This is a genomic window from Planococcus sp. FY231025 (assembly GCF_052078085.1).
Classification (GTDB): Bacteria; Bacillota; Bacilli; order Bacillales_A; family Planococcaceae; genus Planococcus.
Window position 1 is genome coordinate 55,956 of record NZ_JBQJJG010000009.1, and the last position, 112,831, is coordinate 168,786.

The window sequence follows — 112,831 nt, forward strand, 5'->3', positions numbered from 1 at the left end:
ACCGCAATCCGATCGAGGGAATGCAGAAAAACGGCAGCATCGGAATTCCCTTGCCGAACACAGATGCCCGCATTGTCGATGTGGCGACCGGTTTGGAGACTCTGCCGGCGGGCAGGGTCGGTGAACTTGTCATCAAAGGCCCGCAGGTAATGAAGGGCTATTGGAACAAACCGGAAGAAACCGCGCAAGCTATCCGCGACGGCTGGCTGTTCACAGGGGACTTGGCGAAGATGGATGAGGACGGCTTCTTTTACATCGCTGGCCGGAAAAAAGAGATGATTTTAGCGGGCGGCTTCAATGTCTACCCGATCGAAGTGGAAAATGCTATTTACCGGCATCCCGCCGTACTTGAGGCAGCCGTGTTCGGGATGCCGGATGAATACCGGGGCGAAACCGTCCGGGCAGCTATTGTGCTGAAGGAAGGGGCAGAACTTACCGAAGAGGAACTGATTGCTTTTTGCCGCAAGGAACTTGCGGCGTACAAAGTGCCGGACGGTGTAGTTTTTGTAGATGAACTGCCGAAGACAACAGTCGGGAAGATATTAAAACGCGCATTGAAAGAACATTTCACCAAACAGACCTAAAAAGAAATGGGGAAGCTATTATGCATTTGCGATTGACAGAAGAACAGGAAATGGTCCGCAAAACGATCCGGAGATTTGTAGATAAGGAATTGATTCCGCTTGAGAATGAAGTATTGAAAAATGAACGCGAAGGGCGCCCGGGAATTTCCAAGGAAAAAATGAAAGAGCTGCAGCAAAGAGCGCGGGAATTCGGCTTTTGGGGCATCAATACCCCTGAAGAATATGGCGGAGCGGACATGGGCCAGATGATGATGGCGCTCGTTTTGATGGAAGTGTCGAAAACTTTCGTGCCGTTCACGTTCGGCGGATCGGCAGATAACATCCTTTACTACGGCAACGAGGAGCAGAAACAGAAATACTTGATTCCGACCATCAACGGCGAAAAGAAATCCTGCTTCGCCATGACGGAGCCGGACGCAGGATCGGATACGCAGAACTTGAAAATGACGGCTGTCAAAGACGGCGATGAATGGGTGCTGAACGGCGAAAAAACGTTTATCACCGGAGGCAATGAAGCGGATTTCGTGATGGTCATTGCCATTACGGACAAAGAGCTGCATTCGAAAACCGGACGTGAAGGCGTGACGTGCTTTATCGTCGATCGGGACATGGGCTGGAAATCGGAATATATCGATACGATGGGCGAATGGGGGCCGGCCGGGCTGGTGTTCGACAACGTGCGGGTGCCGGAGGCGAATATTCTCGGCGAAGTCAACGGCGGCTACAACCTCGGATTGGAATGGATCGGCTTTGCGCGCTGGGTGGTCGGGGCACGCGCAGTCGGCATGGCGGAACGCCTGCTGCAAATGGCCATCGACTATTCGAAAGAGCGCAAGACGTTCGGCAAACCGATTGCCGAACGCCAAGCGATTCAATGGCCGATTGCAGACTCCGCAGTAGAAATCGAGGCGGCGAAATGGCTGGTGCTGAATGCGGCATTTACGCTCGATCAAGGAGAAGACAATCGCCATTTGGCATCGATGGCAAAATTGTACGGCGCAAATATGGGCAACCGCGTTGTTGACCGAGTGCTTCAGATTCATGGAGGCATGGGCTACACACGGGAATTGCCGATTGAGCGCTGGTACCGTGAAGCCCGGCTTTGGAGAATTTACGACGGCACGGATGAAATTCAGCGCATGATCATTTCGCGGAACTTGTTGAAAGGGCATGTGAAAATAGGGCAATTCATCTAAATCCAAGGAATGAAAGGGAGTCATTGATATGGGAAACAATTTTAAAGGAAGAACCGCATTCGTCACCGGGGGCAGCCGGGGAATTGGCAAGGAGATTGCTGAACGGTTTGCCAGTGAAGGGGCGAATGTCGCCATCATTGACGTCAACGCGGAAGCGCTGAATGAAACAGAAACGGAATTTCAGGGAAAAGGCTATTCCGTCTATACGAAAAATGCCAGCGTCACCGACAAAGAGCAAATTGAAGGAGCGATGAAAGAGGTTTTCGAGAAATACGGCTCTATCGATATTCTGGTCAATAATGCAGGCGTGATCCGTGACAATATGCTGTTTAAAATGACGGATGACGACTGGCTGACTGTGATGGATGTCCACTTGAAAGGCGCATTCTATGCAACCCGGGCTGCCCAAACATACATGACGCAGAATAAATACGGCCGCATCATCAATATTTCTTCCACTTCGGCTCTAGGAAACCGGGGACAAGCGAACTATGCCACTGCCAAGTCCGGCCTCCAAGGGTTTACGAAGACATTGGCGATCGAACTCGGCAAGTTCGGCATCACCGCCAACTCAGTGGCGCCAGGGTTTATTGAAACGGACATGACGAAAGCGACAGCGGAACGGATCGGCATTCCGTTTGAAGAATTGATTAAAGCGAGCGTGTCCGCCATTCCGGTCAACCGGAGCGGCCGGCCGGCGGATATCGCTAATGCCGTAGCGTTTTTTGCAGATGAACGTTCATCGTTTGTCAGCGGGCAAGTGCTGTATGTAGCGGGCGGGCCGAAAAATTAACCGAGGGAGGCGAATGCTGTGCTGAAAGCGAGCATTGGTAAACGATCCGAGAAAGTGAAAAATACGATTGAAAGGGGAGCCGTCCGGAAATTTGCGGAAGCGATCGGTGATCCGGCGCCCATATATCTTGATGAAGAGGCGGCAGCGAATTCTAAATTTGGGCGGAATATCGCCCCGCCGACTTTTCCGGTGACATTCGACGCCGGGACCATTCCGGAATTGAAACTGCCGGCAAAAGGCTTGATCCACGGCGAACAGATCTACCATTACACGCGCCCGCTATTTGTCGGGGAAAATGTGTATTGCTGGATGGAAGTCAAAGATTATTACGAAAAAAGCGGCGGCTTCGGCGAAATGGGCTTTTTGGTCATGACGAAATACGGGGAAGATGCGGAAGGTGAATTGCTCTTCACCGAAGAACGAATCGTCATCATCAACGAAGCAGCCAGAAAGGAGATGCCGGTATGAAACGCATAATGGATCTTGGAGTAGGAGAGGCTTTGGACGAGATCGAAATGGCGCCAGTTACGCGCCTCGATTTGATTAAATATGCAGGGGCTTCGGGTGATTTCAACCCGATTCACACCATTGACGCAGAAGCGGAAGGAGCAGGGCTCCCGGGTATTATCGCACACGGCATGTGGACGATGGGCAACCTGGCAAAATTATTCACCCCTCACCTTACGGAAGGGTTTCTGCAGGATTATGCCATCCGCTTCAAAGGCATGGTGTTCATCGGAGACGTCATCACCTTGAAAGCCGTAGTAGCGGACCGGCAGGAAGGGCAAGTGAAATTCACGGTACAGGCAGTCAATCAGCAAGGAAAAGATGTGTTGAAAGGAGATGCCGTTTTTTCTCTTTGAAAACGCATCCCGGAAAAGGAGGAATGGACATTGGCAAATAACAGAGACGCAGTCATCGTTTCAGCGGTACGGACGGCGATCGGCCGGCAAGGCGGAGCACTCGCTTCGGTCCCGGCCCATGTTTTCGGCGCTGAGGCGGTAAAAGAAGCATTGAAGCGTGCGAAAGTGGATTCGGAATTGGTGGATGATATCATCCTGGGCAACGTACTGAGCGGGGGAGGGAATATAGCGCGGCTAACTGCTTTGCAGACGGGCCTGGGGACGCATCTGTCGGGGCTTACAGTAGACCGCCAATGCGGGTCGGGCATCAACGCCGTCAACTTGGCGGCCCAGGCTATCGCAGCAGGCGACGGGGATATTTACATAGCTGGCGGAGTGGAAAGCATGAGCCAGGCGCCTTATTTGATGGCACGGCCGGAAAAAGCATACAATGCCGCCCCGCCGAAATTCCGGAAATCCCAATTGGCACCGAAAGAAATCGGGGATCCGCCAATGGGCATTACTGCTGAAAACCTGGCAGAGAAATATGAGATCAGCCGTGAAGAACAGGACGCATTTGCGCTTCAAAGCCAGGAGCGGGCCGCAAAGGCCATGGAAGAAGGCCGGTTTGACGAGCAGATTGTGCCGATTACCATTCCAGTCCGAAAAGGGGAGCCGACTGTCTTTGATAAAGATGAGCACCCGCGCCCGCAGACGACAAAAGAGGCATTGGCCAAATTGCCCCCCGTGTTTCTTGAAGGCGGTACGGTAACAGCCGGAAGCAGCTCAGGGTTGAATGATGCAGCCTCGGCCGTAGTGCTGATGTCGAGGGAAAAAGCCGAGGAACTGGGGCTGGCTTCATTGGGGGTAATCCGTGCGCATGCCGTGGCAGGCGTCGACCCGAACATTATGGGAATCGGCCCGGTGCCGGCCACGCAGAAAGTGTTGGAGAAAGCCGGGCTTTCTTTGGATGACATCGATGTCATCGAAATCAATGAGGCATTTGCTTCGCAAGTGCTTGCCTGTGATAAGGAACTCGGAATGGATATGGACAAAGTGAATATCAACGGCGGGGCCATCGCACTCGGCCATCCACTCGGGGCAACGGGAGCGATCCTGCTGACGAAAGCGGTTTATGAGTTGGAACGCTCGGGGGGGAGATATGCCCTGGTCACCGCCTGCATCGGCGGCGGACAAGGCATTGCAACAATCATCGAACGGGAAGGATGACGCAGCGTGAAAGAAAAACCGGAAATCAATGTATATGTAAGGTTTTGTGAAACCGATGCCGGCGGCCATGTCAGCAATACCAGCTATTTCTTTTATATGGAAGAAGCCCGGTCAAAGTTCTTCCAGGCGATCGGCTTTACCGGAGCTGAAAACCGGGGGAACATCGATTTTATCATCGCTTCGACAGCTTGTGATTTTCTGGCTCAAGCCTATGCCGGCCAGACGCTTCTGGTCAAGACGACCGTCGACCGGATCGGCTCCAAAAGCTTCAAGCTGGTGCATGAATTGACAGAAGCGGAATCCGGAACAAAGATCGCTTCAGGAAGCGCGACCATCGTATGCTTCGATTACCAAAAGCAGCAAACCGAACCGATTCCAGACCGATTGCGCAAATCGCTGGAGGAATTTCTTATCCCCGCCTGATAAGGCGGACAAGGAAAGGGCTGGCGCAATGGATTTTACACTGGATCAGGACATTCAATCTCTCCGGCGAAGCGTCCGGGACTTTATCCAAAACGAAGTGGAGGCAACGGCACAGCAGATCGAAGATGACAATGAAATTCCCGAGCGCATCGTCAGGCTCTCAAAGGAAATGGGGCTGTTCGGATTGAGCATCCCCGAGGAATATGGCGGACTCGGCATCAATATGGTCGGTAAATGCGCATTATACGAGGAAATCGGCGCGACCCATAACGGCTATACGACGTTGATCGGTGCCCATACCGGCATCGGCACCGTCGGCATTGTGGAAATGGGCGATGAACGGCAAAAGCGCTTGTATCTTCCGGACATGGCAGCCGGCGACCGCGTTGGCGCGTTTGCGCTGACCGAGCCGCAAGCAGGTTCGCAAGCGACGAATTTGAAAACGACGGCCGTTAAAAAGGGCGATAAGTATATTCTCAACGGCACTAAGCATTACATCACCAATGCGACCAAAGCGGATGTGTTTACGGTTATGGCTGTCACGGATCCGTCCAAAGGCGCGAAAGGCATTACATCGTTCATTGTGGAAAAAGGGTTTCCGGGTTTTCGGGTCGGCGCGGTCGAAAAGAAAATGGGGCTTCGCGGTTCCCATTCGGCTGAAGTGATTATGGAAGACTGCGAAGTGCCCGCTGGAAATGTCCTTGGAGAAGAAGGGCAAGGCTATGTCAATGCCTTGAAAATCCTGGCGAATGGCAGAGCAGGCTTGGCAGCCCGGAATTTGGGCTCTTCCCAAAAACTGCTTGATATGTCTGTGAAATACGCCAAAGGACGCATCCAGTTTGACAAACCGATCATGGAACACCAAGCGGTCGCCCATATGCTGGCGGAAATGGCAGTGGATGTGGAAGTGCTGCGGTCATTCGTGTACCGGGTGGCCTGGCTGGTTGATGAAGACCGGCAAGTGATCAAAGAAGCGGCGATGCTGAAGCTGTTCGGCTCAGAAGCTTACAGCCGGGTGGCCGACAAAGCGGTGCAGGTCCACGGCGGCCTCGGCTATATCGCTGATTATCCGATTGAGCGGTTTTACCGGGATGCCCGTATTGCCCGTATCTACGAAGGAACTTCTGAAATTCAGAAGAACATCATCGCCGGCCGGCTGGACAAGGAATATTCGTAAGTGAGGAGGGGAAAGCATGGATTTATTTCTTCAGCAAGTATTTAACGGACTCACTCTTGGAAGCGTTTACACGCTGGTCGCCATCGGATTGACACTCGTTTTCGGGATTCTCCATATCCCGAACTTTGCCCATGGCGCGCTGTACTTGATCGGGGGCTATGTCACACTCGTTGCCATGCAAAGCATGGGGGTGCATTATTTTGTGGCGATTCTTATTTCCATCATCGTGGTGGCGCTGATCGGGGTGCTGATGGAGCGCCTTGTATTCCATCCGCTCCGGAATTCGCCGCCGATACATGACAAAATAGCGGCCATCGGTCTTGTGCTGTTTTTCGAAGCACTCGTTCAGCTCATCTGGGGCACCGAGTATCAGCGGATGATCACGCCTTTCGGCAATAATATTTCGATAGCGGGCGTATCGATGACCAGCCAGCGGGTGTTGGTGATTGCGGTCGCGGTGGTCGTCGTGTTCCTGTTGACGCTGTTCTTGAAAAAGACCATGATCGGCGCCTCGATCCTGGCGATGGCCCAGAACCGTGAAGGTGCATTCCTGGTCGGCATCAACGCCAATGCCGTCGCGATGATGACGTTCGCCATCTCCGGCGCGCTCGCAGCAATCGCGGCTTCCCTTGCTTCTCCGATCAACCTGGTTTTTCCGGCAATGGGGCATCTGGTCATTTTGAAAGCGTTCGTCGTCGTTATCATCGGCGGCATGGGAAGCATCCCGGGCGCGATCATCGCCGGCCTTCTCCTCGGGCTGACCGAAAGCATGGGTGCGACGTATATTTCGAACGACTACAAGGATATGATTGCTTTCCTTCTGCTGATCGTCATTATGACGGTACGTCCTAAAGGGCTCTTTGCGAAGGGGGTTTACTAAATGGGGAAAATCTTCACCCAGCGCAACGTCATCATCGCCCTTATCATTTTCGCCTTGGTGTTTCCGCTGATCTATGCCGATAACCGCTACGTGCTCCACGTCATGACGATCGGCTTTATTTTCACCATCAGTGTTTATGGAATGAATATCATTGCCGGCTTCACCGGCCAATTGTCGCTTGCCCATGCCGGCTTTTTTGCAATCGGCGCTTATACGCTGGGCATTCTTACTACGAGAAATGAAATGAACTTCTGGCTCGCCCTTTTGCTGGCCGTCCTTCTGACCAGCGTCGCCGGCCTTGTGCTCGGTTTGATTGCGCTTCGCACAAAAGAGCATTTCTTTGCGATCTATACATTGATCGTCGGCTATCTGATCTATCTGCTGATCGACAAATGGGATGGCCTGACCGGCGGTGTGCGCGGGCTCATCGGCATTCCGATGCCCGATCCGATCGGTCCGCTGGCATTCGAGTCGGCAACCTCGATGTATTACCTGGTCCTGGCCTTTTTGCTGCTGTCAATTTTCGTAGCGGTGCGGATTGTCCGTTCTTTGACCGGCAGAACCTACATCGCCATCCGAAACAGCGAAGAGCTGGCGCAGACACTCGGCATCAATACCCGGTTCAACAAACTCGTGTCGTTTGTCATATCGGTCGCCTATGCGGGGCTGGCGGGAGCTTTATATGCGGCGCTCACCCGCTTTATCGGCCCGGACGTCGCCAGCACGAACATGGTCTTCAACTTTCTCATGTACCTGATTGTCGGCGGCATCGGCACATTGTCCGGCCCGATTGTAGGTACCATGCTGTTTGTCTGGCTTGAGCAATTTCTGCGTAGCTACCAGGAATACCATTTGCTGATTTTCGGGCCGATCCTGGTCATCATGGTTATTTTCTTTCCGACCGGAATCGTCGGCGGGTTCTATAAATTCAAAGCGAAACTCCAGCATAAGAAATTGCCGCGGGAGAATAAATACTTCAATCCGGTGCCAGTGAAATCCACGAAAAAATAACGCAGGGGGAATCCAATGTGGCATTTATCGAAGTGAAAGGAATTACCAAGAAATTCGGCGGCTTGACTGCGGTGGATAGTGTGGATTTCGAGATTGAACAAGGCAAGATCACGGCGATCATCGGTCCGAACGGGGCAGGCAAATCAACGTTCTTCAATTTGATCAACGGCTTCCACAAACCGACATCCGGAAGCATCTTCTTTGAAGGGCGGGACATCACTAAGCTGCCGGTCCATCAAGGCGCCCGGCTCGGAATCGCCCGGACTTTCCAGACCACCCACCTGTTCGAGCAGTCAACGGTGATCGACAACGTCATTGTCGGCCATCGGCTGCGGACAAAATCGACTCTGTTCGACGCCATCTTCCGAACCAAAAGGGAAAAGGAAGAAGAACAATTGGCATACCGGAAAGCGATGGAAGCGCTCGAGTTTGCGGGCATTGTCCAGCTGGCAGAGACACCGGTATCGACCATCACCCAAGAAGCGAAAAAGCGCGTAGCGATCGCGCTTGCCCTTGCGACAGAGCCGAAAGTCATGTTTCTGGATGAGCCAGCAGCCGGCATCAACCCGGAAGAAACGGAAGGGTTGGCGCAGTTGATGAAAAAGCTGGCAGCAAGCGGCATTACAGTCTGCACGATTGAACACAAAATGCAGATGATTATGGGCATGGCGGATAAAATCATGGTATTGAACCAAGGCGCAAAAATCGCTGAAGGCACGCCGGATGAAATCAAGAACAATCCGGTGGTCATCGAAGCGTATCTGGGGGGCGAAGCCATTGCTGAAGCTAACTGACACAACTGTGAAATTCGGCGCATTCGAAGCCTTGTCGAAAATCAATATCGAAGTGCAGGAAGGAGAACTGGTCGTGCTCCTCGGGGCGAACGGCGCGGGCAAGAGCACCATCTTCAATACGATCAGCGGCTTGAACAAGCCGGCATCCGGGGAGATCACTTTCCTAGGCAAACGGGTCAACGGCTATTCGCCGGACCGGATGGTCAAAGAAGGAATTGTCCAATGTCCCGAGGGCAAAAAACTGTTTCCCGATATGTCGGTCCAACAGAACTTGATGATGGGCGGCTTTGTCCACCGGCGCCATAAAGGGCAGTTGAAGGAATCCCTTGAAGAAGTGTATGAACTGTTTCCAATCTTGAAAGAGAAAAGGGAAAATGCAGCCGGTTCCTTGAGCGGCGGGCAGCAGCAGATGGTGGCGATTGGACGTGCCCTCATGGCTCGGCCAAAGCTGATCATGCTGGATGAGCCTTCGATCGGTTTGGCGCCGCTCATTGTCGAGCAGATGTTTTCAACCATCAAACAAATCAACCAAAGCGGGACGACTGTCCTGCTGGCCGAGCAAAATGCCAACGCAGCCTTGAAAATCGCAGGCCGCGCTTACGTAATCGAAAACGGGTCAGTGGTCCTGCAGGGCAGAAGCGAAGAATTATTTAACAATGATGCAATCCGCAAAGCGTACATCGGCGCCTGATGGAAATTGGCGGGAGGAAGGCTTAAAGGAGGTGAAGACCGCCTTCGCAATTGGTTGAGCATGACATTCATCAAACAAAGGGGAGAGATTTGAATGCATTCATTGAAAAAAAGCGTGTTCGGCAGTTTCTTGTTGTTGTTGATTTTGATACTGGCAGCTTGCGGCGAGGAAGAAGGATCGACGGATGCTGATGCAAGCGGCGGCGGTTCAGGCGGCGGAGAAGTGACGATCGGCTATAGCGGCCCTTTGAGCGGACCGGCGGCTTCCTATGGAGAAGAAACGTTGAAAGGTTTGAAGATTGCAGTAGAAGACATCAATGAAGAAGGCGGCATTGAAGTGGATGGAAAAACCTACACTTTCAAGCTTGAAACAATCGATGATAAATACTTGCCGAACGAAACGGCTGCGAATGCCAAGCGTCTCGTGCAAGAAGAAAATGCCAAATTCATCTACAGCCCTCATAGCGGCGGAATCTACGCCATGCAAGTGTTCAACGAAATGGAAGACTTCGTCATCATGGGCTATACGAGTGAGCCGGGCGTAACGGAACAGGGCAATGCACTGAATGTCCGCATCCCGCCTCGCTACGACCAATACCTCGAACCGTTCACGGATTACGAAATGGAACGTTTCGGCAAAAAAATCGCATTCCTTCCGACAGCCAGCCAATACGGCAAAGACTGGGCGGAAATGCTTAAGCCGGTATGGGAAGAAAAAGGCGGCGAAGTGGTCTTCGATGAGTCGATCGACTTCAGCAAAGATACCGATTTCCAGACCATCGTAGCGAACGCATTGGAAGAAAAACCGGATGTGCTCTTTATCGGAGGTCCATCAGAGCCAACAGCGCTTGTTGCCAAACAGGCACGCGACCTTGGATTTGAAGGCGGTTTCCTGATCATGGACCAGGCGAAATTGGATGAAATGGCGGCTGTCCTTGGCGGCAATTATGACTTGCTTGAAGGCGCGATTTCTACGACGCCATTGGTCAACACAGAATTCCCAGGCACGGCTGCTTATATCGAAAGATACAAAGAAAACAACGACCGCGACCCGAGCGCGGAATCGGCCTTCCATTATGTCTCGTTATATGTCTTAGCGGAAGCGATGAAAGAGGCCGGTTCTGTCGATGATACAAAAGCGATCATGGCGGCCATGGACAAAGGGGCGAAAAACCTGCCTGAAGAGAAGCAAGTGTACGTGATTCCTGAAGTGGCGGAAGATGGCGGCTTCGGCTCAATGCTCCGCATGGCGTATATCGAGGATGGCGAACTGCAGATTATGGAGTAAGGGCGCATCAAGCGGAAAGGGAGAGTACATGCTGTACTCTCTAGGAGGTCGAGAAATCTTCTATAAATTTCTCGATGAACGAAATAAACTTTCACACCGCTTCGGCCGCTTTGGGCATGGCTTTCGCCATGAGCCGGGAAAGAACACCCGTCTCATAGCTTCGCCTAGCCCATGGACGCGCCGGCGCTGGAGAGGTTTTCTAAAAGAGAAATATTCATGTTTATGACTCTAATTAATATTCTCTTAAGATATGGAGCAAAACAGCGGAGAAAACCGTACTGCTCCTGCAGCGCTGCGCGCTTCGTCGCAAAGTACCGGCCAAATGCTGTTTGGCCGATACTTGCCAGCGGGATAGCGAGACAGCCGAGACCCCGCAAGCCGCCGTGCGGCTGAGGAGGCGCAGCTAAAACATATGCTCCTGCAGCGCTACGCGCTTCGTCGCAAAGCTATCGGCCAAACTACCTTCGGCCAATAGCTTCGCAGCTGTTTTGCGGAATATCGGATTATCAATTAAAGGACAGGCAATATATCTTTCTCATCAAGTTGGAGAGTACATGCTGTACTCTCTTTTGCTTTTCAAACAGGTAATTTTACAGAATGAGATGTTATAATAATCGGCAGGATAGAGAGAAAGGCAGTGAACGCATGAAAGCAGAGCTCATCAAGGAAAGCATAAATCTCTTTGTGGAGAAAGGGTACAGTGCCACCTCCATCCAAGATATCGTGGATAAACTTGGTGTGACGAAAGGCTCCTTCTATTATCACTTCAAGAGCAAAGAGGCGCTTCTTATGCATATTCATGTGTCGTATATCGATGATTTGCTGAGAAGGCAGAAAATGATTTTGCAAAACGAAGAAGACGCGCGCAGCAAACTTGTCAAAGTGGTGGAATTGTTGATCCACGACATTGAAAACCAAGGCGCAATCGGCCGGGTCTACTACCGGGAAATCCGGCACTTGTCCCCGGAAAATGCGGCGGCCATCCGGAAAAAACGGGCAGAATTCCGGGACAATATCGAAGCGATCATCAAAGAAGGCATGGAGAACAAGGAGTTCCGCCAAGGGTTGGAATCGAAGATGATCACCTTTGCCATCCTGGGCATCACGAACTGGAGCTATCAATGGTTCAATCCATCAGGCGATCTGTCGGTGCAGAAGCTCGCGGATATGTATACGGATTTTATCCTTAACGGCATCGATGCCTCTAAAAATGATTCACAGTAAGAGGCGATGCAGGAAATGGCATGGCCGAAAATTGCAGTAAAAAAGGGAGCCCTCCGAACCAGCCTATTGATGGCTTATCGGAAGGCTCCTTTTTTCATGTTCCGGAGATCTCGGTTTCAAGTCCCAGCAGGAACCTTTTCAGTTCCAACCCGCCGCGGTAGCCTGTGATAGCGCCGCTTTTTCCGATCACCCGGTGGCATGGGACAGCGATGAGCACCGGATTCGCCCCGATGGCTGTTCCGACTGCCCGGACAGCCGAAGGGCGGTTGATCAGCGTTGCAATCTCCGAATACGAGACGGTTTTACCGTAGGGGATCTGGCAGAGTGCCTTCCAGACCTCTTCCTGGAATACGGTCCCTTTGGCATCGACCTGCAAGGTGAGGGAAGTGCGGGTGCCGCTGAAATACTCGCCGAGCTCCCGGGTATAGGCGGCAAGCGCTGCTGCATTCTCTTCCAGTTCTGCGTCAGGGAACCGCTTGCGGGTGAAGGCTTCCATCTCTTCGAACGAGGCGCCAGGAGATCCGATATAGCAAAGCCCCTGCGCTGTTTTTGCAATATAAAGCTTCCATTGGCCGTGATGGAGAAGTGTCCATTCAATTTTGCCGGTTGCCATGGCACTCAGCTCCTTCTGCTAGTTTTTGGGCGGTCCGGAATTGCCCTGGAGTCATCCCTCTTGTTTTTCTGAACAGTGTGATGAAATAAGGCGTATTGCCGAATCCTGCCTGGTGCCCTGCTTCTGCAACGGACAAGGTGTCCGATTTCAGGAGCTCTTCCGCTTTTTCCAGGCGCAGCTTCTGTACGTATTCGGACGGGGAAACATTTTTGAACCGCTTGAACAACCGCTGCAGATGATACGGGCTGCCATGGGAAATTTCAGCCAGCCGTTGGAGTGTGGCCGGTTCTGTGTAATGGTGGTCGAGCCATTCAGTAATCTGTTCGACCCATTCGGCAGCCGGCAGGTTCAGGCCTTCCGGTTTGCAGCGCTTGCAGGGCCTGTAGCCTGCTCCAAGCGCTGCGTAGGCATTTTTGAAGATGCGGACATTTTCTTTTTTGGGCATTCTTGATCTGCAGGAAGGCCGGCAGAAGATGCCGGTGGATTCAACGCCGTAAAAGAATTCATCATCAAACGCTGCATCATTTGTGCAGATGGCATTCCAATAATCAGCCGGGATAGAAACCCTTTGCAGCACCGCCATGCGCGATCACCCCTTTCCCCAATTATATACCTTTTTGCTTGCCAACTTAAGGTTTAGGGGATGAAAACGCAAGATAACAAAATCGGGTGAAAATTAAACCTGCATTTCCTGTTTTATTGGTTTTGATTCGGGAATAGGACATATAACACCAACGAGGAGGGATTACATGGCCAGAGACAAAAACAAAGATGAGTTGAAGGACAATGTGCTCGAACATGAATTCAGAGAACAAGCCCAAGAATCGATGGAAGAAGTAAGGTTTTCAAATGACAAGAAGCAAAACGACGATGAAGCGAAAGAAGGCAACAAGTAAGCCCTGACTCAAAACAATCCCGCATGCCGCATTCCGGTGTGCGGGTTTTTGCATCAAGTGCTTTTTCTTTTCAACTCCAATGCCCATGATAAAATGTACATAATGAAAAAGCGGAAAGGGGGGATTTGCATGTTTGAAACGTTGCCGGAATTGATGCAGGCGAAAGGCTACCAAGACAAACGGGCCATACCATGGAATAAGGTCTGCGAAGAAGAACAGCTTTCGCCGGGCTTCCTCCGCGACAATCATACATTGGTCAACTGGCACCTTGTTTCTGCGCATCAGGAGTTGCCGGAAGCGTTCATCCGGGAATGGAGCGGAAAGCTTTACTGGGAGCCGGTGATCGTCCGGCAAAAAGTCTCCGAAAGATTTATCGAAGAATTTGCCGACAAGGATAAATGGCGGGAAGATACGGAAGGGTTGAGCAAACGCCAGCTGAAGACGCTGGAAAAGGAAGGGCGCCCGTTCGACGAAAGGGTTTACTGGACACTGGTTTCCCAGAAGCAGGAACTGGCCAATGGACAGGGATTGTCGCCTGCATTCATGGAGCGGCACCAGAACGAGCTGCGGTGGGATCTGCTTTCGCATTTTCAAAAGCTGCCCATGTCATTGATCGGCAGGCACGCCAATAAGGTGGATTGGAACACTGTCACGCGCCGGCAGGTCCTCTCCGAGCGGTTCATCGAAAAATACCGCAACCGGGTCGAATGGGAAACGATTTCGTTCCACCAGGAACTTTCCGAGCGCTTTATCAACCGCTACCACACCAAGATGAGCTTCATCTCGGCGGAACGGAAACGGTCGGAAGCGTTCCTCTACACCCACTTGGAGAAAATGGATGCGGCATCCGTGATAGAGCACCAGACCATCTGGAACGTGAAGCAATACAAACCGTTCGATGTCTACGTGATCCGGAAGAACAACCGCAAAAAGTACATCTTGAAGTTCCATGAGCGGCCCTATCCCGAAGCGCCCGAAGTCCATGTGGCAGGCGAAGAAGAGTTGTTCGAATTCCTTGAAGAAAACGGACTGGAAGCGGCCATTGAAGAGGATTTCCCGGAATTGATATCAGACGAAGAATTTGGTTTTTAAAGCTGCAGGCTGAATGAGGAGAAGGACTGCCCCCGGTTGCCGGAGGGCAGCCTTTTTAATATTTCCATGCGGTTTTGGCAAAAAGCAGTTATACTGAAAAGAAAAATGGAAAGTTGGGACAATGAATGACGTTTACGGATTTGTCGATTGCTGCTGGTGTCAAAATGCTGCCGATCAAGGAGATTGCTGAACGAGCAGGAATCCCTGAAGAAGCGCTTGAGCTTTACGGGAATTTCAAAGCGAAAATCAATGTCAATGCCTTGCCGCCTGCAGCGGATTTCGGAAAGGTGGTTCTGGTCACTGCCATCAGCCCGACACCAGCAGGAGAAGGGAAGTCTACTGTAACGGTAGGCCTTGCCGATGCCTTCAATCAACTGGGCGAGTCGGTCGTTGTGGCGCTGCGGGAGCCTTCGCTTGGACCGGTCATGGGAATGAAAGGCGGAGCGACTGGAGGAGGGTTTGCCCAAGTGCTGCCGATGGAAGACATCAACCTGCATTTCACCGGGGATATCCATGCCATCACATCCGCCAATAATGCCCTCGCGGCGTTTATTGACAATCACCTTCATCAAGGCAACCGGCTGCATATCGATCCGCGCCGCATTACGTGGAAGCGGGCGCTCGACATCAACGACCGTGCACTCCGCCACGTGACGATCGGACTCGGCGGACCGGCCCAAGGCGTGCCGCGGGAGGACGGATTCGATATTACGGTGGCTTCGGAAATCATGGCGGTCTTGTGCTTGGCGACTTCTCTGGAAGACCTGAAGGAGCGCTTGGCACAGATGGTCATCGGCTACACCTATGACCGTGAACCGGTGACCGTGCGCGATCTGGAAGTGGAAGGGGCGCTTGCACTGCTTTTGAAAGAGGCGTTCAAGCCGAACCTGGTCCAAACCATCGAAGGCACGCCGGCATTAATCCACGGCGGCCCGTTTGCGAATATCGCACACGGCTGCAATTCATTGGCTGCGACGAACACGGCCCGCCAGCTGGCGGATATCGTCGTGACGGAAGCCGGCTTCGGCGCAGACCTGGGAGCGGAGAAGTTCATGCACATCAAGTCCCGCAAAGGCGGATTCAACCCGGATGCGGTAGTGATCGTGGCAACTGTGCGCGCATTGAAGATGCACGGCGGCATCGCAAAAGACGCATTGGCGGAAACGGATCCGGATGCAGTGCGGCGCGGCATGGTGAATTTGGCGAAGCATGTCGACACCATCCGGCAGTTCGGCATCGAACCCGTTGTTGCGCTGAACCGTTTTGTCACGGATTCCGAAGGGGAATTGGCGGAAATCATGGCGTGGGCGAAAGCGGAAGGCGTCGCCATTGCCTTGACCAATGTCTGGGAGCAAGGCGGAAAAGGGGGCCTGGAGCTCGCGGAATTGGTGAAGCAGGAACTGGAGCGCCCGACAAATTTTGCGTTTCTTTACAATGAAACGGATTCGGTGGAAGAAAAGCTGCGGGCGATTGTCCAGAAGGTCTATGGCGGAGTGGATGTCCAGCTTTCCGATAAAGCGCAGAAGCAATTGGTGGAGATCAAGAAATGTGGATGGGATGAACTGCCGATTTGCATGGCGAAGACCCAGTATTCATTAACCGATCAGCCGAAACTGCTGGGACGTCCGCAAGGGTTCACCATTTCCATCCGGGAAATCATTCCGAAGCTTGGTGCAGGATTTCTCGTATGCCTGACAGGCGACATCATGACGATGCCCGGCTTGCCGAAACAGCCGGCGGCGCTGAAAATGGACGTCGGCCCGAACGGCGAAGCTATCGGATTGTTTTAACAGGAGGGCCTATGGAACATCAAGTTACCCTTATCGACTATGCCGAGCGCGGCACAGCCCTTTATATCCAGGCGGAAGTTTTCGATGCCGGCCAGGGGGAGCGGTTCAGGGAGGAAGTCCGCTTTCTGGGCGATTTGTTGTACGGCGATCTGGTCCATCCGGAAAAGTCGCCGTTGACCCAAAGCTGCCGGCTCTATGTAATTTCATATTTGAAAACCCACTTCAATCGCTGAAGTGGGTTTTTGTTTAGCTTTTAAAAGCTTGGGCGGCAGCAGTCAGAAAAGCGGCAACATCATCTTCTGTCGTGTCGAATGAAGCGACGAGCCGGATTTCATTCAAGGTTTCGTTCCATACTGCAAAAGTATAGGTTTGTTGCAGCTTCTCGATCTGGGGCCGCGGCATCGAAGCGAAAACAGCGTTCGATTCCACCGGCTGGGTAAGTGCCACGCCCAGCAATTTCACCAGGCCATCCGCAAGCAGACGGGCCATGGCATTCGCTTGGCGGGCATTTTCGAGCCAGAGGTCGTCTGTCAGCAAGCGCTCGAACTGCGCCGACAAAAAACGCATTTTCGAACCGAGCTGCATCCCTTGTTTGCGGATATATGCAAGTTCTGTGGCCAGTTCCTCACGGAAACAGACGATAGCTTCGCCGGCCATCAAGCCGTTTTTCGTGCCGCCGAATGCCAGCATATCGATTCCGGCATCGGCCGTCATCTCTTTCAGACTGCAGCCGAGATGGGCCGCGGCGTTGCTGATCCGTGCGCCATCCATATGTACATACAAGCCATTGGCATGGGCAAAGGATGTCAATGCCTTGATTTCTTCAATCGTGTAGACGGTCCCGAGTTCGGTGCACTGGGAAATGGACACGGCTTTCGGCTGGCTGCGCTGCTGATTGCCGATATTCGGCAATTGCCTTTCGATATCGGCGATGGTCAGCTTGCCGTCTTTAGTTGGGGAGATCAGCAATTTTCCGCCGATAAACCCTTCCGCCGCGCCGCCTTCATCCGAATGGATATGGGCGCCGTCCGTGCAGATGATGGCTTGGTGGGAGCGGACCATCGCCTTCAGGCCGGTGACATTGGCACCGGTGCCGTTAAAGACGAACAGGACGCTGCAGTCCTCCCCGAAGTGCTCCTTGAATTTCCCTATGGCCGCATCGGTGAATGAATCGCTGCCGTATGCCGGGGCATGCCCCGAGTTGGCCGCAGCAATCGCTTCCATGATAGCGGGGTGGATGCCCGAATTATTGTCGCTTGCAAACATCTTCATCGTCATTATAATCGCCTCCTGAAACCAGTTTAGAATAGAATCCGCTTGCGGAACAGCTTTTCTGCAGAAGCATGGGCTGTTTTCTGTTCGAGGGGTCCGGGACATGGCGGACTTAAAAAAACGATTGCAAAGAATTTTGGTTTTATTGATAGGAATAGCAGAAAAAACAGATATGTTTCCGATCTTGCTGTTAAAATATGTATAGTTGGAAAATTGAGAATACAGGGAGATGATAAAATGGGGAATTTCGGAAACCGAGTTCAATTCGAGGTGTACCAAACCATGCCTAATCCGGCGCCTGACCGGCTGCCGGTAGTGTTTGAGGAGTGGGAAGCCCGGGCGCGTGAAGCGCTGGAAGACGGGCCATATTATTATGTGGCCGGAGGAGCGGGAGGAGAACGGACCATTGCGTCAAACTTGCAGGCGTTCGACCGCTGGAAACTTGTGCCGCGGATGCTGAGGAATGTCGAAGAGCGGGATTTAAGTATTGAGCTTTTTGGCGTGAAACAAGAATTTCCGCTGCTTCTTGCGCCGGTCGGCGTCCAGTCCATCATTCATGAAGACGGGGAAATCGCGACGGCGAAAGCATGTGCCGCCCTCGGAATCCCTTTTATCACGAGTTCTGCTTCGTCTGTACCGATGGAGCAGATTGCTGCAGCCATGGGAGAAGCGCCTAGATGGTTCCAGTTATACTGGAGCAAAGATGAAGAGATTACCGCAAGTTTCTTGAAAAGGGCAGAAGCATCCGGGCATTCTGCGATTGTTGTGACTCTTGATACGCCGATGATGGCATGGCGCGAATATGATTTGAAGAATGTCTATCTGCCGTTTCTTATCGGTGAAGGCGTCGGCAATTATTTGAGCGATCCGGCCTTTTGTGCAAAGTTGGAAAAGTCGCCGCAGGAAGATCCGCAAGCTGCCATCATGTATTGGACCCAGATCTTCGGCAATGCCGGGCTGACTTGGGAAAACCTTGCGTTCCTCCGGGAACATACGGAGCTTCCGATTCTCCTGAAAGGGATCTTGCATCCAGAAGATGCCCAGCTGGCGATTGAGCATGGAGTGGATGGCATCATCGTCTCGAACCACGGCGGGCGGCAAGTAGATGGTTCGATCAGTGCTTTGGAGGCATTGCCGCTTGTATGCGAAGCGGTGGATGGCCGGATTCCAGTGCTGATGGACAGCGGCATCCGGCGTGGATCCGATGTCATCAAAGCGATGGCGCTCGGGGCGCAAGCCGTATTGATAGGCAGGCCGGCAATGTATGGGCTGGCGGTTGCTGGCGAACAGGGTGTGAAAGAAGTGCTGCGCAATATGATTGCCGATTTGGACATCACCTTGGCTTTGACGGGAGAAAAATCAGTACAAGATTTAGAGCGATCCTTCTTATTTGAGGCTGGAGAAAAGTAAGAATGGCGGAAACGCAGGTTCTTGGAGGGTTTATTCAATGAAAGGACGTGGGTCGATGAAATTTCAATCGGAAAGAAAAGACCGGAGCTCGCTCGGATTGACGATCTACCAAAATGGATTTGGGCTGGTAAAAGAAACGCGGCGCATCGTTTCGCCCCAAGCCACCGATGAAATCCATTTTCTTGATGTTGCCCGCACCATCGAGGCGGACTCTGCGATGATAAGAGGCATCCAGGTGCTCGAACAGAATTACGATTTTGATTTTGCCGATAATCAGCAGCTGCTCTCCAAGTATATCGGGCAAGTGGTGGCAGTCCGAGATCCGGAACTGGATGAAGAGCGGCAAATGCGTTTGTTGAATGCTACGGGTGGCATTGCCATGGAATGCCTTGATACGGGCCGCACCTTCGTCGACCCGTCAGGCGATTTGATTTTGCCTCCGTTGCCTGAAGCGTTATACAAACAGCCGACATTAAGCTGGAAAATCGCGCCGGCCAAACTGGATCAGGAGGTGCATGTCTCCTACCTTGCCCAGGGGCTGGAATGGGAAGCGGTATATGTGGTGGAGGTCCTTGATGGAAAGATGGCCCTCGTGGGATGGGCGAAAATCAGCAACCGGACCGGCATGGAGTTTTCTGGAGCCAAGCTGAAGCTGGTCGCGGGGGAAGCCAATCGGCCGTCTTTACAGCTTTTCCATATGGCGGAATTTTCAGCGCAGAACAATATGAAAAGGGCCGCACAATTTGAAGAACATGCATTTTCGGACTATCATGTGTACCGGCTTGGCGAACCCGCCACTTTGCAGAACGGCCAATCAAAGCAGATCCGCTTTTTGTCGGCAGAAGGCATACCAGCCAAAAAAACATACGAAGTGGAAAGGAACAGCAGGCAGGCTGCAGTCAAATTGCATTTCGCCAATACAGCGGAAAATGGGCTGGGCATGCCGCTTCCCAAAGGCTTTGCCAAAATCTTCGGGCATGACACGGACGGGGATTGGGAGTTCCTTGGAGAAGACGCCGTACGTGAGACACCGGCGGATGGACAATGTTCACTTGTCATCGGAAAAGCTTTCGATATCCGGTCGGACAGCCGGGAAACGCTGCGTGAACAGCAGGAAGGCTTTGAATACGTCACTTATGTCTACGAACTCGCAAACCGGAAAAGTGAAAACATACGGATTGATATCGCTCACCGTTTCCATGAACCCAATTGGAAGATGCAGTCGTCAACGCATGATTACGAAGTGAAAGATGCCGAGTCCATCGAATTCAAGGTGCGCCTCGGGGCCGGAAAAGAAGTGGCTGTGGAATTTACGTACCAGGTAGACCGGCGAAGAGGAGCGGTTTACTGAGCCCTTTCAAAAAGCCGTAGAAAAAGCGGGCATCGGAGCGAGGGTGCCTGCTTTTTGAGTGCAATGGAAAATCGGGGCTGCTGCAGATTTTCTTGTTGCTTTCAGAAATCTTTTGGTAAACTGGAAGGAGCAGGGAATCTACAGTTCCCATGAAAAAGGAGAAGATACATATGTTCAAGAAAATGGCTTCAGAAGCTCTGGGTTTATCGGATATCGGAAAAATCATCGATCCAAAAGACTATGACAAGACAGATGCGGACGATTATGTGATGCATGAAGACCAGGAAAAAATCTTTTTTCTAATCAAGACAAAAGCGGATGAGTACTGCTTTACAAACTTGGCGCTTATCCATGTAGACGGAGAAAGTGCAATGTCTTCAAAACGGACGCTCAAACGCTATCCTTATTCGCAGCATTCCATTTCTGACGTCATCATGGAAACTGCCGGAAAAATCGACTTGGATGTCGAAATCGGATTTAAAATAGGCCAGCTGCCGTTTAAGATCGATGTGCAAAAAGACCAGATCGAGAAGCTCAAAGACCTTTACAAATCGCTTTTGCGTATTGCCGAACTCACTTATGAAAATCAGATCCTGATCACGATGGCTGACGAGAGCTTGAACAAGGCCGTGACCGTACTGCAGAATTCCCGTCCGAACGATGTGGCGCTGGCCGACCAGTATTCCCAGCTGACGGATTTCGGATTTACCTGGATGACTTCTGTCCGCAATCAATACCATGTGAAAGATTTCGGGGATGTTTTCGAGAAGTACATCAATAATTGAGCGTTGCCAAGCCTTCCTCCGTTAAGGAGAGAAGGCTTTTTTAATCCGGTTTCCATGCACCTCCGAGGCTGCGCGTATTTTTTTGATGCAGGTTTCAGAAAAAAGGATTACAATAAGACGTGCTTGTATGGCCGGAGAAAGAAGTCTTTTTCACTGCGATTCGTATAAGTAATTATGGTGGGAATGTATCAGGAGGGAAAACCATGTTGAAAGATGTGTTTATCGGGTTGTCTAAAAACCAATTTTTAACCAGTGCGGCTAAGAAATATGGCCTTAAATTAGGGGCGCAAACGGTTGTAGCGGGAACAAATATCGAAGAAACGATCAAAAGCATCCGGGAATTGAATGCGCATGGCATCAGCTGCACAGTCGACAACTTAGGCGAGTTCGTTTTTGAAAAAGAAGAAGCTTTGAAAGCAAAGGAAAGCATTCTGGAAGTGATTGAAAGCATCCATGAAAACGGAGTAGATGCCCATATTTCCTTGAAGCCAACGCAAATCGGCTTGGACATCGACTATGATTTCTGCTACGAAAACCTCCGCGAAATCGTTGATGCAGCAAGCAAATACAATATGCATATCAACATCGATATGGAAGACTATGCACACGTGCAGCCTTCATATGATTTGATGGAAACACTCCTTAAGGAATATGATAATGTCGGAACGGTCATCCAGTCGTATTTTTACCGTGCGATGGATGATCTCCAAGAACATAAAGACCTGCGCCTGCGCATTGTTAAAGGCGCATATAAAGAGCCGGCAGAATACGCGTACCAGACAATGGATGAGATCGATGCGAACTTCATCAAGCTGATCGAGTACCATTTGCTGAACGGGAAATTCACTTCGATTGCGACACACGACCACAACATCATCAACCATGTGATCGAATTCGTAAAAGAGAACAACATCCCGCGTGAGAAATTCGAGTTCCAAATGCTTTACGGTTTCCGCAAAGACATGCAATTGGACTTAGCGGGCCAAGGCTATAACTTCTGTACTTACGTGCCATTCGGCGATGACTGGTACGGCTATTTCATGCGCCGCCTTGCTGAGCGCCCGCAGAACTTGAACCTTGTGGCTAAACAAGTCTTCAACAAACGGACAAATACAGCAATCGGCATTTTTGCAGGAGCATTCCTGCTTGGACGCGTTACTAAAAAAAGCAAAAAGCGTAAATAAGCAAAAGGATGGCCCGATGGGGGCCATCCTTTTTTCAGGCTGTCGAGAAACCTTCTTTAGATAAGTTAATAAAAAAATGAACTTTTCACCTCGCTTCGGCCGCTTTGGGAAGGGCAAAGACGATTGCTCCTGCGCAAGCTCGTCGCAAAAGAGGTGCCCAAAAACTTTTGTGCACCTCTTTGGCTTCCGCCATGAGCCGGGAAAAACACCCGTCTCATAGCTTCGCCTAGCCCGTGGACGCGCCGGCGCTGGTTTCGCTCTTTAAAAGCTGGTAACTTTGTCCGTTTTAGTAGAGTTATCTGAGATACGAAACTGCTTTGCGGAATATCGATTAAGAGGCAAGTATTTTATATCTTTCTCAACAAGCTAGAAAAAGGATGGCCCAAAGCGGGCCATCCTTTTTTATTCGGCGAGTTTGCGCTTGCCGAAGATGAAGTAGTAGTAGAGAGCTGAAATCAAATAAAGGACCGAAGTGATCGTAAATGCGTATGCATAGCCCCAGTAGGAGCCGAAAGCGATGACGAGCCCGGCGGCGGCCGGCCCCATAGTCGCCCAGCCGATGTTGAAGACCATCTGGTTCGCGGAGTTGGCGAGCCCCTTATATTTATCATGGACAACTTCCATCGCAATGGCGCTTTGGATCGGATTGCCGGCATTCATTAGCGCCTGGCGCAGCAAAAAGCCGAGAGAGGCAAGCATGAGCGATGTCGTATAGGCGGTCAGTACCAGGAACGGAATCGACAGGAGCTGGAACAGCAGCATGGCCTTCACTTTGCCGACCTTGGCGACCAAGAGCGGCCCGATAAGGGTAGCGACTACCGTCATGGCGGATCCGAGCGCCAGAATGAGCCCGATATAGGTGTTCGAAGCATCAAAGCGGTTGGCGAAGTAAAGATTGAGGTAAGGCACGACAAGCCCTGATCCCAAGCCGATCAGCAAGCTGGCGAATGAAAAATGGAAAATGACAATCAAATTTTTCTTTAGGCTGGCATCGGCAACATCGATCTCAATCCGCGTGTTCACTTTCTCCTCGGCAGCGGGCGGCCGGCTGTCGAGCCGGATTAGCGGGAGCAACGCCAGTGTAAACAGCAATGCGCCGAACAACAGCGACCAGCGGATAGCCAGTGCCGCATCCATCGCCAACAGCAGCTGAAAAGCATCGGAAATGAGGCCGCCGAACAAGCTGCCGGCGACATTGGCAAGCGTCATCAGCGCGAAATAGACGCTGAACATATGGACGCGCTCTGATGCTTTGGAATGTTCGGCAAGAAACGGGATGCCTGACACCTGGACAAATGCCATGAACAAGCCGGTCAGAAAAGCAGCTGCCACAAGCGGCGTTTCGGCAACTGCAAAGCTCCGGTAAAAAAGAGTAGCGGCACCCAAAGAAGCGCCGATGACAAGAATCCATTTGCGGCCGAACCGGTCGCTGAGGAAACCGGCAGGAATCAGCATAAGGGCGGAAGCAGTGGCGGTCATGGAAATGACTTTGCCGTTTACCGTCTCCGGCATGCCGAGTTCTTTTATGTAGAGGTTGTACATGACCATGAAAACGCCCAGGCCGATCTGGATCATCACATTGGCCAGCATGAACAACTTGATATTGCGGTTGAAAGACATGATTTTCATTTTCATGTCTGCGGCCCAAACCATCATGGTGCTTCACTCTTTCCGTCTGCAAGATATTTCGTCTCTCTAAATATAGTGGGTTTCAGCGTGAAAAGCAATGTCCAAACAGAGCCGGCAAATGCTAAACTGAATGTATACATTGCATAGAGGAGGAGAGGTATGTACGAAACGGTTCTATCGCCCAGGGTATCCGAAACGGACGGCGTCGGACACATCAACAACACGACGCTGCCGGTATGGTTTGAAGCAGCCCGCAATCCGTTGTTTGCACTGTTTACACCTGATCATGATTTCACCCGGTGGAAAATGGTCATCGTCAAAACAACACTTGAGTTCATCAGCCAGATCTATTTCGGACAAGATGTGGAAATCAAGGTCTGGATCAAAAAGATTGGCAATAGCAGTTTAGAACTTTACGAGGAACTGCATCAAAACGGCAGCTTATGCGCCAGAAATACTGCTGTCTACGTCAATTACGACTTGCAGGCCCAAAAATCAGAGAAGATACCAGAGGAAATCCGGGAGGAATTGAAGAAGCATATGTACAGCGGAAACGAAGGGACAGCCTGAGCCATCAATGAAAACGCCTCCATTTATCGGAATTCTCTTTTATTTTTTTGCGGCTTGAATTGCTCCTTTGAAATGCTATAATTAGACCAATTCTATACAATCTACTCATATAATCGCGGGGATATGGCCTGCAAGTTTCTACCGGTTTGCCGAAAACAAACTGACTATGAGAAGCAATGAAATGATAGGGAAGTGCCTGTTGGCACGTTTCTTTGTCGTTCTCTTTCGAAGTTCGGCTCGAAAGGCTTGCTCCGCTCATGGTATGAATGGATGCACGTCTTCCGGGCTTTTTTCTATGCTCCGGGGCGTGACGAAAGGAGTGCTGACAGCATGGAAAAATTACAGGAAAAAATAGTGGCAGACGGCAAGGTATTATCGGACTCGGTCCTGAAGGTTGATAGTTTTTTGAATCACCAAATCGATCCTGTTCTGATGCAGGCAATCGGTGAAGAATTCGCTTCACGCTTCAGCGGGGAAGGCATTACAAAGATTTTGACATTGGAATCATCCGGCATTGCGCCTGCTATGATGACCGGGCTCGTACTCGGAGTGCCGGCAGTTTTTGCCCGCAAGCGCAAATCACTGACGCTGGTCAATCGGTTGTATACAGCAAGTGTCCATTCCTTTACAAAGAATGAAACAAACGATATCTCCGTCTCCCGGGATTTTATTGATGAAACTGACGTCGTGCTGGTCATCGATGACTTTCTGGCAAACGGCCAGGCGGCCCTTGGGCTGATTGATATTGTAGAACAAGCCGGTGCAGCGCTGGGCGGCGTGGGCATCGTCATTGAAAAAGGCTTCCAGGAAGGCGGCGCCATGCTCCGCGCCCGCGGTGTGCGCGTGGAATCGCTGGCAAACATCTCATCTCTGGCAAATGGAAAAGTTGAATTTTTTGAGGAGGCCAAAGCGATATGAAAAACGGATTAGCAGCAACAGCTTTAGGCTTTCAGCATCTTCTTGCGATGTATGCCGGAGCGGTTCTTGTCCCGCTGATTGTCGGGGAAGCATTAGGGCTAACTTCAGAACAACTGACTTATTTAGTGGCTATCGACATCATGCTTTGCGGCGTCGCTACCATCTTGCAAATCGTCAACAACCGCTTTTTCGGCATCGGGCTCCCTGTGGTCCTTGGATGTACGTTCACCGCTGTTGGACCCATGATTGCCATTGGCGCAGAATACGGAATTTCAGCCATATACGGCTCTATCTTGGTATCAGGCATCTTTGTCGTGCTGATCAGCGGTTTCTTCGGAAGCCTTGTCCGCTTCTTTCCGCCGGTTGTCACAGGTTCAGTGGTCACGATTATCGGAATCACCCTGATTCCGGTGGCCATCAATAATATGGGCGGCGGGCAAGGGGCAAGCGATTTCGGTTCCCTTACGAACATCGCTTTATCTTTCGGAACGCTCCTGTTCATCATTTTGGTTTATAAATTTGCGACCGGATTTATGCGGGCAATTTCCATCCTTCTCGGTTTGGCAGCGGGAACCCTTGCTGCGACATTTATGGGTGTGGTTGATTTTTCAGCAATCGGAGAAGCGTCATACTTCCATATGGTCGAGCCGTTTTACTTTGGAGCGCCGACGTTTGAATGGTCGGCCATCATCACGATGATCTTGGTCGCTTTGGTTTCCCTTGTGGAATCGACAGGCACGTATTTCGCGCTGAGCGACATCACGGAGAAGAAGATATACGAGAAAGATTTGGCGAAAGGCTATCGTGCAGAAGGGCTTGCCATTGTCCTGGGCGGGATTTTCAACTCATTCCCGTACACCACTTTTTCACAGAACGTCGGCTTGATCCAGATGTCCGGCGTGAAATCGAGAAAAATCATTTTGATCACCGGCTTGATGTTGATCACTTTAGGATTTGTACCAAAAATTGCGGCAGCTACAACCATCATTCCTCCGGCTGTCCTCGGCGGGGCGATGATCGCCATGTTCGGCATGGTCATTTCCCAAGGCATCAAAATGCTCAGCAAGATCATTACAGAGTCACAGGAAAATTCCATGATCATCGCTTGTTCTGTCGGAATAGGCCTCGGGGTGACCGTTGTTCCTGAACTTTTCGCACAGTTGCCGGCAAGCTTGCAAATTTTGACGAGCAATGGCATCGTCGCGGGAAGCGTAACGGCGATTGCGCTGAACATCGTCTTTAATATGGTTCCGACCAAACGGAAAGAAAAAGCGGCACGGCCGGTACAGGAAACCGCTGTCCATAATTAACACACAAAAAGAAGCTTTTGCTCCCGGAGCAAAAGCTTCTTTTTTTATTGGGCAGCCATGTGGGCGGACAGGAAACTCACCGTTTTCTCGAATGTTTCCTGGGCGTCTACAGTATTAAGCGTGAATTGATATTGATGGCCGAGCCCTTTGCCTGAATCGTCGAAAAATACGCGGTCAACGGGCACACCTTGCGATTCGAGCACGTCTGCCAGTTCGACCGACTGTGTAGTCAGCCTGTCGGCATCTCCCGATGAGATAAAGACGGGCGGATAGTCCGGTGTTACGTGATTGACGGTGGAAAGTTCGCCGATCCGGCTATGCTCTTCAAAGCGCTCCATGCCGGTGTACGTATTCAGGAATAGATCGATGCGCGGATAAGCTGTTGCCCGAACGGTCTCCATATTGTACAATCCGCAAAACAGCATGGCGCCGCGCAGGGTTTCCAAGCCGGCGGCCGGAGTGATTCCCATGGCGGCAGCGAGTGCCGGGTTGGAAATGACCGCTGCCAATTGGCTTGAAATCTGGGCACCGGCGGAGTCTCCGCCGATGAAGAGGCGGGACATATCGCCTCCGTAGGCTATAGCATGGGTCTGCAAAAATTTGAGTGCGGCATTCGCTTGGATAATGGGGCCAGGGTAAAGTTGTTCCGGGGCCAGGGCATAATCGATATTCGCTACGACAAAGCCTTCATTTGCCAGGGCCATGCCATAATCCTGCCGGCTGTTTTTGGTCCCGCCAATATACCCGCCGCCATGGATCCACAAAATGACAGGGAGGGTGCTGGCCATTTCTTCCGGATAGTAGATGTCCAAAAAGCTATTGGGTGAATCGTTGTAGACCAGGTTTTTTTCTACCTGGACATTTTGCTCGATTTCAGCCATGTTCGGAGGCGGGGCGTATGCGCTGGAGCCGGCCGTTTTTTTGGAAGCCGAAGCATCGGTGGGCGCGGATAATTGTTCCATGGTGACACCGAACAAGAGGAGAGCCATGAAAAAGATTGCGAACATGCGCTTTTTATATGTATGGAGGTTCTTCAAATTGGCCATTGTGCACTTCCTTTGACAATAAAATAACTAATCAGAATAGTAGTTCTATCTTAACTGGGAGAATAGGCGGAATGATAGGGACGATATGCCTAAATAGAGCTTTGCAAGAAACTTTTTTGATAATTCGAGTAAGATTCAACTTCTGGAATGTCGGGTATGGAAAGAGTTGAAGCTAAAAGCAGGGAAGTGAAAAGGATGTTCGGACTCTCAGATTTGGTGTCATTGGTTATTTCCGCATTTCTGATTTTACCGATTGTCGTGTTTTTACGGGAATCCGGCTATTTGATTGTCAGTGCCGTTTTCGGTGTCAAAAATCCGCGCTTGACCATCGGTTCAGGGCCTCGGATTTTTAAGATCGGCATGTTTGATGTAAGAAAGTATTATCATCTGTATAGTTGGTATTCATATGATGACCTGAAGAGGAAAGGGCGGTTTGCCTATACGGCGGTTTATGCAGGGCCAATCCTCGTCAACCTCATCGTAGCGTTCACCATCAATGCGCTCTTGGCCAATGGCATCATCCAGGAATACCAGACGTTTTGGGACCGGTTCACCTTTTACGCATTCTATTACGTCCTCTTCGATATCGTGCCGATGAAGACGGCGAATGGAAAACCGAACAACGGCATGATCATTTACGAAATGCTGCGTTATGGCAAAAGGGTGGATTACAATGACGAGCCGTTCATACCGGCGACTTCGGATGTGGAAGAGGAATACCAGCAGGAAATGGAGAAAATAGAAGAAATAAAAGAGCGTGAGAAAGAAGCGGTCATCGATTCAGATGGACAAGGGAGAACGGCAGAAAAAGAACAGAAGAAAGAGATTGAACGGGAGAAGCAGGCTGAGCTGAAACAGCTTCAAAATGATAAGGAAGACCAGAAACGGACAGAATAAATGATTGGAGGGGCAGTGCATGGCAAAAAAGACAGAAGGTATCCATCATATTACTGCAATCGTAGGGGATCCGCAGGAAAACGTGGATTTTTATGCGGGAGTCCTCGGATTGAGGCTAGTGAAGAAAACCATCAACTTCGATGATCCGGGAACGTACCACTTATACTTTGGAAACCATAGCGGAGAACCCGGGACCATCATGACATTTTTTCCATGGGGCGATGCTTATAAAGGACGGATCGGCGATGGCCAGGTTGGCGTCACTGCGTACGCCGTTCCGGTTAACGCTTTGCCGTTTTGGGAAAAGAGATTGGCTGCATTCGGAATTGCTTTTGAAAAAACGGAACGGTTCGGGGAAGCTTCTTTGCAATTCAACGACCCCCATGGCCTTCGCCTTGAATTGGTGGAACGGGCAGAGGGAGAAAAGAATGACTGGGCCTTTGGCGGAACCGGACCTGACACGGCGATCAAAGGATTCGGGGGTGCTACATTGTTCTCGGCCAATGCCGAAAAAACATCGGAGCTCCTTGAGACGGTATTGGGATTTGAACGAGTGGGAGAAGAAGCCGGCTTGATGCGCTTCCGGTCCTCTGCGGACATCGGCAATATCGTCGATGTGAAATTATCACCGACAGGTATGGGGCAGATGGGCGTCGGAACGGTGCATCACATTGCCTGGCGTGCAAAGGACAATGAAGACCAGCTGGACTGGAAGCGGCATGTGGAAGCGTACGGCCTTGGCGTAACCCCTGTGCAGGACCGCAGCTATTTCAATGCCATCTATTTTCGGGAATATGGGGACCTTCTATTTGAAATTGCGACGGACCCGCCGGGGTTTGCGACAGACGAAACGATGGAGGCACTGGGCGAGCAATTGATGCTGCCGCCTCAATACGAACGCTACCGAAGCCGCCTCGATGAAGACCTCGTGCCTTTAAGCGTACGCGAGTTGAAATAAAAAAAGCGCAGCGGAAGCAATTCCGTTGCGCTTTTTTGCGGATTATTTGGAAACCAGGCTTTTCAGCGCCAGGTTCAGGTTCTGTGGACGTTCTGCCAGCCGGCGCATGTAATAGCCGTACCAGTCTTCTCCGAATGGGACGTAGGTCGTAAAGTTAAAGCCTTCCCGCGCCAATTCTTTCTGCATTTCGCTGCGGAAGCCGTAAAGCATCTGGAACTCAAAGCGGTTGAGCGGAATGTCGTTCTCTTTCACAAAACGCTTCACTTCATTGATGATGACGTGGTCATGAGTTGCGATTGAAGTGAATACGGGAAACTGCAGGCGGCTTTTGATCAGCTTCAAGTAATTGCTATCGATATCGCCTGCACTTTGCAGTGACACGTCCGGAATTTCCTTGTATGCGCCTTTTACGAGGCGGAGCCTCACATTTCGGAGAGCTTCCATGTCTTTTTCCGAGCGGTATAAATAAGCCTGGATGACGGTTCCCACGTTATCGTACTCTTTCAAAAGGGCTTCCAGGATATCCAACGTCTGCTGAAGATGGCTGTAATCCTCCATGTCGATATTGATGAAAATAGCGTAATTGGCTGCCACTGCCACGATCTCCTGCATATTTTCCAGACAGAAACCGAAGTCTACATCCAGGCCGACCTGGGTAAGTTTGACGGACATATGGGCTGATACCCCGTGCTTTTGGATGGCTTCAAGCGTTTCCAGGATATCATTTTTTGCTGTCAGCGCTTCTTCGCGGCTGTAAACAAATTCCCCCAAATTATCGATTGTTGCACTGATGCCTTCGGCGTTCAGTTCTTTTACGGACTTCATCATGCTGTCGATGTCCGTCCCGGCTACCATTTTACTGGCTCCGAGTTTCAAGCCCCATTTCTTTGCACCGCTGTTCAACGCTTGATTCTTTGACAAAGCGATAAAAAAGTCTCTTGTAAGCCCCACTTTTTTTCCTCCTATACTTTACGAAAAATCCACTTGGATGGCCTGGAAAACAAAAGGCGCGAGTGTCCTTCGGGTTCATATGCATCGTTGGGACCGGAATTTCATCCCTGCTACTATTATAGTCGATGACAAAGCAAGCACCTAACTTAAAACATACTGGACGAAAATTGAAAGCGGCCCATCCTTCCCGTATACTGGTAAAAGACGGAATATTCTAAAATGAGAAGTTTTTATTGATGAAAAGTTAGCACCGACATTCAGAAAAGGAGGGGGCGCATGCATTACTTGCTGACAGGCTCCTATTCAGGGCCAGAAGAAAATGGGATCAAGCTTTGGCGTTTCGATTCTGCTGCAGGGAAACTAACCGAAGGAGAAGGGATGGCAGGGGTCGATCGGCCTTCTTTCCTGGCAATCCATCCGAATGGTTCGGGTTTTGCAGCGGCGAGCGAAACCGGCAACGGCGAACTGGTCGCCTGCTGGTGCAATCCGGCCGATGGCGTGTTTGAAGAAATCAACCGGCAGCCTTCAAACGGTGATCATCCGGCTCACGTCACCATAGCTGAATCGGAGAACTGGCTGCTTGCGGTCAATTATTCAGGCGGCAACGTCAATGTCTATCCACTATCGCCGGAGGGAGAAATCGGGGAACTGGCCGATTCCGTCCGCCATGAAGGAAGCGGTCCGAATAGGGAAAGGCAAGATGCTGCCCATCCGCATTCCGTCTCCCAAATTCCTGGGACTTCATTTTTCATAGTGCCGGACCTTGGGACAGACACGCTTTATATCTACCGGCTGGATGATTCGGCGGGCAAGCTGTCGCTGCAGCATGAAGTTCCATGCAGTCCGGGCAGCGGCCCGCGCCATGCCGCCTTCCATCCCTATAAAAAAATCATTTACGTATTGCAGGAGTTGAACTCTTCCGTAACGGTATACTCTTTGGGCGAAGGGGCTTCGATGGAAGCTTTGCAAACAGTTTCCCTTCTTCCGGAGGAGTGGTCGGGGGAAAATACAAGTGCGGAAGTGGCTGTATCGGAAGACGGCCGTTTTCTGTATGCTTCAAACCGGGGCCATGACAGCATCGCCGCCTTTTCAATCGGCAACGGCGGCAAGTTGGATCTCCTCGGCTTCGCAGCTTCAGGAGGCGCAGGGCCGCGCCATTTCACGCTGATTCCCGGCGGTGAATGGCTTGTTGCAGCCAATGAGCGGTCCGATTCCCTCCATGTGCTGAAGCTGGCGCCGGACGGAATGCCGGAACCTCACGGAGAACCGGTGGCAACCAAAGCGCCGGTTTGTGTAAAACGGATTGGCGGATAAAAAAGCAGGCAGCGGAAACCCGCTGCCTGCTTTGGTATTCACCAGTCTATCGATTCCTTTTGGATAAAGCCGAGTTCTTTCAAAAAGTCCACTGCAAAACTGTCGTTATTGCCTTCGAAAGCTTTTTCCGTGCATTCGTTGATGGGCGGGTAGCCGATCTCTTCCGCTCCCTTCAATGTCCCGTCTTCGATGAAGTTGGTCGCATCCGACACTTCAAAACAGGAAGGCGCAATGTAAGCGCGGTGGGTATGCTCCAGAATGACCCTGGAATCCGGGGAAGGAACGTTTTCCCTTGGCATCATCAGAAGTGCGATCAGTGCAGCAGCTCCTAGCACGGCAGCCAACACCCATAATTTTTTCCTATTCATCGTTTATTCCTCCGCCAGAAGGATCTTCGCATCAGAAATGATATCCTCGACCGGCGGGTTGACGCCATCATAGGTTTTCATGATCACGCCATTTTGATCCACGAGGTAGAAGCCTGTCCCGTGAAGCACTTGATCCGAATCTTCAGGCTTGCGGGCGACAGTCCGGAAATTGTCCATGGCAAAGCGGTCAAGGAATTCAGGTGCGTATCCTGTCAATAGATCCCAGGAAGCGAGGTCGGCTCCGTAGTTTTCAGCATATGACTTCAGCACCTCAGGTTTGTCGACTGTCGGATCGACGCTGAACGAAACAATCCGGACGTCCATCCCTTCGTCCTTGAACTGCTGCTGCAGGTCCACCATATTCGGAGTCATCGTCAAACAGACGGTCGTGCAATTGGTGAAAACGAAATCTGCAAGCCAAACTTCTCCTTTGAGGTCGGCCAATCCGACTTCCTCATTATCCTGATTCGTAAAAGTGAAATCTTCTATCTCCCAATTCAAGGGATCTTCAATGCCGCTGTTGCAGCCGGTAAGCAATAAAGCGAGAAGCGCAAGCGGCAGAATCCAGAATGTTTTTCTCAAGATGCCCAAATCCTTTCTGTTTTTAACACGTTTGCCTTAAGCGTAGAGGATTCACGGACTTCGGACAAGTACCTAAGCGGAGGTTTATGTGTAAATATTGCGAACGTCTGGAGAGAGTTGTAAAAGGATTGCCATATATTCATTATTTTTTTATTATTCCGATTTTTTCAAGGGTTTTTGGTGCATTGTGTGGAATAATAGTATTTACTAATGATAATAAATGCCAGTACTTTTGGAGGTGCTTGATTGGGCAACAAGAAGCTGGAACTGACTTCCGACAAAATCGCTGAATTTCATCAAGGCCGCATGGTGGATGCGTATCTGTATTTTGGCGCCCATCCGTTTCCGGAAGAAACCACCTTTGCTGTGTGGGTGCCGGAAGCTGCAGAAGTTTCGGTGCTATGCTGGCATCCGCAAAACCCTGGAGAAGAGCGGTACCGGATGGAGCGGCATCCGGCAGACGATTCAATCTGGCAATGCAGCATTCCGGGAGACCGGACAGGTTCCGTGTATGTTTATGAAATCGAGACGGCGGTAGGGGAGCTGCTCAGGAAATCGGACCCTTTCGCAAGAGCCGGAGAAATGCGGCCGGCAAACCGCTCCGTGGTCGCGCCTGTTTCAGCTTACCGCTGGACAGCCGGCGCTTTGCAATTCAAGCGCAATCATTCAGCGCGGCACGCCGAAAAGCCGATGGCGATCTATGAATTGCATATCGGCACATGGAAAAGAAAGAAAAGCGGCGACTTCCTGTCGTACCGGGAGCTTGCTGAATTACTGATTCCTTATGTGAAGAAACAAGGGTTCACCCATATCGAAGTACTGCCGATCACGGAACATCCGCTGGATGAATCATGGGGCTACCAGACAACCGGATATTTTGCGCCGACGAGCCGCTACGGCACAGGCGATGATTTGAAATATTTTATTGGAAAATGTGCAGAAAGCGGTCTCGGGCTTTTCCTGGACTGGGTGCCGGGCCATTTTTGCCAGGATTTGCATGCCCTTGCTTTGTTCAACGGCCAGCCATTGTACGAAGATTCACGGGAAGGTAGAACCATCAACCCCGAATGGGGAACGCTGAATTTCGATGTCAGACGGGGTGAAGTAATAAGTTTTTTGTTGTCGAGCGCCCATTACTGGGTGGAGGAATTCAAATTTGATGGTTTCCGGATGGATGCCTTGATGAAATTGCTGTATATCCCGAACGACGATGCACGAGTCCATAATCCCGAAGGAAAGGCGTTCTTGCAAGGGCTGACCACATCGCTGCGCCGGCATTTTCCGTCCGCGATCTTGATTGCCGAAGATGCCTGGCATTATCCGAAAGTGACAGCTTCCGTGGAAGAAGACGGGATCGGATTCCACTACAAATGGAATTTCGGGTGGATGCACGATACGCTCGGCTATTTCGAAACACCTCCTTCGGCACGTCCAGATGTCCACGACAAGCTGAGTTTTGCATTGACGTATTATTACGATGAAAAGTATATTTCGGTTTTCTCCCACGATCAAGTGGTGGACGGGCAGCAATCCCTGCTCAATCGGCTGCCGGGGAGCCAGGAAGAGAAATTCAAACAGCTCCGGCTCCTGCTGGGGTTCTGGGTTGTTCACCCCGGGAAAAAATTGATTTTTATGGGCCAGGAATTCGGCCATGCCGAGGAATGGAAATTTCAGCCGGAACTGGATTGGTATTTATTCGATTACAAAGCCCACAGGGAAATAGCTTTGTTTACGAAAGATCTGCTCTCGCTGTACCGAAGCGAAAAGGCGCTGTATGAGCTCGACGACGACCGGGAAGGCTTCCTGTGGCTGGACCCGCATAACCATGAACAATCCGTGATAGCGTTTATCCGAAGAGGGAAGCTGCCGGAAGATGAATGCATCATTATTTGCAATTTTTCCGATACCCATTATGGCGCTTTCGGAGTGGGCGTTCCGAGAAATGCGGCGTACCGGCAAACGTTCACAAGCAATGCGTCTATTTATGGCGGGACAGAAAAAGTGGCCGGAACCATCAAAAAAGCAAGGCAAGCTCCGCTCGACGGGCAGGACTATTCCGTTGAAATCGATTTGCCGGCTTATACGATCAGCATCTGGAAACAAAAAAGAGACGGGAGTGACGGGCATGAATAGAAAAGTAGTGGCTATGCTGTTAGCGGGAGGCCAGGGGAGCCGGCTGAAATCGCTGACTTACAATATTGCCAAACCGGCGATACCGTTCGGCGGAAAATATCGGATTATCGATTTCCCATTATCAAATTGCGTTAACTCTGAAATCCGGACGGTCGGTGTGCTTACCCAATACCAGCCGCATATGCTGCACCGGTATATCGGGCTTGGCACCCCTTGGGACCTTGACAGAAGGAACGGCGGGGTGACGATTCTCACGCCTTACGCAGAAATGGATGGGATCAAATGGTATAACGGCACGGCCAATGCAATTTACCAGAATTTGGCTTATTTATTGGAACAGGATCCTGAATTCGTTCTCATTCTATCGGGCGACCATATCTACAAAATGGATTACCAAAAAATGCTGGAATTCCATAAAGCGAATGGAGCAGATGCCACCATTTCCGTCATTGAAGTGCCATGGGAAGAAGCCAGCCGGTTTGGCATCATGAACACTGACGAAAACCTGGAAGTGACGGAATTCGTTGAAAAGCCGAAAGAGCCGCAAAGCAATCTGGCCTCAATGGGCGTCTACATTTTCAATTGGCAGAAGCTGAAGAAATACCTGGAGCTGGACAATAAGAACGAGGAATCTTCCCATGACTTCGGGAAGGACATCATCCCGCTCATGCTCGGGGAAGGCGAAAAATTGGTCGCCTATCCTTATAAGGGGTATTGGAAAGACGTCGGGACTGTAGAAAGTTTATGGGAAGCGAATATGGATTTGTTGAATACGGAATCGGGGCTGAACCTGCATGATCCGGGCTGGCGGATTTTTTCAGCGAACCGGCAGCTGCCGCCGCAAGTGGTCACGGAAACAGGCGAACTGAAAGAAGTATTCGTCAATGAAGGCTGCCTCATTGAAGGGAAAGTGGAGAAATCGATCATTTTCCAAGAAGTGAACGTCCAAGAAGGGGCGGCGCTTTATGAATGTGTCGTCATGAATTGCGTGGTGGTCGGCCGAGGGGCGAAGCTGACTCGGACCATTGTTCCGCCGGATCTTATCATACCGGAGAACTTCGAAATCGGAGTGCCGGGGGGCGAGATCATTCTCCTGACACAAGACATCATAGATGAATGGAAAGGGCGTGCACAAATATGAAATTAGTTGCCGTAGTCGATGCAACTGTAAAATTGCCAGAGCTGGAAGATTTGACGCTATACCGCACTGCCGCTTCCATTCCGTTTGCCGGACGCTACCGGCTGATTGATTTTGTTCTATCGAACGTCGTGAATTCCTCGATCAATTCTGTCGGTGTGTTCCCATCCTCCCCATTCGTATCTCTGATGGATCATATCGGCAGGGGGAAAAGCTGGGATCTTGACCGCAGGCGGGACGGACTGTTTTTCCTGCCTGTTTCGTCCAAAGATATCGGCCAGATGAGTGTCGGCGCGTTTCCGGCATTGGCGGAACACATGAATTTCTTTGAACGGAGCCGCCAGGAATATGTCGTTATCACCAATTGTTTCACGGTGTGCCAGCTGGACTTCGAAGATATGCTGGAATCCCATACCCAATCCGGGGCAGATATAACAGAGGCGGTGAGCGGTGAGACTTCCTTGAAAAGCTATATCTTAAAGAAGGAGCTCCTGATCGATCTGCTGCATACGTACCGTGACAAGCAGATATACAGCATTGAAGACTGTGTCAAGCGGAAAAAGAATTCGTATGTGTTCGGTACATACGAATATACAGGGTATTTTGCCATTATTGATTCCATCCAAAGTTACTTTAATGAATCAATGGCGCTTTTGGATAAAGAAAAGCGGGAGCAGCTGTTCCTGCAGGACCGTCCGATCTACACGAAGGTGAAGGACGAACCGCCTACTCGTTATATGGTAGGATCTTCCGTCAAACGAGCAATGGTGGCAAACGGCTGTACCATTGAAGGGACGGTCCAGGAAAGTATTATCAGCAGAGCCGTAGCCATCAAAAAAGGCGTGAAGCTGGACCATTGCATCATCATGCAAAAATGCACAATTGAAGAAGGATGCGATTTGGCTTATGTCATTGCCGACAAAGGTGTGCATGTCGGTGCCGGCGTCGTCCTCCGCGGAACTGCGGATAAACCGATTGTGCTCCGCAAAGGGGAAAGTGTTTCAAAGGAGGATTATAGATGAACATCATCATGGCCGCGGCAGAATGTGTACCGTTTATAAAAGCAGGAGGGCTGGCAGACGTTATGGGTTCACTTCCGAAAGCCCTAGTGAAACTCGGGCACGAAGTGAAAGTCGTTCTGCCGAAATACGATACAATCCCGCCTGAATACGTTGCGCAGCTTATAGAAGAAAAAGAGCTGGAAGTTCCTTTCAACGGCGGAATGCAGCGAAGCAAAACCTACAGCCTGGTCCTTGAAGGAGCTGAATACTTATTTATTGAAAATGAAGCCTTGTTTTCAAGGGGGAAAATTTACGGCGAGCCGGACGACCATACACGCTTCGGATTTTTGAGCCGTGCCGTATTGGCCGTCGCAGCAGTGCAAGAAGAGCAAGTGGACATTCTGCACGCCCATGATTGGCATACAGCAATCATTCCCTTCCTGCTCAAAGAAGATAGCCGTTATGCAGCGTTGCAGAAGCATACGAAGACCGTGCTGACCATCCATAACCTGCAGTTCCAAGGGAACTTTCCGAAGGACGTCTTTATGGAAGATTTTGAAATGGACGAGTCCTATTATGATGATGGGAATGTCAGCTGGAAAGGGCATTTCAACCATCTGAAGACCGGCATCCTGTATGCAGACCAAGTGACGACTGTCAGTCCGACATACAGGGATGAAATCTTGACGGCGCAATACGGTGAAGGGCTGGAGACGCTCCTGCAGGAAAAAGGGGAAGGGCTGATCGGCATTTTGAACGGGCTGGATACGGCATTCTATAATCCGGCAACCGACTTGGTTATCGAAATGGAATACGACCAGACCACGCTGGAACGGAAAGCGGTCAACAAACGGGCGCTCCAGAAGAAATTCGGGCTGCCGGAACGCGGGGATATCCCGTTGCTGACAATGGTGTCCAGGCTGACCGACCAGAAAGGGATCGATGTGCTGCAAGAGCTTTTGCCGAATCTGCTGAAGTCGGAAGATGTGCAATTTTTGCTGCTCGGTTCCGGGCGGGAGCATTACGAGGGATTTTTCAAAGACCTTTCAAATAGCTTCCCGGAAAAAGTGAAAGTCCATATCGGATTTGACGAGGATTTGGCTCATCTGCTTTATGCAGGAGCAGACATCTTCCTGATGCCGTCGCTGTTCGAGCCTTGCGGATTGAGCCAGCTCATCTCAATGCGCTACGGCACCATTCCTGTAGCCAATAAAACCGGGGGCTTGAAAGACACCATCATCGAATACGATCCGGTCCTGCGGTCAGGCAATGGATTTTTAAGCGATTTTTCAAATCAGCAGACTTTTGAAGATGCTTTAGGGCGCGCGTTATCGCTGTATCAGCAAGAAAGCCACTGGGAAACGATCAAACAGAACTGCATGCAGGGCGATTATTCTTGGCCCCGTTCAGCTGAGAAATATGCGGAGGTCTACAAGAAAATCACTGAAAGGTGAGGATGGCGGATGTTCGAGACAAAAGAGCGGTTCAAAAAGGACTTCATGACGCGCTTGGAACAACGGGAAGAAATAGAATCGCTTCATACCGCCTATTCGGTCCTGAGTGAAATGGTGAAAGAATGGATCAATGACGACTGGCAAGAGACAAAACGGGTGCAGCGGGAAGAGGCGCACAAACAGCTTTATTATTTCTCGATTGAATTCCTGACAGGGCGCATTTTGGGCCAGAATCTGATGAACTTGTCTGTCTATCCCCTCGTCTCGGACGGGTTGGAGGAAATGGGCTTCAGTTTAGCGGAAATTGAGGAACAGGAATTAGAGCCTGGGCTTGGCAATGGCGGTCTCGGGCGGCTGGCTGCCTGCTTCATGGACTCCTTGGCATCGCTCGGATTGCCCGGCCATGGCTATGGCATCCGGTACAAGGGCGGTTTGTTCACCCAGTTCATTAAAGACGGCTACCAGGGAGAAACGCCGACACATTGGATCGATGAAAAAGAAGACTGGGGGGTCCGCCAGGAAAAGTTGGCAAAGAATGTCCCTTTTTACGGAGAAGTCTATCTTGAAGTGGAGGATAACCGGCTGAAACCGGTGCTGCGGGATGCGGTTTGGGTCAAAGCAGTCCCTTATGATATGCCGGTTGTCGGGGCGGGCGGAAAAACGGTCAATACGCTGCGGCTATGGCAGGCGGAGTCGGCATCCTACCCGCTTCCTGAAGGCATGGAACAGCATTTCTACCAGCAGGCAGTGTCAGAGATCTCTGACCGCCTGTACCCTGATGATTCTCAACATGCCGGGAAAGTCCTCCGCTTGCGGCAGCAATATTTTCTTTGCAGTTCATCGCTCCAGACAATTCTCCAAGAACGGGATTATCCGCTTTCGGAGTTGGCAAAGCATGTAGCGATCCAAATCAACGATACCCACCCCGCCCTCGCCATTCCGGAATTGATGCGGCTGCTGATGGATGAACAGGGAATGGTATGGGAAGACGCTTGGGAGATCACCACCCATACGATTTCCTACACCAACCACACCATCCTGCAGGAAGCCATGGAGCGATGGGACAGTGCGCTGCTTGAAGCGTTGCTTCCGCGCATCTATATGATCATTCAGGAAATCGACCGCCGCTTCCATGAAAAGGTCCAGCAGCAGGACTTTGATGAAGCTGCCCTCAAAAAACTGTCCATCATTGAAGGGGGAGTTGTACACATGGCCACCCTGGCAGTGGTCGGAAGCTATAAAGTGAACGGGGTCGCCCGGCTCCATACCGATATATTGAAAATGCGCGAAATGAAAGAACTGAACGATTATTTTCCTCATAAATTCCATAACATCACGAATGGCATCGCCCATCGGCGCTGGCTGGTGAAAGCGAATCCTGAACTTGCCGGTTTGATTTCATCCGCCATCGGTGATGAATGGATCCGGGAGCCGATAAAATTACACGGGTTGAATCCTTTTAGCGGCGATCCTTCTTTCCTACAGGAGCTGCAATCGGTGAAGCTCCTGAAAAAACGGCAACTGGCGGAATGGATCCGCAAACAGCATGGAGCCATAGTCGACCCGGAATCGGTTTTTGACGCGCACATTAAACGGATTCATGGCTATAAGCGGCAGTTGATGAACATTCTCCATATCCAGCTGCTTTTCAACCATCTTCATTCAGATCAAAATTTCCGCCCTCATCCCCGGACGTTCATATTCGGAGGGAAGGCAGCGCCAAGCTATCATTTTGCGAAACAAGTTTTGAAGCTCATCAATGCCATGGCTGATAAAGTGAACAACGACCTGCTGGCCAAAAATCATCTTCGTATTGTGTTTATCGAAGATTACAGCGTCAGCAAAGCGGAAAGGATTTTTCCTGCTTCCGATGTCAGCGAACAGATTTCCACCGCCTCGAAGGAAGCATCCGGGACGGGAAACATGAAGTTCATGATGAACGGAGCCGTCACCATCGGCACTTACGACGGGGCAAATGTAGAAATCGTCGAGCAGATCGGCGAAGACAATGCATTCATCTTCGGGCTGAGCGCCAAACAAGTGATGCAATTTGAAAAGGAAAAAAATTATTTCACGAGTGATACGGTGGCCCACGACCCGGAATTGCAGCTTTTGCTGTCTCAATTGCTGGGCGGAGAATTGAGCGGCGGGATCGATAATGTTTCCTATATCAAAAAGCAGCTGGTCGATGAAAACGATCCGTTCTTTGTTTTGAAAGACCTCCAGCCTTACCGCAAGGCCCATGCAAGGCTGCTGGCAGTTTACGAAGATCCGTCGGCATGGCTGGAAATGAGCGCTGTCAATATTGCGCAGTCGGGCATCTTCTCGAGTGACCGCACCATCCAGCAGTATTCGGACCATGTCTGGAACCTGGAGGAACTGACAAACCATTATACGTAAGGGAAGGAGAAAAGGCATGGCAGATTTGGATTTTGACAACACGGATTTGAAGGATTATAAAGCGAGCGGCGCCCTTGAAGGGAAAGTGGCAATTGTAACAGGCGGCAATAGCGGAATCGGGCAGGCTGTCGCCATCGCCTATGCAAAAGAAGGGGCGAAAGTCGTCATCGGATACTTGGGCGATGAAGAAGCGACTGAAAAAACCTTGAACCTTATTGAAAAGTACGGCGGCGAAGCGAAAGCGCTTAGCGGGGACTTAGGAAAATCGGAGAATTGCGAAAAACTGGTCCGTTTTGCGCTCGACTCGTTCGGGCAGATCGATATTCTGGTCAACAATGCTGGCTATCAATACCCTGAAACATCGCCGCTCGATATCACGGATGAGAACATGTTGAAGACGTTTGAAATCAAGGCGTTTGCCATGCTCTACCTGACGCGGGCGGCGCTGCCGCATTTGAAGAGGGGCGCACGCATTATCAACACAGCTTCCATCAATGCGTACCGAGGCCATTCGGATTTGATCGATTATGCCGGGGCGAACGGGGCTATGGTCTCCATGACGCGCTCGCTCGCCCGGCGCCTCGTCCGCGAGGAAATTGCAGTGAATGGCATTGCACCGGGGCCGATCTGGACGCCCCTCATCACGAAGACATTCGGAGGATTGAATGAAAAGGTCGCTGAAGACTTCGGCCAGGATGTTCCCGCGGGGCGCCCGGGGCAGCCGTATGAGCTTGCAAAAGCGTACGTCTTTTTGGCGGATCCGCAAAATTCCTATATGACCGGGCAGTTTTTGCACATCAATGGCGGAGATTACATGTCTTCCTAAAACACGAAAGGGGCCGTCTAAAAAGGCCGCTGTCCATTGCGGCGGACGCTTTCCGCGGGCTCGCGCCGAACTAGCAAAGAACTTGTGCTCCTGCGCAAGCTCGTCGCAAATACTTGCCCTCGCAAGCTTCGGTCAAGCATTGACTAGCGTCCGAGTGGATTTCGGCACTTCGCTATCCCGCTGGTAAAACCGGTGCTCCTGTCTCTGCATTGCACCTGCATCGCTATGCTAGCTTCGGTGCATGAAAAACCGTCGCTGCGCTAGCTTCGAGACATGAAAGGGCGTTGCATCGCTTCGCTGCTTCGTCGCAAACAAGTTGGCCGAACTGCCTTCGGCCAACTTGTTCGCCGCCTCCATTCCCAGCAGTCATTTATAGCAAATTGAAAAGACCGGAGGAGAAAAAGCATTGCTTTTTCTCCTCCGGTCTTTAGTTTGGAGCTTTTTAGAAAGCCCCTTTTTCCATTCCCTTAAACGCGGAATAGATGGTCCATCTTATTGGTCTGCCTTTTTACCGCTTCAAGTTCTTTAAATAGGAGGTTGACGTCAGCTTCCACATCCCGGTTTTTCGCCCGTACATCTTGCCGGATATCGGTCAGGTTCTCCATCGTCAATGCGCTGTTATGCCGCAGCAAGTCTTTCAGCTCTTTTTGCCCGGCTTCCAGCTTTTCCAATTTGCCGTTAGTTTCTTCACGGAAATCCCGCAGTTCAGCCAACATCAATTTCAACAAGTCCTCCAAGCTGACGCCCTCCTTTTCCAACGGATGTTTTTTTCCATTCTATCATAAATCAGGCTCGAAGAAGAACGCCTGGCGCCCGATATGGTAAAATTCAGTAAGGAAAGAGGAGAGGGAATGTGAAAAAAACAAGATTGAAAGAGCTCTATTTATTGTTGCTGCCATTGCTTTTAGCAGGCTGTTTGAACCAGCCGGGAACAGAACCGAAGAGCGGAAGTGAAGGGGCGGAAACCGGTGAGCCGGCTGCTGGCGGAAAAAGCGGAGACGGGCTTGTTGCCCACTTTATCGACGTTGGCCAGGGGGATGCGACGCTCTTTGAATTTGATGGCTATACGGTGCTGATCGATACGGGAAATTGGAACGGTGAAGAGACCGTTGAATACCTGGAAGCGCAAGGCGTGGAGAAACTCGATATTGTTGTCGGTACCCATCCGGATGCCGACCATATCGGCCAGCTTGACCAAGTGCTGGAACAAATCGAAACCGGCGAAGTGTGGATGTCTGGAAACGCCAGTACATCAGACGTTTTCATCCGGGCTCTCGAAGCGATTGAAGCAAACGAAGTGGATTATTATGAACCGCGGGCCGGAGAAACGTTTGACGTCGGGAAAATGGAGATCGAAGTGCTCCATCCCGAAGAAGTGACCGGCCAGGCGAACGAGGAGTCCATCTCGCTGAAACTTACGTATGGGAACGTCCGGTTCATCATGACCGGGGATGCGGGAGTGAAAGAAGAGCAGGAGATGATCGACAGAGGCGCGGATTTGGATGCGGAAATCCTCCATTTGGGGCACCACGGTTCGAACACATCCACAAGCAACGCCTTTTTGAAGGCCGTCTCGCCGGAGGTGGCGATCTACAGCGCCGGGCTTGATAATTCATATGGCCATCCACATGCTGAAGTCTTAGCCGCTGTCGAGAATGCCGGTGCCGAAGTATATGGGACCGATGTAAACGGCACTATCCGTGTGAAGACTGATGGGACATCTTATGAAATCGTGGAGAAACAAGAAGGGGTTCCTGTTGAAGGGAAAAACCGCTGCATCGATATCAACATTGCCTCATCAGCCGAGCTGCAGGAGATTGACGGAATCGGGCCGGCATTTGCGGAAGACATCATTGCGGCCCGGCCGTTTGAGTCGCTTGACGAACTCGATGCGATCAAGGGAATCGGGCAAGGAACAATCGACGCCATCAATGAACAAGGGCTGGCATGCATAGGGGAGTGAATGGGATGAAAGGGATACTGGACCGGATTGAAGATGGCCGGCAGGCGGTCATTCTGATCGAAGAGGAGCAGCGGGAAATCATTTTCCCGGCAGATCGCCTCCCGCCGGGAAGCAAAGTGAATTCCTGGTTCGATATTGTGCTTGAAGACGAAGAAATCACATCGATTTCCCTTGATGCGGAAACCGCGGCAGCAAAAGAGCGCCAAGTGCAGGGCTTGCTGCAAAGGCTAAGGGGAAGGCGGAGCAGAAGCCGCTTCAAGCGGAAATAAAACGAGGGTCCGGCTGCTGCCGGACCCTCGTTTTGTTCTATCTAAGTTTTTATTAAAGAAGGGCTACTGGCGTGCCGCTTCATCTTTTTCGGTCAATTCCAGATGATAGTCGGCGACTTCATTGCCGAGGTAAAGGTTTGTCACTGAAGTGGAATAATTGGTGATGGCCGCCTGGAAATCTAGGTTTTTCTCGGGCACACGGACATGGAACTCCATCTCGTACAATAGAACGGCCACATCATGGTAATCTTCGCTTGTCACTTTGAAATCAAGGACGATCTTTTGGCGCTTCGGTTCGGCGGTTTGTTCTTCTGAAAAACGGACGGCTTCTATCAGCCGGTCATTGAGGTAAACATGGACAGGCATTTGCTTCACTCCTTTTTCTGGCTAGATTCAATGGCCTGCTGTGCGAGCCGGGCCTTCACCATGTCTTCCATCGGCGGATTGTAGAGCCCGGCCCGCACATTCAGGTAATGGCGATGCATCGGGTTGGCTTCTGACAATGCGCGGGAACCGACGATTTTCATGGCTTGGTCGACAACAGTCATGGCCGCTTGGGTGACGGCGATTTTCGTGGCATCCAGCGCTCCTTGCAGCACTGATTTATCCGAAGCGTTTTCATAGCGTTCGACAGTGCCGTATAGCAAATGGCGGGCCGTTTCGAGCTCGAGCTCCATTTCGCCGATGGCCTGGCGGATGTTGGGCGTCTCAGCAATGGGCTTCCCTAAAGATGCAGGGGTATACGAAACAGCAAAGTCAATGGCATAGGTCCGGGCTGCTGCCGCTATCCCGATATAGCAGGCAGGGATGTGGAGCAGCCAGCCTTTTGCCGGGACCGCGGCATTTGACGGCTTCAATACGTGTGAAGCAGGAATCCGGACGCCTTCGAGCCGCAGCGTCTGGCTGGCCGTGCCTCTCATGGACATACTGTCCCAAGATTCAAGGATCTTGACGCCGGCCGCAACACGCGGGATGATGACGGTGATCACTTCATCTTTGGCGGTGCTGGCCGTTACAAAAAAGAAATCCAGGGCCGGCGCCATGGAGACATAAGTTTTTTCGCCAGTGATGATTAGGTCACTGCCTTCCGGAACCGCTGTGGTACGGGGCAGCGCGCCTCGCGTCGGGCTCCCGGCGTTGCTTTCGGTTGCCGCCGTATTAATCAATGCCCCGCCGCGGAGTTCTTTCATCAGCCATTGGGCTGAATGGGCATGCCAATGGCGGTTTTCAGCAAACTCCAGCACGATTCCGGTGTGCCACCCGATTGACAGGCCGGTCGGACCCGAGGCTTCCGAGATGGCTTCCTGGGCCAATATGTATTCATAAAGCCCGAATCCTTGGCCGCCGTATTCCTTGGGGAGCGTCAGCGTATGGTAGTCCAATTTCTTCAAATCTTCAATATTGCGGAACGGAAACGAACCCGCCGCATCTAGCGCCGGCTCCCGCTGCTGAAAGGAAGGGCCCAGCGCACGGATGCCCTCGATCAGTTTTTGCTGTTCCGCTGTTTTGATAAACGCATCCATAACATGGCTCCTTCCAAAAAGGTTACTAAAACCATAACATGAAAAGCCGCCAAAGCGGGTGCAGCATGCTTTGGCGGCTTTCATTCAATTGCTGTTCAGGCTGCTTTTCACTAATGCGGGTTTGCCCGGCCTTTTGATGTCTGTCCAGATCAGCGCTGCTACCAGGAAGAACCCCAGGTAACCGACAATCGGATAGAACATATTCACCAGTTCGGTGAAACCGACAAAACTCAATACGTACGAAACAATTCCGACAACCACGACGAAAATCTTGAACTTCGGCGTGCCGGAGTGCATGAAGCGCGCAGAGAACGCATAGACCATGCTGACCGCGGTATTGAAAATCATTCCAAACAAAATGAACGACATGGCCCAGCCGACGATAGGTGAAATATCATTCGCGATTTGAAGCATCGGCATTTCTGCGCCGCCGACTTCGTCCACTTTCGCGAAAATCGCCAAATGGCTCAAAATGATCAAAACGCCTAGCCCAAGGCCGCCGAAAAGGCCGCCGCGTGCTGCAATTTTTTCGTCTTTTTCAGTACTGCCCATGACAATGGCCATTGAAGCGCCGACGGCAATGTTGAAAGAGGCATAATTAAGTGCTGATAAGAACCAGTTTGGCACTGCTGACAACTGCTCTTTAGCAATCGGGTCCAAAGCGGCAAAGGACGAATCCATCGTAGCCAGGCTATAAATCGCAAGGACGATGACCGTCAGGATGAGGAAAGGCGTGATGCTGCCGATGATGGCGATTACTTTTTCCACATTGAGCATAATGGTCAAGATGACCAAGACCACCATCACTGTGCTTCCCAACGCTGCCGGAAGATTGAATTGCTGGGTGAAAATCGAGCCGGCTCCTGCAATCATGACGACGCCGACGCCGAACAATGTAAAGATGATTATGTAATCGACAATCGTGCCAAGCAATCTTCCGCTGATGCCGTAGATAACTTCTTTGTGGGAAGTTTTTTGCATGCGGCTGCCAAGCCGCGTCAAGCTCATGCCAAGGTAGGCGAACATGGTAGTCGATATAAGAGCAGCTAAAATGCCCATGATGCCAAAACTTGTGAAATACTGCAAAATCTCTTGTCCGGAAGCAAAACCTGCACCAACAATAATGCCGATAAATGCGCTTCCCATTTTCAAACTCTTCTTCATGATGTTCCCCCTTATAGGTATTTTCTTATTCTTGAGAGGTTTCAAAAACGTGAATTTAGAAAATTAACCTTTTTCAAATATAGCAATATCAGCTGCTTAAAACAATGATTAATATGTAAGGGGTTACAATGGACCTATAATTACTGGCAGTATTCATGTATTATCCATGAAAAGTTTGTGAATCCATGCATAAACAAATAGGCTGCAATAACTTTAGGGAAATGCAAAAAACCGCCCTGCATAAGGGCGGCCCTACCTGTCATGGTTCATTAATCTTTCTTAGCGATAATCACCAATTTGCCTTTGTCGAGCTCTTCTTCATACTGGTCTGCCTCTTCTTTAGTCAATCCGACAGACTGCATTTCAGAACGCAATTGGTCACCGCGCGATGTCGTCAAGTTTTTCAGTTTGCTCATGAAGCCGGAATCAGCATCTTCTGCATCCAATGCTTCAGCGATATCGTGCTGTCTGCGCGGGTCATGTGCAAAAATGTAAATATCGTCGTCGTCGTACCCTTGGCTTTCCAGTCGTTCAATTTCGCTTTTTGCTTGCAGTGCATTTTCTACTGTCAGTTTTACTATCAAAGTAATCCCTCCAATTTTATGAGCTTCATTATTGTATATACCCCGTGCTCTATCAGGTAAACAACAAGCTGCTTAGACAATCAGGTATAATGGAGAAAAATAAAAAGGGAGTGGTTTTTTGAAAATCACAACGATCGGCATCTGGGGAGGCTATCCCAATAAGAACGAAGCCACATCATCTTTTCTGTTGGAACATGAAGGCTTCCGCTGCCTGGTGGACTGCGGCAGCGGAGTGCTAGCGGCGGTACAGAATTACACGGAGCTGCGCGACTTGGATGCGGCCATCATCACTCATTACCATCCGGATCATATCGCGGATATCGGTGTACTTCAACACGCGGCCATGGTCGGCATGCAATTGAAGGAATGGAAGACGCCATTCCCGATTTACGCCCACGACCGGGATGAAGAAGCTTTCCGCAATCTTTCCTATAAAGGGGTTACAGAAGGGCGGGCTGTCGAAGCATCGCAAACGCTCAAAATTGGTCCATTTGAAGTGTCGTTCTGCGAGACAGTGCACCCGGTTTATTGCCTGGCGCTGAAATTCACAGTCGGCAGAAAGTCCGTGGTGTTCACAGCGGATACGGCATGGAAAGATGAATTGATCGGATTTTCCGAAGGGGCGGACTTATTAGTGGCCGAAGCCAATCTGTACGAAAAATATGTCGGCATCATCCAAGGGCATATGAGCGGGAGGCAAGCTGGGGAGTTGGCAGAAAAAGCAGGCGTAAAAGAGCTTTGGCTGACCCACGTGCCGCAGTACGGAGATATCCTGGAAATTCTGGACGCCGCTTGCGGCGCTTATCAGGGAAAAGCGGATTTTGCAAAGATCGGCCATAGCGCAGAGATCTGACGGGTCCGAAGCAAATGGCTTGTCTCGGGCGTATTTTGGTCCTATTGTTAATTTAGAGCGATAGGAAAGGAAGTTTATCAATGAACCAAAAAAATACATCGATGCCGGTCTCCATTTTGGACCTGGTACCAATCAGAGAAGGATTTACTGCAAAAGATGCGTTTGACGACATGGTGGGGCTTGCCCGGCATGCCGAAAAATTGGGCTACCGGAGATTCTGGCTGTCCGAACACCATAATACCCCGACACTCGCGAGCTCCGCGACGTCGATATTGATTTCCAAAGTGCTTGACCATACCGAGACGATCGAAGTCGGATCTGGCGGCATCATGCTGCCAAACCACACGCCGTTGGTGGTGGCGGAACAATTCGGGACATTGGCAACGATGTATCCGGGCCGCGTCAATCTCGGCCTTGGCCGTGCGCCGGGAACGGATATGCAGACGGCCCATGCACTCCGCCGGACCACGCAGGAAACGGCATATGCCTTTCCGCAAGATGTGGTGGAGCTGCAGAATTACCTGAAGCCTATTGAACACCAAAGCATGGTCCATGCTTATCCGGGCGTCGGGACAGAGGTGCCGATCTTCATCTTGGGATCGAGCACTTCGAGTGCACAGCTTGCAGCGCGGCTCGGGCTTCCGTATGCCTTCGCTGCCCACTTCGCCCCTCAGCAGCTGAAAGAAGCCCTTCGGATTTACCGGGATCATTTCCAGCCTTCCGAGTACCTGGAAGAGCCTTATGTCATTGTCTGTGTAAATGCAGTGGCTGCAGAAACTAATGAAGAAGCTCGGAAACTTGTGACATCCAGCCAGATGTTCTACCTGAATGTCGTGCGCGGCACCAAGAATCTGCTGCAGCCGCCTGTCGATTCAATGGACGGCAAGTGGAGCCTGTACGAAGAAAACGTGGCGCGCAATATGTCCCAGTACACATTTATCGGGGACCGTGAAACGGTCGCCAGCCAATTGGAGCCATTTATCGAAGAGCTGCAAGTGGACGAATTGATGGCTGTTTCTTATATTTACGACCAGGAAAAACGCAAGCGTTCGTATGAAATTCTGAAAGAAGCTGTAGATCAATTCTAAATTAAAAATGGAGGCGGCAGGCATGAAAATCGGAATTATCGGAGCAACGGGGAAAGCAGGCAGTTTCATTATGAAAGAAGCGCTGTTGCGCGGGCATGACGTAACGGCGATTGTCCGTGATGCCTCAAAGCTTGGTGAAAAGCGGGCAAGCGTCATGGAAAAAGATCTATTTGAGCTGACAACAGGAGATTTGAGGGAGTTTGATGTCATCGTCAACGCGTTCGGGGTCCCTCCGGAAAAAGCCGAGCAGCACATGGAAGCAGGCAAGGCTTTGATCGAGGCGTTGAAAGGGGCGCCGGGCACACGGCTGATTGTAGTCGGAGGAGCCGGCAGTTTGTTTGTTGATGAAGCGAAAACGACCCGGCTGATCGAAACACCGGAATTTCCGGATGCCTTCAAGGCGATAGCAGCAGGCCAGAGCCAAAACCTTGCAGACCTTGAAGCAACAGACGGGATCAAATGGACGTTTCTAAGCCCGGCCGCTTTTTTTGATCCGGATGGCTCCCGGACCGGCCGCTACCAGATTGGGGAAGACAGCATCCTCTTTAATTCGAAAAATAAAAGCTATGTCAGCTATCCGGATTATGCACTCGCATTGCTGGATGAGATCGAACATCCCCGGCATCTGAACAAACGCTTCACGGTCGTGTCGGAAAATCATTGAACAGTGCACGGAAGGCTGGCAAATACTTACGCGAATCGCCAAAGGTTTGCCACTAAATGTTCACGTTCGCCGGCAATTTGAAATTTCCTATCCTGTATAATGAGAAGAAATTCAAACCTAAAGGCGGGAACAACCAAATGGAATTTCTGTATTTTCCTGAAGATAAATCTGAATATATTCCGGGAATCATTTCGATTCTTGTCATCTTTGTATTATCCATCTTTATTGTCCGCCTGCTGATGAGAGCTTCGCGCAAGGAAGTGCAGCAGCTCGAACAACAAGGCTACCCAGCGTTCTATAACGGGACCAACGACGCCATTGAAAAAAAGCAGGATGAAGCGGGCGCGCCTAAAGAGCAGCACGTAAAATCAGAAGGTGCAAAAAGCGAACCGGACAAAAAGCCCTGAGCAATCAGGGTTTTTTCTTTTGGCCGAAAATAAAAAAGCAAGGCCCCTGGGGACCTTGCTACTCATTTTCCTGCTTCGATTTCATCAGTCAGCGAAACCAGCTCGTCGATCAATTCGCCGATGTAAGCGATGGTGTCGCGCAACGGCTGTTCGGTCGTGATATCCACTCCTGCCATTTGCGCCAGTTCAACCGGCGTTTTGGTGCCGCCCGTTTTCAGTACTTCGAGCCATTCGTCGACTGCGGTCTGGCCTTCCGATAAAATCCGCTTGGAGACTTGCGTCGAAATTGTCAAGCCCGCGCTGTAAGTGTACGGGTACAAGCCCATATAATAATGCGGCTGACGCATCCATGTCAACTCCGCCCCCGGCGTAATTTCCACATCTTCTCCCCAGAATTCTTCCAGGACGCCGCGTTTCAGGTTGTTCAACACACCGGCATTGACGCTTTGTCCGGCATCGATCCGCTCATAGACTTTCCGCTGATAAGCCGCTTCGAGCAGATGCGTCACGAAATTATGGTAATACGTACGTGCGACAATCGATGAAATGACCCAGCGTTTGAATTTAGGATCGTCCGAGTTTTGGAGCAGGTGATTTGCCACCAGCATCTCGTTCATCGTTGACGGCGCTTCGATAAAATACAGCGAAGGGCGGGCGTTGAAAATGTTCTGTTCGCGGTTGGCATTATAAAAATGTCCGGCATGACCGAGTTCGTGCGCCAGTACGAACACCTCATTCATGCGGCCGGTCCATGAAATCAGGATATACGGGTGGTAGCCGTAAGGGCTTGAACAGAACGCACCGGTCGACTTCCCGGTATTCTGCGCAAAGTCGATCCAGCGTTCCGAGTAGGAGCGCTCGACCATTTCCAAATAATCGTCTCCCATGATGCCCAGTGCATCATTGATGTATTTCTTGGACTCTTCCACGGTGATTTCCGGTTCGTAAGACGGATCGAGCGATATTTTCAAATCCGCGAACGTCATCTTCTCAAGGCCGTGCACTTTCTGCAGCAGCTTGGCATATTTGCGCATATGCGGCGCCAACTCTTTGGTGATCAAATCGATTTGGCGGTTGTAAAGCGATCGGTCGACTTCCTGGTTGAACAGCAAATAATCAAAGATAGTGTCATAACCGCGCAAGTCGGATGTAGTTTTCTCGATCTGCAGTTTCATGTCGTAAGTTTTGGCAGTGGTGTGCTGATAATCTTTCAGCTTTTCCGAAAAAGCGTCGAACGCTGCCCGGCGCAATTCCGCATCCGGTTCTGCCTCCCAGTCGCCTTCAAACGAAACATAGCTGAGCGGGTACTTCTTGCCGCGGGATTCAAAATCGTCAAAAGACATATCGACCATTTTGGTTGTATTGTAAAGGCCGTAAGGGGCGTTGAAGGTCGATGAGTAGGCAGCCAGGGCCTTCTCGGCTTCCGGGTGCAGTTGATACGGTTTTTCGCGCAGCACATGCTTCAGGAAATTTTCGAATTTCGCCGATTTTTCGGAAGCGGCTTTCAAGGTTTCTTCCGGCAATTCGAGCAATTCACTGGTGACAAACGAAAGCTGGCTGCCGATTTTGGCAGACACCGAGCCGAATCGGCTCGAACGCATTTGTGCTTCATCATTCGTCTGGTCGGTGCTGAGGGACAAACTTGCATATGTACTGATCGGTACCAATTGTTCGTAAAGAGCTGAGTAGGCTTTTAATGTTTCGATGACTGATTCCGCATCTCGGATGTTGCCCTTGAATTGCTGGTGGAAGCTGCCGGTTTTTTCCTCTATATCCTGGAGTGCTTCATCAAATGCTTCGCTTGATGCAAATAAAGGCTCTAAATCCCATGTATCTTCTTTTGGAACTTCTGAGCGGGGCGGTAAACTTTTAACCATCGAATATCTCTCCTCTATTTAAAATAATACGGTTATCGAACTATTTCCTAGTATAAAGAACGGGAGAAAAAAAGTAAAAAATAAATTAAAAATTCTAAAAAACAGGTTTAGAAAGATTGGGTTGGTGGAATAGTTAAAGTACAAGGCGGAATAACGTAGGGAAACGCGTATAAACGATGTAAGTTTATGAACGCATCCAGACGATGACTTGCACAGCCTTGGCGGGAAATTTTGCTTTACTGGCGATATGCAACTCTTGTCAGAGACCATGCAACAAAAGGTTTCGATCCAGACAGTATCAAATCAGTAAAAGGTAAGTTTTTTGTGGAAGTGCATCTAATTACGCTAGCTGCAGAAACATCAATTTCGCTGAGAGGTATATGCGAAGCAAAAGCCTTAAGGGCAAATGACAGTTAGCAAAACGAACGTGCATTGGCGAGGGTTAACAAATTCGTCAGGCATCACAATTGTAGAAGAATTGAATAAAAATTTTCCGCGTGCATTCCCCCTCACTGGAAGTTTGAGGGGCGGTAAAAGGAAAGGCATGGCCTGTCGAAAAGGGTCATGCTTTTTCCTTTGCCATTTTCAGCGCCATTCCCGTCTGAATAATCATTTTATTTCTTTCAAGTTGTGATAGGATGAAAAAAAGACTGTTAAATTCAACGGGAAAGAAGGAGATTCCATGACTGAAAATGTGAAACAGGCAATCCAAGATGAGTATCCCGAAGATTTTGCCTGGTGCTATGGCTGCGGGCGAATGAACAAAGAAGGCCATCATTTCCGGACAGGGTGGGATGGAGAAGAAACCGTCACCTATTACCAGCCCGAACCGGAGCACACAGCCATTCCTGGATTTGTATACGGCGGCTTGATCGCTTCTTTGATCGATTGCCACGGCACTGGATCCGCATCACTCGCACTGCACCGGAAAAACGGATTCGAACCGGGAAGCGGAGAGGAGCCGCCGCGCTTCGTCACTGCATCATTGCACGTCGACTTCAAAAAACCGACGCCGCAGGACACGGTGTTAAAAGCAGTAGGAAGAGTAGAGGAAATCCATCCGAAAAAATTCAAAGTGGCTGTTGAAGTGTTTACCGGAGACACGGTGTGTGCAACAGGCGAAGTCGTCGCTGTCGTAATGCCAGCTTCATTTGCAAAGTAAGGCATCTTCTAGGCAGCACAGTCGAATTCGTATTAAAACCATCTTCGGATGGTTTTTTTATTTTTTAATAACCTAGTTCACTGGTAAGAATAATCTGTTTATTATATAATCACTTTATTCCTTTAAAAAAGTGAATTTTTTCATGATTGAGATTTCAATAGAAGAAGGGAAGAGAGCAGAGATGAGATATGGATTTTGGCTGCCGATTTTCGGCGGATGGTTGAGAAACGTAGAAGATGAGAACATGCCGGCAACATTTGATTATGCCAAAAAAGTTGTCCAGTCAGCAGAAAAATGGGGCTATGACACCACTTTGATCGCTGAGCTGAACTTGAACGATATAAAAGGGATGGAAGCTGATTCACTCGAAGCTTGGTCCACAGCGGCTGCATTGGCGGCTGTTACGGAGAAAATCGAAATCATGACGGCGATCCGTCCAGCTTTCCACAATCCGGCTATAACTGCCAAAATGGCCGCCAATATCGACCGGATTTCAAATGGGCGATTTACTTTGAATGTCGTGTCTGCGTGGTGGGCGGAAGAAGCGCGCCAGTACGGCGGCGAGTTTACGGAGCATGATGAGCGCTACGACCGGACCGACGAGTTCCTTCAAGTTGTCAAAGGCATGTGGAGTCAAGACGAATTCTCATTCAAAGGGAAGTATTACGATATCCAGAATGCGCGCTTGGAGCCGAAGCCGGTCCAAACACCCAACCCAATTCTTTACGCTGGCGGGGAAAGCCCTCGCGGCAAGAAATCAATCGTGGAATCGTGCGATGCATATGTCATGCACGGCGGCACCGTAGAAGAAATTAAAACAAAGATCGAAGACATGAAAAGATTGCGTGAAGAAACCGGAAAAGCGCCGCTGCAATCATTCGGCATGGCGGCATACGTGGTATGCCGTGATACCGAAGAAGAAGTGAAAGCGGAATACGCCCGCATCGTCGACATGAAAGATGCAAGCGGCTATGTCGGCTACAACGATTTTGTCTCAAAATCACAATTGGAGCAGCAAGTGAAGTTGGAGGATTATTCTGTATCGAACCGCGGGCTTCGTCCGAATTTGATCGGAACGCCTGAAGAGATTGCGGACCGCATTCTTGCTTATGAAGAAGCAGGTCTGGATTTGTTGTTGCTGCAATTTTCACCGCAGCTGGAAGAGATGGAACGCTTTTCACAGAAAGTGATGCCATTGGTAGAAGAAAAACGCAAAGCGCTTCAAACGCTTTCCAACTAGGAGGAAGACAATGACTGAAAAAATATACGTCATCCATGAAAATGAAGAATGGACAACCCACCTGTTCAAACGCCTGGACGAACTGGGGCTGCCTTATGAAAACTGGTTTATCAATGAAGGATTGGTTGATTTGACCGAAGCGCCACCGGAAGGCGTCTTTTACAGCCGGATGAGTGCATCTTCCCATACAAGAGGCCACCGCTACGCGCCGGAATTGACGGAGTCCTTGCTTGCATGGCTTGAGTATCATGGCCGGAAGGTCTTTAACGGCAGCCGCGCGTTGCGTTTGGAAGTCAGCAAAGTCAATCAATATATGGCATTGAATGCTGCCGGCATCCAGACGCCGAAAACGATCGCTGCCAACGGCAAAGAGCAAATCGTAAAAGCGGCGGAAAAATTGGGCGAGTCTTCTTTCATTATCAAACACAACCGTGCCGGTAAAGGGCTAGGCGTGCAATTGTTCCATTCGATGGAAGCTTTGCATGAATACTTGAACGGCGGCGGTTTTGAACCGTCGATTGATGGCATTACCCTGGTCCAGCAGTACATCCAGGCGCCGGAACCGTTTATCACGCGCTGCGAATTTGTCGGCGGCAAATTTGTCTATGCCGTGCAAGTGGATACGTCGGAAGGCTTTGAACTTTGCCCGGCGGATGCATGCCGCATTGATGATCTGTTCTGTCCGGTCGGCGAAGGAGTGGAAGAAAAACCGAAATTCCAAGTGGTGGAAGGGTTCGATGATCCGATCATCGCCAAATATGAAGAATTCCTTCGCCAAAACGGGATTGCGGTTGCCGGAATCGAGTTTATCCGCAATGCAGAAGGCGATATTTTCACATACGATGTCAACACAAATACCAATTACAATGCAGATGCCGAAGCCGCACATGGCACGTACGGCATGCTGGAACTTGCGAAATTCCTGGAAGCGGAATTGAAGGGCCTGAAAGTGGCAAATTACTGATTTTCGAAGCATCGCTTATGCGGTGCTTTTTTCGTGGGGTTTAAAGGGAATGCCTTAAGGGAAAAATTCTGTAACAGGCTGATTAGAAAAGGAAAGGGCGATGGAGCATGGAAGAAAAACGAAATGAAGAAGCGGTAGAGACAGAAACAATCAACGAAGAACCCAAAGCAACGGAAGAGCCCAAAGCGGTAGAGGCAGATACGGTGGAGCCGGAAGAAATCGAGGAAGAGCCTGGAGAACCCGATATGGACGCGCGCCTGAATAAAATCTACAGCAATGTGGCTTCCAACCGTTATGAGAACTTGCGCACGAGCTATATTGAGAACAAAGCAAAAGAGCTTCGCAGACGAACAAAATAAAGACCGGGTGCCTGAGCACTCGATCTTTATTTTTCGGGAAGCTTTTCAATTTCTTCCACAACCACAAAAGCCAAATCATCGTTGCCGAACATTTGGAGGATTTCCAGGATAGTGGCATGATCGATTTCAATGTCTTCCGGCTCGGCGGCCGCTTCTTCGGCAGCAAGCGCAAGTGCTTCATTCTTGGCTTGGCCGGGGTAAGCGCGCTGGTATAAAGCGAGCGGATCTAAATTATAGTTCAAACACCAGTGGACGAACAGTTGGATCATGGTATTTTCATCTTGTTGATATTTTTTAATGATGTATTCATCGCGGTTTTCAAATTCCATAACCAGCACTTCCTTTCAACATGGTGCATCTGATTCCACTATATCAAACGGAATCATCCAAGTACATGCATGGACTTCTGTCCTAGTTTGCTCTAGAATGTACGCGAGAGCAATGATAAGATCGGGGGATAAAAAAATGAAATTACTGCAAGTGCGAAAAGGGCAATTCGTCTATTTCAAAAACGAATTGCATAAAGTGTATTCCGTCAAACCGCTGGCGAAAAAATCGGTGCTGATGTTCCGGGTGAAAGACATGGAACAGTTCGAAGCCAAAGCGGACGAAGTGACGTATTACAAACCGAAGCATCTGGATTCATTAATGCTGATGGGAACAAGATACACTTTGCGGGAAGATGTCGGAGCGGAAGCCGGCGGATTAATCTTGATTACCAAGCCGGACCCGGATTATACCGACCATTACGGGCTCAACGAATTTGAAAAAGTTGAATCTGTTGAAGGCAAGGACGTTATCACGACGCGCCAGAACACGGTGAAATCGAAGGAATTTTATGTCATGGTGCCGGGAGAAGAACCTGGAAGCAACGACATTTCGTATTTCGACAAGTCGCAAGTGCCTTCGGAGCAATTGGAGCAGGATGCCAATCTTGAAGAGCAGCTGCGGGAAGCGAATGCGATCAAGCCTTCGATTGGGGATGTCTACTTGAATCTGGATAATGGGTCGACCGCTATGGTAGTCGCGATTGAGCAGGACGTCGTAACGCTCGGTTCAGGCGAGAAGCTGACGTTCCACGCCCTGTACAAATCGGATAGCTGGAACTTCTTATATTCATTAAACCCTGGCTCAGGAGAATTTTAATCGAAAAACCTTCGTTAGATAAGTTAATCAAAGAAAAAATTCTTACCCCGCTTCGGCCGCTTAGGGCATGGCTTTCGCCATGAGCCGGGAAAAGCACCCGTCGCATAGCTTCGCCTAGCCCGTAGACGCGCCGGCGCTGGTTTCTCTCTTAAAAGCTAATAACTCTATCCGTTTTAACAGTGCTAGCTGAGATATGGAGCAAAACAGCGGAGAAAATCGTACTGTTTCTGCATCGCTGCGCTAGCTTCGAAACATGAAAGGGCGCTGCTCCTGCGCAAGCTCGTCGCAAAGACTTGCCCTCGCAGGCTTCGAGTAAGTCTTGCCTGCGGGAAAGCGAGACCGCCAAGACCCCACAGGGAATGGTTGAGCAAATGGAATTTGCTCAACCATTTGCGACGAGCGCATAGCGCGCAGGAGCACAGGGTTTTACGCAGCTGTTTTGCGGAATATCGGTTAAGAGATATGCATTTTATATCTTTCTCAACAATCTGGAAAAACCGGACCTCTTGAAGGTCCGGTTTTTTGCGTTTTATGAAAAAATCTCGCTAATTGCGTTGATTTCCTGAGGTGTCAGCTGGATATCGAGTGCACTCAAATTGGCGAGCACTTGGTCAGCGCGTTTTGCGCCGGGAATGACAGCGTCTATTTCAGGGCGAGCCAAATACCAGGCAAGTACGAGCGGAGCAGTGTCCGCGCCTTTGTCTTCGGCGATGGCCTTTAATTTCGCCACTTTATCCAAATTGCGTTCGAATTCCTCACCCTGCAGATGCGGCATGTTCTTCCGCAGGTCATTGAATGTCATGTCTTTCGTATATTTCCCAGCGAGCAGCCCGGCTGCAAAAGGGAAATACGGGACAAAGGAAATCTGCTGCTCAAGTACGTAAGGCAGCAATTCGTTTTCCGCTTGGCGTTTGATCAGGTTGTATTCGCCTTGGAACACATCGACATAGCCATCCTTGTTCGCCTGCTTCAGCTGTTCCATCGAGAAGTTGGAAACGCCGATCGCCCGGATTTTCCCTTCTTCCCGCATTCGCTGCAGCTCGCCGACCGCTTCGTCTTTTGGCGTGTCTTCATCCGGGAAGTGGATATAGAACAAGTCGATGTAATCGGTCTGCAGGCGCTTCAAGCTGTCTTCGACCGTCTGTCGCAAGAAAGCAGGGGAGTTGTCGCGAATGATGCCGGAATCGCCTTGGCGCTGGGCGCCTTTTGTCGCGACGACCACTTCATCACGCGCGCCGGACTCCTGCAAGACTTCGCCTACCAATTCTTCTGAACGTCCGTAGCCGTAGCTATAGGCGGTATCGATGAAATTCAGCCCGTTGTCGATGCCGGCGTGAAGAAGCTCTTTGCCGGTGTCTTCGTTGAGGTCCGGGTAGAGATTATGCCCTCCGACCGCGTTTGCCCCGAGACCGATTGGGTTTACCTGCAGATCCGTCTTGCCGATTTGAACTTTTGCCATGGACTAGCCATCTCCTTTTCATCAAACAGAATAAAATTATCATAACATTCTTGTTTTTTTATTCCCACCCGGCGCGCTTGGCGGATGAGAAAACCGCACCTCGATGGGCGCGGCAGTACAAACGTCATTTCTCGGATCCGACGATGTGGAATTCCTGGAGCATGGCATAGAAGCGGGCGCCGTGGCCTTCTGCTGCTTCAAGGAAATAGCGTTCCGTGATGACATAGCTTCCTCCGTTGCCATTGCTGATGACGTAGGCGTGGACCACCGGGTCATCCCATGATTGTCCGCCATTTGCGATGCCGTGCAGCTGGTAGCCGGCCACTGGACCCTCGACCTGTTCCACTTCCCGCAAGTCAGGGAATTCGGCTTTCAATTCCTCTTCAATTCGTCCCACTAAAACGTCCGGTGCGGTATCCAGCACTTGTTCGATAGTCATCGAGACTTCGGGAAATTTTTCCGGAAGCGGTTCTTTTGTGGTGATGACATCCGGCTCATCGCCTGCACCTTTGATCATTTTATAGCGCTCTTCGTCGATATAGATGACGTATTCGGAGTTTTTTCCTTCGTTCAGCTGCACTTCGTTTTTTTCGTCCATCCCTTCGATGCTTTGGACCACTTCTTTCTCCGGCTCGAACAGCTCCTTGATCCGGTCGATGAGCGCCAGTCCGGTATCGGTCCCGAAGCTGAAGACCAAAAGCAAAACAGCGGCCGCCGCAAAGAGGGCGGGCAGGATTCGCGGTTTCATTTTATGCACCTTCTCCGGTTTTATTTCTTCGTTAAACAGTTCGGTGTCCAAGCGGTTCCAGATTTCGTCTTTCATGTTCTCGGGAGGGGTGGTGTGCTTCATCAAGGCGCGCTTTGCTTTGTCATCCATTTTTTTCACGTCCTATGCCTCCTTTCCGGCGGGATCCAAGAGTTCCCGCAAACGATTGCGTCCGGTGAACAGCCGTGATTTAACGGTATTTTGATTGATATCAAGGATTTCCGCAATTTCCTGTTCGCTGAATCCTTTGATGTACTTCAGGATGAGCGGGATGCGGTATAAATCTTTCAGGTTCTGGATGGTCCGGATCAGCTCCGCCAAGTTTTCGGATGAAGGCTCTGCAACCCGCGGATCATTTTCAAGGTCCGGGTGGTGATAGCTAGAAAGCTTGGTTTCTTTTTTCAGCAGCCGGTTGCATTCGTTCACGAGGATCCGGTAAAGCCATGGTTCGAACGGCAGATCAGGATCATAGGAGGAATAATTGCGGTATACCCGGATAAAAGTCTCCTGGACGGCATCCTTTGCCATTTCGTTATTGCGGGTGATGGCGATTGCCGTCCGGATGGCGAAATCGACATGGGCCTCATAAAGCTTTTGAAAGTCGTCTCTGTTAATGGAATTCCGTTTTCCCATCGCTTTGGTTCACCTCTTTCCACAATGCATTGCGTCCTCTTACTAGTATTACCTCAGAAGAAGGGAAAAAGTTCGATTTATTTTCATTCGAATCAAAAAAGACAGGCAGCATGGCCTGTCTTTACGGTTTATTCAATGGTGTGTTTGACCGGTACGGGATCGAGTGCTTTTGTTTCGTTGATAAAGATAAAAGCATCGTAGCGCCGGGATATTCTCGATGGGACATAATTGCCGTATGCTTCGTGTTCCGGGTTGTAGACGACGCCGATGGCCCGGTGGCCCGTCCACCGGTCGAAGGCGGAGAAATTATCGGAATCGAAGATCAGGTATTTATCGTGGGCGCCGGTGCGGTGCAGGATTTCCTCCCAGGAATTGGTGCGGGCAGGAGGTACGTCCATCACTTCGTGCGGGATGCCCCAAGCTTCTGAAGCGATGACTGTGCCTTGGTATGTGCCGAATCCGACCGCGAATACATCTTCCGGCCGGTTTTGTTCCCGGAGCACCTGGCCGACATTCAGCATGCCGTCGTTCCGCATGTCTGTCGCCCGGGCATCGCCGATGTGCGTATTGTGCTCCCAGATGATGATTTTGGCGTCTTTCCCGTGGTAATCCCGCACCTCGTTGATCGCTTCGACCATGTGTTCATCCCGGATGTTCCAGGAAATTTCGCCGCTCTTCATCACGGACCGGTAGTAATCCTCGGCGTTTTTGGCAACCAGCGCATTGATGCCCAAATTCAAATCGCCTTCCTGTTCGTCCTGATAATGTTCCTGGTTTGCCCGTATTGACGCCAGCAACTTCGACACTTCATCCATACAAGCAGCGGAAAAATTAGCGCTTGCGATGGAGTAGCTGTCTGATTTGCGGTTGAACGGCTCGAAGCAGGAAAACGCTGCTTTCGCCAGCTCCAAATCGCCGCCGGCCGGGTCAGTATGCGTGAGGTGATGGACGATTTCATCCATCGACTCCCATAAACTGTAGATGTCGATGCCGTAAAAACCGGTCTTCGCCTCACTTCGGGTATTGTGTTCTTTCAGCCAGACAATAAAATCGGCGATTTCTTCATTCGCCCACATCCAAGTCGGCCAGCGCGAAAAAGCCTGCAACACTTCGTGTGCGGTTTTCCCTTCTTGCCCGTAGCCTTTGATAAAGCGGTTTACTTGATGGGTGGAGGGCCAGTCGCCTTCCACGGCAATGAGTGAAAACCCTTTTTCCTGGATCAGGCGCTTGGATAGCTCCGCCCGCACGGTATAGAATTCCGATGTGCCATGGCTCGCTTCACCGAGCATGACGATCTTGGCGTCGCCGATCGCCTCGAGGAGCGGCGACAGTTCTGCAGGTGAACCAAAAGGTTTTGCATGGATTCTGACGGCTTCTTCAAGTGACTGTTCCACGTTGAAAACTCCTTTCCGTATCCCTTGTTACTCCTAGTGTTCCCGCATCCGCCTGTCTAAAACAAAGCCCGGAAAGCCCCGTGCAATAAAAAAACACCTGCTTTACGCAGGTGCTGGGTCATTTAGCTAAAACATCGTGAAATTCCGGGGTTTTTTCAATGACCGATCTTGCAAATGGGCATTTGGGATCGATGGTCTTGCCTTCGTCCCGTGCATATTGAACAACATGTTTAACCAGTTTTTTTCCCATGCCTTTGCCTTCCAGTTTCGACGAAACTTCTGTATGGTCCACCGTCAGAACATCTCCGTCCGGCACACATGAGATAAATCCAAGTTCCTCTGAATCCTCTGTTACCACAAACCGGTCGGTGTCTTGTATGATTTCCATCGGACTGCCTCCTTTGGTTTTGCTTTCCCTTCTGTATTCCCGGTTTTGGGGAAGTTATTCATACCTGCATGCAACGGCTTCTAGACGCTGACGATATCTGCGCCTTGCTTCTGTTCAAAGGGCGCTTTTTGGAGGAAAGCCTGGATAACGTCGATGGCTTTTGCTGCTTGATAGTTTTTCCGGCTTTCAAAATTCTTGAAGGACTGGCTTCCGCCGCCGACAATCCGGTAGGTCTTGCCGGGATCGAATCCTTCGCCCGCGATTTGCAGGCTCTGGATTCGGTGCCCTTTCGGATTATATGGCTTGAATGTCATCCGTATGTCGCTTGACCGGAGGACATATCCGCCTTTTTGCTCGAATGGATCAGAAGAATAAACTTGTTCCTGGTTGTTCTCCAGAGCTTTCCACAATTCCTGCCTGTCAGTTCCAATGTGAACAGTTCAGGGTTGGTCGGAATGATGGTGTGCAGGTCATAGAGCGTAAGCGGGCCTGCAGGCATCGGATGTCCATAGCGCCAACCATGGGAGAATGCGGCGCTTTTGCAATTTCTTTGGATATCCACTGCCGCAACAATTATCATCGGCAGCCTGATTCATTTCTATTTGACGAAAAAGTTGATGCGCCCTTTAAAAGAGCTGATCGAATCGACCAAAGCCATGAAAGACGGGCGCTATCCTGAAACGATCGAGGTCCGGACCGAAGGTGAAATGGGTGAATTGATCGGCCATTTCAACGAACTTGTGCAGCAATTGAAACTCAAAGAGCAGTCCAGGCAGAAAGTCGTTTCAGACCTTTCCCATGAATTCCGGACGCCGTTGTCGAATTTGAACGGTTATATGAATGCTCTCAGCAACGGGGTAATTGAGGGGAATCCTGCATTATTCCAATCTCTCCAAGGGGAAGCGAAACGCCTGACCGCGATGGTGGAGCAGCTGGAGCAATTGAAAGAATGGGATTTTGCCGCTGTGGAAACGCTGGCGGAAGCTGAGCGGGAAGAGATGAGCCAATTGATCCGGCAGGCAGCGGACATGTTCCATTGGCGGCTCGAGGAAAAGGGCATCCGTGTCGAAATTGAAGCGGATCAAGGGTTTGTCGCAGTCTACAACAGCGGCATCCAGCAGGTTCTGGGGAATCTGATCGATAATGCCATCCGTTATTACGAAGGCTCCGGCCCGATCCGGATAGTCGGAAAGAAATCCGGTACCGGCTACAGGGTATCGATTATCAGCGAAGGGCAGGAGATTCCTGAAACGGATGCGGAGAAAATCTTCAACCGCTTTTACCGGACCGATCCTTCACGGAACCGGAACACCGGCGGCAGCGGACTCGGGTTGGCCATTTCAAAGGAAATCATCGAGCGCCACGGTGGCCGGATCGGGCTGGATTCAACGAATCGGCGCTATGCGTTCTGGTTTTCCTTGCCGCTTGATGAAAGCGCTCTTTGAAAAGAGGGCCTGCCCGGCGTTATGAAGCGGCAGTGCAAGATGGAGATGTGCGCAAATATCAAACCGCCGGCAGCTGAACTTTGGCTGCCGGCGGTTTTTTTATTGCTGGAAAAAAGGGATAGAGCGCTGCGGGAGAGAAGGAATAGGCAAACGGCAGCGAAAGGAGGCGCCCATGTGAGGAGTGTCATACAGACGGACAGTGTTTCAAAGTACTATAAAGGCGTTCGGGCAGTGGACGGGGTGTCGCTCGAAGTGGCTGAGGGGGAAATTTACGGCTTTATCGGCTTGAATGGATCAGGAAAGACGACCACGATCCGCATGTTGCTGGGCATGATCCAGCCGACACACGGTCACTGCTTCCTCGGCGGCCAGAAGGTCAATTTGTCGAACCACAGCATATGGGAGAACGTAGGCTATCTGGTGGAAACGCCGTATGCATACCCGGAGCTCACCGTGAAAGAGAATTTGGAGATTTTCCGGCGGCTTCGGAGAATTTCTGATTCCGGAGCGGTATTGCGGACAGTGGAGCAGCTCGGGCTCACTCCCTATATCAATAGGAAAGCGAAGCATCTTTCGTTGGGCAATGCCCAGCGCCTTGGAATCGCAAAAGCCCTTTTGCACAATCCGGCTATCTTAATCCTTGACGAACCGGTCAACAGCCTGGATCCCGCAGGCATTGCCGAAGTACGGGAACTGCTCCGTCATTTGGCTTTGAATGAAAACAAGACGGTCTTCGTTTCCAGCCACTTGTTGAGCGAAGTCGCGAAAATCGCTGCTAAAATTGGCGTCATCCATGAAGGTCGGCTGCTGCAGGAATTGCAGGCCGAAGAGCTGAACCGGCTTCTCAAGCAGCGGCTGGTGCTCGATGCCCGGCAACAAGGACGGGCCATTTCAGTTTTGGCTGAAGCGGGCATCCATGGTTTTCTGAATCCGCAAGGGCTGATAGAGACTGATGATCCATCCGCAATCCAATATCCGGACCAAATCGCCCGGCTTCTCGTCGGAAAAGATTGCCCGCCAATCCGGCTGTCGGTGGAAGAAGAGGATCTCGAGTCGTATTTCCTGAGGGTGATCGGCAAGAAAGGGGCGGAAATTCCGTGAAGCATGTGATGGCAGCATTCGGGATTGAAAACCTGAAAGTGCGCAAATCGAAGATGATCTGGGTGACGCTCGCCGCCTTCACCTTTGCCCCTTTGATGGCCGGATTCTTTATGTTCATCTTGAAAAATCCGGAACTGGCGGAGCAGTCGGGATTAGTGGGGGAGAAAGCGCAAATTCTGGGGGAAGCGAACTGGCCGGCTTACTTCAGCATGCTCGCGCAAATCATTGCCGTGGGCGGCATCCTGGTCTTCGGTTTTGTGGCAAGTTGGGTGTTCGGGAGAGAGTACTCAGACCGTACGCTGAAAGATCTGCTGGCCCTCCCCTATCACCGGACCACAATTCCGGCGGCTAAGTTTCTGACGGTTTTTGCCGTCAATCTGCTATTGAGCATCCATGTGGCAGTAGTGGGCATTCTCATCGGCTGGTTCGTCGGCCTTCCCGGCTGGTCGACAGCCGGTCTGGCGGAAGGGCTGGCCATGCTGTTGATTACAACGCTGCTTGCCATTGCTCTCAGCACGCCAGCCGCTTTTTTTGCCTGCTGGGGAAAAGGGTATCTTGCTCCGCTTGGATTCATGATTTTCATGGTCGTTGTTGCCCAAGTCACAGCAGCGATCGGGTATGGCCAATATTTCCCGTGGGCCGTGCCGGCACTGTTCAGCGGCGTGGCGGGAGAAGCGCCGGTTTTGCCGTGGAGCAGCTTGCTCCTTGTTCTGGCAGCGAGTCTGGCAGGGATTGCAGCCACTCTCAGTTGGTGGCTGTGGGCGGATCATCAATGAGAGGTGCAATGCGGTCCTTGAAGGAAGCGAGAAGTATAATAAGAGCAGAACACCCACCACTGAAAAACAGAAGGGATAGGCTGAAGTGAAGAGCAAGAAAAGTATTTTCAAGAAAATCATGTTTTTTTTAGCGTTATCATTCGTTGTACTGGGAGTTGTCATTTTGCTGATTCTCAATCTGCACCCGTCTTTCGGCGGGAATCCGACCAAAGAACAAGAAGAGCTGTATGGTACATTTGATAATTACAAAGACGGCAAATTCATCAATCCCGAATCGGCGGAGCCGGCAGCAAGTGTGGAAATTCCTTCAACCTTCCCGTATCCAGATTCGACAGCGGAGGCAAAGGAGCCACCTGCCCTGCTTCCCATTGCTGAAATTGACTGGGATAAAATCAACAGTGCCGAAGACAGCCTGACTTGGCTCGGACATTCCGCCTTTATCCTTAGCCTCGATGATAAGAAAATCCTTATTGATCCGATGCTGGGCCCTGTCGCTTCGCCGGTTTCCTTTATAGGGCCGAAACGCTACAGTGAAGATCTTCTGGGAATTGTAGAAGAAATGCCGCCGATTGATGCGGTCTTTATCACCCATGACCATTACGATCACTTGGATTATCAATCGATAAAGAAGCTGGAGGGCAAGGTTGCCCATTTCTTTGTTCCTTACGGCATCGGCAATCATCTGGTTCGATGGGGAGTGGAAAAAGAAAAAATTACGGAACTCAATTGGTGGGATGAAACGGAATTCGAAGGGCTCTCTATCGCACTGACTCCGGCCAAGCATTTTTCAGGAAGAGGGATTTTCAACCGGAATTCGACCCTTTGGGGAGGGTGGGTCATCTTGGGCAGCCAAACCCGTTTTTTTACGAGCGGAGATGGCAGCTATGGAGGGCATTTCAAGGAAATTGGCGACAAGTACGGCCCTTTTGATATCGCTTTGATAGAAGGCGGCCAATACGATAAACGCTGGCCCGAGTCCCATATGCTTCCGGAAGAATCCGTCCAGGCCAATCTCGATGTACAGGGCGATCAAATGCTGTTGACGCATTGGGGGGCTTTTACCCTGGCTAGGCATGGCTGGACAGAACCGATTGAACGGGCATTGGCTGCGGCCGGCAAAAACGATGTAAATCTCATTGCTCCCCGAATTGGCGCTACTATTGATTTGAACGGCAGCTTGCCGCTTCCTGTTTCGCCTTGGTGGAGATAAAGGGCTGGACTTTAACATTTCCAAAGCCGGTTCGAAAAGCGATATCCACTTCTGAATTTTAAATTTTGAAAGGTTTTTAATTTGCCGGCCAAAAGGGTATAGCACGCATAAGAGGTGAGGACATGGACAAACAACCATTAGCTGAAACAGCAGTGGACCGGATTGAGACAGTTTTCGGGGAGCACCGGACCTACCGGCGTGCCCATGCAAGAGGTGTGATCTATGAAGCTGAATTCACAGCAAACGGCCTGGCAGCGAAGTATACGGCAGCGCCGCATTTTCAGGGCGGGAAAGTGAAGGCGCTCGCCCGCTTTTCCCATAGTTCCCCGGACCCGACGTGGACGGATGTGATGTCGCCGGTAAAAGGCCTGGGTGTACAATTCCGGTTGCCTGGAGGGGATATTACGAATATCGTGGGCGTCAATTCCCCGATATTTTTCGCCAAAACACCGGAAGCCTTTACGGAAATCCTAGGCATTGTCACGTCTTTCAAAGATGGAAAGCCGCGCCTTCGTGAATTGGCCAAGCTGCTGATCCGTCACCCGGAAAGCCGTGCGGCGTTCAAGATCCTGAAAAAAATGCATGCGCCGGCCAGTTTTGCGACAGGACGGTACCATTCGATCCATGCTTTCTACTTTATCAGCCGGGACGGAAAACGCACGCCGATCAAGTACGAATGGGAACCGGATGCCGGTATGGAAACCTTGTCGCCAAAGAGCGCCGGTTCATTGCCGTTCGGCTATTATGAATGGGAAATCGAAGACCGGCTGCAGAAAGGGCCGGTGAGCTTCACCCTCAATATTGTCCTAGGGGAAGAAGGGGATCCGACCGATGACCCGACAGTGGCCTGGCCCGAAGAGCGGCAGAAGGTGGCCATAGGCAAATTGGAGATCGGCCGGCCGGCGCCTGAAGCGGAGCTGGAGAAATTCGATCCGACGGTTATGACAGACGGAATTGAATGTTCAGAAGACCGAATCCTCCATTTCCGCCACCCGGTTTATACGGTTTCCCATGAACGGAGAAAAAGTGAGAATTGAAAAATATTGAGAAAGATATAGGTTTTATTTCTTTTAAAATGATAAACCGATATTCCGCAAAACAGCTAAGTAAAAACGTACTGTTTCTGCATCGCTCCGCTGCTTCGAAACATGAAAGTGCGCTGCTCATGTCCCTGCAGCGCTTTGCGCTTCGTCACAGGTGTCTCCGCTATTTTGCTTCATATCTAAGAGAAGCTAATGAACCAGGTTGATGTTTAGGATCATTTCTCTTCTAGAAAGCCTATCCAGCGCCGGCGCGTCCGTGGGCTGGGCGAAGCTATGAGACGAGTGTTTTTCTCGGCTCATGGCGGGAGCTCTGCCCTAAGCGACCGAAGCGGTGTAAAAAGTTCATTCTTGTTATGAAGTCATTTTATAAAAAGTTTCTCGACAGCCTAAAAAAACGTTGAAGCCATTCCCGGCTTCAACGTTTTTCTGTTTAGGAGTTTCCGGTCAGTAAAGCTTCCCTTGGCGGTATAAGACCGTTGATAGGCGGGTAACGGCATGGATAAAGCAATTTTGGCGGAGCGGGAAAGGGTCTCCGAAAAACTGCGGCAAGATGATATCCATGGTCGATTTCATTTTTTCCAAAAGCAGCCGGAACACTTCAGCTTCGGTATAGAATTGTGTTTCGCGGCCTTGCAGCCATTCGAAATACGAGACGATGACCCCGCCGGCATTGGCAAGGATATCCGGAATGATGATAACCCCTTGGTCACTCAGGTATTTATCAGCTTCCTGCGTTGTCGGTGCATTGGCCCCTTCAACAATGACCCGTGCCTGAATGTCTTTCATATTGCCTTCGTGGATCTGGTTTTCGAGGGCGGCGAGAATCAGCACGTCGACCGGCAAGGTCAACAATTCATCGCGGCCTTTGATGGACGCTGCCACTCCAGCGTGGGCCAATTGCTCCTCGGTAGACGGCAAGTCGCCGCGGTGTTCATCAGCAAATCCGATCAATGCAGGAATATCCAACCCGCTTTCGTTAAATAGGGTGACATTGCGGTCGCTGACAGCGACGACGCGGTTGTCGGTTTCTGTGCTGTTATAAGCTTCTAATGCTGCAATTGATCCGACATTGCCGAACCCTTGTACCGCCAACGACAATGGACGGTTGGCATGGGCTAAAGCTGTAGCGGCGAAAGGATTGTCAGAAGCTGCCAATTCATCGGCATGGTCTCTCACATAGTCGGAGAATAAATAGCGGAACGTAAAGTAAACCCCTTTTCCGGTAGCTTCTTTTCGTCCCAGCGATCCGCCGTTTGCGACACTTTTTCCGGTAAAGCTTCCAAGGTAAGGGGAACCGTGTTTGATTTTCTTGTACTCGGCCATCATCCAGTCCATCTCGCGTTCTCCTGAACCTACATCCGGTGCCGGGATGTCTTTGTCCGGCCCGATGACATCCGAGAAATAACGGACATATTTGCGGCAAATCAAGTTTAGTTCTTTTTCCGAGTAATGCCGCGGATTTAAGATGATGCCGCCCTTACCTCCGCCGAATGGCACATTATGCAGTGCATTTTTCAAGGTCATTAAAAAGGCCAAGTTCACCACTTCTTCTTCATTTACGCTCTCATGGAAGCGGATGCCGCCTTTATATGGCCCGAGTGCATCGTTGTGCTGAGCGCGGAAAGCGGGAATCCGCACGACGCTCCCATCATCCAGCGGTATGCGAAGAAATGATTTGTGTATGCTGTTTGGTGTGGAAAGAATCGAACTCAAGGAAGTAAATGCCTGAATACGCATTCGGTCCTGGAGTTCCGGCAAAAAGGATTTATTCTCCAGCAATGCATTCAACGAACTTTGAATAATCGCTCTCGTCTGTCCTTCAACTTCTTCCACCCCAGTCGGGTCTTCCGTTCCTGCACCCGGCGAATTAAGGTTTTTTTCCATTTTGACTGCACCTCCAAATTTTTCACTATTACCCTATACCCTGTCTCCAATAAAAAATGTATGCTAAAAGCCCCCCAGTATCAAAAACTGGAGGGCTGGCAATTTTATTTTTTGGCAGGTCTGCCTTGTTTGACTTCAGCGTCCAAAGCCTTGAACAAGGAGATGATCATCAAGATGATAACGAACGAGAAAGGCAGCGCCGCGACAATGATCGTATTTTGTACAGCGGTCAATCCGCCGACGGACAACAGGATTGCAGCGACAAGTGACTGCGCGATGCCCCAGAGAATCTTGATCTGGTTGCTCGGAAGCAGCGAACCATTGGTCGACTGCATGCCGAGGACGAATGTCGCGGAATCAGCTGATGTAATGAAAAACGTGCTGACCAGCAGAATGGCGAAGATTGACATCACAAAGCCGAGCGGCATTTCGCTGAACATGGCGAATAGCGTCTGCTCTGCCGGGAATTTGGATAAATCCACGCCACTTTTCTGGATATCGATGGCTGTCGTGCCGAACACCGCAAACCAGAACGCTCCGAAAATGGTCGGCGTCAAGACGACGCCAATAAGGAATTCACGGATGGTGCGACCTTTGGAAATGCGGGCGATGAACATGCTGACGAACGGCGCCCAGGAGATCCACCATGCCCAGTAGAAGATCGTCCACATATTCAGCCAAGAGCGGTTTTCCGCATCGAGCGGCGCCGACTGGAAGCTGAGGCTGATCAAGTTCTGTACATAATTGCCGAACGTTTCCGTAAACAAATTGAGAATCAGCAATGTCGGTCCGAGAACAAGGACCAGGATCAGCAGAATGACGGCCAGCACCATATTCGTATTGGACAGGTACTTGATGCCTTTATTCAGTCCGGACCAGGCTGAAATGATGAACAGCACCGTCACAGCAAGGATGATGACAAACTGGACCCATGATTCCTGCGGCACGCCGAACAAGTAGGCAAGGCCGCCGTTAATTTGAGCAGCGCCGAAGCCGAGTGAAGTGGCGACGCCGAAAACGGTGGCAAATACAGCCAGCACGTCGACGAGCGTCCCTAGAGGGCCTTCCATTTTCTTTCCGAAAATCGGCTTCAATGTTGATGAAATTAACGCAGGTTCCCCTTTGCGGAACTGGAAGAATGCAAGCGACAAGGCGATGATTCCGTACATAGCCCAAACATGGATGCCCCAATGGTAATAGGTGCGCTGGAGCGATTCCTTGAATGCGGCGTCGGTTCCAGATTCCGCCGTTGCGGGCTGTATCGCGAAATGGCTCAAAGGTTCAGAAGCCCCGTAGAAGACAAGTCCGATGCCCATGCCTGCAGAGAACAGCATGGAGATCCAGGATATGGTCGAGAATTCCGGCCGGTCCATGTCTTTCCCAAGGCGTATTTTACCGTAAGGGCTGACGATGATGATAAAGGTCAAAATCAGGATGACGGCCATCAGCATCAAATAAAACCAGCCGAAGCCCGTATCAATGAAACTGCGGATATTGCCGGTCGCTTTTTCGAAGGCTTCCGGAGCGATGACGCCAAACGCAACCGTAAGGATAACTAATGCAAAAGTGATGTAAAAGACTTTCGAAGCTTTTTTCATGGTTCCTCCTTTTTTGTGTAGCACTGGCATAGTTTATAAGATTATCGAAAATGATTGACAGCGTCAACTACTTGCCGGAGGCAGGGAAGTGCAGGTTCACTGTTCCCATTCGTTCATCTGCTCCTCTTCCGCAGCAATCCGCAAATCGTCTGCTGTAATCGTCAGGACTTGGTAATCATTTGTTTCGGCATACCGTTCGGCTTCTTTCTTGGCGAATTTCGGAGAGCCGTCCGTCTCTTCGTCATAGACGATCAGCATGCCGTCCGAATTGCGCAAGAAGAATTTGTTCTTCTCGATAAATTGCCAAGGCGCCTCGTATGGCCGATTCGTCAAGCTGCGATGGAAATCGGCGCCTTCCAGGATCATTTCATACTTTTCTTTCTTGGCTTCATTCCACTTTTCTTCCTGGCCGAGAAAAGGTGTGAGGACCGCGTACTTCAGCTGAGGAAATTCCTCCTGGAGGTCAAGCACGACTTCAGCGGCCCACGTCTCGACCCCAAGCTGTCCGCTGACAATGACCCATTCAAGGCCTTCATCGATCAGTACGCGGAGCCGGTCTTCCAATGCTTTCTTGATGATGCGGACACCCGGGTTCTTATCATCAAAAATTCCGAGTTCGTGCTGCTTATAGCCGGTGATGACCAATCTTTTTAGCATGCCTGTTCCTCCTTTCCTGCGCGGCTGCCGGCAGTATGCGGGCGGCGGCACGGTCATTTGGCAACTTCCCATTCTACCTTATCCCTAACTTATATCATACCCAACTTCCCCGGATGATAAAATTAGAATCGTCCCTCAATTTCGACGGGATGTGTTAAAATGGGGGCAACAAAGGAGGGGGAAGCCATGGCAAGTCTTGAAGATGTACGCCGTGCAAGAGCGAATATCCACGATATTGTCCACGAAACGCCGGTCCTGACATCGTCTTTATTGGATGAACATTGCGGGAACGAGGTGTTTCTGAAAGCTGAGCATCTCCAAAAGACCGGCTCGTTCAAAATCCGTGGGGCGGCCAATGCCGTGAAGAATGCTGTCCGTGAAGGGGCAGCCTCTGTAACCGCCGCTTCTTCGGGGAACCATGGCCAAGCCGTCGCCTATATCGCAAACCGGCTCGGCATCCCGGCGACAATTGTGGTTCCGGAAGACGCAAACCGGGCAAAGGTGGCGGCGATCGAAGCGTATAACGGGCATGTGGTCTATTGCGGCATGACTTCTGCGGAACGGATACCGAAAGCTCGGCAATTGGCGGATGAAAACAATGGCATCTACATTCCGCCTTATGATCACGCAGACATCATCGCAGGGCAGGGAACCATCGGGCTCGAACTGCTTGAACAAATACCAGCGCTTGATCTGGTGTTCGTTCCGGTCGGCGGAGGCGGACTGATCAGCGGCATCCTGACCGCAATCAAAGCGCTCAATCCGCAAGTCAAGGTCATCGGCGTCGAACCGGAATCGGCAAACGATACATACTTATCGCTGCAGCGGGGCGAAATTACAGCGATTCCGCCTTCCGCGACGATAGCGGACGGCCTGCGGACTGCACAGCCGGGCGACATGACGTTCCCAATCCTGCAAAAGCATCTCGATGGGCTTCTGCTGGTGACAGAAGCGGAGATCAAAGAAGCACTCCAGTTCCTAATGGAAAGGACCAAGCAAATTGTCGAACCTTCCAGTGCGGTGGCTGCAGCTCCGTTGATTTCCGGGAAGGCGGACGTGAAGGGCAAGCGCGTGGCCGTGGTCTTGTCTGGCGGCAACGTGGACTTGCATCAGCTGGCCGGCTTTTTGCCGGACAAACTCCATGTTTAGCCAGAACTGAAACGGGAACAGGAAGAGTACACTTTTAACACCAGAAAGGAGCGGGGAAAAATGGCAGAAGAAAAACAGCCTCACGAAAAACTGGCGGACAAAGAACTCGATCTGAAGGCAGCGCAGGAAGTCCATTACGCGGATGATTTTAAAAAAGCCGATAAGGCAGGCAAAGAACAAAAAGGTGAAGACGACAATAAGGCAAAAGAAGAAAAATGAACACGGACAACCGGCACGGGCGCCAATCGCTCTTGCCGGTTGTTTTTTATGCAAGGAAGGAAAAGCTTTCTTAAACGTGCCTTGCAATCAATCTTTGAAAGCGTTAACATATGTTTAAGTATTCTGAACATACCAACTAGTTAGTATGTAAAAGGATAAGAGAAAATGGATGGAGGAATTACGGATGAATGTAATGGATCTTTTTAAGTTGGAAGGCAAAACAGCCATCGTGACCGGAGGCGGGCGGGGGTTAGGCGCGCAGATCGCGGAAGGGTTCGCGGAGGCAGGCGCGAACGTGGTCCTTTGTTCGAGAAAAGTGGAGGCATGCGAAGAAATGGCAGAGAAGCTGAAGGGGATGGGCGTTAAAACGCTTGCGCTGGCATGCGATGTCACCAAACCGGAGGACGTGGAAAACGTCGTGAAAAGGACTTTGGAAGAATTCGGGACGATCGATATTCTCGTGAACAACTCAGGCGCAACTTGGGGAGCGCCGGTACTTGAGATGCCGCTTGACGCCTGGTACAAAGTGCTTGATGTCAACGTCACCGGGACATTCCTGATGAGCCAGGCGGTCGGGGAGTCGATGGTCAAGCAAGGCAGCGGCAAAATCATCAACATCGCGTCAGTCGCCGGGCTTGGCGGAATCGATCCGCGCTTGATGGACACGATCGGCTACAACACGAGCAAAGGCGCTGTCATTACCTTCACAAAAGACTTGGCTGCAAAATGGGGACAGCACAATATTAACGTCAATGCCATTGCGCCGGGCTTTTTTCCGACTAAAATGTCGAAAGGCCTCCTTGAAAAAGGAGGCAGCGGATTTCTGGAGTTGACGCCGCTGAAGCGTTTCGGGACAGACGAAGATTTAAAAGGGGCTGCCTTGTTTTTGGCATCAAAAGCTTCTGATTATGTGACCGGCGACGTGGTCATTGTCGATGGCGGCATGCACGCCGTCTAGAATGCGGGGGATGGGCATGAAAGCGGAAATCAAGCAGGAAAGCATTTTATTGTTCGAGAAAAAGGGCTTCAGTGAAACATCCATCCAGGATATCGTCGAAGCGCTCGGCGTCACGAAAGGGACATTCTACTATTACTTTCAGAGCAAAGAGGAATTGTTGATGGACATCCACTTAGGCTATATCGATGACCTGCTTGAACGGCAGCGAAGGATTATGCAGGAGGCCGCGAACAGCCGCGGACAGCTGATCCGCATCGTGGAGTTGCTGATCGGGGATATCGAAGAGCACGGACCGAGCGGCCGGGTCTTTTTCAGGGAAATGCGGCATCTGGGGGAAGCGAACGCAGAAGAAGTGAAGGATAAGCGCGAACGCTTCCGGCTGGAAATTGAAGCGCTGATCCGCCGAGGCGTCCAGGCAGGGGAATTCCGAAGGGAGATCCGGGCGGATATGGCAGCATTCGCTATTCTTGGCGTGACCAACTGGAGCTATCAATGGTTCAATCCCGGGGGCGGCATCCCGGCTGGCCAGCTGGCGGAAATTTTCAGCGATATGATTTTGAATGGCATGGCCGAAAAAGAGGAGGAAAGCATACGTGGAACAATTTCAGATTGATAAAATAGCGGTCATCGGCGCAGGGCAGATGGGCCAGCAGATTGCCATGCTCTGTGCACTCGGCGGATATCAGACTGCACTCAACGATGTCAGCGGAGAAGCATTGGAAAAAGCGGAGGGGGCTTTGCATAGCGTGATGAACCAGTGGGTGATGAAAAAGAAAATTACAGAGCAGGAAAAGGATGAAGCATTCAGCCGCTTAGAGTTTACAGACAGCTTGGAGCAGGCTGTAGGCGATGCGGATTATGTGATCGAAGCGGTGATTGAGAAGTTGGACGTGAAGCGCGATCTTTTCAAGCGCCTGGACGGCCTCGCACCGAAGCACGCTATCCTGGCTTCCAACAGTTCGACGATCGTCAATTCGCTGATAGCGGAAGTGACAGACCGGCCGGACAAAGTCTGCAATATGCACTTTTTCTTCCCGCCGCTCGTCATGGATTGCGTCGAAGTGGTCATGAGCGAGGAGACCTCGGAAGAGACGGCCCAGGCATCGCTTCAATTATGCGAAGGGATCAACCGCACCGGCCTGCTGCTGCGGATAGAGATTTCGGGTTTTGTGGCGAACCGCATCCTCGGTGCGCTTCAGAAAGAAGCGATGTTCCTGTACGAAGAAGGCATCGCGGACTTCAAGGAAATCGATGTCATCGTGAAAAAAGCGCTGCGCCATCCGATTGGCCCGTTCGAATTGATGGATTTGTCTGGCATTGATGTGGTCAATTACGTCATGCAGCAGCAATACGCCGAAACGGGCGATCCAGCGGACAAACCGTCAGCTATCATCGAAGAAAAACTGAAAGCGGGCGAGCTCGGCCGCAAAACGGGCAAAGGCTTCTATAATTATCAAAAAGGTGAGGTGAAAACGCCATGACACAAGTGGTCCATACAGAAACGCAGGACGGTTATGCCGTCGTTACCATCAATAACCCGCCGATGAACGTCATCAGCAGCCAGGTGTTCAAGGAATTGGATCAGGCTTTTGGGGAACTGAAAGAGGATTCTGCAGTCAATGCCGTCATCGTGACCGGCCAGGGCGATAAAGTGTTTGCGGCCGGTGCGGACATCAAGGAATTCCCGCAATTGATTGGGCAGCCTGGGTTGAAAGCGAACTTCCTGGAAACCCATGCCATCTTGAACCGCATCGACAATTTCGAAAAACCGGTTATTGCGATGCTAAACGGGCTGACATTCGGAGGCGGATGTGAAGTGGCGCTTTGCTGCGACATCCGCATCGCGGAAGAGCATGCCCAGATCGGCTTGCCGGAAATCACGCTCGGCTTGTTCCCGGGAGGCGGCGGCACCCAGCGTTTGCCGCGCCTTGTCGGCGAGGCGAAAGCGAAAGAGCTGATGTTCACTGGCGAAGCGGTCACTGCCGCGGAAGCGGAGAAGATCGGGCTCGTCAATAAAGTCGCAGCCAGCGGCGAAGGCATGGAAGCGGCCCGGAAAATGGCAAAGCGCATCGGCCGTTTCTCACTGCCCGCCTTATCGCGCATCAAGCGTGCAGTCGACGAAGGCCTGGAACTGACAATCGAACAAGGGACAGAACTCGAAGCCGGCTTGTTTGAGGAAGTCTTCCAGACAGAAGACGTCCAAGAAGGGGTCAAAGCGTTTATTGAAAAACGAAAACCGGCGTTTCAGAACAAATAAGGGGGTGGAGCACGTTGGCACATGAAATTACCGTGAAAGTCCGTTTTAGTGAAACCGACGCACTGGGGCATGTCAGCAATATCAGCTATTTCATCTATCTCGAAGAAGCCCGGATTGAATTCTTCAAGGAATTGGGGCTGGAGATGGCGATCGACAAATGGAGCGTCATTATGATTTCCGCGAATTGCACGTTTCTAAAGCAGGCATATTTTGACCAGAAACTGAAAGTCGCTTCGTTTGTAACGAAAATCGGAAATTCCAGTTTTATGATCGGCCATCGGATTACCGATGCAGCGTCCGGAGAATTGATTGCAGAAGGTTCTGCGGGTGCGGTTTACTTTGATTTCAATGCGCAGAAGAGCGAACTGCTGCCGGAAGGCATACGAGCGAAGCTTGAGCAGCACATGGAAGAGGTGTGAGCAATGGTTGAGAAAACGAGCGACACAATAAACGTCCGTCCCGGCGAAGAACTAGACAAGGCGAAACTTCTGCAATTTCTCAAAGCCAATATTGAAGGCCTGCCGGAAGGGGTATTGGAAATCCGGCAATTTGGAGCAGGCCATTCCAATCTGACATATGCCCTGTCGATCGGCAGCTGGGAAGCGGTATTGAGGCGTCCGCCGCTTGGCCCGGTCGCGCCGAAAGCCCATGACATGGAACGGGAATTCAACATCCTGTCCTCTCTCCACTCCGTTTTTCCTGCCGCGCCAAAGCCTTTTGTTTTCTCGCAGGATCTTTCAGTGGTGGGCAGCCCGTTTTTTGTCATGGAACGGCGCCGGGGCGTGGTCATCGACACACAATTCCCGGAAGGCGTTGAGCCGGACAAAGAGTTGGGGCGCCGGATATCGGAGTTGATGGTCGACACCTTGGTGGAGCTGCACGCCATCGATTATACCCGGACCGCACTGGCTGCAATGGCGAAGCCGGAAGGGTTCATGGAACGCCAGGTCAATGGATGGATCGGCCGTTACGAGCGTGCTAAGACCGATGACATTCCGGAAGTGGCGGAATTGTCGGAGTGGATGCGAAGCCATATCCCGGAGTCACCCGACCCGGCCATCATCCATTACGATTTCAAATTGAACAATGCCATGTTTTCGGGAGATTTCACGAAGCTCACCGGCTTGTTCGATTGGGAAATGACGACCGTCGGCGATCCATTGGCCGATTTGGGGGCGGCGATGAGCTATTGGATTCAGGCAGACGATCCCGACCTGTTGAAAAACGGGTTCGGCAAAGCGCCCGTGACGGTAACAGAAGGGTTTTACACCCGGGCGGAATTCATCGCGCGCTATGCGGAGAAGAGCGGACGGGATGTATCGAATATCGATTTCTACCTGACATTTGCTTATTTCAAACTCGCGGTCATCTGCCAGCAGATCTATTACCGCTTCAAAAAAGGGCAGACATCGGATGCGCGGTTCGCCCATTTCGATCAATTTGTGAAAAGCCTGATCCAGTATGCACTCGTGACGGCAAAGAAAATGTAAGGGGGCAAACGATATGGACGGAAAAACACTGGCTTACCGCGGCGGGAGTTTCCTGTATGCGGGAACTGAACCGGAAGCGGTCTTCACGCCGGAAGATTTCACGGAAGAGCACCATTTGATCCGGAAAACAGCGAAACGCTTTCTCGAAAGCGAAGTGCGGCCGAACAACGAAAAGATTGAACAGCAGGATTTCGCCTTGGTGAAAGAGCTGTTGGGAAAAGCGGGGGATCTTGGACTCCTTGCCCACAGCATCCCGGAACAGTACGGCGGGCTCGGCCTGGATAAAATCAGCAAAGGCATCGTCGGGGAAGCGCTTGGCCCGGCTGGCGGATACAGCGTCGCACACTCCAACCATACGTGCATCGCGACGCTGCCAATCACTTATTTCGGAACAGCGGGACAAAAAGAGAAATACTTGCCGAAACTCGCTTCCGGAGAGTTTATCGGCGCATATTGCCTGACCGAACCGAATGCAGGATCCGATGCGCTGGCTGCCCAGACGACGGCAAGGCTGAATGCAGCAGGGACGCATTACATATTGAACGGTACGAAAATGTTCATCACGAATGCGGCATTTTCCGATACGTTCATCGTTTATGCCAAAGTGGACGGCACCGCCTTCACTGCATTTATCGTGGAAAAAGATTTTCCGGGCCTGTCGCTTGGGGCGGAAGAACAGAAAATGGGCATCAAGGGCTCATCCACGCGGACAGTCATCTTGGAAGACTGCGAAGTGCCGGCAGAAAACCTGCTTGGTGAAGTCGGCAAAGGCCACGTCATCGCCCTGAATGTCTTGAACCTCGGCCGCTATAATCTGGGCTCGGCCACGATGGGCGCAGCGAAATACGGATTGGCACTCGCTGCGAAATACACGAAAGAGCGGCGCCAGTTCGGCAAGGCGATTGCCGATTTTACGGCCACGCAGGAAAAGATCGCCGATATGGCGATTCGCATTTATGCCTCGGAATCGCTGCAGTACCGCACGGCCGGCTATTTAGAAGAGGCGCTAGAAGGGCTGTATGATTCTGAAGACCATAGCTTGATTGCGAAGCGCATGATGGAATACGCGACCGAATGCGCCGTCTGCAAAGTGTACAGTTCTGAAACCTTGGATTTTATTGCCGATGAAGCATTGCAGCTCCACGGCGGATACGGCTTTATCAAGGAATACAAAATCGAACAGATCTACCGCGATTCACGCATCAACCGGATATTCGAAGGGACCAATGAAGTGAACCGGCTGATCATTCCGGGGAATTTGCTGAAAGCGGCGGCGAAAGGGCAGGCGCCGCTTGCCGAGGCCATCGGAAACGCCTTGGCGGAGATGCACGCACCGAAGATTGGCGCCATCGGCACTATTTCCCGGGAAATAGAAGCGGTGAACGCGATGCGCCGAGTTTTCCTGTTGAGTGCAGGCAACGCTTTTGAAACGTACGGCAGCGAGCTCGGCGACGAGCAGGAAACGCTGATGAAGTTAGCGGACATCGGAATCACCCTGTTTGCAGCAGAATCGGCGGTCCTTCGGACGGCGAAAGCGATCGACGAGCAGGGCGAAACGGCAGCTGCGTTCAAAATTGAGCTTTCAAAGTCGCTCATTGACGATGCTTTGCTTCAAGTGGAGATGGATGCACGCAAACTGTTGCAGGGAACAGCATCTGAAAAAGGGCTGCATGACAATGTGCGGGCCATTGCAGGGGAATTGAGCCGCCTGCAGCGTTCAGGCGGAAAAGCAGCAAAACGGGTGATCGCCCAAAAGATTCTGGAAGCGGAACAATATATCTCATAAGGGGGAAACAGGATGAAAGTCATCAAGTTTGAGCAATTCGGAGGACCGGAAGTTTTGCAATGGGCCGATGCCGACAAGCCGGTACCGGCAGAAAACGAAGTGCTGGTCGAAGTGAAAGCGAGCGGCGTCAACTATGCCGATACGGCAAGGCGGGAAGGACAGTACGTCGTCCCGACAAAGCTTCCTTATATCCTGGGAGCAGAAGTGGCCGGCGAGATTGTAGAAGCCGGCAACGGGATCAAGAATTTCAAAAAAGGGGACCGGGTGGTCGCCCTGATTGAGTCGAACGGCTATGCGGAGTTTGTTGCAGTGGATGCCCGGGTGCTGACGCCGATACCGGATGGTGTGGACTATGAACAAGCGGTTGCTTTGCCGCTGCAGGGTCTCAGCGCCTACCATGTGCTGAAAACCATGGGGCGCCTCGAGCCGGGTGAGAGCGTCTTGATCCACGCGGCGGCTGGCGGGGTCGGTGCGATTGCCGTCCAACTGGCGAAAATCTTCGGAGCAGGCAAAATCATCGCGACCGCAAGTACTGCCGAAAAGCTCGAGCACGCCAAAGCGATGGGAGCCACGCACCTCGTGAATTATTCGGAGGAAGGCTGGGCCGACAAAGTGAAGGGAATCACGGAAGGCAAAGGCGTCGATGTGGCGCTTGAGATGGTCGGAGGAGATGTTTTCAACCAGACCGTGAAATGCCTGGCGCCGTTCGGAAGGTTGGTGATATTCGGGGCGGCAAGCGGTGAGCAGGCGACGTTCCACCCCGGCCAGCTGATGCGTAAGAACCAGTCGGTGATTGGCTTCTTCCTGCCGCAGATCATGCGCAAGCCGGAATTGTTCCAAAGCAGCTTTAAAGAGCTCCTTGGCTATATGGCGAGCGGCGAGCTGAAACTGACAATCGGCGGCACGTATCCTTTGGAAGAGGCGGCCACTGTCCATAAACTGCTTCAGGGCCGGAAGACGATCGGCAAATTGGTGCTGAAACCGTAAACCGGGGAAAGAAGGGATTGCATGCTGGAGGAATTAGGGATTGAAGCCATCCGCATCGAGCTTCCGTTCCGCCTGAATCACGTCAACTGTTTTATGGCAGAAGGCGTGTCCGGCTGGACGGTGATTGATGCAGGATTGAACAATGACTATACGAGAGCCTTGTGGGAGCGGGAGATTGGCGATCGGAAAGTAGCAGACCTGCTAATCACCCACTACCACCCTGACCATTTCGGATATGCCGGAGGGCTGCAGAAGAAAACGGGAGCCAAAGTCTCCATGACCAAGACAGACGCCGATTCGGGTCTGTCTTCTTGGCATGCCGCTTTTTTGGAGGCAATGCCGGCCCATTACCGGGCTTCGGGTGTTCCGGAGGCGATGGCGGCACAGATGGCAGAGAATACAGCGGACTTCCAGCCGCTCGTGAACCCCATGCCGCATGTCGGGCATTTCTTCGAAGAAGGCGAAAAAGTGGTGCTCGGGCGTTATGAGTATGAAGTGATCTTCACCCCTGGCCATTCGGACGGGATGGTCTGTTTTTACAATGCTGAAAAGAAGGTGCTATTTTCGGCGGATCACATCCTGCCAAAAATCACGCCGAACATCTCCTATTGGTTTCATGGGAATGAAAACCCGCTGGCTTCCTATTTGGAATCGCTCGAGAAAATCAAGCGGCTGGGGGCGGATTTCACCATCCCTTCCCATGGCAAGCCGTTCTACGGAGCGGCCGGCCGCGCTGAAGAATTGAAGGCGCACCATGACGAACGGCTCGCGGCTGCAGCAGCAGTCATCCAAAAACCAGCGACGGTCTATGAAGTGTGCGGAAGGCTGTTCGAGCGGACTTTGACCGTCCACGAAATGCGCTTCGCTTTGGGCGAAACATTGGCGCATCTTGAATTTTTGCGTCATGCTGGAGAGTGCCGGAGAGAAAATCAGGCCGGCATCTGGGTTTATCAAATAGAATAGGAGTGAGGCAAAATGAAAATTCTGATCGTAGGAGCCGGAGGCATCGGTGGCTATTTTGGAGCCAGGCTGATGGAAACAGGGCAGGATGTGACGTTTCTTGTCCGGGAGCGGCGGAAGGAGCAGCTGGAGAAGACGGGTTTGCATGTGGAAAGCATCAACGGCGATATGCAGGCGGCACCAAAACTGATTACGGCAAAAGATGAAGCTGATCCATATGATTTGATCGTTTTGACAACGAAGTCCTATCAGCTCCAAGGGGCGATCGACGACATCCGCCCGTTTGCAGGTGAAAGCTCGATGATCCTGCCGCTATTGAACGGCATTTCGCATATCAATCGCCTAGTGGAGGCATTCGGCGAAGAACGGGTCCTCGGCGGCTTATGCTTTATCGAAACGACATTGGATGAAAATGGCAAAATCGTGCAAACCAGCCCGATGAACCAGCTGGTCTTCGGCGAACGTTCGGGCGAAAAGACCGAGCGGATTCTGGAAGTGGAAAAAGCATTCAGCGGCACAAAAGCGGAGTTTATGCTTAGCGAAAATATCGGACAGGATATGTGGCATAAATACTTGTTCATCACGGCGATGTCGGGAATCACGGCAGCGATGGCTTCTCCGATCGGACCGATCCGTACACTGGAAAGCGGCAAACGGACCATCACGGCGCTCCTTGGGGAGCTTGTTGCGGTCATGAAGGCGATCGATGCGCCAATCAGGGAAACGATCGCTGAAGAGCAGCTTGAGAAAATCATGTCGCTCGGGCCGGATATGAAATCGTCGATGCAGCGTGATATGGAAAAAGGCCAGCCGATCGAAGCCGATCATCTGCAGGGGCATTTATTGGAAAAGGCGAAAGCTCATAACGTTCCGGTGCCGGTGCTTGAAACAATCTATACAAAATTGAAACTCTCCGAAATGAATACGCGAAACATTTAAATTATTTGAAGTCAAAGCGTTTACAATGTTCTGAAACTTCCCTATGCTTAAACTACAAGCACGTCTGCTTGTAGAAAATGGAAGAGGAGTTGAAGCATTTGAATGCAATCGCACTTGCTGCCATCGGACTTTTTATTTTTGCGTTAGGCTATCGTTTTTATTCGAAGTTCGTGGCGGAAAAGATTTTCAGGCTGGATCCCAATTATGTGACGCCGGCCCACAAATACAAGGACGGAGTGGATTTTGTCCCGACCAATAAGTTTGTATTATGGGGCCACCACTTTACGTCTGTTGCAGGAGCTGCACCGATTTTGGGACCTGCGATCGCGGTCTACTGGGGCTGGCTGCCGGCTGTTTTATGGGTCGTCTTCGGAACCGTTTTTGCCGCCGGCGTCCATGATTTCGGGACCTTGGTGCTGTCTGTCCGGAACAAAGGGCAATCAGTCGGCACATTGGCACATCGCCTGATCGGCCAGCGCGGGAAGATCTTATTCCTTTTTATCATTTTAATCCTCGTGCTGATGGTCAACGCGGTATTCGCATGGGTTATCGCGAACTTGTTCATCTCGTTCCCGGCGAGCGTGCTGCCGGTGTTTATCCAGATTCCACTGGCGGTATGGATCGGACATGCCGTCTACAAACGGAACAAGAAAATGCTTGTGCCGTCCTTGATTGCACTCGCGGTCATGTATTTTGCGGCGGTCATTTCCAGCCAAGTCAGCTTCCTGCAAATTGATTTGGTCCGCTATATGGGCGGGGAAGACGGTGCCGGGCTGTTCGGCCTCGGTGCGATTTCAACCGCGTTCTTTATTTGGATCATCATCTTGATGATCTACGTCTACATCGCTTCGACCTTGCCGGTCTGGAAATTGCTCCAGCCGCGCGACTTTATCAACTCGCATCAATTGATCGTCGGATTGGCGATCCTGTACCTTGGCTTGTTGTTCACGAACCCGACAATCACCGCGCCGATTTCCAATCCGGATGCGGACGTCTCCTGGTTCCCATTGCTCTTTATCACGATTGCCTGCGGCGCCATTTCCGGCTTCCACGGCCTCGTGTCGTCCGGGACTTCGTCCAAGCAGCTTGATAAAGAAACGGATGCCCGTTTTGTCGGCTACCTTGGAGCAGTCGGTGAAGGGGTCTTGGCGTTGATCTCAATTATTGCCGTTATCACGTTCTTCCCGAGCCGCGATGAGTTTTTCGCTACTTACAGCAGCTTCCAGGCTTCAAGCGGAGCAGGGCTCGGTGCGTTCATCCAAGGAGCATCCCAGCTTGCAGAAGGATTGTTCATCCCAGCAGACGTTGCGGCCACGATCGTTTCGATCATTGTCGTGTCATTTGCTGCGACAACGCTTGATACTTCTGTCCGCTTGATGCGCTATATCATTGCGGAGCTTGGTTCTGAATACAACGTGCCGGCGCTTGAGAAGACACATGTAGCCACTACGCTTGCCGTCGTATCCAGTGCGGCGCTTGTATTGATCCCGGAAGGGCCGAACGGCTTCGGTTCCGGCGGATACTTGCTGTGGCCGCTGTTCGGCACATCGAATCAGCTGCTCGCCGGAATCAGTTTATTGCTGATTTCGATCTGGCTGAGAAAACTCGGCAGGAATTATATGATCACATTGATCCCGATGATTTTCCTGATGTTCATGACGCTGTGGGCGATGTTCCAGCAGGTATTCCTGCAATGGGCGTGGTACGCAGAATCGCCGAATACACTGCTGTTCGTCTTCGGCGCCATCATTTTCGTCTTTACGCTGTGGATCATCCTGACTGCCATCCAGGCGCTCATGGGTCACAAAGATCCGGGATTCTCGGATATTGACATCGATTAAACTGACCGGGAAAAGGGATCATGTACGCTGTGGTCCCTTTTCGTTATACATAACGAAGGAGGTGTAGGACATGCTCGATAAGCTCAAAAAACTGATGGCTTATTACGAAGAAGTCTTGGAGTTGCCGCACCGGACCGAGATTGCCCGAGAATTGCGGGCGGAAGACGATATGTTCCTGTTGATGCTGTATTCGGAAATGCTGGGCATCCCGAATCCCGTCTATTACTACACGCTTGAATTGTATCCGTACATGATTGAAGAATTCCATGACTGGCATCTGCGAATGGGCATGGAGAAATCGCCATTGAGCGGCATCCGCTGCTGTTAGCCATTGATAGAAACGAGGGGAATCCATGGACGTATTATCGAAGAGCATCATTTTTGTCGGCGGCAAGGGGGGCGTCGGAAAATCGACGTCCGCTGCTGCCATTGCGTGGAAGTCCGCAAAAGAAGGGAATAAAACCTTGCTGGTCTCAACCGATCCGGCGCATAACGTCGGCGATATTTTCAACCGGGAAATCGGCGGGAAGACCATCGAGATTGCCGACAATCTCTTTGCTTTGGAAATCGATCCGGAAGTCGAGACGGAGAATTACATCAAGGGGGTAAAAGCCAATATCAAAGGCAGCGTCCACACCAGCATGATGGAGGAAGTGAACCGCCAGCTCGACACAGCCAAGGCATCGCCCGGAGCTGACGAAGCGGCACTGTTCGACAAGCTCATCCACATCATTTTGGAAGAACGCAAGAATTTCGATAAACTGGTATTTGACACAGCGCCGACAGGGCATACGATCCGGCTCTTGACGCTGCCGGAGCTGATGGGCGTCTGGATTGAAGGGCTGCTGGAAAAACGGCGGAAGACCAACGCCAATTACACGGCGCTGCTGAACGACGGCGAACCCCGCGAAGATCCGATCTACGACGTTCTCCGGGAACGCCAGGAGCGCTTTTCTAAGGCACGGGACGTGCTGCTCAACGAAGCGGAAACTGGGTTTATTTTCGTGCTGAATCCGGAACGGCTGCCGATCCTGGAGACGAAAAAGGCATTGGAGCTCCTGCATAACTACCATTTGCATGTGAAAACACTGATCGTCAACAAAGTCCTTCCGGAAGAAGCGGACGGCCAGTTCCTGATGGAACGGAAAAAGCATGAACAGAAGTACATCAAGTTGATCAAAGAGACGTTCCCAAATCAGGAGCTCATCTTCATCCCGCTGTTATCACAGGACATTGTCAGCAAAGATCAACTGGAATTGTTCAGCAAACAATTTGTGGAAGGATGATTAAATGAAAGCTTTTGCCATTGAATCTGGAGAATTGAAAATAAAGGAGATGGAAGAGCCGGAAGCAAGGGCTGGCGAAGTGGTGGTGGCACTGAAAACAGCAGGCATCAACCGCCGCGACCTCGGGCTGCCGAAGCGCTACGGCGACAATCCGGAGCCGTTAATCATTGGTTCGGACGGCGCCGGGATCGTGGAAGCAGTCGGAGAAGGCGTCGCCAATGTGGCGGTCGGGGACGAAGTGATCATCAACCCGGCGCTGCGCTGGTTCGCTAACAGCGATGCGCCCCCGCCGGAATTCGATATTCTCGGCATGCCGGACCATGGGACGTTCGCTGAGAAGATCACCTTATCGGCGGAACAGGTGGAAAAGAAGCCGCCACATCTGAACTGGGAAGAAGCGGGCGGCTTGGTGCTGCCGGCGTTGACCGGATACCGGGCGCTGTTCACGAAGGGGCAAGTGCAAAAAGGGCAAACCCTCTTCATACCCGGAGCAGGAAGCGGCGTCGCGACATTCCTGATCCAATTTGCGAAAAGCGCCGGTGCGCGGGTGATTGTCACATCACGCAGCGAGGAAAAACGCACCCATGCGCTTGAAATCGGTGCGGACCGGGCCATTGCAACAGACAGCGACTGGCAAGCGGAATTGGCGGATGAAACGGTCGACCTGGTCATCGACAGCGTCGGCGCCGCCACGTTCAACCGTTCGTTGGACGTCCTGAAAAAAGGCGGACGCATCGTCATCTTCGGTGCGACGACGGATGACAATGTCGACTTCAACCTCCGCAGCTTTTTCTACGGGCAATACCAGCTGTTCGGCTCGACGATGGGCAGCCGGGAAGAGCTTCGCAGCATGCTTGGTTTTATGGAAAAACACGGCATCAAACCGATTGTTGACGAGGTCTTCGCTTTGGAGAGTGCCAAGGAGGCTTTTGACCGTCTGGCAGAAGGGAAGCAATTCGGCAAAGTGATTTTGCGCATCAGTGAATAGAAAGTTGAAACTTTCGGGCTCGCTATCCGTATACTAACCATACGCAAGAAAATTGACTGGAGGTCAATGAAATGGAAAATACCGGATTGAAAGTGCTTGTCCACGCCAGCGCGTTTTTTGCACCGTTTCTCGTGCCGTTTATTGTGTTCATAATCTCTGCCGACAATGAAGTGAAAAAGTTGTCGATCCAAGCATTGCTGTTCCAATTGGCGATGGGGATCCTGATTTTCATTTCGAGCCTGCTCATCGTTGTCATCATCGGCATTCCGATGCTGATCGTCTTCGGACTGATGACCATCATCGTGCCGGTTATGGGAATCATCAAAGCCTTGAACAATGAGAAGTTCGATTATCCAATCGTCGGCGCATGGTACCAATAAAAATAAAGCCCCTTGAGGGCTTTTTTTATTGCAGTGAATTCAGTGGTCAATAGTTGGCGCGCTGCAGAATCGTATTTCAACCGGTGGAGAGCCTGGGTGTGCTTAAAGTTTCATGTGGTTCTGAATATGATTGCTATTATCTTTTTTAAGTTTCTCCGGGAGATTGTTGAAGTAAATACTGCTCTCCCTCTGGATCTTCAACAATAATAAATGAGGGATCCGTTTTAACCGAATAAATAATGGAACCTTCTTCAAAAAAATTTGACTGATTATTATTCGGAAACACCTTAGCGGGGACTCTTTTCGTAATTTCTCCTATTACTCCCTTTGTTTCAAAATCATTTAGATTTGCTTCGGTGCCGTTATATTCAGTGTTATTTACCACAACAATCATTGCATAACTGCCAGAATCAATTTCTTGGTTACAAGCAGATAAGACGTAAGCGATTACGGCAAGTAAAATCATTTTTTTCATTCTTCTCATCTCCTCCGATTGCTCCTTGTATATATTCTAGCTTACCTATTAATTGAAGATGGAGGATTCTGTGAGTTTTTCATTTGAAAAACAAAGTTTTAATATGTCGACTCGTTGCATTTGATAAATTGCTATTATTTAGAAATAGAATTTCTCACAGCAAAGTCAGCGGGTCAAAGAGTGACGCGCTGCAGAATCGTTTTTTTCCTAGCCGAGCGTATATCAACCAAAGCCGAGCGTATTTCCCGGAAACCGAAAACACACAGCTGCCCGAGCGGCAGCTGTGTGTTGTTTCATTCGAAAATATAGGCCAGCGCTTTGAGCGCCTGGTCGCAGGTTTCGACGGTTGCATTTGCCTTGCGCGATAATTCCTTCAGCGGGTGGTGCAGGTTTTCCGGGCGGATGATGATGACCGGTTTGCCTGCCGCCAAAGCGGCGCTTGCATCCATTGCGGTGTTCCACTGCTTGTACTGTTCCCCGAACAGGGCGATCACGAGATCGGATTTTTGCATCAGGACACCGGTCCGCAAGTTGTTTAAACTCGAAGCCGCTGCGTCTTTAGAAACAGCGCCGGGCTGCTTGCCCAGGATCTCCTCGCCAATATTGTCCGAGCGTTCGTGGTCTTCCATCGGGCCGACAAAATCGATTGGCAGATTGAGTGCCAGCGATTTCTTTTTGATCTCGTCGCGCCATGAACTATGAATTTCTCCAGCCAGGTAAATTGTCAGTCTCATACTAACCCCTCCAAGAGCCATTTCTTATCAGTTTATCACAAAATGGAGAGGCGTTAGATGATCATGCGTTCTTTGCGGGTCACCGGAATCAATGAAAGCACATTCTCCATTTTGAACGTGCGCTTTTCGTTCCGGAGAAAGCAGTATGCTTGAAATGTCTCCCCACTGGCTTTTAAAATCTTGATGCGGCGTTTGCTGATGGTGCCATCATTTGCCATGTACATCATATCCACAAGCTGCTGATGCTTAAATGCTTTAAGAATCTGTGCTTTCATCGAATTTCACTCCTTTAATAGAACGTTTGTTCTTATTATAGAACATCAAATAACAGAAAACAAGCAATTGGATTTCGTGTATAATGGAACGAACATATATTCTTTTCACTCAGGAAAGGGGCATGAATTATGAAGTTTTTCCATACCGCTGACTGGCATTTGGGCAAGCTTGTCCAAGGCGTCTACATGACTGAAGAACAGCGCTACATTCTGGAGCAATTCGCTGCGGCCATCGATGAACAGCGCCCGGATTGCGTCATCATTGCAGGGGATTTATACGACCGGGCAGTGCCGCCGACAGAAGCGGTCAATCTGCTGGATGAAACCTTGGCCAAAATCGTTTTGGAATTGGATACGCCCGTCCTTGCGGTGGCCGGCAACCATGACAGCCCGGGGCGCCTGAATTTCGGGAGCCGTTTTTTCAAGAAGAACCGGATCCACATTTCCGGACATGTCGGAAAAGGGCATGAGCCGGTCGTTTTGCAAGATGAATTCGGCGAAGTGCATTTTCATTTGCTGCCGTTCGCGGATCCGTCCCAGGTCCGCTATGTGCTGGAAAACGAGGAAGTCCGTACGCATAATGATGCGGCCCATGCGTTGACCCGCCGCATCGTGGACGGGTTGGACCCGCACGCCCGCCATGTAGCTATCGGACATGCATTTGTCACGCCGCACGGCGAACAGCAGGACAATACAAGCGATTCGGAACGCCCGTTGTCGATCGGGGGCGCCGAACACGTCGACGCCTGTCATTTTGAGCCGTTCCATTACACGGCGCTCGGCCACTTGCACCAAGCCCACCATGTGCTCAATGAAACCATCCGCTACGCAGGTTCGCCGCTGAAATATTCGATTTCAGAAGAGCATCATAAAAAAGGGTTCCTCATTGTAGAAATGGACGGCGAAGGCAACGTCACCGTAGAAAAGCAATTGCTCGAGCCAAAGCGGGATATGCGCACAGTCGAAGGTTTTATGGAAGACATCATGCAGCACGAACCCAATGAAGATTTTGTGTTTGTGAAGCTGCTCGATGAAACGCCGATCCTGTATCCGATGGAAAAGATCCGCTCGGTCTATCCGAATGCCATGCATGTGGAGCGCAAAGCGTTCAGCGGGGCAGGCGTGCGGAATGCAGAAGGGTCGCGCCGTGAAATGGATCCATTGAAATTATTCCATGCCTTTTACGAAGAAGTGAAAGGGGAAGCGGCTTCCGAAGAGACGGAAGCGATTTTCAAGGATGTACTCGAGGAATTTCTCCGCGAAGAAACCGAAGAGAAAGAAGGGGTAAAGCAATGAAGCCCTTGAAATTGAAATTGACGGCTTTCGGGCCATACAAAAAGACTGAGACGATCGATTTTGACGATTTGAAAGGCAACAAGCTGTTTGTCATCTCCGGCAGCACCGGCTCCGGCAAGACAACGATTTTTGACGGCATCTGCTTTGCGCTCTACGGTTCAGCAAGCGGCTCTGATAGAGCGGAAAGCCGAAATTTGCGGAGTGATTTTGCCGAAGACGGGACGCATACGTGCGTCGAGATGGAATTCGAGATACATAGGAGACGGTACCGGATCCTGCGCCAGATGAGCCATGTGAAAAAGGGTAACAAAAGCCCGACGGGTGAACGCTATGAATTTTTTGAAATCACACAAGACGGCGAAGTCCCGGTGGTGGAGCGCCAGATTGTCTCCGAGATCAACCGTAAAGTGGAAGACATCCTTGGTTTGACCCAAAATCAGTTCAGCCAGATTGTCATGCTGCCGCAAGGGGAATTCCGGAAGCTGCTGACTTCGGAAACGGACAATAAAGAAGAAATTTTGCGGAAAATCTTCAAGACAGAACCGTATAAGATGATCAGCGAACGCTTGAAAGCGAAGAAAGATGCGGCGGCAAAAGCCTATGGCATCGAAGAACAGGTGCTTGCCGGCCATATCAGCGGCATTGTTTCAGCCTTGCCTGCGCGGGAATCGGGTTTGTCCGAACTCTTGCAGCGGGATCACATCAATATTCACCAAGTGCTTTCGGCGCTCCAGAGCGAGGCGGAATTTTACGCGGAAAAAGAACGCCGGGATGAAGAACGCTATCACTTGGTGTTCAAGCAGCATAGTGAGAAACAGGCTGCGTACCACGAAGCGAAAAAATGGAACGACAGAATCAGCGAGCTGGAAGCGAAAGAGCTGCGCCTCAGCCAGCTGAACGCCCAGCTGCCTTCATTCGAAGAACAGGAACGGGCCCTGCAGAATGCGGAACGGGCAAGCCTGATCGAAGGGCTTGAAAACCTGTTCTTAGAGCTTAAAGGGAACGAGGCTGAGAAAAAACGCCTGTATGCCGAAGCGCAAAATGCGGAGCTCCAAGCAGCAGAAAACGTGAAAACTGCAGAAGCGGCATATGCTGCAGAGCAGCAATCGGAAGAGGAGCGGGATGCAGTCCGGCAGCAGCTTCTTCAGCTGGAAGGGCTGATTCCGGCAGTGAAGGAACTGGCTTCCCAAGAGGCGGAACTGAAAGCGATGGAAGCTGCTGCGGAAAAGTCAGCGGCGGATGAAAAGCGCGCCGGCGCTGCGTGGCTCGCTGAAAAAGCTGCCTGCCAGGACTTGTCCACTGCGATTGCCGCTTTGGAGGAGAAGCTTGAAAGCTTTGACGAAAAGAGCGCTGCCCTATCTGTATTGAACGAGCAATGCCGAGTAATGCAGGAAGTGTCGGATCTTGAAACGAAATGGCACCGCCAGACCGCAGAGAAGGGCGGAAAAGAAGCCGCTTATGGAGCGGAACTCGCCGTCTATAAAGAGCTTGAAAGCCGCTGGTTCGGCAGCCAGGCGCAAGTTTTAGCTGCGGCGCTCCATGAAGGGGATGCCTGTCCGGTATGCGGAAGCACGGAGCATCCAGCGAAAGCCGGCGAGGTGCACCATGAAACGGTGCCGAAAGAACAGCTGGAAAAAGCGAAGGCGAAACTGGACCAAACGGATGGCCAGTTCCGGGATGTGCTTGCGAAATTGAATGCACTCGAAGAACAGCTCGTCTTGAAGCGCCGCGCCGCAACGGAGCTAGGCTTGGCTACAGAAGAGCCGGGGAAAGTTTACGCGAAACTGGAAGAAGAGCGGCTTTCGCTTGACCGTGAAGTCAAAGGGCTGCTTCTGGACAAAAAAGAGCTGCGCACGTTGAAAGAGCGCTTCTCGGCCCAGTCGGCAAAAGCTGAACGGCTGGAAACCGAAAAAACTGCATTGGCGGAAGCGACGCAAAAGCAATCTGCAGCTTTTGCAACTGCGAAAGCGGTGTTCGACCAACGCCTTCTTGCGATTCCAGAAGGGGTCCGCACGTCTGTCCTGCTGGATGACAAGATCCGGAAGACCCGAAGCAGAAAAGAAGAGCTTGAAAGACGCTGGCTAAAAGCGCAGCAGGACGTGCAAGCGGCGAAAGAAGGGGCGGCAGCCGCGGTGGTCGCTGTCAAGCACACAAGAGAAGCGGCGGCAGAAATCGAGGCTAAAAAAGAAGCGGCCTGGGAGCAGTTCCAGGAAGCGCTGCGAAAATCCGCCTTTGAATCGGAAGCGGCTTATCAGCTGGCGAAAATGGCAGAGCCGAAGCGGCGCGATTTGCAAGAGTCGATTGCCACATTCAGGCAGACGCTTCATACGGTGAATGAACAGGTGATGGAATTGCACCATGAACTGTCAGGGCGCGTGAAATCGGATCTCAGCCTGTTGGAGCTTGAAATGGACCAGATGAAGGCGGCATACGAAGGGGCGTTTACTGCATGGAACCAGTCCAAGGATTTCAAAGGGGCAGCCGATGCACTGGCGGCTAAAATTATCCAGGCTTCGGAGAAAATGGCGCAGGCCGAACAGGAATTGAACCGCATTGCCGATCTTCATGACATGATCCGCGGGCATAACGGCCCGAAGATTTCCTTTGAACGCTATTTGCAGATTGAATACCTGGAACAGATCATCCAATCGGCAAATGAGCGCCTGAGAAACTTGTCGAATGGCCAGTTCTACTTGATGCGCACCGACCGGCAGGAAGCGCGCGGCAAACAGAGCGGCCTCGGCCTCGATGTGTATGATGCCTATACCGGCCAGACACGCGATGTCAAAACCTTATCGGGCGGGGAGAAGTTCAATGCTTCGCTTTGCCTGGCACTTGGCATGGCGGACGTCATCCAAAGTTTCCAAGGAAATGTCGCCATCGATACGATGTTCATCGACGAAGGATTCGGTTCGCTCGACGAGGAGTCGTTGAACAAATCGATCGATACGCTGATTGATCTCCAAAAATCAGGCCGCATGATCGGCGTCATTTCCCATGTCCAGGAATTGAAAGCCGCAATCCCGGCAATCCTGGAAGTGAAAAAATCGAAAGAGGGCTTCAGCCAGACCAAGTTCCTAATTAAATAACAGGGCGCTAGAATGGTGTCCATCCGCCTCCATTGTTTAAACCATTGCCTAAACGTGAATGGTACAGGTAATGGAACTTCTGGAAGGAAGATGCGGATGGATGCCATTCTTTATTTAGTATTTTTTCAGCGCTCGTTTGGACGAAAATCCAGTTAGACACAAAACAAAGGGGAGGACGTTATGAAGAACTTCAGTTTTAAAACGCGATTGATTTATTTCGGAGGCATCGCACTGGTCAGTCTGGCTTTCTTCGCGCTCCAATTATACAGTAGCCAAACAACGGAAGCGGGAACCGGATCGATGGTGCTGCTCATCCTTTGGGGATTGCTCGCAGCTTTCGGCATTGGGGGCCTGATTTTCAGCATCGCGAGAAGGGGCAGCAGCCCGAAATGAAGGGTGTTATTTGCTGAAAAGTAGGAATAGAATGGCTACTGGCGAATCGTGGGAAATCTTAAAAAGCTGTGGTAAAGTTTAAAGATATTCGTAAATCAGGAGTGTTGAATCCATGACAAAGAAATTAGATCCACAAGAAGTGATTGGCCTTGTTGGCCAAGGCGCCGACATTATTGTGCCGATTGCAAATGGCGAACCGGTCCGGCTGCTCGATATATTGGAGGAACACGCAGAAGGGCTGCAGGGTGTAAAAATCCATCAGATGCTCGCTTTGCGGAGCCGCCGGTATATCCAGGGCGAATTCGAAAACCTTAAGCACGTTTCCTATTTCCTGAGCGGCGCCACGCGGAAAGTCTACCAGGATGCAAAGATGGAACTTGTGCCGAACAACTTCCATGAAATCCCGCGCATGCTGCAGAAAGTGACAAAGATGTCGATGATCATGACGGTCGCATCGCCAATGGACGAGCACGGGTACTTCACATTCGGCACCCAGGCCGATTACATTTCGGAATTTGTCGGCAAAGTGCCGTTCATCCTGGAAGTCAATGAACATATGCCGAGAACCTACGGCCGCAACCAGATCCATATCAGCCAGATTGCCGGTTTTGTCGAACACCATCAGCCGCTGACAGAAGAGAAGACCGCAGCTGTCGGGGACAAGGACTTGCTGATTGCAGCGTCGATCATTGAAGATATCCAGGACGGCGATACGCTGCAGATCGGCATCGGCTCCGTGCCGAATGCCGTCATCAGCATGCTGAAGGATCACCGGCATTTGGGGATCCATACGGAAATGCTGCCGGATGGCATCGTCGATCTGGTAAAGTCCGGTGCCGTTGACGGTACCCGGAAATTCACGAATGCCGGCAAGATCATCGGCACATTCGCGTTCGGTTCGCAGAAGCTATACGACTTTATCGACAACAACCCGGTAGTGGAGTTCCAGCCGGTGAGCATCGTCAACGACCCTCGTGAAATCGCCAAAGAGAAGAACATCGTCTCCATCAACGCCACGACGGAAGTGGATCTGTTCGGACAATGTGCTTCCGAAACGGTCGGAGGCAAGTACTACTCTTCAAGCGGCGGACAGATCGATTTTGCACGGGGGGTACGTTTTGCCGAAAATGGCAAAGGCTATATCTGCATGGCGTCGACTGCCAAAAACGATACGATTTCCCGCATCAAGCTCCAGCTTGCGCCAGGATCTGTCGTGACGACCGGCAAGAACGATGTCGACAATATCGTGACTGAACACGGCATCGCCAGGCTGCACGGCGTTTCAATTTCGGAACGCGCCAAACGCCTGATCAGCGTCGCCCACCCGAACTTCCGGGACGAGCTGCTGTTCGATGCGAAAAAACAAGGCATCATCATTTAATGGAATCTAAAGCCCGCGTTCTGCCGATGCAGAACGCGGGCTTTTACCTTTACTAATCCGCGATTCCTCCATATACTTACTTAGGTAACTAATCGAGGGAGAGAAATATTCTATGCAAAAAATGCTGTTTCATGAAATCCACCAGAAGTCGCGGCTATCGGTGAAAGAAGTCAACGAGGCCTTGAAGGAGTTCGGGCTGTACAGTTCGCAATGGTCGGTCCTTTTTACGCTCAAGCAATTCGGGCCGATGACCCAAAAAGGGATCTGGCAATACTTGAATGTCGAAGCGCCGACCGTGGCCCGGACCGTCCAGCGGCTGGAAGAAAGCGGGTGGGTGGTGCGAAAAGAAGGGGAAGACAAACGGGAACGGATCGTCCACTTGTCGGAGCAGGCCGAAGAGAAGGTGAGGGACATCGAAGGACGGATCCTCAAAGTCGAAGAAAGGCTGCTCGCTCCGTTGTCTGATGGGGAGCAGCAGCAATTGATGAACCTGCTGCAGAAAATCGGCAGCCCGTCAGAAAGTGGTGCGGCACATGAATGAAAAAAGGCCGATCTGGACGAAAAATTTCATCAATATTTCCATCAGCACATTCTTCATCTTTGCGGTGTTTTACGCATTGCTGACATTCATCCCGATTTACGTCATGTCGGATTTGGGCGGAAGTGCTGCGCAAGCCGGCTTGGCTGTGTCGGTGTTCCTGGTATCGGCCATCATTGTCCGGTTTATCGCCGGCATGATCCTGGAGAAATACGGCAAGCGCCGGGTATTGATCATCAGTGTGCTGATGTTTGCCGTCAGCACCATCCTTTACGTGTTCATCAATGATTTCACGCCGCTGCTGGCGCTTCGATTTTTCCATGGCATCTGGTTCAGCTTGGTGACGACCGTGGCCGGAGCGATTGCAGCAGACATCATTCCGCCGGAACGCCGGGGCGAAGGGCTGGGGTATTACGGCATTGCGATGAACTTGGCCGTCGTAGCGGGCCCGTTCATCGTCTTGTCGCTGCAGCCTATATTGGCCTCCCATGTCATTTTCATGGTGCTGGGCATAATTATGGCCATCGGCTTTTTGTGTGCATTCCTGGTAAAAATAGAGGAAGATGGCCGGGTGCGCCCGAGGGAGAAACGCAAACTTGCGCTGGATGACTTTTTGGAAAAGAAATCATTGCCGATTGCAACGGTCGGATTCTTGATCTCTTTTGCCTATGCCAGCATCATTGCGTTCATCTCCGTTTATGCGGAATCGCTTGGCCTTATTCAGACCGCGAGCTTCTTCTTTGTGGTCTATGCCATTGCGATGCTGCTCGTCCGGCCGATCACGGGACGTATTTTTGATGCACATGGACCGAATGTAGTCATTATTCCGTCCTGCATCGTGTTTGCCGTCGGACTTTTTTCGCTGGCTTATACGGATTCTGCCTGGATGCTGCTGCTTTCGGGGGCTCTTGTCGGCCTTGGCTACGGCACGCTTCTTCCGAGTTTCCAGACACTGGCCATCGAAGCGGCTGACAAACACCGGAGCGGCTACGCAACCGGTACATTTTTCGCACTTTACGATTCGGGCATTGCTGTCGGTTCGGTATCGCTTGGCCTCATTGCCGGGCTGTTCGGCTATTCGAACTTGTACTTTATACTAGGCGTCTTTGTGCTGATGATTATCTTCTACTACCGCTGGGTCATCAAAGGCCATAAAGCAGCGGCTTAATATCAAACACAAAAACTGGCGGAGAAAAGCAATGCTTTCTCCGCCAGTTTTGCATGTATGGCCTTATTGGGCCGCTGGTTCAACGTACGTTTAAAGAAACCTCGCCGAGCCCTTCATAGCTGGCCGTATAGCCCCCTTTTTCCAAGCGATGCGGCAGCGTGAAGGTGCCGGAAGAAACGAACATGCCTTTTTTCAACGAAGCCCCATGTCCGGCCAGCTCTTCTGCAAGCCATTTCACTGCATTGGCAGGATGGTCTAGTACAGCGCTTGAAGAGCCAGTGGCCAGCTCTTTCCCATTCAACGCCAGTGTGCCCTGGATCCCTTGCAGTTCCCCGAAAGTAAGTCCGTCTTTCGGAGTGCCAGTGATAATTTTGCCGGCGACGGCACTGTCGGCAATCACTTGGCCAAGTGTGATTTTCGGGAACCAGTCTTCAAAACGGGAATCCGGCACTTCGATGCCTGGCGCTACAAGCGATTTCTGAAGTATGGCATGGACATCATCCTCAGCCGAAAGGTCCTCTTTTAAAATGAAAATCAATTCGATCTCCAGCAGCGGAGAAATCATGGTGTCCAGTTCAATTACGCCGTCTGATAGGGAAGAACTTGTCAGTGCACCATACAAAGGGGTTTCCGATTGGAAAAGCTCCCGCGTCTCCGGGCTGGTCAAGCTGATTTTATAGCCTTTCAATTCTTCGGCCGAATCGGTCGTCTTCTTCGATGTGACTTCGTGCTGGATGCGGTATGCCGCACTTTTTTCCAGGTCCGCAGGAATGGCATCTTTGCGGAGCGGTTCGTTCTGCAAATACGCATTGAATAATTTTTCGGCCAGCCGGCTGTCTTCATTGGTCAATTCCATTTCATCACTTCTCCTTAGAAATATTTGGACAATCATAACATGAAAGCCGCTCCATGAAAAAGGGGGCCTTGTATCAGCTGCTTGCGGGGCATCAAAAGGGGAATATCAGAATCCTTCGTTCAAAAAAAGTCCTGCGCCTCAAAAAGAAGGAGGCGCAGGACTTTTCATCAGATGACGTAGAAATAGACCGACAGGAAATGGCAAAAGCTCCCCGCCAGGATGAACAAGTGAAATATTTCATGAAAGCCCAAATGGGTATTGGCGAACAGTTTCGGCTTCAATGCATAAATCAAACCGCCAATCGTATACAGGATGCCCCCTGCAACGAGGAGCAGGAGGCCTTGGAATGCCAAGCTGTCCGATAGGGGGACGATGGCGAAGACGATGATCCAGCCCATAGCAATGTACAGGATGGTCGACAGCCAGCGCGGCGAATGAAACCAGATCATTTTAAAGAAGATGCCGCTCAGTCCGATGGCCGCCACTAGGAAGAAAAGCAGATTTCCGAGCCAGCCTTCGAGCACAATCAGGCAAAAAGGGGCATACGAACCGGCAATCAGTGCATAGATCATGGAATGGTCAAGTTTCCTGAAAAAAGCGATGGTTCTCGGGTGGGCATTGATTGCATGGTATACAGCGGAAGCGGCATACAGGCCGATCAAGCTTAAGCCGAAAATGACGACGGATGCCAAATGGAGCGGCGGCGCCTGGTGATAAGATGCCTTGATCACCATGGCGAGCAAAGCAATAAATGAAAGAATGGCGCCGGTTAAGTGTGAAAGTGAATTGAACGGTTCGCGTATATATTTTGTCATGATATGTACTCCTTGCTATACGTGGTTTTAATAACTACATAAAATGATACTACTATTGATAAATGAAATCAAGTTTGGCGTAAAAGAGATAATAGGGTAGAATAAAGCTATCAAATAACCTGATGTAGGTGAGTAGGATGATGGATACCAAACAATTGATGGACAGCCTGGCGCCCGGCACCCAAGTCCGGCTTGGGGATATTCCGAAAATCGATTTGTACATCGATCAGGTCATCCAGCTGTTTGAAGAAGCATTTGAAGAAACGAAGCGCAATGAGGATGAAAAGATCCTGACAAAAACCATGGTCAATAATTATGCAAAAGGGAAATTGTTCTATCCGGTGCAAAACAAGAAATACACGCGCAACCATATCATGTTGATCAGTTTGATTTACCAGATGAAAAGCGGATTGTCGATCAATGATGTCAAAAAGGTGCTCGAGGGCCTCAATGAAAAAGCGGCGGAGCGGGATTGGAGCCTCGAGGGGTTCTATGAAAGTTTCCTGGAAGTCCAACGCGGGAACGTGGAGATTTTCGCAGACGGTCTCGAACGCCAGGCAAGGAGTGCTGCTCAAGAAGTCGGCGGAATGGAAAATGCGGAGGAACTGGAGCAGATCTTATTGATTGCGTCCCTGATCCATACCAGCAATTTATACAGAAGAGCTGCCGAGAAGATGGTGGATGAGCTGAATGCACGGAGGGAAAGCCAATGACGAAAGTATTGATCGATGCAGACGGTTGCCCGGTGGTCGATTTGACAATTGCTGCAGCCAAGCGCTTCGGCCTGCCGGTTCTGCTGATTTGCGACACTTCGCACATCATGCAGCGTGAAGGCGCTGAAACCATCACCGTGTCCAAGGGGGCGGACGCGGTCGACTTTGTGCTCGTCAACCGGGTCGACAAAGGCGATATCGTGGTGACGCAGGACTACGGCCTTGCTGCAATGGTGCTTGCAAAGCGCGGCGTTCCGATTGACCAGAACGGCCGCACCTATACGGAAGAAAACATCGAAGGGCTTCTTCACGGCCGCCATGTTGCGAAGAAAATCCGCCAGAGCGGAGGGCGCATGAAAGGGCCGAAAAAGCGCCGCCCTGAACACAACGAAGCTTTCGAAGAAGCGCTGGTTAAACTGCTTCAAGAAACTGCTCAATAAAATAAAAAGAGGGAGCCGGAAACCGGCTCCCTTTCAAACTGTAGACAAAGTTTAATGATGATGAATAGAAATGCAGAAGCCGACCAGCCTGTCCACTTCGCTTTCCGTGGGCTCGGCTTCAGTCTCCTCGTCACTGAAAAACCATGCTCCTGCATCGCTGCGCTAGCTTCGTCGCAAAGACTTGGCAGGCCAAGTCTTTCCTGCGGGGCCTTCAGCTCGAGCTGGTCCCACAGGAGTCTCGTGGCCAGACCGGTCGGCAGCGTCACCTGTATCTAAAAGATAAGGCGAGAATACTTATGCTGCTTAAACCTACTGGATACAAAAGCCGCTGGCTTCAGAATCCGCAACGGAAGGCGGCGACTCCAGCGGGATAGCGAAGTGCCGAAATCCACTCGGACGCGAGTCCGAGTTAGTTCGGCGCAAGCCCGCGGAACGCGTCCGCCTGAAGTGGAGGATCCCGATATCGCTTACATTTCATACATATTTATAAAATTTAAAAATTATTTATTCTTTCGTCTACAAGCTCAGAGGGAGCCGGAAAACCGGCTCCCTCTTTCTATTGACTTAAATGGTCCAGCGGTTATTGACGAATGCTACGAGGATCCAGTTGCCGTTGGCGTCTTTCTCAAAAACCATATTGAGATTTTGCCAATCCATGAAGCTGTTCTGCTGTGTGCCCGGATAATAGAACTCGACCACGGTTGCATTCGGGAAGCGCTCTTTGATCTGTTCCTGCGTCAAAGGCTGTTCGGTCCGGCCGTAGCGTTCTTTTTGCTCATACGTGGCATCCATCAAGTACGCGTTGTAGTATTCAGCGGGCGTCATGACGATCGGGAAGCCGCTGCCGTCCTGGAAGCCCCATTCATAATCCTGGGTGTTCTGCATGAACCCAGGCAGTTGGGCTTTGGTGAATGAAAGACCTTGATTGCCGAGGCATCCGCCGCTGTAAGGACAGAAAACCAATCCGTCCTGGCTGCTGACATAAGAGGCGATGCTGGCGAAGTCCTTCGCTTTCAATTCGGCCAATATGTCATTTGCGGTATTCAGCAGTTCACGTTTATCCGCTATGAAAGACGGTTCAATCGTGCGGGCAAGAAATGCTGAAAACTGGGCGCGCGTCACATTCAGGTTTTGCCGGAAGGTGTTGTCCGGATAGCCCTGGATGACCCCTTGGTAAGCCAAGCGGGAAACGGCATCAAAGGAGTACATATTCGGCGACATGTCCTTAAAAGTGTTGTCCGGGGCGTCAGGGAAATCAAATGCACGGTCAAGCATGGCTGCCGACTGTCCGCGTGTGACAGCGAGGCTCGGCCGGAAGGTGCCATTTGTGAATCCCGAGATAATGCCTTCTTCAGCTCCTGAGGCAATATAGCCTGAGAAAGTGTGGCTGGCACTGACATCACTGAATGGGGTGGCCCGTTTTGTGCCATCGAGTTCAAGGGCACGTCCAATCATCGCGATGGCCTGTGCGCGCGTGACAGGGGCATACGGCCGGAAGGTGCCATCCGGATAGCCGCTGATGATCCCTTCTTCATACAGATAAATAATCTCATACGCAAATGGGTCGGTGGCGAAGAGGTCATCAAATGTGACGACAGCTTTGGCGGGAGCAGAAAAAGCACTGAAAGCGAGAACGAACGCTGCTGCTAAAGATAGAAAGATTTTCATGTCCATCCCTCCCTGATTTAAGTCCATTGTAGCATAAAAGAAGGAGATTTATAATAATAAATCTTTATATTCTGACAATTATTTGTTGCTAAACAGCTTCTATGACTAAAAATTGTATGGTGGGGAATACCAATAAAAAAGAACGTGATGAAGGAGGAGGCTAGGCAATGAAGAAGATTTTGATTGTGGTCACCAATCACGCGGTCTTGGGGAATAGAGGGAAGCAGACCGGGCTCTGGCTCAGGGAGCTCACTGATTTCTATCATGAAGTAAGGCCGTTGTTCGAAGTCGATATTATCAGCACTGCCCGCAAGCGGGTTCCGATTGATCCGAGAAGCTTGCTGGAAGTGCTCACGAATAAAAAAACACGCGCCTATTACATGAACGACGAATTGATGGACCGATTGCATTCGCCGCTCGTTCCAGAGCAAGTCGATGCCGATGATTACGAAGCCATCTTCTTTGCAGGCGGGCATGGGACGATGTGGGATTTTCCCGACAACCGAAAGCTGCAGGAACTGACGAAAGATATCTATGAAAACGGCGGATTTGTTACCGCGGTATGCCATGGGCCAGCCGCGCTTATCAACGTCAAACTGTCCGATGGCCGCTATTTGCTTGCAGGCCATGTTGTAACCGGGTTTTCGGATATGGAAGAAAAAATCATGCTGCTTTACAAGGATATTCCGTTTTCACTGGAAGAGAAACTGCGGGAAAGAGGGGCGCTGTTCACTATGGCCGATCTGCCTTTCACCAAATGCATTCATACATCAGGGCGGCTCATCACAGGGCAGAACCCTGCCTCTGCCCAAGGGGTGGCGTTGAAGTTGATTGAGTATTTGAGGGCGGCAACAGAGGAACGGCAGCAGAAAAAGGCGGAAGTGTAAGTCAGCTTCCGCTTTCTTGCCGCAGGGCCACGTATTCCTCCGCTTTTTTCGCATGGTCGGTCTGGATGATGTTTGCGCCACGTTCAAGCAGCCATCCCCAGCCGTTGTCCGGGTCTATCAGTGACAACGAATCGTTATGCCCGGCATTCTCCCCATCGTCCAGAGCGTTGCACCAGACATTTGTATAGGCTCTGATCTTGTTCACTGTTTCTTTGGAAATGGCTTGGTCGTATTCAGTATGAAAAAGGATTTCAATGGCAGAAAGAGGGCACTGCTCCAGCAGTTCGTCCAGCTGGGAAAGGTTGCTGTCATCAATCAGATGCATGTAATGCAGCGCTTTTTTCTGCGTTGCAAAAAATTCAAGCACTTTGCTGACCGGTTGGCGGCTTTTGAGGAGCACATCATCAAAAGCATCGGCCTCATCTACTATCTCGCAAATTTCCTGGCGGTAATTCCAGGATTTATCCGCATTGATCATCGCTTTGTCTTTCAGCAAGGACAACGCTTCCGCAAACGTCGGGATTTTCTCATTCGTAAGGCGTGCATGGGGTCCGCCATTCCCTTCTTTAAGATAGAGGGAGCGGATTTCGGACAAATCAAGCGACGCTACTTCGCCGGTTCCATTTGTCATGCGGTCGACAGTGCTGTCATGAAGAATAATCAGATGGCCGTCTTTCGTTTTTTGGAAATCCATCTCTATTAAATAGATGCCTTCGTCCAGGCACTTTTGGAAAGCCGGCAGCGAATTTTCCGGAGCGGGCCCCCAAATTCCTCTATGGGCGACGGCGAAAAACGGATGTTCGTTCCGGTGGAAAGCAGCCAGGAACTCGTCATAGTTGCTGAATTTCAAGAAACTGTTTTTCTGCATAACTTATTCCCCCTTTGTATAAAGTTTATATACCCTTCAGCAAGGGTTCCGACACTCGCTGAGTCCCTGGAAACGCTGGTTTTTTGGCTAACTAATCAAGGAGGCGAAGAATATGTCCTTTATCTGGAAAGTGGTGACTGAAAATGCCCCGCACCATGTCGACCAAAATGAAATTGTCGGCGTTGTCCGGAATTTGTTCGGCGATCAGTATGCCGACATTGAAAGGCTGCTCAAAGTATTTGGCAATGGCCAAATCGAAGGGCGGTATTTCGCGGCGCCGCTGGAATGGTTTGAAAAAGAGCGCGGCCTAGAAGAAAAGAACCGCCTGTATGTCGAGGAGGCGGTCCGGATGGGCAGCCGGGCAGTCACTCGCTGTCTGGAAGGAGCGGGTGTAGACAAATCCGAAATCGACGCGTTCTTCTTTGTCTCCAGTTCCGGGCTGGCGACCCCTACCGTGGATGCCCGGATCATGAATGAACTGGGGATGCCGCCCCATATCAAACGGATTCCGCTATGGGGGCTTGGCTGTGCGGGAGGGGCATCGGGTCTCAGCCGGGCGCATGACTTCTGCAAAGCTTATCCGGATGCGAAGGTGATTGTGCTGTGCCTGGAACTATGCAGTTTGACGTTCCAGCGGGGGGATTTATCAAAAAGCAATCTGATCGGCACTTCTTTGTTCGCAGACGGCGCTGCCTGCGTGCTGATCACTGGGTCGAATGTCCGGCCGCCGCACGGCGGATTTCACATCCGCAATACGCAATCGACATTGATGCCCCAATCAGAAGACGTCATGGGGTGGGATGTTAAGGACGAAGGGCTCCATGTCGTCTTTTCGCGGGATATCCCGAAGATCATTGAAGAATGGTTGAAGCCGAATGTAGAAGGGTTTCTGGAAGGGCTCGGAAAGGCCTCGGAAGACATCAGCCACTTTATTGCACATCCCGGAGGCAAAAAAGTATTGAGAGCTTATGAGAAGTCGCTCGGTTTTTCGAAGGACAAAACGGACATCTCGCGGAATGTGCTGGCCCGCAACGGAAACATGTCATCGCCGACTGTCTTGTATGTGCTGAAGGATTTTATCGAAAAAGGGGCATTAGCGGGAGAAGAGGGGCTGCTTACAGCCTTAGGCCCTGGCTTCAGTTCCGAGATGCTCTGGCTGGAATGGGGAGATGGCAGCCGATGACGTTTTTTTATAGCTTGTTTGGCTTCGTCGTTTTGCAGCGGCTGCTTGAAGTGGCCTATGCCCGCTCAAATGAGCGGAAGATGAAAAAAAGGGGAGCATTCGAAGCAGGGGCAGAACATTATAAATGGATTGTTCTGCTGCACATCCTATTTTTTGCCGCGCTATTTACAGAAGTCGTTGTGCTCGGAGAAAAAGCCGGACGCAGCTGGGCGGTTTTCCTGGGCATCTTCATCCTGGCCCAGGCATTGCGGGTATGGGCGCTTGCTTCGTTAGGCCGTTTTTGGAACACTAAGATTCTTGTGCTTCCAGGTGCGGACAAAGTGAAAAGGGGGCCATACCGTTGGATTCCACACCCTAATTATATTGTAGTCGCTCTTGAAATCGCTTCGTTGCCCTTGATTTTCGGCGCTTGGCGCACGGCAATCGCCTTCTCGGCCGCCAATGCTCTGCTGCTCCTTTTCGTCCGGATTCCCGCGGAAGAGGAGGCGCTTCGCGCCATGAAAGACTGAATGGCAGAAAAAATCTTTCGGCGAAGCAGTTAAAAAGTAATTTTAAGGGTATACAAAATAGAAGAAAGCTATATGGCATATCATTTGGAGGGATTTAGATGAAAAAATCAACAATGAATACAATGATCGGAAGTGCACTCGCGGCTGGCGCCGGAGTTTTTGTTTTCAAGGCCTTCCAGGAAAAAAACAAATTGAATGTACCGCGTGATATCGACATGCGCAACAGCAACGAAGTGGACCAGCGCGAAAGCGTGGAAGCGGATGTCGACCCTGCTGAAAAAGGGCTGACGCAATTGGATTCCGCGTACCGGGATGAGTGGCAGGCCAATGCTTTCCCGCAAACACACCGCGAGCTGGAAGAACTGGAAAAAGAAGAATAACCATCAAAAGAGCGAAGGCGAAGAATGAATTTGCTTTCGCTTTTTTACTGCGTTTTTTTATTTTCAATTTTTTGTAAGGAGGTATGCAATGATGTGGATCCACAAACCCTTTTTTGAATATGCAACAGGTACTTTATTAGTCGTCATCATCCTTTTCTTTCTTGGGAAAATCGATTATGCGATTTGGCCGTTCCAAGTCGTCATTACGACGATATTCGCGCCGATCTTGATTGCCGGACTTTTATATTATCTTATTCGCCCTTTTTTGCATTTATTGACGCGCGCAATTCCTAAAATCGCAGGAATTATTGTGGTTTTTTCAGTTTTTGCAATCGCTATTGCCCTCGTGGTGTATTTCTTCGGCCCAACGATCAAAGCGCAAATGGCCACACTCGGGGAGTTGGCGCCGGAGACCGTGGAAGAAATGACGGAGGAATCCGAAAGCGTCATTTCTGGCTTTGAATTTGCCGGGCTGTCTGGTGCGAAAGTACAGCAAAACATCCTCGGCTATGTAGAAGGACTCTCGAACAACTTGATGGAGAACGTTATGGATATTTTAGGGGTCTTGATGAACGTGGCGGTCGTGCTCATTGTGGTGCCGTTCATCCTGTTTTTCCTGTTGAAGGATGACGAAAAGCTGATCCCGCATCTGATGAAATACCTGTCAGAAGAACACAAGCCGGAAGGGAGAAAGGTGCTGAAAGACGTCGATGAAACCTTGTCGAATTATATTGTCGGCCAGGCGATTGTGGCTGGCGTCATCGGAGTGTTGATGTTTATCGGCTATCTCATTATCGGATTGGAAAATGCCCTGCTGTTGGCCTTTTTTGCCATGAGCTTGACGATTGTCCCTTTTCTTGGACCCCTTTTGGGCATTATCCCGGCTCTATTTGTCGCGCTGGTAGGCGATGACCCGCTGATTATGGCGGTTAAAGTGATTCTGGTGCTGCTTGTTGTGCAGCAGATTGAGGGGAACCTCATTACGCCGAATATCATGGGAAGCCGGCTGGACATCCACCCCTTGACGATCATCCTGCTCCTGCTGATTGCAGCCGCGCTTTACGGGTTTATCGGGATTCTGATCGCCATTCCGGTGTATGCCGTATTGAAGACCTTGATTCACAATTTCCGCTTGTTCATCCGACTCCGGAAAAAACGGGAAATTGCCAAAGCGAGTGGATGAAGGCGATGCTCCCTATGAGAAAAGGCCGTTTATTTTGTTGAGAAGGTTCTGATTTTGAGGAAAATATGATATATTGTTACTAGTCTTTCAATAAAAGAAAACAAGGGGGCACCAAAATGAAGAACTTCAGTTTATTATTGCTTCTTCTGTCAGCCATGCTGATCATTGCGGCATGCGGTTCAGATGAGCCTGCAGAAGAAACAGGCGGCTCAGGGGATGGGGCAGCTGAAAACAAAACGTATAAAGTCGGAATCGATACAACATATCCTCCGTTCGAATTTGAGGAAAATGGCGAATATACAGGGATTGACATCGATTTGATCAATGCTATTTCTGAAAGCCAGGGCTTTGAAATCGAATTCAATCCGATGGACTTTGGCGGGATCATCCCGGCATTGCAAGCAGGCCAATTGGATGTAGCTATTGCAGGGATGAGCATCACGGATGAGCGGAAAAATGTAGTGGATTTCTCGGATCCATATTTTGATGCAGGTTTGTCATTGGTAGTAGCGAAAGACAATAACGATATTACGTCGCTTGAAGATCTGGAAGGCAAGACAGTCGCAGTGAAGAGCGGTACCACAGGCTCTAAATTCGCAATGGACAATGAATCGAAATACGGCTACACCGTAGCGCAATTCGAGGACAGCCCGTCGATGTTCCAGGAAGTTTCAAACGGCAATGCCGATGTCTTGCTGGAGGATTATCCGGTTATTGCATATGCAATCGCTGAAAGCGGACTGGAATTGAAAACCGTTGGAGACCGTTTGACTGGAGACCAATACGGCATCGCAGTGCTGAAAGGCGAAAATGCGGACTTGCTTGAGAAAATCAATACAGGTTTGCAGGAATTGCGTGACAGCGGAGAATATGATGAAATTCTCAACAAGTATATTGCTGAATAAGAACAAATCATGTGGCGCGCAGCAGCGCGCTGCATTTTTTTATCCATTTAATGAACGGCCAATCGTGAAGAAGGACCGTAAAAGCCCTAGATAAACTTCCTGGTGAAGGGTTATCTGCTATGCAGAGGAGATGTGAGAATGGACACAGTTGTCAACGCGTTGCCTTACTTGATGGAAGGCTTGCAAGTCACGCTTTATATTTTTGTCATTGCTATTATTCTTGGTTTTATCATCGGGTTGATCGTGGCGCTCTTCCGCCTGGCGCCTATCAGAATACTGAACTGGATTGCGAAGATTTTTGTCGATGCAATCCGTGGAACGCCGTTCATCGTTCAGCTGTTCTTCATTTACTTCGGTTTGAACTCCCTCGGGTTTTTCTCGATGGACAATACGACTGCAGGGATTGTGACCGTTGCGATCAATGCGGGGGCCTATTTCTCGGAAATCATCCGGGCGGGCATCCAGTCCATTGACCGGGGGCAGACGGAAGCTGCGCGTTCACTCGGCTTGAACGCAACACAAAACATGCGCTATATCATTTTGCCGCAGGCGTTCCGCCGGATGCTGCCGACCATCACCAACCAGGCGATCATTTCGCTGAAAGATACGTCGCTGCTGTCCGTTATCGGCATTGCCGATTTGACACAGGAAGGGCGCATCCAGGCGAGCCAGACATTTGAAGCGTTCACGATTTACTTGACGCTTGGGGTCATTTACTTCATTGTCATATACCTGCTCTCCTTACTGGCGAGCTTTGTGGAAAGGAAGTTTGTATTGCGATGACTATGATCAGAGTGGAAAACCTAAAAAAATCCTTCGGGAAAATCGAAGTGCTGAAAGACATGAGCACGGTAATCGAAGAAAAAGAAGTCGTCTGTGTCATCGGCCCTTCCGGATCCGGGAAAAGTACATTCCTGCGCTGCTTGAACCGGCTGGAAGACATTACAGGCGGCCACGTTTATATCGAAGGGATCGATATCACCGATCCGAAAGTGGACATCAACAAAGTGCGGCAAGATGTCGGCATGGTGTTCCAGCAATTCAATTTGTTTCCGCATAAAAGCGTGATGGAAAACATCACGCTGGCGCCGATGAAGCTGAACAAAGGCGATAAAAAAGCGGTGACGGCCAAAGCGTATGAGCTCTTGGATAAAGTCGGTCTCCGTGAAAAGGCGAATGCCTATCCGGGCGAATTGTCAGGCGGGCAGAAGCAGCGCGTCGCGATTGCCCGGGCGCTTGCGATGGATCCGAAAATCATGCTATTTGATGAGCCGACGTCCGCACTCGATCCGGAGATGGTAGGGGACGTATTGGACGTTATGAAACAGCTGGCAATCGAAGGAATGACCATGGTCATCGTCACCCATGAAATGGGCTTTGCCCGCGAGGTGGGCGACCGCGTGATGTTCATCGACGGCGGCTATATTGTGGAAGAGAACGTGCCGGAAGAATTATTCGGCAATCCGCAGCATGAACGGACAAAAGCGTTCCTCAGCAAAGTGCTCTGAACAAATACAAAAACACGTCCTCTGGGCGTGTTTTTTTATTATGTCGGGAATTCTTTTTGAGATTAAAATACTTCTGAAAATTCAGTCAAATATATATCATAAATAAGAAAAATCTGTTAAAATGGAAGAAGAATTTGGATACGATGAGAGGTGGAAAAAAATGAAAAAGCTCAGTTTTTTCCTGGTCTTTTTGACACTGATTCTTATCGTAGCAGCGTGCTCGCAGCAGGACAGTGAAAATGAAGGAGGAGAAGGTGGAGGCGAAACAGAGGCAACCGTTGGAAACGGGGAGGATGACGGGGTGTATATGGTGGGCATCGATACCACATATCCGCCTTTTGAATTCCAGAAGGATGGGGAATACCAAGGGATTGACGTAGAACTGATCCAAGCGATTGCAGAGGACCAAGGGTTTAAAATCGAATTGCGGCCGATGGATTTTGTCGGAATCATCCCGGCGCTTGAAGAAGGCGAACTGGACATGGCAATTGCAGGAATGAGCATTACAGACGAACGAAAAGAAATCCTGGATTTCTCTGATCCTTATTTCGATGCTGGATTGGCGCTGGTGACTGCTAAGGACGATTCGGAAATCGGCTCTTTGGAAGATATGGACGGAAAAGTCATCGCGGTGAAGAGCGGCACGACCGGATCGAAGTTTGTCGGCGAAAACCAAGAGAAGTACGGCTATCGGATTGCCTATTTTGACGACAGTCCTTCCATGTTCCTGGAAGTGGCAAACGGCCATGCGCAGGCACTGGTAGAGGATTATCCGGTAATTGCATATGCCATTACCGCACGGGACCTTGAATTGAAAGCGGTCGGGGAACGCTTGACGGATGAAAAGTACGGCATCGCAGTTTTGAAAGGGCAACAAGAAGAGCTGCTTAGCCAAATCAATGAAGGGCTCAAGAATTTGCAGGAAAACGGTACGCATGATGAGATTGTGAAGAAGTACATCGAAGACTAAGAAAATCGCACGGCCGTCAAAAAAAAGCCGGATTGGACAGGGAGATCCCTGTCCAATCCGGCTTCGTTGCTTTTATTCTTCGTCAAATACGTGGACTTTCGTCATTTTGTCGCCGTTTTTCATTGCTTTCGCCGTTTCAAGGCCTGAAGTCACTTGGCCGAAAACTGTGTGGACGCCGTCAAGATGCGGCTGTGGCGCATGGACGATAAAGAATTGGCTTGACCCGGTATCTTTGCCTGCATGAGCCATAGAAAGGCTGCCTGCTTGGTGCTTATGCGGGTTGTTGTCAGTTTCGCATTTGATTGTTTTGCCGCTGCCGCCAGCACCAGTGCCAGTCGGGTCGCCGCCTTGTGAAACAAAGCCAGGGATGACGCGGTGGAAGGTTACGCCGTTGTAGAATCCGGAGTTTGCAAGATCCTCAAAGTTTTTCACCGTATTCGGTGCTTCATTCGGGAATAGTTCGAATTCGATGATTTCGCCGTTTTCCATGTGGATGTGTCCTTTTTTAGCCATTTACAACATCTCCTTTTCAATTTGTACAATCCTCAGTATATCGATTTTTAGGCTGTCTGTATAATCATACGCTAGCTTAAAGGGCCCGCAGCAACCCACCGTCGACAACCAGCGATTGGCCGGTCAAATACGAGTTGGCAGAAGAGGCGAGAAATACGATGATTTTTGCAAACTCCTCGGGTTCCCCGTATCGATCGATCGGGATCTGGGAAGCGCTTTTTTCGACAACTTCTTCTATGGTCGTCTGCTGGCGCTGTGCGGCTATTTCATTCAGCTCCTTGATGCGGTCGGTCAGGATGCGGCCAGGCCCTACCGTATTGACCATAATATTGTCCTTGGCCACTTCCCGTGCCAAGGTTTTTGCAAAACCGACCATCCCCGCCCGGAATGTATTCGATAAAATCAGCCTGTCGATCACTTCTTTCGTCGAGGAAGAGGAAATATTGACGATGCGGCCGGACTGCTGCTTTTTCATATAAGGCAGCACAGCGCGGGAGGTGCGGATGTAGCTCAACAGATTCTGCTCGAATGCGGCATACCAGTCTCCGTCATCGACTTCCAAGAAGCCGCCAGTTTTAGGTCCGCCCGTATTGTTGATCAGAATATCGATGCGGCCGAATTTGCCTGATACAAACTCGAACAACGAAAGGATATCCTCTTCATTTGTCATATCGCATCTCTGATAATAGACTTCAGCATCCTTGGCAGCATTTTTAATTTCTGCTGCAGCCTGTTCGAGCGCAATCTCGCTGCGGCTTGAAATTATCACGATGGCTCCTTCTTTCGCGAATTCCATGGCGATCGCTTTCCCGAGCCCTCTGCTCGAAGCCATTATTACAGCGACTTTCCCTTTCAATCCAAGTTCCATCTGCCTCATCCTTTCTATTCTTCTTTGAACTCCAGTGTACCGAACCAAGTGCAAAAATGCTGAGCATTAAACCGATTATTCTAACTTTTTCATATTGCATTTCAATCAATAGTCTGATTGCGTGAATTGGGGCATAATATGATAGGATTATACTTATTGATTAGATTAGGAGTGTTAGGAATGGAAGAACGTGAGATATTCGATATTACGATCATCGGCGCCGGCCCGACCGGTCTGTTCGCTTCTTTTTACGGCGGTATGCGCAAAATGAAAGTCAAAATCATTGATAGCCTCCCTCAGCTTGGCGGCCAGCTGACAGAGCTTTATCCTGATAAATACATCTACGACGTCGGGGGCTTCCAAAAAGTCCTGGCAAAAGATTTGGTGGACAGCCTCGTCGTCCAGGCCAATTACGCCAATCCAGCGATCTGCCTGGAAGAATCGGTTTCAGCTGTTGACCGTGTCGGCGACCACTTTGAAGTGGCCACAGACAAAGATGTCCATTATACGAAAGCCGTTTTATTGACTGCCGGCGTAGGCGCATTCCAGCCGCGCAAAATCGGAGTCGACGGTTCTGAACCGTTCGAAGGCAAAACACTTCATTACGGCGTGAAAGATTTGACCTTGTTCCACGGCAAGAAAGTGGTTGTCCTTGGGGGCGGCGATTCTGCTGTCGACTGGGCAATGATGCTGGAAGATGTGGCTTCTCACGTTACGCTTAGCCACCGCCGTGAAAAAATGACGGCACACGAAGCGAACATCGATACGCTGCTGCAATCGAAAGTGGAAGTGAAAAAACCGTTTGGCGTAAAGGAACTGGTCGGCGAAAATGGCCAACTGGAAGAAATTATCCTGATCGACAAAGAAGGCAATGAGGAACGCATTCAAGCGGATCATGTCATTGTAAACTACGGCAACATCACATCGCTTGGCCCGATCAAGGAATGGGGCTTGGAGATGGAGAAGAATTCCGTATTGGTGAATTCGAAGATGGAAACGAATATTCCCGGAATCTACGCAGCAGGGGACATTGCCACATATGAAGGTAAAGTCAAACTGATTGCAGTAGGCTTCGGTGAAGCACCGACCGCTATCAACAATGCAAAAGCCTACCTCGATCCAAAATCGAAGATCCAACCGCTTCACAGCACAAGCGTATTCAAATAAGAAAAAGGATCAGCCGCGATGGCTGGTCCTTTTAGATTATAGACAAAGTCTAATTTAAATGAATAGAGAGATATAAGCCCGAACGGGCTGGCCACTTCGCTTTCCGTGGGCTCGGCTTCAGTCTCCTCGTCACTGCGTTCCTGCGGGGCCTTCAGCTCGAGTCGCTTCGCTGCTCCCACAGGAGTCTCGTGGCCAGTTCGATCGGGAGCGTCACTTGTATCTAATATTTGAAGCAGGAGAAATAGATCCAACTTTAACTCGCTTAGTACAAGCCGCTGGCTTCAGGATCCGTAACGGAAGGCGGCGTCTCCTGCGGGATAGCGAAGTGCCGAAATCCACTCGGACGCTAGTCCGAGTTAGTTCGGTGCGAGCCCGCGGAACGCGTCCGCCTGAAGTGTAGGATCCAACGCAGCTCCCATTAAGTTTATTCATCTAATTGAAAAAATAATCTTTAGTCTACAAGCTCAAAGGATCAGCCGCGATGGCTGATCCTTTTTTTATGTTCTCTTCCGTTTTTTGACTAAGGGGTCGTTCTGTACAGCTTTAAAGAAGGAGGCTCCCATCAGCAGGATGACCAGTGAGAACGGAAGGGCGGCGATAATCAAAGCGTTTTGAAGGCCTTGGGTGCCGCCTGTGTACAGCACGATCGCTGCTACAGCCGCCTGGATGAATCCCCACGTGATCTTCACGAGGTTTGGCGGGTTCAGCATGCCGCCGGTCGTCTGCATGCCCAGCACGAACGTGGCCGAGTCGGCAGATGTGATAAAGAAGATTGCGATGACAAACAAGGTGATGAAAGTCATCAATGTACCAAGCGGGTAATGCTGGAGCATGCCGAATGTGGCTGTCTCCAAGCTGTACCCGGAAATTTCAGCAATGCCATTTTGTTCAAGGTTCAATGCCGACGCTCCAAATACCGCGAAAAAGATGAAGCAAACGAGCGACGGGACGAACAAGACGCCGATCATGAATTCTTTGATGGTCCGCCCGCGGGAAATCCGGGCGATGAAAATTCCGACAAATGGCGCCCAGGAAATCCACCAAGCCCAGTAGAAGATGGTCCATGCGTTGACCCAGCCGCGCCGGTCTTCACGATTCGGCTCGAGGTTGAAACTCATATTGAAGAAATTGGTCATATAACCACCCAGTGCATCCGTAAAAGAGTTCAAGAT

119 protein-coding genes and 1 riboswitch (2 of these 120 only partly in view) are annotated in these 112,831 nt (G+C 50.8%); of the genes, 85 read left to right on the forward strand and 34 right to left on the reverse strand.

The genetic code is table 11. From position 1 onward, the window contains the following. The 14 genes from ACTL32_RS13825 to ACTL32_RS13890 form a co-directional block, all read left to right on the forward strand. Positions 1-584: the 3' end of a long-chain-fatty-acid--CoA ligase gene (locus ACTL32_RS13825; protein ID WP_441342286.1), read on the forward strand. The gene continues 994 nt to the left of window position 1, outside the view; 584 of the gene's 1,578 nt are visible here — the last part of the coding sequence; the start codon falls outside the window, past its left edge; the stop codon is at positions 582-584. 20 nt (positions 585-604) lie between these two features. Beyond that, entirely contained in the window at positions 605-1,780 is a 1,176-nt protein-coding gene (locus ACTL32_RS13830) for an acyl-CoA dehydrogenase family protein (protein ID WP_441342039.1), read from the forward strand. A gap of 28 nt (positions 1,781-1,808) precedes the next feature. Beyond that, on the forward strand, positions 1,809-2,573 hold the full coding sequence (gene fabG / locus ACTL32_RS13835) for a 3-oxoacyl-ACP reductase FabG (RefSeq protein WP_441342040.1): 765 nt from the start codon (positions 1,809-1,811) through the stop codon (positions 2,571-2,573). An 18-nt stretch (positions 2,574-2,591) separates the two neighbouring features. Beyond that, positions 2,592-3,041, forward strand: a complete 450-nt coding sequence (locus tag ACTL32_RS13840; RefSeq protein ID WP_441342041.1) for a MaoC family dehydratase N-terminal domain-containing protein — start codon at positions 2,592-2,594, stop codon at positions 3,039-3,041. Further along, positions 3,038-3,436, forward strand: a complete 399-nt coding sequence (locus ACTL32_RS13845) for a MaoC/PaaZ C-terminal domain-containing protein (protein ID WP_441342042.1) — start codon at positions 3,038-3,040, stop codon at positions 3,434-3,436. Before ACTL32_RS13840 ends, ACTL32_RS13845 begins: the two co-directional genes overlap by 4 nt. Before the next feature lie 30 nt (positions 3,437-3,466). Beyond that, positions 3,467-4,645, forward strand: coding sequence for a thiolase family protein (locus tag ACTL32_RS13850; RefSeq protein ID WP_441342043.1), 1,179 nt, complete (start codon positions 3,467-3,469; stop codon positions 4,643-4,645). Positions 4,646-4,651: 6 nt separating this feature from the next. Next, positions 4,652-5,068, forward strand: coding sequence for an acyl-CoA thioesterase (locus ACTL32_RS13855; RefSeq protein ID WP_204892803.1), 417 nt, complete (start codon positions 4,652-4,654; stop codon positions 5,066-5,068). Between the two features lie 28 nt (positions 5,069-5,096). Beyond that, entirely contained in the window at positions 5,097-6,245 is a 1,149-nt protein-coding gene (locus ACTL32_RS13860; protein WP_441342044.1) for an acyl-CoA dehydrogenase family protein, read from the forward strand. 16 nt (positions 6,246-6,261) lie between these two features. Beyond that, on the forward strand, positions 6,262-7,125 hold the full coding sequence (locus tag ACTL32_RS13865) for a branched-chain amino acid ABC transporter permease (RefSeq protein WP_441342045.1): 864 nt from the start codon (positions 6,262-6,264) through the stop codon (positions 7,123-7,125). Beyond that, on the forward strand, positions 7,126-8,136 hold the full coding sequence (locus tag ACTL32_RS13870; RefSeq protein WP_441342046.1) for a branched-chain amino acid ABC transporter permease: 1,011 nt from the start codon (positions 7,126-7,128) through the stop codon (positions 8,134-8,136). It abuts the gene before it with no gap. A gap of 17 nt (positions 8,137-8,153) precedes the next feature. Next, entirely contained in the window at positions 8,154-8,930 is a 777-nt protein-coding gene (locus ACTL32_RS13875) for an ABC transporter ATP-binding protein (protein WP_441342047.1), read from the forward strand. Continuing rightward, on the forward strand, positions 8,914-9,621 hold the full coding sequence (locus ACTL32_RS13880; protein ID WP_441342048.1) for an ABC transporter ATP-binding protein: 708 nt from the start codon (positions 8,914-8,916) through the stop codon (positions 9,619-9,621). Before ACTL32_RS13875 ends, ACTL32_RS13880 begins: the two co-directional genes overlap by 17 nt. Positions 9,622-9,714: 93 nt before the next feature. Continuing rightward, on the forward strand, positions 9,715-10,908 hold the full coding sequence (locus ACTL32_RS13885) for an ABC transporter substrate-binding protein (protein WP_441342049.1): 1,194 nt from the start codon (positions 9,715-9,717) through the stop codon (positions 10,906-10,908). A gap of 645 nt (positions 10,909-11,553) precedes the next feature. Continuing rightward, positions 11,554-12,132 carry a TetR/AcrR family transcriptional regulator gene (locus ACTL32_RS13890; RefSeq protein ID WP_441342050.1) on the forward strand — a complete coding sequence of 193 codons (579 nt, stop codon included), beginning with the start codon at positions 11,554-11,556 and terminating at the stop codon, positions 12,130-12,132. A gap of 94 nt (positions 12,133-12,226) precedes the next feature. On the opposite strand, the gene ACTL32_RS13895 is transcribed toward ACTL32_RS13890, so the two are convergent. Then, entirely contained in the window at positions 12,227-12,745 is a 519-nt protein-coding gene (locus ACTL32_RS13895) for a methylated-DNA--[protein]-cysteine S-methyltransferase (protein WP_441342051.1), read from the reverse strand. Continuing rightward, positions 12,726-13,328: a bifunctional transcriptional activator/DNA repair enzyme AdaA gene (locus tag ACTL32_RS13900; protein ID WP_441342052.1), complete on the reverse strand. Its 603-nt coding sequence runs from the start codon at positions 13,326-13,328 to the stop codon at positions 12,726-12,728. Before ACTL32_RS13900 ends, ACTL32_RS13895 begins: the two co-directional genes overlap by 20 nt. Before the next feature lie 166 nt (positions 13,329-13,494). Here ACTL32_RS13900 and ACTL32_RS13905 point away from each other — a divergent pair, with 166 nt between their 5' ends. From ACTL32_RS13905 to ACTL32_RS13920, 4 genes are all read left to right on the forward strand, one after another. Next, the gene (locus ACTL32_RS13905) at positions 13,495-13,641 is read left to right on the forward strand and encodes a hypothetical protein (RefSeq protein WP_204892793.1); all 147 of its coding nucleotides are present in this window, start codon (positions 13,495-13,497) and stop codon (positions 13,639-13,641) included. A gap of 129 nt (positions 13,642-13,770) precedes the next feature. Further along, positions 13,771-14,733: a hypothetical protein gene (locus tag ACTL32_RS13910; RefSeq protein WP_441342053.1), complete on the forward strand. Its 963-nt coding sequence runs from the start codon at positions 13,771-13,773 to the stop codon at positions 14,731-14,733. 125 nt (positions 14,734-14,858) lie between these two features. Next, complete coding sequence (locus ACTL32_RS13915) at positions 14,859-16,523, forward strand: formate--tetrahydrofolate ligase (protein ID WP_441342054.1); 1,665 nt, start codon at positions 14,859-14,861, stop codon at positions 16,521-16,523. An 11-nt stretch (positions 16,524-16,534) separates the two neighbouring features. Further along, on the forward strand, positions 16,535-16,756 hold the full coding sequence (locus ACTL32_RS13920; RefSeq protein WP_441342055.1) for a hypothetical protein: 222 nt from the start codon (positions 16,535-16,537) through the stop codon (positions 16,754-16,756). A 13-nt stretch (positions 16,757-16,769) separates the two neighbouring features. Here the strand turns inward: ACTL32_RS13920 and ACTL32_RS13925 are convergent, their stop codons facing one another. Continuing rightward, complete coding sequence (locus ACTL32_RS13925) at positions 16,770-17,801, reverse strand: threonine aldolase family protein (RefSeq protein WP_441342056.1); 1,032 nt, start codon at positions 17,799-17,801, stop codon at positions 16,770-16,772. A gap of 231 nt (positions 17,802-18,032) precedes the next feature. Between ACTL32_RS13925 and ACTL32_RS13930 the strand changes: the two genes are divergently transcribed. From ACTL32_RS13930 to ACTL32_RS13945, 4 genes are all read left to right on the forward strand, one after another. Further along, complete coding sequence (locus ACTL32_RS13930) at positions 18,033-19,205, forward strand: lactate 2-monooxygenase (protein WP_441342057.1); 1,173 nt, start codon at positions 18,033-18,035, stop codon at positions 19,203-19,205. A gap of 55 nt (positions 19,206-19,260) precedes the next feature. Then, a complete protein-coding gene (locus ACTL32_RS13935; protein WP_441342058.1) occupies positions 19,261-20,556 on the forward strand; it encodes a DUF4139 domain-containing protein in 1,296 nt (431 codons plus the stop codon). A 170-nt stretch (positions 20,557-20,726) separates the two neighbouring features. Then, positions 20,727-21,341 (forward strand): PH domain-containing protein, encoded by a 615-nt coding sequence (locus tag ACTL32_RS13940; RefSeq protein ID WP_204892786.1) that lies wholly within the window; start codon positions 20,727-20,729, stop codon positions 21,339-21,341. 203 nt (positions 21,342-21,544) lie between these two features. Further along, on the forward strand, positions 21,545-22,525 hold the full coding sequence (locus tag ACTL32_RS13945; protein WP_441342059.1) for a proline dehydrogenase family protein: 981 nt from the start codon (positions 21,545-21,547) through the stop codon (positions 22,523-22,525). Positions 22,526-22,927: 402 nt separating this feature from the next. Here ACTL32_RS13945 and ACTL32_RS13950 read toward each other — a convergent pair whose 3' ends face one another. Then, positions 22,928-24,181, reverse strand: a complete 1,254-nt coding sequence (locus tag ACTL32_RS13950) for an MFS transporter (RefSeq protein WP_441342060.1) — start codon at positions 24,179-24,181, stop codon at positions 22,928-22,930. Positions 24,182-24,313: 132 nt separating this feature from the next. On the opposite strand from ACTL32_RS13950, the gene ACTL32_RS13955 reads away from it, so the two are divergent. From ACTL32_RS13955 to ACTL32_RS13965, 3 genes are all read left to right on the forward strand, one after another. Continuing rightward, positions 24,314-24,724 (forward strand): acyl-CoA thioesterase, encoded by a 411-nt coding sequence (locus ACTL32_RS13955; protein WP_441342061.1) that lies wholly within the window; start codon positions 24,314-24,316, stop codon positions 24,722-24,724. Positions 24,725-24,809: 85 nt separating this feature from the next. Then, positions 24,810-24,911, forward strand: a riboswitch (purine riboswitch). Positions 24,912-25,054: 143 nt separating this feature from the next. Continuing rightward, positions 25,055-25,642, forward strand: coding sequence for a xanthine phosphoribosyltransferase (locus tag ACTL32_RS13960; protein WP_441342062.1), 588 nt, complete (start codon positions 25,055-25,057; stop codon positions 25,640-25,642). Then, positions 25,639-26,952: a nucleobase:cation symporter-2 family protein gene (locus ACTL32_RS13965; protein WP_441342063.1), complete on the forward strand. Its 1,314-nt coding sequence runs from the start codon at positions 25,639-25,641 to the stop codon at positions 26,950-26,952. The genes ACTL32_RS13960 and ACTL32_RS13965 overlap by 4 nt, the downstream gene beginning before the upstream one ends. Before the next feature lie 44 nt (positions 26,953-26,996). On the opposite strand, the gene ACTL32_RS13970 is transcribed toward ACTL32_RS13965, so the two are convergent. Then, positions 26,997-27,998, reverse strand: a complete 1,002-nt coding sequence (locus ACTL32_RS13970; RefSeq protein ID WP_441342064.1) for an alpha/beta hydrolase — start codon at positions 27,996-27,998, stop codon at positions 26,997-26,999. A 156-nt stretch (positions 27,999-28,154) separates the two neighbouring features. Between ACTL32_RS13970 and ACTL32_RS13975 the strand changes: the two genes are divergently transcribed. Both ACTL32_RS13975 and ACTL32_RS13980 read left to right on the forward strand, forming a co-directional pair. Further along, positions 28,155-28,895: a hypothetical protein gene (locus tag ACTL32_RS13975; RefSeq protein ID WP_441342065.1), complete on the forward strand. Its 741-nt coding sequence runs from the start codon at positions 28,155-28,157 to the stop codon at positions 28,893-28,895. A gap of 19 nt (positions 28,896-28,914) precedes the next feature. After that, positions 28,915-29,853 carry a ring-cleaving dioxygenase gene (locus ACTL32_RS13980; RefSeq protein WP_441342066.1) on the forward strand — a complete coding sequence of 313 codons (939 nt, stop codon included), beginning with the start codon at positions 28,915-28,917 and terminating at the stop codon, positions 29,851-29,853. 42 nt (positions 29,854-29,895) lie between these two features. Here ACTL32_RS13980 and ACTL32_RS13985 read toward each other — a convergent pair whose 3' ends face one another. Further along, on the reverse strand, positions 29,896-30,804 hold the full coding sequence (locus tag ACTL32_RS13985) for a proline dehydrogenase family protein (protein ID WP_441342067.1): 909 nt from the start codon (positions 30,802-30,804) through the stop codon (positions 29,896-29,898). A gap of 276 nt (positions 30,805-31,080) precedes the next feature. Between ACTL32_RS13985 and ACTL32_RS13990 the strand changes: the two genes are divergently transcribed. Continuing rightward, on the forward strand, positions 31,081-32,118 hold the full coding sequence (locus ACTL32_RS13990) for a lactonase family protein (protein WP_441342068.1): 1,038 nt from the start codon (positions 31,081-31,083) through the stop codon (positions 32,116-32,118). A 38-nt stretch (positions 32,119-32,156) separates the two neighbouring features. On the opposite strand, the gene ACTL32_RS13995 is transcribed toward ACTL32_RS13990, so the two are convergent. Further along, a complete protein-coding gene (locus tag ACTL32_RS13995) occupies positions 32,157-32,486 on the reverse strand; it encodes a hypothetical protein (RefSeq protein ID WP_441342069.1) in 330 nt (109 codons plus the stop codon). Between the two features lie 3 nt (positions 32,487-32,489). Beyond that, positions 32,490-33,071 carry an SCO family protein gene (locus ACTL32_RS14000; RefSeq protein WP_441342287.1) on the reverse strand — a complete coding sequence of 194 codons (582 nt, stop codon included), beginning with the start codon at positions 33,069-33,071 and terminating at the stop codon, positions 32,490-32,492. A gap of 243 nt (positions 33,072-33,314) precedes the next feature. Between ACTL32_RS14000 and glgB the strand changes: the two genes are divergently transcribed. Genes glgB through ACTL32_RS14030 form a run of 6 tightly spaced genes read left to right on the forward strand, consistent with a single transcriptional unit; the run spans position 33,315 to position 42,020 of the window. Further along, a complete protein-coding gene (gene glgB / locus ACTL32_RS14005; protein ID WP_441342070.1) occupies positions 33,315-35,201 on the forward strand; it encodes a 1,4-alpha-glucan branching protein GlgB in 1,887 nt (628 codons plus the stop codon). Next, the gene (locus ACTL32_RS14010) at positions 35,194-36,342 is read left to right on the forward strand and encodes a glucose-1-phosphate adenylyltransferase (RefSeq protein WP_441342071.1); all 1,149 of its coding nucleotides are present in this window, start codon (positions 35,194-35,196) and stop codon (positions 36,340-36,342) included. Before glgB ends, ACTL32_RS14010 begins: the two co-directional genes overlap by 8 nt. Next, positions 36,339-37,361 carry a sugar phosphate nucleotidyltransferase gene (locus ACTL32_RS14015; RefSeq protein ID WP_441342072.1) on the forward strand — a complete coding sequence of 341 codons (1,023 nt, stop codon included), beginning with the start codon at positions 36,339-36,341 and terminating at the stop codon, positions 37,359-37,361. Before ACTL32_RS14010 ends, ACTL32_RS14015 begins: the two co-directional genes overlap by 4 nt. Next, positions 37,358-38,794, forward strand: a complete 1,437-nt coding sequence (glgA, locus tag ACTL32_RS14020; RefSeq protein ID WP_441342073.1) for a glycogen synthase GlgA — start codon at positions 37,358-37,360, stop codon at positions 38,792-38,794. The genes ACTL32_RS14015 and glgA overlap by 4 nt, the downstream gene beginning before the upstream one ends. A gap of 9 nt (positions 38,795-38,803) precedes the next feature. Further along, the gene (glgP, locus tag ACTL32_RS14025; protein WP_441342074.1) at positions 38,804-41,194 is read left to right on the forward strand and encodes a glycogen/starch/alpha-glucan family phosphorylase; all 2,391 of its coding nucleotides are present in this window, start codon (positions 38,804-38,806) and stop codon (positions 41,192-41,194) included. Positions 41,195-41,210: 16 nt separating this feature from the next. Then, a complete protein-coding gene (locus ACTL32_RS14030) occupies positions 41,211-42,020 on the forward strand; it encodes an SDR family oxidoreductase (protein WP_441342075.1) in 810 nt (269 codons plus the stop codon). A gap of 467 nt (positions 42,021-42,487) precedes the next feature. On the opposite strand, the gene ACTL32_RS14035 is transcribed toward ACTL32_RS14030, so the two are convergent. Further along, the gene (locus tag ACTL32_RS14035; protein WP_204892769.1) at positions 42,488-42,757 is read right to left on the reverse strand and encodes a hypothetical protein; all 270 of its coding nucleotides are present in this window, start codon (positions 42,755-42,757) and stop codon (positions 42,488-42,490) included. 116 nt (positions 42,758-42,873) lie between these two features. On the opposite strand from ACTL32_RS14035, the gene ACTL32_RS14040 reads away from it, so the two are divergent. Further along, positions 42,874-43,983, forward strand: coding sequence for an MBL fold metallo-hydrolase (locus tag ACTL32_RS14040; protein WP_441342076.1), 1,110 nt, complete (start codon positions 42,874-42,876; stop codon positions 43,981-43,983). Between the two features lie 5 nt (positions 43,984-43,988). Next, positions 43,989-44,252, forward strand: coding sequence for a DUF3006 family protein (locus tag ACTL32_RS14045; protein ID WP_441342077.1), 264 nt, complete (start codon positions 43,989-43,991; stop codon positions 44,250-44,252). A 63-nt stretch (positions 44,253-44,315) separates the two neighbouring features. On the opposite strand, the gene ACTL32_RS14050 is transcribed toward ACTL32_RS14045, so the two are convergent. The 4 genes from ACTL32_RS14050 to ACTL32_RS14065 form a co-directional block, all read right to left on the reverse strand. Further along, the gene (locus ACTL32_RS14050; protein ID WP_441342078.1) at positions 44,316-44,618 is read right to left on the reverse strand and encodes a DUF3219 family protein; all 303 of its coding nucleotides are present in this window, start codon (positions 44,616-44,618) and stop codon (positions 44,316-44,318) included. Positions 44,619-44,623: 5 nt separating this feature from the next. Then, entirely contained in the window at positions 44,624-45,775 is a 1,152-nt protein-coding gene (locus ACTL32_RS14055; protein ID WP_441342079.1) for an acyl-CoA dehydrogenase family protein, read from the reverse strand. Between the two features lie 84 nt (positions 45,776-45,859). Then, on the reverse strand, positions 45,860-46,939 hold the full coding sequence (locus ACTL32_RS14060; protein WP_441342080.1) for a YkvI family membrane protein: 1,080 nt from the start codon (positions 46,937-46,939) through the stop codon (positions 45,860-45,862). Positions 46,940-47,208: 269 nt separating this feature from the next. Beyond that, complete coding sequence (locus ACTL32_RS14065) at positions 47,209-47,523, reverse strand: general stress protein (protein ID WP_441342081.1); 315 nt, start codon at positions 47,521-47,523, stop codon at positions 47,209-47,211. Positions 47,524-47,641: 118 nt separating this feature from the next. Here ACTL32_RS14065 and ACTL32_RS14070 point away from each other — a divergent pair, with 118 nt between their 5' ends. The 4 genes from ACTL32_RS14070 (at position 47,642) to ACTL32_RS14085 (ending at position 50,535) form a co-directional block, all read left to right on the forward strand. Then, entirely contained in the window at positions 47,642-48,376 is a 735-nt protein-coding gene (locus ACTL32_RS14070; protein WP_441342082.1) for an MBL fold metallo-hydrolase, read from the forward strand. An 80-nt stretch (positions 48,377-48,456) separates the two neighbouring features. After that, complete coding sequence (locus tag ACTL32_RS14075) at positions 48,457-49,464, forward strand: LLM class flavin-dependent oxidoreductase (protein ID WP_441342083.1); 1,008 nt, start codon at positions 48,457-48,459, stop codon at positions 49,462-49,464. A 22-nt stretch (positions 49,465-49,486) separates the two neighbouring features. Beyond that, positions 49,487-50,128 (forward strand): NAD(P)-dependent oxidoreductase, encoded by a 642-nt coding sequence (locus ACTL32_RS14080; protein ID WP_441342084.1) that lies wholly within the window; start codon positions 49,487-49,489, stop codon positions 50,126-50,128. A 137-nt stretch (positions 50,129-50,265) separates the two neighbouring features. Then, positions 50,266-50,535, forward strand: coding sequence for a hypothetical protein (locus ACTL32_RS14085; RefSeq protein WP_204892759.1), 270 nt, complete (start codon positions 50,266-50,268; stop codon positions 50,533-50,535). Between the two features lie 62 nt (positions 50,536-50,597). Here ACTL32_RS14085 and pepF read toward each other — a convergent pair whose 3' ends face one another. Beyond that, positions 50,598-52,412 (reverse strand): oligoendopeptidase F, encoded by a 1,815-nt coding sequence (gene pepF / locus ACTL32_RS14090; protein ID WP_441342085.1) that lies wholly within the window; start codon positions 52,410-52,412, stop codon positions 50,598-50,600. Between the two features lie 682 nt (positions 52,413-53,094). On the opposite strand from pepF, the gene ACTL32_RS14095 reads away from it, so the two are divergent. The 4 genes from ACTL32_RS14095 (at position 53,095) to ACTL32_RS14110 (ending at position 56,137) form a co-directional block, all read left to right on the forward strand. Next, positions 53,095-53,574 carry a PaaI family thioesterase gene (locus ACTL32_RS14095; RefSeq protein ID WP_441342086.1) on the forward strand — a complete coding sequence of 160 codons (480 nt, stop codon included), beginning with the start codon at positions 53,095-53,097 and terminating at the stop codon, positions 53,572-53,574. A gap of 181 nt (positions 53,575-53,755) precedes the next feature. Beyond that, positions 53,756-54,814: an LLM class flavin-dependent oxidoreductase gene (locus tag ACTL32_RS14100; RefSeq protein WP_441342087.1), complete on the forward strand. Its 1,059-nt coding sequence runs from the start codon at positions 53,756-53,758 to the stop codon at positions 54,812-54,814. A gap of 10 nt (positions 54,815-54,824) precedes the next feature. Continuing rightward, positions 54,825-55,778 (forward strand): ATP-grasp domain-containing protein, encoded by a 954-nt coding sequence (locus ACTL32_RS14105; protein WP_441342088.1) that lies wholly within the window; start codon positions 54,825-54,827, stop codon positions 55,776-55,778. A gap of 107 nt (positions 55,779-55,885) precedes the next feature. Continuing rightward, entirely contained in the window at positions 55,886-56,137 is a 252-nt protein-coding gene (locus tag ACTL32_RS14110; RefSeq protein ID WP_441342089.1) for a hypothetical protein, read from the forward strand. Between the two features lie 26 nt (positions 56,138-56,163). Here the strand turns inward: ACTL32_RS14110 and ACTL32_RS14115 are convergent, their stop codons facing one another. Beyond that, complete coding sequence (locus tag ACTL32_RS14115; protein WP_441342090.1) at positions 56,164-56,466, reverse strand: hypothetical protein; 303 nt, start codon at positions 56,464-56,466, stop codon at positions 56,164-56,166. Positions 56,467-56,602: 136 nt separating this feature from the next. Here ACTL32_RS14115 and ACTL32_RS14120 point away from each other — a divergent pair, with 136 nt between their 5' ends. Continuing rightward, positions 56,603-57,283 carry a hypothetical protein gene (locus tag ACTL32_RS14120; RefSeq protein WP_441342091.1) on the forward strand — a complete coding sequence of 227 codons (681 nt, stop codon included), beginning with the start codon at positions 56,603-56,605 and terminating at the stop codon, positions 57,281-57,283. Between the two features lie 529 nt (positions 57,284-57,812). Here ACTL32_RS14120 and ACTL32_RS14125 read toward each other — a convergent pair. From ACTL32_RS14125 to ACTL32_RS14150, 6 genes are all read right to left on the reverse strand, one after another. Continuing rightward, a complete protein-coding gene (locus ACTL32_RS14125) occupies positions 57,813-58,742 on the reverse strand; it encodes an aldo/keto reductase (protein WP_441342092.1) in 930 nt (309 codons plus the stop codon). A 124-nt stretch (positions 58,743-58,866) separates the two neighbouring features. Beyond that, positions 58,867-59,628 (reverse strand): hypothetical protein, encoded by a 762-nt coding sequence (locus tag ACTL32_RS14130; protein WP_441342093.1) that lies wholly within the window; start codon positions 59,626-59,628, stop codon positions 58,867-58,869. Positions 59,629-59,631: 3 nt separating this feature from the next. After that, positions 59,632-60,141: an RNA polymerase sigma factor gene (locus ACTL32_RS14135; protein WP_441342094.1), complete on the reverse strand. Its 510-nt coding sequence runs from the start codon at positions 60,139-60,141 to the stop codon at positions 59,632-59,634. Positions 60,142-60,269: 128 nt separating this feature from the next. Beyond that, entirely contained in the window at positions 60,270-61,535 is a 1,266-nt protein-coding gene (locus tag ACTL32_RS14140; RefSeq protein WP_441342095.1) for an erythromycin esterase family protein, read from the reverse strand. A 118-nt stretch (positions 61,536-61,653) separates the two neighbouring features. Next, positions 61,654-61,923, reverse strand: coding sequence for a GNAT family N-acetyltransferase (locus tag ACTL32_RS14145; protein ID WP_441342096.1), 270 nt, complete (start codon positions 61,921-61,923; stop codon positions 61,654-61,656). Between the two features lie 80 nt (positions 61,924-62,003). Then, a complete protein-coding gene (locus ACTL32_RS14150; RefSeq protein ID WP_441342097.1) occupies positions 62,004-62,333 on the reverse strand; it encodes a 5'-nucleotidase C-terminal domain-containing protein in 330 nt (109 codons plus the stop codon). A gap of 129 nt (positions 62,334-62,462) precedes the next feature. Here ACTL32_RS14150 and ACTL32_RS14155 point away from each other — a divergent pair, with 129 nt between their 5' ends. The 5 genes from ACTL32_RS14155 to ACTL32_RS14175 all read left to right on the forward strand — a co-directional run bounded on the left by ACTL32_RS14155 (position 62,463) and on the right by ACTL32_RS14175 (position 67,492). Then, the gene (locus ACTL32_RS14155; RefSeq protein ID WP_441342098.1) at positions 62,463-63,368 is read left to right on the forward strand and encodes a sensor histidine kinase; all 906 of its coding nucleotides are present in this window, start codon (positions 62,463-62,465) and stop codon (positions 63,366-63,368) included. A gap of 174 nt (positions 63,369-63,542) precedes the next feature. After that, positions 63,543-64,469, forward strand: a complete 927-nt coding sequence (locus ACTL32_RS14160; protein WP_441342099.1) for an ABC transporter ATP-binding protein — start codon at positions 63,543-63,545, stop codon at positions 64,467-64,469. After that, entirely contained in the window at positions 64,466-65,245 is a 780-nt protein-coding gene (locus ACTL32_RS14165) for an ABC transporter permease (RefSeq protein WP_441342100.1), read from the forward strand. The genes ACTL32_RS14160 and ACTL32_RS14165 overlap by 4 nt, the downstream gene beginning before the upstream one ends. A 118-nt stretch (positions 65,246-65,363) precedes the next feature. After that, complete coding sequence (locus tag ACTL32_RS14170; RefSeq protein WP_441342288.1) at positions 65,364-66,455, forward strand: MBL fold metallo-hydrolase; 1,092 nt, start codon at positions 65,364-65,366, stop codon at positions 66,453-66,455. 122 nt (positions 66,456-66,577) lie between these two features. Then, positions 66,578-67,492 (forward strand): catalase family peroxidase, encoded by a 915-nt coding sequence (locus ACTL32_RS14175; protein ID WP_441342101.1) that lies wholly within the window; start codon positions 66,578-66,580, stop codon positions 67,490-67,492. A 450-nt stretch (positions 67,493-67,942) separates the two neighbouring features. Here the strand turns inward: ACTL32_RS14175 and ACTL32_RS14180 are convergent, their stop codons facing one another. The 3 genes from ACTL32_RS14180 to ACTL32_RS14190 form a co-directional block, all read right to left on the reverse strand. Further along, positions 67,943-69,382 (reverse strand): Glu/Leu/Phe/Val family dehydrogenase, encoded by a 1,440-nt coding sequence (locus tag ACTL32_RS14180; RefSeq protein ID WP_441342102.1) that lies wholly within the window; start codon positions 69,380-69,382, stop codon positions 67,943-67,945. A 104-nt stretch (positions 69,383-69,486) separates the two neighbouring features. Then, the gene (locus ACTL32_RS14185; RefSeq protein WP_441342103.1) at positions 69,487-70,980 is read right to left on the reverse strand and encodes a glycine betaine uptake BCCT transporter; all 1,494 of its coding nucleotides are present in this window, start codon (positions 70,978-70,980) and stop codon (positions 69,487-69,489) included. A gap of 96 nt (positions 70,981-71,076) precedes the next feature. Beyond that, entirely contained in the window at positions 71,077-71,637 is a 561-nt protein-coding gene (locus ACTL32_RS14190; RefSeq protein WP_441342104.1) for an SLOG family protein, read from the reverse strand. 186 nt (positions 71,638-71,823) lie between these two features. On the opposite strand from ACTL32_RS14190, the gene ACTL32_RS14195 reads away from it, so the two are divergent. The 17 genes from ACTL32_RS14195 (at position 71,824) to ACTL32_RS14275 (ending at position 86,877) form a co-directional block, all read left to right on the forward strand. Next, complete coding sequence (locus tag ACTL32_RS14195; RefSeq protein ID WP_441342105.1) at positions 71,824-72,786, forward strand: threonine/serine dehydratase; 963 nt, start codon at positions 71,824-71,826, stop codon at positions 72,784-72,786. Positions 72,787-72,846: 60 nt separating this feature from the next. Continuing rightward, the gene (locus ACTL32_RS14200; RefSeq protein WP_441342106.1) at positions 72,847-73,005 is read left to right on the forward strand and encodes a YfhE family protein; all 159 of its coding nucleotides are present in this window, start codon (positions 72,847-72,849) and stop codon (positions 73,003-73,005) included. A 184-nt stretch (positions 73,006-73,189) separates the two neighbouring features. Next, positions 73,190-73,963, forward strand: a complete 774-nt coding sequence (locus ACTL32_RS14205; protein WP_441342107.1) for an SDR family oxidoreductase — start codon at positions 73,190-73,192, stop codon at positions 73,961-73,963. A 16-nt stretch (positions 73,964-73,979) separates the two neighbouring features. Further along, entirely contained in the window at positions 73,980-74,576 is a 597-nt protein-coding gene (locus ACTL32_RS14210) for a TetR/AcrR family transcriptional regulator (protein ID WP_441342108.1), read from the forward strand. Beyond that, a complete protein-coding gene (locus ACTL32_RS14215) occupies positions 74,557-75,444 on the forward strand; it encodes a 3-hydroxyacyl-CoA dehydrogenase family protein (protein ID WP_441342109.1) in 888 nt (295 codons plus the stop codon). The genes ACTL32_RS14210 and ACTL32_RS14215 overlap by 20 nt, the downstream gene beginning before the upstream one ends. Continuing rightward, complete coding sequence (locus ACTL32_RS14220) at positions 75,441-76,220, forward strand: enoyl-CoA hydratase/isomerase family protein (RefSeq protein WP_441342110.1); 780 nt, start codon at positions 75,441-75,443, stop codon at positions 76,218-76,220. The genes ACTL32_RS14215 and ACTL32_RS14220 overlap by 4 nt, the downstream gene beginning before the upstream one ends. Positions 76,221-76,234: 14 nt before the next feature. Then, positions 76,235-76,639 (forward strand): acyl-CoA thioesterase, encoded by a 405-nt coding sequence (locus ACTL32_RS14225; RefSeq protein WP_441342111.1) that lies wholly within the window; start codon positions 76,235-76,237, stop codon positions 76,637-76,639. A 3-nt stretch (positions 76,640-76,642) separates the two neighbouring features. Next, a complete protein-coding gene (locus ACTL32_RS14230; protein ID WP_441342112.1) occupies positions 76,643-77,710 on the forward strand; it encodes a phosphotransferase family protein in 1,068 nt (355 codons plus the stop codon). A gap of 13 nt (positions 77,711-77,723) precedes the next feature. After that, entirely contained in the window at positions 77,724-79,496 is a 1,773-nt protein-coding gene (locus ACTL32_RS14235; RefSeq protein WP_441342113.1) for an acyl-CoA dehydrogenase family protein, read from the forward strand. Positions 79,497-79,508: 12 nt separating this feature from the next. After that, the gene (locus ACTL32_RS14240) at positions 79,509-80,483 is read left to right on the forward strand and encodes a quinone oxidoreductase family protein (protein WP_441342114.1); all 975 of its coding nucleotides are present in this window, start codon (positions 79,509-79,511) and stop codon (positions 80,481-80,483) included. A 21-nt stretch (positions 80,484-80,504) separates the two neighbouring features. Further along, entirely contained in the window at positions 80,505-81,446 is a 942-nt protein-coding gene (locus ACTL32_RS14245) for an MBL fold metallo-hydrolase (protein ID WP_441342115.1), read from the forward strand. Between the two features lie 12 nt (positions 81,447-81,458). Continuing rightward, a complete protein-coding gene (locus ACTL32_RS14250) occupies positions 81,459-82,382 on the forward strand; it encodes a ketopantoate reductase family protein (RefSeq protein ID WP_441342116.1) in 924 nt (307 codons plus the stop codon). A gap of 98 nt (positions 82,383-82,480) precedes the next feature. Beyond that, positions 82,481-84,223, forward strand: a complete 1,743-nt coding sequence (locus ACTL32_RS14255) for a carbon starvation CstA family protein (protein WP_441342117.1) — start codon at positions 82,481-82,483, stop codon at positions 84,221-84,223. 70 nt (positions 84,224-84,293) lie between these two features. Then, a complete protein-coding gene (locus tag ACTL32_RS14260) occupies positions 84,294-84,551 on the forward strand; it encodes a cory-CC-star protein (RefSeq protein WP_204892722.1) in 258 nt (85 codons plus the stop codon). A 25-nt stretch (positions 84,552-84,576) separates the two neighbouring features. Continuing rightward, positions 84,577-85,509 (forward strand): ArsA family ATPase, encoded by a 933-nt coding sequence (locus ACTL32_RS14265; protein WP_441342118.1) that lies wholly within the window; start codon positions 84,577-84,579, stop codon positions 85,507-85,509. Positions 85,510-85,513: 4 nt separating this feature from the next. Next, positions 85,514-86,497 (forward strand): zinc-binding dehydrogenase, encoded by a 984-nt coding sequence (locus tag ACTL32_RS14270; protein WP_441342119.1) that lies wholly within the window; start codon positions 85,514-85,516, stop codon positions 86,495-86,497. Positions 86,498-86,568: 71 nt separating this feature from the next. After that, entirely contained in the window at positions 86,569-86,877 is a 309-nt protein-coding gene (locus ACTL32_RS14275) for a DUF4870 domain-containing protein (protein ID WP_441342120.1), read from the forward strand. Between the two features lie 145 nt (positions 86,878-87,022). Here ACTL32_RS14275 and ACTL32_RS14280 read toward each other — a convergent pair whose 3' ends face one another. The 3 genes from ACTL32_RS14280 to ACTL32_RS14290 form a co-directional block, all read right to left on the reverse strand. Further along, positions 87,023-87,352, reverse strand: coding sequence for a membrane lipoprotein lipid attachment site-containing protein (locus ACTL32_RS14280; RefSeq protein ID WP_441342121.1), 330 nt, complete (start codon positions 87,350-87,352; stop codon positions 87,023-87,025). A gap of 293 nt (positions 87,353-87,645) precedes the next feature. After that, entirely contained in the window at positions 87,646-88,086 is a 441-nt protein-coding gene (locus tag ACTL32_RS14285; RefSeq protein ID WP_441342122.1) for a YtoQ family protein, read from the reverse strand. 53 nt (positions 88,087-88,139) lie between these two features. Beyond that, positions 88,140-88,361 (reverse strand): transcriptional regulator, encoded by a 222-nt coding sequence (locus tag ACTL32_RS14290; protein WP_441342123.1) that lies wholly within the window; start codon positions 88,359-88,361, stop codon positions 88,140-88,142. A 129-nt stretch (positions 88,362-88,490) separates the two neighbouring features. On the opposite strand from ACTL32_RS14290, the gene ACTL32_RS14295 reads away from it, so the two are divergent. The 6 genes from ACTL32_RS14295 to ACTL32_RS14320 all read left to right on the forward strand — a co-directional run bounded on the left by ACTL32_RS14295 (position 88,491) and on the right by ACTL32_RS14320 (position 96,226). Continuing rightward, positions 88,491-89,657 (forward strand): exonuclease SbcCD subunit D, encoded by a 1,167-nt coding sequence (locus ACTL32_RS14295; protein ID WP_441342124.1) that lies wholly within the window; start codon positions 88,491-88,493, stop codon positions 89,655-89,657. Beyond that, entirely contained in the window at positions 89,654-92,746 is a 3,093-nt protein-coding gene (locus tag ACTL32_RS14300) for an AAA family ATPase (RefSeq protein WP_441342125.1), read from the forward strand. Before ACTL32_RS14295 ends, ACTL32_RS14300 begins: the two co-directional genes overlap by 4 nt. Before the next feature lie 180 nt (positions 92,747-92,926). Then, complete coding sequence (locus ACTL32_RS14305; protein WP_441342126.1) at positions 92,927-93,139, forward strand: hypothetical protein; 213 nt, start codon at positions 92,927-92,929, stop codon at positions 93,137-93,139. 112 nt (positions 93,140-93,251) lie between these two features. Further along, on the forward strand, positions 93,252-94,520 hold the full coding sequence (locus ACTL32_RS14310; protein WP_441342127.1) for an acetyl-CoA hydrolase/transferase family protein: 1,269 nt from the start codon (positions 93,252-93,254) through the stop codon (positions 94,518-94,520). A 112-nt stretch (positions 94,521-94,632) separates the two neighbouring features. Further along, a complete protein-coding gene (locus ACTL32_RS14315; RefSeq protein WP_441342128.1) occupies positions 94,633-95,061 on the forward strand; it encodes a MarR family winged helix-turn-helix transcriptional regulator in 429 nt (142 codons plus the stop codon). After that, a complete protein-coding gene (locus ACTL32_RS14320) occupies positions 95,054-96,226 on the forward strand; it encodes an MFS transporter (RefSeq protein WP_441342129.1) in 1,173 nt (390 codons plus the stop codon). Before ACTL32_RS14315 ends, ACTL32_RS14320 begins: the two co-directional genes overlap by 8 nt. Before the next feature lie 79 nt (positions 96,227-96,305). Here ACTL32_RS14320 and ACTL32_RS14325 read toward each other — a convergent pair whose 3' ends face one another. Together ACTL32_RS14325 and trhA are read right to left on the reverse strand one after the other, a co-directional pair. Next, a complete protein-coding gene (locus tag ACTL32_RS14325; protein ID WP_441342130.1) occupies positions 96,306-97,082 on the reverse strand; it encodes a 2-keto-4-pentenoate hydratase in 777 nt (258 codons plus the stop codon). A 167-nt stretch (positions 97,083-97,249) separates the two neighbouring features. Further along, entirely contained in the window at positions 97,250-97,897 is a 648-nt protein-coding gene (gene trhA, locus ACTL32_RS14330) for a PAQR family membrane homeostasis protein TrhA (protein ID WP_441342131.1), read from the reverse strand. 137 nt (positions 97,898-98,034) lie between these two features. On the opposite strand from trhA, the gene ACTL32_RS14335 reads away from it, so the two are divergent. Further along, positions 98,035-98,610 carry a DUF1836 domain-containing protein gene (locus ACTL32_RS14335; protein ID WP_441342132.1) on the forward strand — a complete coding sequence of 192 codons (576 nt, stop codon included), beginning with the start codon at positions 98,035-98,037 and terminating at the stop codon, positions 98,608-98,610. Next, the gene (locus tag ACTL32_RS14340) at positions 98,607-99,050 is read left to right on the forward strand and encodes a YaiI/YqxD family protein (protein ID WP_441342133.1); all 444 of its coding nucleotides are present in this window, start codon (positions 98,607-98,609) and stop codon (positions 99,048-99,050) included. Before ACTL32_RS14335 ends, ACTL32_RS14340 begins: the two co-directional genes overlap by 4 nt. 564 nt (positions 99,051-99,614) lie before the next feature. Here ACTL32_RS14340 and ACTL32_RS14345 read toward each other — a convergent pair. Further along, on the reverse strand, positions 99,615-100,718 hold the full coding sequence (locus tag ACTL32_RS14345) for an S-layer homology domain-containing protein (protein WP_441342134.1): 1,104 nt from the start codon (positions 100,716-100,718) through the stop codon (positions 99,615-99,617). Positions 100,719-100,885: 167 nt separating this feature from the next. On the opposite strand from ACTL32_RS14345, the gene ACTL32_RS14350 reads away from it, so the two are divergent. Beyond that, positions 100,886-101,605, forward strand: a complete 720-nt coding sequence (locus ACTL32_RS14350; protein ID WP_441342135.1) for a type 1 glutamine amidotransferase domain-containing protein — start codon at positions 100,886-100,888, stop codon at positions 101,603-101,605. A 1-nt stretch (position 101,606) separates the two neighbouring features. On the opposite strand, the gene ACTL32_RS14355 is transcribed toward ACTL32_RS14350, so the two are convergent. After that, entirely contained in the window at positions 101,607-102,473 is an 867-nt protein-coding gene (locus tag ACTL32_RS14355; protein WP_441342136.1) for a glycerophosphodiester phosphodiesterase family protein, read from the reverse strand. 112 nt (positions 102,474-102,585) lie between these two features. Between ACTL32_RS14355 and ACTL32_RS14360 the strand changes: the two genes are divergently transcribed. The 8 genes from ACTL32_RS14360 to ACTL32_RS14395 all read left to right on the forward strand — a co-directional run bounded on the left by ACTL32_RS14360 (position 102,586) and on the right by ACTL32_RS14395 (position 109,111). Further along, positions 102,586-103,656: a type III polyketide synthase gene (locus ACTL32_RS14360; protein WP_441342137.1), complete on the forward strand. Its 1,071-nt coding sequence runs from the start codon at positions 102,586-102,588 to the stop codon at positions 103,654-103,656. Then, a complete protein-coding gene (locus tag ACTL32_RS14365; protein WP_441342138.1) occupies positions 103,653-104,165 on the forward strand; it encodes an isoprenylcysteine carboxyl methyltransferase family protein in 513 nt (170 codons plus the stop codon). The genes ACTL32_RS14360 and ACTL32_RS14365 overlap by 4 nt, the downstream gene beginning before the upstream one ends. A 98-nt stretch (positions 104,166-104,263) precedes the next feature. Beyond that, positions 104,264-104,545, forward strand: a complete 282-nt coding sequence (locus ACTL32_RS14370; RefSeq protein WP_204893366.1) for a hypothetical protein — start codon at positions 104,264-104,266, stop codon at positions 104,543-104,545. An 88-nt stretch (positions 104,546-104,633) separates the two neighbouring features. Continuing rightward, complete coding sequence (locus tag ACTL32_RS14375; protein ID WP_441342139.1) at positions 104,634-105,728, forward strand: AI-2E family transporter; 1,095 nt, start codon at positions 104,634-104,636, stop codon at positions 105,726-105,728. Between the two features lie 116 nt (positions 105,729-105,844). Then, positions 105,845-106,633 (forward strand): transporter substrate-binding domain-containing protein, encoded by a 789-nt coding sequence (locus tag ACTL32_RS14380; RefSeq protein ID WP_441342140.1) that lies wholly within the window; start codon positions 105,845-105,847, stop codon positions 106,631-106,633. 138 nt (positions 106,634-106,771) lie between these two features. Beyond that, positions 106,772-107,416, forward strand: coding sequence for an amino acid ABC transporter permease (locus ACTL32_RS14385; protein WP_441342141.1), 645 nt, complete (start codon positions 106,772-106,774; stop codon positions 107,414-107,416). Next, complete coding sequence (locus ACTL32_RS14390) at positions 107,413-108,141, forward strand: amino acid ABC transporter ATP-binding protein (protein WP_441342142.1); 729 nt, start codon at positions 107,413-107,415, stop codon at positions 108,139-108,141. Before ACTL32_RS14385 ends, ACTL32_RS14390 begins: the two co-directional genes overlap by 4 nt. Positions 108,142-108,301: 160 nt before the next feature. Continuing rightward, entirely contained in the window at positions 108,302-109,111 is an 810-nt protein-coding gene (locus ACTL32_RS14395; RefSeq protein ID WP_441342143.1) for a transporter substrate-binding domain-containing protein, read from the forward strand. A 72-nt stretch (positions 109,112-109,183) separates the two neighbouring features. On the opposite strand, the gene ACTL32_RS14400 is transcribed toward ACTL32_RS14395, so the two are convergent. Together ACTL32_RS14400 and ACTL32_RS14405 are read right to left on the reverse strand one after the other, a co-directional pair. After that, positions 109,184-109,624, reverse strand: a complete 441-nt coding sequence (locus ACTL32_RS14400) for a peptidylprolyl isomerase (RefSeq protein ID WP_441342144.1) — start codon at positions 109,622-109,624, stop codon at positions 109,184-109,186. Positions 109,625-109,700: 76 nt separating this feature from the next. After that, positions 109,701-110,492, reverse strand: a complete 792-nt coding sequence (locus ACTL32_RS14405) for an SDR family oxidoreductase (protein ID WP_441342145.1) — start codon at positions 110,490-110,492, stop codon at positions 109,701-109,703. Positions 110,493-110,672: 180 nt separating this feature from the next. Between ACTL32_RS14405 and ACTL32_RS14410 the strand changes: the two genes are divergently transcribed. Then, entirely contained in the window at positions 110,673-111,659 is a 987-nt protein-coding gene (locus ACTL32_RS14410; RefSeq protein WP_441342146.1) for an NAD(P)/FAD-dependent oxidoreductase, read from the forward strand. A 497-nt stretch (positions 111,660-112,156) separates the two neighbouring features. Here the strand turns inward: ACTL32_RS14410 and ACTL32_RS14415 are convergent, their stop codons facing one another. Continuing rightward, positions 112,157-112,831: the final stretch of a BCCT family transporter gene (locus tag ACTL32_RS14415; protein ID WP_441342147.1), read on the reverse strand. Its footprint extends 825 nt past the window's final position; only the last 675 of its 1,500 coding nucleotides appear in the window; its start codon lies off the right edge, out of view — the gene reads right to left on this strand; its stop codon occupies positions 112,157-112,159.

What these genes read in the sequence shown, in the direction of transcription:
- ACTL32_RS13870 (WP_441342046.1), top strand. Translation starts at nt 7,126, where the DNA reads ATGGGGAAAATCTTCACCCAGCGCAACGTCATCATCGCCCTTATCATT.
- ACTL32_RS14405 (WP_441342145.1), bottom strand. Translation starts at nt 110,492, where the DNA reads ATGGAACTTGGATTGAAAGGGAAAGTCGCTGTAATAATGGCTTCGAGC.
- ACTL32_RS14375 (WP_441342139.1), top strand. Translation starts at nt 104,634, where the DNA reads ATGATGTGGATCCACAAACCCTTTTTTGAATATGCAACAGGTACTTTA.
- ACTL32_RS13970 (WP_441342064.1), bottom strand. Translation starts at nt 27,998, where the DNA reads ATGGCCAATTTGAAGAACCTCCATACATATAAAAAGCGCATGTTCGCA.
- ACTL32_RS13995 (WP_441342069.1), bottom strand. Translation starts at nt 32,486, where the DNA reads ATGAATAGGAAAAAATTATGGGTGTTGGCTGCCGTGCTAGGAGCTGCT.
- ACTL32_RS14300 (WP_441342125.1), top strand. Translation starts at nt 89,654, where the DNA reads ATGAAGCCCTTGAAATTGAAATTGACGGCTTTCGGGCCATACAAAAAG.
- ACTL32_RS13930 (WP_441342057.1), top strand. Translation starts at nt 18,033, where the DNA reads ATGGGGAATTTCGGAAACCGAGTTCAATTCGAGGTGTACCAAACCATG.
- ACTL32_RS14060 (WP_441342080.1), bottom strand. Translation starts at nt 46,939, where the DNA reads ATGAAGAAGAGTTTGAAAATGGGAAGCGCATTTATCGGCATTATTGTT.
- ACTL32_RS14230 (WP_441342112.1), top strand. Translation starts at nt 76,643, where the DNA reads ATGGTTGAGAAAACGAGCGACACAATAAACGTCCGTCCCGGCGAAGAA.
- ACTL32_RS14100 (WP_441342087.1), top strand. Translation starts at nt 53,756, where the DNA reads ATGAGATATGGATTTTGGCTGCCGATTTTCGGCGGATGGTTGAGAAAC.
- ACTL32_RS13915 (WP_441342054.1), top strand. Translation starts at nt 14,859, where the DNA reads ATGACGTTTACGGATTTGTCGATTGCTGCTGGTGTCAAAATGCTGCCG.
- ACTL32_RS13905 (WP_204892793.1), top strand. Translation starts at nt 13,495, where the DNA reads ATGGCCAGAGACAAAAACAAAGATGAGTTGAAGGACAATGTGCTCGAA.
- ACTL32_RS14175 (WP_441342101.1), top strand. Translation starts at nt 66,578, where the DNA reads ATGGACAAACAACCATTAGCTGAAACAGCAGTGGACCGGATTGAGACA.
- ACTL32_RS13860 (WP_441342044.1), top strand. Translation starts at nt 5,097, where the DNA reads ATGGATTTTACACTGGATCAGGACATTCAATCTCTCCGGCGAAGCGTC.
- ACTL32_RS13900 (WP_441342052.1), bottom strand. Translation starts at nt 13,328, where the DNA reads ATGGCGGTGCTGCAAAGGGTTTCTATCCCGGCTGATTATTGGAATGCC.
- ACTL32_RS14260 (WP_204892722.1), top strand. Translation starts at nt 84,294, where the DNA reads ATGCTCGATAAGCTCAAAAAACTGATGGCTTATTACGAAGAAGTCTTG.
- ACTL32_RS14010 (WP_441342071.1), top strand. Translation starts at nt 35,194, where the DNA reads ATGAATAGAAAAGTAGTGGCTATGCTGTTAGCGGGAGGCCAGGGGAGC.
- ACTL32_RS14095 (WP_441342086.1), top strand. Translation starts at nt 53,095, where the DNA reads ATGACTGAAAATGTGAAACAGGCAATCCAAGATGAGTATCCCGAAGAT.
- ACTL32_RS14180 (WP_441342102.1), bottom strand. Translation starts at nt 69,382, where the DNA reads ATGGAAAAAAACCTTAATTCGCCGGGTGCAGGAACGGAAGACCCGACT.
- ACTL32_RS14345 (WP_441342134.1), bottom strand. Translation starts at nt 100,718, where the DNA reads ATGAAAATCTTTCTATCTTTAGCAGCAGCGTTCGTTCTCGCTTTCAGT.
- ACTL32_RS13865 (WP_441342045.1), top strand. Translation starts at nt 6,262, where the DNA reads ATGGATTTATTTCTTCAGCAAGTATTTAACGGACTCACTCTTGGAAGC.
- ACTL32_RS13885 (WP_441342049.1), top strand. Translation starts at nt 9,715, where the DNA reads ATGCATTCATTGAAAAAAAGCGTGTTCGGCAGTTTCTTGTTGTTGTTG.
- ACTL32_RS14240 (WP_441342114.1), top strand. Translation starts at nt 79,509, where the DNA reads ATGAAAGTCATCAAGTTTGAGCAATTCGGAGGACCGGAAGTTTTGCAA.
- ACTL32_RS14305 (WP_441342126.1), top strand. Translation starts at nt 92,927, where the DNA reads ATGAAGAACTTCAGTTTTAAAACGCGATTGATTTATTTCGGAGGCATC.
- ACTL32_RS13965 (WP_441342063.1), top strand. Translation starts at nt 25,639, where the DNA reads ATGAAAAACGGATTAGCAGCAACAGCTTTAGGCTTTCAGCATCTTCTT.
- ACTL32_RS13940 (WP_204892786.1), top strand. Translation starts at nt 20,727, where the DNA reads ATGTTCAAGAAAATGGCTTCAGAAGCTCTGGGTTTATCGGATATCGGA.
- ACTL32_RS14015 (WP_441342072.1), top strand. Translation starts at nt 36,339, where the DNA reads ATGAAATTAGTTGCCGTAGTCGATGCAACTGTAAAATTGCCAGAGCTG.
- ACTL32_RS14250 (WP_441342116.1), top strand. Translation starts at nt 81,459, where the DNA reads ATGAAAATTCTGATCGTAGGAGCCGGAGGCATCGGTGGCTATTTTGGA.
- ACTL32_RS14315 (WP_441342128.1), top strand. Translation starts at nt 94,633, where the DNA reads ATGCAAAAAATGCTGTTTCATGAAATCCACCAGAAGTCGCGGCTATCG.
- ACTL32_RS14325 (WP_441342130.1), bottom strand. Translation starts at nt 97,082, where the DNA reads ATGGAATTGACCAATGAAGACAGCCGGCTGGCCGAAAAATTATTCAAT.
- ACTL32_RS14110 (WP_441342089.1), top strand. Translation starts at nt 55,886, where the DNA reads ATGGAAGAAAAACGAAATGAAGAAGCGGTAGAGACAGAAACAATCAAC.
- ACTL32_RS14050 (WP_441342078.1), bottom strand. Translation starts at nt 44,618, where the DNA reads ATGCCTGTCCATGTTTACCTCAATGACCGGCTGATAGAAGCCGTCCGT.
- ACTL32_RS13990 (WP_441342068.1), top strand. Translation starts at nt 31,081, where the DNA reads ATGCATTACTTGCTGACAGGCTCCTATTCAGGGCCAGAAGAAAATGGG.
- ACTL32_RS13945 (WP_441342059.1), top strand. Translation starts at nt 21,545, where the DNA reads ATGTTGAAAGATGTGTTTATCGGGTTGTCTAAAAACCAATTTTTAACC.
- ACTL32_RS13845 (WP_441342042.1), top strand. Translation starts at nt 3,038, where the DNA reads ATGAAACGCATAATGGATCTTGGAGTAGGAGAGGCTTTGGACGAGATC.
- ACTL32_RS14030 (WP_441342075.1), top strand. Translation starts at nt 41,211, where the DNA reads ATGGCAGATTTGGATTTTGACAACACGGATTTGAAGGATTATAAAGCG.
- ACTL32_RS14385 (WP_441342141.1), top strand. Translation starts at nt 106,772, where the DNA reads ATGGACACAGTTGTCAACGCGTTGCCTTACTTGATGGAAGGCTTGCAA.
- ACTL32_RS13890 (WP_441342050.1), top strand. Translation starts at nt 11,554, where the DNA reads ATGAAAGCAGAGCTCATCAAGGAAAGCATAAATCTCTTTGTGGAGAAA.
- ACTL32_RS13955 (WP_441342061.1), top strand. Translation starts at nt 24,314, where the DNA reads ATGTACGAAACGGTTCTATCGCCCAGGGTATCCGAAACGGACGGCGTC.
- ACTL32_RS14085 (WP_204892759.1), top strand. Translation starts at nt 50,266, where the DNA reads ATGGAATTTCTGTATTTTCCTGAAGATAAATCTGAATATATTCCGGGA.
- ACTL32_RS14120 (WP_441342091.1), top strand. Translation starts at nt 56,603, where the DNA reads ATGAAATTACTGCAAGTGCGAAAAGGGCAATTCGTCTATTTCAAAAAC.
- ACTL32_RS14410 (WP_441342146.1), top strand. Translation starts at nt 110,673, where the DNA reads ATGGAAGAACGTGAGATATTCGATATTACGATCATCGGCGCCGGCCCG.
- ACTL32_RS13920 (WP_441342055.1), top strand. Translation starts at nt 16,535, where the DNA reads ATGGAACATCAAGTTACCCTTATCGACTATGCCGAGCGCGGCACAGCC.
- ACTL32_RS14145 (WP_441342096.1), bottom strand. Translation starts at nt 61,923, where the DNA reads ATGGAAATCATACAAGACACCGACCGGTTTGTGGTAACAGAGGATTCA.
- fabG (WP_441342040.1), top strand. Translation starts at nt 1,809, where the DNA reads ATGGGAAACAATTTTAAAGGAAGAACCGCATTCGTCACCGGGGGCAGC.
- ACTL32_RS14265 (WP_441342118.1), top strand. Translation starts at nt 84,577, where the DNA reads ATGGACGTATTATCGAAGAGCATCATTTTTGTCGGCGGCAAGGGGGGC.
- ACTL32_RS14190 (WP_441342104.1), bottom strand. Translation starts at nt 71,637, where the DNA reads ATGCTAAAAAGATTGGTCATCACCGGCTATAAGCAGCACGAACTCGGA.
- ACTL32_RS13910 (WP_441342053.1), top strand. Translation starts at nt 13,771, where the DNA reads ATGTTTGAAACGTTGCCGGAATTGATGCAGGCGAAAGGCTACCAAGAC.
- ACTL32_RS14210 (WP_441342108.1), top strand. Translation starts at nt 73,980, where the DNA reads ATGAAAGCGGAAATCAAGCAGGAAAGCATTTTATTGTTCGAGAAAAAG.
- ACTL32_RS14275 (WP_441342120.1), top strand. Translation starts at nt 86,569, where the DNA reads ATGGAAAATACCGGATTGAAAGTGCTTGTCCACGCCAGCGCGTTTTTT.
- trhA (WP_441342131.1), bottom strand. Translation starts at nt 97,897, where the DNA reads ATGACAAAATATATACGCGAACCGTTCAATTCACTTTCACACTTAACC.
- ACTL32_RS14270 (WP_441342119.1), top strand. Translation starts at nt 85,514, where the DNA reads ATGAAAGCTTTTGCCATTGAATCTGGAGAATTGAAAATAAAGGAGATG.
- ACTL32_RS13935 (WP_441342058.1), top strand. Translation starts at nt 19,261, where the DNA reads ATGAAATTTCAATCGGAAAGAAAAGACCGGAGCTCGCTCGGATTGACG.
- ACTL32_RS14115 (WP_441342090.1), bottom strand. Translation starts at nt 56,466, where the DNA reads ATGGAATTTGAAAACCGCGATGAATACATCATTAAAAAATATCAACAA.
- ACTL32_RS14125 (WP_441342092.1), bottom strand. Translation starts at nt 58,742, where the DNA reads ATGGCAAAAGTTCAAATCGGCAAGACGGATCTGCAGGTAAACCCAATC.
- ACTL32_RS14310 (WP_441342127.1), top strand. Translation starts at nt 93,252, where the DNA reads ATGACAAAGAAATTAGATCCACAAGAAGTGATTGGCCTTGTTGGCCAA.
- ACTL32_RS14105 (WP_441342088.1), top strand. Translation starts at nt 54,825, where the DNA reads ATGACTGAAAAAATATACGTCATCCATGAAAATGAAGAATGGACAACC.
- ACTL32_RS14235 (WP_441342113.1), top strand. Translation starts at nt 77,724, where the DNA reads ATGGACGGAAAAACACTGGCTTACCGCGGCGGGAGTTTCCTGTATGCG.
- ACTL32_RS14335 (WP_441342132.1), top strand. Translation starts at nt 98,035, where the DNA reads ATGATGGATACCAAACAATTGATGGACAGCCTGGCGCCCGGCACCCAA.
- ACTL32_RS14320 (WP_441342129.1), top strand. Translation starts at nt 95,054, where the DNA reads ATGAATGAAAAAAGGCCGATCTGGACGAAAAATTTCATCAATATTTCC.
- ACTL32_RS14080 (WP_441342084.1), top strand. Translation starts at nt 49,487, where the DNA reads ATGAAAATCGGAATTATCGGAGCAACGGGGAAAGCAGGCAGTTTCATT.
- ACTL32_RS14055 (WP_441342079.1), bottom strand. Translation starts at nt 45,775, where the DNA reads ATGGATGCGTTTATCAAAACAGCGGAACAGCAAAAACTGATCGAGGGC.
- ACTL32_RS13980 (WP_441342066.1), top strand. Translation starts at nt 28,915, where the DNA reads ATGGCAAAAAAGACAGAAGGTATCCATCATATTACTGCAATCGTAGGG.
- ACTL32_RS14045 (WP_441342077.1), top strand. Translation starts at nt 43,989, where the DNA reads ATGAAAGGGATACTGGACCGGATTGAAGATGGCCGGCAGGCGGTCATT.
- ACTL32_RS14075 (WP_441342083.1), top strand. Translation starts at nt 48,457, where the DNA reads ATGAACCAAAAAAATACATCGATGCCGGTCTCCATTTTGGACCTGGTA.
- ACTL32_RS14220 (WP_441342110.1), top strand. Translation starts at nt 75,441, where the DNA reads ATGACACAAGTGGTCCATACAGAAACGCAGGACGGTTATGCCGTCGTT.
- ACTL32_RS14380 (WP_441342140.1), top strand. Translation starts at nt 105,845, where the DNA reads ATGAAGAACTTCAGTTTATTATTGCTTCTTCTGTCAGCCATGCTGATC.
- ACTL32_RS13895 (WP_441342051.1), bottom strand. Translation starts at nt 12,745, where the DNA reads ATGGCAACCGGCAAAATTGAATGGACACTTCTCCATCACGGCCAATGG.
- ACTL32_RS14135 (WP_441342094.1), bottom strand. Translation starts at nt 60,141, where the DNA reads ATGGGAAAACGGAATTCCATTAACAGAGACGACTTTCAAAAGCTTTAT.
- ACTL32_RS14350 (WP_441342135.1), top strand. Translation starts at nt 100,886, where the DNA reads ATGAAGAAGATTTTGATTGTGGTCACCAATCACGCGGTCTTGGGGAAT.
- ACTL32_RS14285 (WP_441342122.1), bottom strand. Translation starts at nt 88,086, where the DNA reads ATGAGACTGACAATTTACCTGGCTGGAGAAATTCATAGTTCATGGCGC.
- ACTL32_RS14340 (WP_441342133.1), top strand. Translation starts at nt 98,607, where the DNA reads ATGACGAAAGTATTGATCGATGCAGACGGTTGCCCGGTGGTCGATTTG.
- ACTL32_RS14395 (WP_441342143.1), top strand. Translation starts at nt 108,302, where the DNA reads ATGAAAAAGCTCAGTTTTTTCCTGGTCTTTTTGACACTGATTCTTATC.
- ACTL32_RS14195 (WP_441342105.1), top strand. Translation starts at nt 71,824, where the DNA reads ATGGCAAGTCTTGAAGATGTACGCCGTGCAAGAGCGAATATCCACGAT.
- ACTL32_RS14290 (WP_441342123.1), bottom strand. Translation starts at nt 88,361, where the DNA reads ATGAAAGCACAGATTCTTAAAGCATTTAAGCATCAGCAGCTTGTGGAT.
- ACTL32_RS13830 (WP_441342039.1), top strand. Translation starts at nt 605, where the DNA reads ATGCATTTGCGATTGACAGAAGAACAGGAAATGGTCCGCAAAACGATC.
- ACTL32_RS14370 (WP_204893366.1), top strand. Translation starts at nt 104,264, where the DNA reads ATGAAAAAATCAACAATGAATACAATGATCGGAAGTGCACTCGCGGCT.
- ACTL32_RS14400 (WP_441342144.1), bottom strand. Translation starts at nt 109,624, where the DNA reads ATGGCTAAAAAAGGACACATCCACATGGAAAACGGCGAAATCATCGAA.
- ACTL32_RS14170 (WP_441342288.1), top strand. Translation starts at nt 65,364, where the DNA reads ATGTTTTTTTTAGCGTTATCATTCGTTGTACTGGGAGTTGTCATTTTG.
- glgP (WP_441342074.1), top strand. Translation starts at nt 38,804, where the DNA reads ATGTTCGAGACAAAAGAGCGGTTCAAAAAGGACTTCATGACGCGCTTG.
- ACTL32_RS13975 (WP_441342065.1), top strand. Translation starts at nt 28,155, where the DNA reads ATGGAAAGAGTTGAAGCTAAAAGCAGGGAAGTGAAAAGGATGTTCGGA.
- ACTL32_RS14200 (WP_441342106.1), top strand. Translation starts at nt 72,847, where the DNA reads ATGGCAGAAGAAAAACAGCCTCACGAAAAACTGGCGGACAAAGAACTC.
- pepF (WP_441342085.1), bottom strand. Translation starts at nt 52,412, where the DNA reads ATGGTTAAAAGTTTACCGCCCCGCTCAGAAGTTCCAAAAGAAGATACA.
- ACTL32_RS14245 (WP_441342115.1), top strand. Translation starts at nt 80,505, where the DNA reads ATGCTGGAGGAATTAGGGATTGAAGCCATCCGCATCGAGCTTCCGTTC.
- ACTL32_RS13950 (WP_441342060.1), bottom strand. Translation starts at nt 24,181, where the DNA reads ATGATGGTTTGGGCCGCAGACATGAAAATGAAAATCATGTCTTTCAAC.
- ACTL32_RS14365 (WP_441342138.1), top strand. Translation starts at nt 103,653, where the DNA reads ATGACGTTTTTTTATAGCTTGTTTGGCTTCGTCGTTTTGCAGCGGCTG.
- glgA (WP_441342073.1), top strand. Translation starts at nt 37,358, where the DNA reads ATGAACATCATCATGGCCGCGGCAGAATGTGTACCGTTTATAAAAGCA.
- ACTL32_RS14205 (WP_441342107.1), top strand. Translation starts at nt 73,190, where the DNA reads ATGAATGTAATGGATCTTTTTAAGTTGGAAGGCAAAACAGCCATCGTG.
- ACTL32_RS13960 (WP_441342062.1), top strand. Translation starts at nt 25,055, where the DNA reads ATGGAAAAATTACAGGAAAAAATAGTGGCAGACGGCAAGGTATTATCG.
- ACTL32_RS14390 (WP_441342142.1), top strand. Translation starts at nt 107,413, where the DNA reads ATGACTATGATCAGAGTGGAAAACCTAAAAAAATCCTTCGGGAAAATC.
- ACTL32_RS14185 (WP_441342103.1), bottom strand. Translation starts at nt 70,980, where the DNA reads ATGAAAAAAGCTTCGAAAGTCTTTTACATCACTTTTGCATTAGTTATC.
- ACTL32_RS14280 (WP_441342121.1), bottom strand. Translation starts at nt 87,352, where the DNA reads ATGAAAAAAATGATTTTACTTGCCGTAATCGCTTACGTCTTATCTGCT.
- ACTL32_RS13925 (WP_441342056.1), bottom strand. Translation starts at nt 17,801, where the DNA reads ATGACGATGAAGATGTTTGCAAGCGACAATAATTCGGGCATCCACCCC.
- ACTL32_RS14360 (WP_441342137.1), top strand. Translation starts at nt 102,586, where the DNA reads ATGTCCTTTATCTGGAAAGTGGTGACTGAAAATGCCCCGCACCATGTC.
- ACTL32_RS14355 (WP_441342136.1), bottom strand. Translation starts at nt 102,473, where the DNA reads ATGCAGAAAAACAGTTTCTTGAAATTCAGCAACTATGACGAGTTCCTG.
- ACTL32_RS14295 (WP_441342124.1), top strand. Translation starts at nt 88,491, where the DNA reads ATGAAGTTTTTCCATACCGCTGACTGGCATTTGGGCAAGCTTGTCCAA.